This is a genomic window from Cognatilysobacter xinjiangensis (assembly GCF_014651995.1).
Lineage (GTDB): Bacteria > Pseudomonadota > Gammaproteobacteria > Xanthomonadales > Xanthomonadaceae > Cognatilysobacter > Cognatilysobacter xinjiangensis.
This window is the reverse complement of record NZ_BMXY01000004.1, coordinates 112,383-224,841: the sequence shown is the minus strand read 5'-3', so window position 1 is coordinate 224,841 and position 112,459 is coordinate 112,383. Positions and strand designations below refer to the sequence as shown.

The 112,459-nt window shown below is 69.2% G+C and carries 108 protein-coding genes, 1 tRNA gene and 2 pseudogenes (2 of these 111 only partly in view); 40 read left to right on the top strand and 71 right to left on the bottom strand.

Annotated features, from left to right (window positions below):
• The 10 genes in view from IE066_RS13480 to IE066_RS13435 are tightly spaced (at most 56 nt apart) and all read right to left on the bottom strand, a layout consistent with a single transcriptional unit that may run on beyond the window.
• Positions 1-215: the 5' end (the start) of a hypothetical protein gene (locus IE066_RS13480; RefSeq protein WP_189450783.1), read on the bottom strand. 376 nt of this gene lie to the left of the window's left edge; only the first 215 of its 591 coding nucleotides appear in the window; the start codon lies at positions 213-215; the stop codon falls past the left edge of the window.
• The gene (locus IE066_RS13475; RefSeq protein WP_189450781.1) at positions 212-1,327 is read right to left on the bottom strand and encodes a hypothetical protein; all 1,116 of its coding nucleotides are present in this window, start codon (positions 1,325-1,327) and stop codon (positions 212-214) included. The genes IE066_RS13480 and IE066_RS13475 overlap by 4 nt, the downstream gene beginning before the upstream one ends.
• Entirely contained in the window at positions 1,230-2,252 is a 1,023-nt protein-coding gene (locus tag IE066_RS13470) for a type II secretion system protein GspK (RefSeq protein WP_189450779.1), read from the bottom strand. Before IE066_RS13470 ends, IE066_RS13475 begins: the two co-directional genes overlap by 98 nt.
• Positions 2,253-2,308: 56 nt before the next feature.
• Positions 2,309-2,860 (bottom strand): hypothetical protein, encoded by a 552-nt coding sequence (locus IE066_RS13465; RefSeq protein ID WP_189450777.1) that lies wholly within the window; start codon positions 2,858-2,860, stop codon positions 2,309-2,311.
• A gap of 45 nt (positions 2,861-2,905) precedes the next feature.
• Positions 2,906-3,328, bottom strand: a complete 423-nt coding sequence (locus IE066_RS13460) for a type IV pilus modification PilV family protein (RefSeq protein WP_189450775.1) — start codon at positions 3,326-3,328, stop codon at positions 2,906-2,908.
• Between the two features lie 3 nt (positions 3,329-3,331).
• Positions 3,332-3,736, bottom strand: coding sequence for a pilus assembly FimT family protein (locus IE066_RS14845; protein ID WP_268244888.1), 405 nt, complete (start codon positions 3,734-3,736; stop codon positions 3,332-3,334).
• Positions 3,736-4,191 (bottom strand): type II secretion system major pseudopilin GspG, encoded by a 456-nt coding sequence (gene gspG / locus IE066_RS13450; RefSeq protein WP_189450773.1) that lies wholly within the window; start codon positions 4,189-4,191, stop codon positions 3,736-3,738. Before gspG ends, IE066_RS14845 begins: the two co-directional genes overlap by 1 nt.
• A gap of 11 nt (positions 4,192-4,202) precedes the next feature.
• Complete coding sequence (locus IE066_RS13445; protein WP_189450771.1) at positions 4,203-5,402, bottom strand: type II secretion system F family protein; 1,200 nt, start codon at positions 5,400-5,402, stop codon at positions 4,203-4,205.
• Between the two features lie 6 nt (positions 5,403-5,408).
• The gene (locus IE066_RS13440) at positions 5,409-7,109 is read right to left on the bottom strand and encodes a GspE/PulE family protein (RefSeq protein ID WP_189450769.1); all 1,701 of its coding nucleotides are present in this window, start codon (positions 7,107-7,109) and stop codon (positions 5,409-5,411) included.
• Complete coding sequence (locus tag IE066_RS13435; protein ID WP_189450767.1) at positions 7,099-7,911, bottom strand: ABC transporter permease; 813 nt, start codon at positions 7,909-7,911, stop codon at positions 7,099-7,101. The genes IE066_RS13440 and IE066_RS13435 overlap by 11 nt, the downstream gene beginning before the upstream one ends.
• A 325-nt stretch (positions 7,912-8,236) precedes the next feature.
• On the opposite strand from IE066_RS13435, the gene IE066_RS13430 reads away from it, so the two are divergent.
• The 8 genes from IE066_RS13430 to IE066_RS13395 all read left to right on the top strand — a co-directional run bounded on the left by IE066_RS13430 (position 8,237) and on the right by IE066_RS13395 (position 15,968).
• Entirely contained in the window at positions 8,237-9,766 is a 1,530-nt protein-coding gene (locus IE066_RS13430) for a hypothetical protein (RefSeq protein WP_189450765.1), read from the top strand.
• A gap of 60 nt (positions 9,767-9,826) precedes the next feature.
• Positions 9,827-10,828: an ATP-grasp domain-containing protein gene (locus tag IE066_RS13425; RefSeq protein WP_189450761.1), complete on the top strand. Its 1,002-nt coding sequence runs from the start codon at positions 9,827-9,829 to the stop codon at positions 10,826-10,828.
• 1 nt (position 10,829) lies between these two features.
• Positions 10,830-11,546, top strand: a complete 717-nt coding sequence (locus tag IE066_RS13420) for a class I SAM-dependent methyltransferase (protein ID WP_189450759.1) — start codon at positions 10,830-10,832, stop codon at positions 11,544-11,546.
• 78 nt (positions 11,547-11,624) lie between these two features.
• A complete protein-coding gene (locus tag IE066_RS13415; protein ID WP_189450758.1) occupies positions 11,625-12,917 on the top strand; it encodes an ABC transporter ATP-binding protein in 1,293 nt (430 codons plus the stop codon).
• 2 nt (positions 12,918-12,919) lie between these two features.
• A complete protein-coding gene (locus IE066_RS13410) occupies positions 12,920-13,825 on the top strand; it encodes a glycosyltransferase (protein ID WP_189450756.1) in 906 nt (301 codons plus the stop codon).
• Positions 13,822-14,661 carry a hypothetical protein gene (locus IE066_RS13405; protein WP_189450754.1) on the top strand — a complete coding sequence of 280 codons (840 nt, stop codon included), beginning with the start codon at positions 13,822-13,824 and terminating at the stop codon, positions 14,659-14,661. The genes IE066_RS13410 and IE066_RS13405 overlap by 4 nt, the downstream gene beginning before the upstream one ends.
• Complete coding sequence (locus tag IE066_RS13400) at positions 14,658-15,419, top strand: sulfotransferase domain-containing protein (RefSeq protein WP_189450751.1); 762 nt, start codon at positions 14,658-14,660, stop codon at positions 15,417-15,419. Before IE066_RS13405 ends, IE066_RS13400 begins: the two co-directional genes overlap by 4 nt.
• A 63-nt stretch (positions 15,420-15,482) precedes the next feature.
• A complete protein-coding gene (locus IE066_RS13395) occupies positions 15,483-15,968 on the top strand; it encodes a hypothetical protein (RefSeq protein ID WP_189450750.1) in 486 nt (161 codons plus the stop codon).
• A gap of 35 nt (positions 15,969-16,003) precedes the next feature.
• Here IE066_RS13395 and IE066_RS13390 read toward each other — a convergent pair whose 3' ends face one another.
• The 4 genes from IE066_RS13390 to IE066_RS13375 form a co-directional block, all read right to left on the bottom strand.
• Entirely contained in the window at positions 16,004-17,170 is a 1,167-nt protein-coding gene (locus IE066_RS13390; RefSeq protein ID WP_189450748.1) for a cystathionine gamma-synthase, read from the bottom strand.
• Positions 17,171-17,237: 67 nt separating this feature from the next.
• A complete protein-coding gene (locus IE066_RS13385) occupies positions 17,238-18,614 on the bottom strand; it encodes a pyridoxal-phosphate dependent enzyme (protein ID WP_189450746.1) in 1,377 nt (458 codons plus the stop codon).
• Positions 18,615-18,716: 102 nt separating this feature from the next.
• Positions 18,717-18,935, bottom strand: coding sequence for an HP1242/YdcH family protein (locus tag IE066_RS13380; RefSeq protein WP_189450744.1), 219 nt, complete (start codon positions 18,933-18,935; stop codon positions 18,717-18,719).
• 244 nt (positions 18,936-19,179) lie between these two features.
• Positions 19,180-20,454, bottom strand: coding sequence for an OmpA family protein (locus tag IE066_RS13375; protein ID WP_189450742.1), 1,275 nt, complete (start codon positions 20,452-20,454; stop codon positions 19,180-19,182).
• A gap of 90 nt (positions 20,455-20,544) precedes the next feature.
• Between IE066_RS13375 and IE066_RS13370 the strand changes: the two genes are divergently transcribed.
• Positions 20,545-21,651, top strand: coding sequence for a PilT/PilU family type 4a pilus ATPase (locus IE066_RS13370; protein ID WP_189450740.1), 1,107 nt, complete (start codon positions 20,545-20,547; stop codon positions 21,649-21,651).
• Positions 21,652-21,712: 61 nt separating this feature from the next.
• Here the strand turns inward: IE066_RS13370 and maiA are convergent, their stop codons facing one another.
• The 6 genes from maiA to rplM all read right to left on the bottom strand — a co-directional run bounded on the left by maiA (position 21,713) and on the right by rplM (position 25,329).
• Positions 21,713-22,384 carry a maleylacetoacetate isomerase gene (gene maiA / locus IE066_RS13365; RefSeq protein WP_189450907.1) on the bottom strand — a complete coding sequence of 224 codons (672 nt, stop codon included), beginning with the start codon at positions 22,382-22,384 and terminating at the stop codon, positions 21,713-21,715.
• A gap of 84 nt (positions 22,385-22,468) precedes the next feature.
• Entirely contained in the window at positions 22,469-23,455 is a 987-nt protein-coding gene (locus tag IE066_RS13360; protein WP_189450738.1) for a fumarylacetoacetate hydrolase family protein, read from the bottom strand.
• A gap of 90 nt (positions 23,456-23,545) precedes the next feature.
• Positions 23,546-24,283, bottom strand: coding sequence for a 2OG-Fe dioxygenase family protein (locus tag IE066_RS13355; RefSeq protein ID WP_229790818.1), 738 nt, complete (start codon positions 24,281-24,283; stop codon positions 23,546-23,548).
• A gap of 75 nt (positions 24,284-24,358) precedes the next feature.
• A tRNA-Gln gene (locus IE066_RS13350) sits at positions 24,359-24,433 on the bottom strand.
• A gap of 63 nt (positions 24,434-24,496) precedes the next feature.
• Positions 24,497-24,889, bottom strand: coding sequence for a 30S ribosomal protein S9 (rpsI, locus tag IE066_RS13345; protein ID WP_189450736.1), 393 nt, complete (start codon positions 24,887-24,889; stop codon positions 24,497-24,499).
• Between the two features lie 11 nt (positions 24,890-24,900).
• Positions 24,901-25,329: a 50S ribosomal protein L13 gene (gene rplM / locus IE066_RS13340; RefSeq protein ID WP_189450734.1), complete on the bottom strand. Its 429-nt coding sequence runs from the start codon at positions 25,327-25,329 to the stop codon at positions 24,901-24,903.
• A 166-nt stretch (positions 25,330-25,495) separates the two neighbouring features.
• On the opposite strand from rplM, the gene IE066_RS13335 reads away from it, so the two are divergent.
• Complete coding sequence (locus IE066_RS13335) at positions 25,496-26,662, top strand: (Fe-S)-binding protein (RefSeq protein ID WP_189450732.1); 1,167 nt, start codon at positions 25,496-25,498, stop codon at positions 26,660-26,662.
• Between the two features lie 9 nt (positions 26,663-26,671).
• Entirely contained in the window at positions 26,672-27,313 is a 642-nt protein-coding gene (coq7, locus tag IE066_RS13330; protein WP_189450730.1) for a 2-polyprenyl-3-methyl-6-methoxy-1,4-benzoquinone monooxygenase, read from the top strand.
• A 70-nt stretch (positions 27,314-27,383) separates the two neighbouring features.
• Here coq7 and speD read toward each other — a convergent pair whose 3' ends face one another.
• Positions 27,384-28,178 (bottom strand): adenosylmethionine decarboxylase, encoded by a 795-nt coding sequence (speD, locus tag IE066_RS13325; protein ID WP_189450728.1) that lies wholly within the window; start codon positions 28,176-28,178, stop codon positions 27,384-27,386.
• Positions 28,179-28,361: 183 nt separating this feature from the next.
• On the opposite strand from speD, the gene crp reads away from it, so the two are divergent.
• The 3 genes from crp (at position 28,362) to IE066_RS13310 (ending at position 30,221) form a co-directional block, all read left to right on the top strand.
• The gene (crp, locus tag IE066_RS13320) at positions 28,362-29,048 is read left to right on the top strand and encodes a cAMP-activated global transcriptional regulator CRP (RefSeq protein WP_189450726.1); all 687 of its coding nucleotides are present in this window, start codon (positions 28,362-28,364) and stop codon (positions 29,046-29,048) included.
• A 2-nt stretch (positions 29,049-29,050) separates the two neighbouring features.
• On the top strand, positions 29,051-29,500 hold the full coding sequence (locus IE066_RS13315) for a GNAT family N-acetyltransferase (RefSeq protein ID WP_189450721.1): 450 nt from the start codon (positions 29,051-29,053) through the stop codon (positions 29,498-29,500).
• 79 nt (positions 29,501-29,579) lie between these two features.
• Entirely contained in the window at positions 29,580-30,221 is a 642-nt protein-coding gene (locus tag IE066_RS13310) for an energy transducer TonB (protein ID WP_189450720.1), read from the top strand.
• 20 nt (positions 30,222-30,241) lie between these two features.
• Here the strand turns inward: IE066_RS13310 and IE066_RS13305 are convergent, their stop codons facing one another.
• The 10 genes from IE066_RS13305 to IE066_RS13260 all read right to left on the bottom strand — a co-directional run bounded on the left by IE066_RS13305 (position 30,242) and on the right by IE066_RS13260 (position 38,311).
• Positions 30,242-30,988 carry a haloacid dehalogenase-like hydrolase gene (locus IE066_RS13305; protein ID WP_189450719.1) on the bottom strand — a complete coding sequence of 249 codons (747 nt, stop codon included), beginning with the start codon at positions 30,986-30,988 and terminating at the stop codon, positions 30,242-30,244.
• On the bottom strand, positions 30,985-31,773 hold the full coding sequence (trpC, locus tag IE066_RS13300; RefSeq protein WP_189450718.1) for an indole-3-glycerol phosphate synthase TrpC: 789 nt from the start codon (positions 31,771-31,773) through the stop codon (positions 30,985-30,987). Before trpC ends, IE066_RS13305 begins: the two co-directional genes overlap by 4 nt.
• Positions 31,770-32,111 carry an antibiotic biosynthesis monooxygenase family protein gene (locus tag IE066_RS13295; protein WP_189450717.1) on the bottom strand — a complete coding sequence of 114 codons (342 nt, stop codon included), beginning with the start codon at positions 32,109-32,111 and terminating at the stop codon, positions 31,770-31,772. The genes trpC and IE066_RS13295 overlap by 4 nt, the downstream gene beginning before the upstream one ends.
• The gene (gene trpD, locus IE066_RS13290; RefSeq protein ID WP_189450715.1) at positions 32,108-33,142 is read right to left on the bottom strand and encodes an anthranilate phosphoribosyltransferase; all 1,035 of its coding nucleotides are present in this window, start codon (positions 33,140-33,142) and stop codon (positions 32,108-32,110) included. Before trpD ends, IE066_RS13295 begins: the two co-directional genes overlap by 4 nt.
• 2 nt (positions 33,143-33,144) lie before the next feature.
• Positions 33,145-33,723 (bottom strand): anthranilate synthase component II, encoded by a 579-nt coding sequence (locus tag IE066_RS13285; protein ID WP_189450713.1) that lies wholly within the window; start codon positions 33,721-33,723, stop codon positions 33,145-33,147.
• Between the two features lie 3 nt (positions 33,724-33,726).
• Positions 33,727-34,488 carry an SIMPL domain-containing protein gene (locus tag IE066_RS13280; RefSeq protein WP_189450711.1) on the bottom strand — a complete coding sequence of 254 codons (762 nt, stop codon included), beginning with the start codon at positions 34,486-34,488 and terminating at the stop codon, positions 33,727-33,729.
• 73 nt (positions 34,489-34,561) lie between these two features.
• On the bottom strand, positions 34,562-36,043 hold the full coding sequence (trpE, locus tag IE066_RS13275) for an anthranilate synthase component I (protein WP_189450708.1): 1,482 nt from the start codon (positions 36,041-36,043) through the stop codon (positions 34,562-34,564).
• Positions 36,044-36,150: 107 nt separating this feature from the next.
• Positions 36,151-37,110, bottom strand: a complete 960-nt coding sequence (yegS, locus tag IE066_RS13270) for a lipid kinase YegS (RefSeq protein WP_189450706.1) — start codon at positions 37,108-37,110, stop codon at positions 36,151-36,153.
• A gap of 170 nt (positions 37,111-37,280) precedes the next feature.
• On the bottom strand, positions 37,281-37,958 hold the full coding sequence (gene rpe / locus IE066_RS13265; protein WP_189450704.1) for a ribulose-phosphate 3-epimerase: 678 nt from the start codon (positions 37,956-37,958) through the stop codon (positions 37,281-37,283).
• 11 nt (positions 37,959-37,969) lie between these two features.
• A complete protein-coding gene (locus IE066_RS13260; protein ID WP_229790817.1) occupies positions 37,970-38,311 on the bottom strand; it encodes a J domain-containing protein in 342 nt (113 codons plus the stop codon).
• A 111-nt stretch (positions 38,312-38,422) separates the two neighbouring features.
• Between IE066_RS13260 and IE066_RS13255 the strand changes: the two genes are divergently transcribed.
• From IE066_RS13255 to IE066_RS13245, 3 genes are all read left to right on the top strand, one after another.
• Positions 38,423-39,346 carry a phosphoribosylaminoimidazolesuccinocarboxamide synthase gene (locus tag IE066_RS13255; protein WP_189450700.1) on the top strand — a complete coding sequence of 308 codons (924 nt, stop codon included), beginning with the start codon at positions 38,423-38,425 and terminating at the stop codon, positions 39,344-39,346.
• Positions 39,347-39,445: 99 nt separating this feature from the next.
• The gene (locus IE066_RS13250) at positions 39,446-39,922 is read left to right on the top strand and encodes an Mpo1 family 2-hydroxy fatty acid dioxygenase (RefSeq protein ID WP_189450698.1); all 477 of its coding nucleotides are present in this window, start codon (positions 39,446-39,448) and stop codon (positions 39,920-39,922) included.
• A complete protein-coding gene (locus IE066_RS13245; RefSeq protein ID WP_189450696.1) occupies positions 39,922-40,830 on the top strand; it encodes a DMT family transporter in 909 nt (302 codons plus the stop codon). Before IE066_RS13250 ends, IE066_RS13245 begins: the two co-directional genes overlap by 1 nt.
• Here IE066_RS13245 and IE066_RS13240 read toward each other — a convergent pair whose 3' ends face one another.
• From IE066_RS13240 to hppD, 6 genes are read right to left on the bottom strand one after another with little or no spacing between them, the layout of a single operon-like run.
• Entirely contained in the window at positions 40,831-41,697 is an 867-nt protein-coding gene (locus IE066_RS13240; protein ID WP_189450694.1) for an NAD-dependent epimerase/dehydratase family protein, read from the bottom strand.
• Positions 41,697-42,917 carry a Na+/H+ antiporter NhaA gene (gene nhaA / locus IE066_RS13235; RefSeq protein ID WP_189450692.1) on the bottom strand — a complete coding sequence of 407 codons (1,221 nt, stop codon included), beginning with the start codon at positions 42,915-42,917 and terminating at the stop codon, positions 41,697-41,699. The genes IE066_RS13240 and nhaA overlap by 1 nt, the downstream gene beginning before the upstream one ends.
• A gap of 29 nt (positions 42,918-42,946) precedes the next feature.
• A complete protein-coding gene (locus IE066_RS13230; protein WP_189450690.1) occupies positions 42,947-43,900 on the bottom strand; it encodes a sodium:calcium antiporter in 954 nt (317 codons plus the stop codon).
• Between the two features lie 9 nt (positions 43,901-43,909).
• On the bottom strand, positions 43,910-44,575 hold the full coding sequence (locus IE066_RS13225) for a lectin (protein ID WP_189450688.1): 666 nt from the start codon (positions 44,573-44,575) through the stop codon (positions 43,910-43,912).
• A 59-nt stretch (positions 44,576-44,634) separates the two neighbouring features.
• Positions 44,635-45,951: a homogentisate 1,2-dioxygenase gene (gene hmgA, locus IE066_RS13220; protein ID WP_189450686.1), complete on the bottom strand. Its 1,317-nt coding sequence runs from the start codon at positions 45,949-45,951 to the stop codon at positions 44,635-44,637.
• Between the two features lie 55 nt (positions 45,952-46,006).
• Positions 46,007-47,089 (bottom strand): 4-hydroxyphenylpyruvate dioxygenase, encoded by a 1,083-nt coding sequence (hppD, locus tag IE066_RS13215; protein WP_189450684.1) that lies wholly within the window; start codon positions 47,087-47,089, stop codon positions 46,007-46,009.
• Positions 47,090-47,205: 116 nt separating this feature from the next.
• Between hppD and IE066_RS13210 the strand changes: the two genes are divergently transcribed.
• Entirely contained in the window at positions 47,206-47,682 is a 477-nt protein-coding gene (locus tag IE066_RS13210; RefSeq protein WP_189450682.1) for a MarR family winged helix-turn-helix transcriptional regulator, read from the top strand.
• 67 nt (positions 47,683-47,749) lie between these two features.
• Here the strand turns inward: IE066_RS13210 and IE066_RS13205 are convergent, their stop codons facing one another.
• Both IE066_RS13205 and IE066_RS13200 read right to left on the bottom strand, forming a co-directional pair.
• Positions 47,750-49,258, bottom strand: a complete 1,509-nt coding sequence (locus IE066_RS13205; RefSeq protein ID WP_189450903.1) for a peptide MFS transporter — start codon at positions 49,256-49,258, stop codon at positions 47,750-47,752.
• Positions 49,259-49,441: 183 nt separating this feature from the next.
• A complete protein-coding gene (locus IE066_RS13200; protein WP_189450680.1) occupies positions 49,442-50,308 on the bottom strand; it encodes a tryptophan 2,3-dioxygenase in 867 nt (288 codons plus the stop codon).
• Between the two features lie 209 nt (positions 50,309-50,517).
• Between IE066_RS13200 and IE066_RS13195 the strand changes: the two genes are divergently transcribed.
• From IE066_RS13195 to IE066_RS13175, 5 genes are all read left to right on the top strand, one after another.
• On the top strand, positions 50,518-54,072 hold the full coding sequence (locus IE066_RS13195; protein WP_189450678.1) for a lamin tail domain-containing protein: 3,555 nt from the start codon (positions 50,518-50,520) through the stop codon (positions 54,070-54,072).
• 135 nt (positions 54,073-54,207) lie between these two features.
• Complete coding sequence (pdhA, locus tag IE066_RS13190) at positions 54,208-55,281, top strand: pyruvate dehydrogenase (acetyl-transferring) E1 component subunit alpha (protein ID WP_189450676.1); 1,074 nt, start codon at positions 54,208-54,210, stop codon at positions 55,279-55,281.
• The gene (locus tag IE066_RS13185; RefSeq protein WP_189450674.1) at positions 55,278-56,282 is read left to right on the top strand and encodes an alpha-ketoacid dehydrogenase subunit beta; all 1,005 of its coding nucleotides are present in this window, start codon (positions 55,278-55,280) and stop codon (positions 56,280-56,282) included. The genes pdhA and IE066_RS13185 overlap by 4 nt, the downstream gene beginning before the upstream one ends.
• 3 nt (positions 56,283-56,285) lie before the next feature.
• Positions 56,286-56,657 carry a cupin domain-containing protein gene (locus IE066_RS13180; protein WP_189450672.1) on the top strand — a complete coding sequence of 124 codons (372 nt, stop codon included), beginning with the start codon at positions 56,286-56,288 and terminating at the stop codon, positions 56,655-56,657.
• 25 nt (positions 56,658-56,682) lie between these two features.
• Positions 56,683-58,128: a dihydrolipoamide acetyltransferase family protein gene (locus IE066_RS13175; RefSeq protein ID WP_189450670.1), complete on the top strand. Its 1,446-nt coding sequence runs from the start codon at positions 56,683-56,685 to the stop codon at positions 58,126-58,128.
• 78 nt (positions 58,129-58,206) lie between these two features.
• Here IE066_RS13175 and IE066_RS13170 read toward each other — a convergent pair whose 3' ends face one another.
• Positions 58,207-59,265, bottom strand: a complete 1,059-nt coding sequence (locus IE066_RS13170; RefSeq protein WP_189450669.1) for a serine hydrolase domain-containing protein — start codon at positions 59,263-59,265, stop codon at positions 58,207-58,209.
• A 30-nt stretch (positions 59,266-59,295) separates the two neighbouring features.
• Complete coding sequence (locus IE066_RS13165; protein WP_189450667.1) at positions 59,296-60,153, bottom strand: AraC family transcriptional regulator; 858 nt, start codon at positions 60,151-60,153, stop codon at positions 59,296-59,298.
• Between the two features lie 237 nt (positions 60,154-60,390).
• Between IE066_RS13165 and IE066_RS13160 the strand changes: the two are divergent.
• Positions 60,391-60,778, top strand: a pseudogene (locus IE066_RS13160) (VOC family protein).
• 164 nt (positions 60,779-60,942) lie between these two features.
• Here the strand turns inward: IE066_RS13160 and IE066_RS13155 are convergent.
• From IE066_RS13155 to yihA, 3 genes are all read right to left on the bottom strand, one after another.
• Positions 60,943-62,370 (bottom strand): Hsp70 family protein, encoded by a 1,428-nt coding sequence (locus IE066_RS13155; RefSeq protein WP_189450901.1) that lies wholly within the window; start codon positions 62,368-62,370, stop codon positions 60,943-60,945.
• Between the two features lie 210 nt (positions 62,371-62,580).
• Positions 62,581-63,945: a glutamate--cysteine ligase gene (locus tag IE066_RS13150; protein ID WP_189450665.1), complete on the bottom strand. Its 1,365-nt coding sequence runs from the start codon at positions 63,943-63,945 to the stop codon at positions 62,581-62,583.
• A gap of 123 nt (positions 63,946-64,068) precedes the next feature.
• The gene (gene yihA, locus IE066_RS13145) at positions 64,069-64,695 is read right to left on the bottom strand and encodes a ribosome biogenesis GTP-binding protein YihA/YsxC (protein WP_189450663.1); all 627 of its coding nucleotides are present in this window, start codon (positions 64,693-64,695) and stop codon (positions 64,069-64,071) included.
• A gap of 132 nt (positions 64,696-64,827) precedes the next feature.
• Here yihA and IE066_RS13140 point away from each other — a divergent pair.
• From IE066_RS13140 to IE066_RS13115, 6 genes and pseudogenes are all read left to right on the top strand, one after another.
• A pseudogene (locus IE066_RS13140) lies at positions 64,828-65,634 on the top strand (c-type cytochrome); the annotation flags it as partial.
• A gap of 239 nt (positions 65,635-65,873) precedes the next feature.
• Positions 65,874-66,527, top strand: a complete 654-nt coding sequence (locus IE066_RS13135) for a thiol:disulfide interchange protein DsbA/DsbL (protein ID WP_189450659.1) — start codon at positions 65,874-65,876, stop codon at positions 66,525-66,527.
• A gap of 25 nt (positions 66,528-66,552) precedes the next feature.
• Positions 66,553-67,248, top strand: a complete 696-nt coding sequence (locus IE066_RS13130) for a thiol:disulfide interchange protein DsbA/DsbL (RefSeq protein ID WP_189450656.1) — start codon at positions 66,553-66,555, stop codon at positions 67,246-67,248.
• Positions 67,249-67,315: 67 nt separating this feature from the next.
• Positions 67,316-68,191 carry a thiol:disulfide interchange protein DsbA/DsbL gene (locus tag IE066_RS13125; RefSeq protein WP_229790816.1) on the top strand — a complete coding sequence of 292 codons (876 nt, stop codon included), beginning with the start codon at positions 67,316-67,318 and terminating at the stop codon, positions 68,189-68,191.
• A gap of 37 nt (positions 68,192-68,228) precedes the next feature.
• A complete protein-coding gene (locus IE066_RS13120) occupies positions 68,229-68,966 on the top strand; it encodes an endonuclease/exonuclease/phosphatase family protein (protein WP_189450896.1) in 738 nt (245 codons plus the stop codon).
• 30 nt (positions 68,967-68,996) lie between these two features.
• The gene (locus tag IE066_RS13115) at positions 68,997-69,335 is read left to right on the top strand and encodes a zinc ribbon domain-containing protein YjdM (RefSeq protein WP_189450654.1); all 339 of its coding nucleotides are present in this window, start codon (positions 68,997-68,999) and stop codon (positions 69,333-69,335) included.
• A 97-nt stretch (positions 69,336-69,432) separates the two neighbouring features.
• Here the strand turns inward: IE066_RS13115 and IE066_RS13110 are convergent, their stop codons facing one another.
• From IE066_RS13110 to IE066_RS13085, 6 genes are all read right to left on the bottom strand, one after another.
• Positions 69,433-70,197, bottom strand: coding sequence for a hypothetical protein (locus IE066_RS13110; protein ID WP_189450652.1), 765 nt, complete (start codon positions 70,195-70,197; stop codon positions 69,433-69,435).
• Positions 70,198-70,295: 98 nt separating this feature from the next.
• A complete protein-coding gene (locus IE066_RS13105) occupies positions 70,296-71,414 on the bottom strand; it encodes a response regulator (RefSeq protein ID WP_189450650.1) in 1,119 nt (372 codons plus the stop codon).
• Between the two features lie 2 nt (positions 71,415-71,416).
• On the bottom strand, positions 71,417-71,860 hold the full coding sequence (locus IE066_RS13100) for a response regulator (RefSeq protein ID WP_189450648.1): 444 nt from the start codon (positions 71,858-71,860) through the stop codon (positions 71,417-71,419).
• Positions 71,857-73,659 carry a sensor histidine kinase gene (locus IE066_RS13095; protein WP_189450646.1) on the bottom strand — a complete coding sequence of 601 codons (1,803 nt, stop codon included), beginning with the start codon at positions 73,657-73,659 and terminating at the stop codon, positions 71,857-71,859. Before IE066_RS13095 ends, IE066_RS13100 begins: the two co-directional genes overlap by 4 nt.
• Before the next feature lie 140 nt (positions 73,660-73,799).
• The gene (locus IE066_RS13090) at positions 73,800-76,682 is read right to left on the bottom strand and encodes a TonB-dependent receptor plug domain-containing protein (RefSeq protein WP_189450644.1); all 2,883 of its coding nucleotides are present in this window, start codon (positions 76,680-76,682) and stop codon (positions 73,800-73,802) included.
• 136 nt (positions 76,683-76,818) lie between these two features.
• Positions 76,819-77,613, bottom strand: a complete 795-nt coding sequence (locus IE066_RS13085; RefSeq protein ID WP_189450642.1) for a sulfite exporter TauE/SafE family protein — start codon at positions 77,611-77,613, stop codon at positions 76,819-76,821.
• A 113-nt stretch (positions 77,614-77,726) separates the two neighbouring features.
• On the opposite strand from IE066_RS13085, the gene IE066_RS13080 reads away from it, so the two are divergent.
• Genes IE066_RS13080 through IE066_RS13065 form a run of 4 tightly spaced genes read left to right on the top strand, consistent with a single transcriptional unit; the run spans position 77,727 to position 83,830 of the window.
• On the top strand, positions 77,727-79,802 hold the full coding sequence (locus IE066_RS13080; protein WP_189450640.1) for a lytic transglycosylase domain-containing protein: 2,076 nt from the start codon (positions 77,727-77,729) through the stop codon (positions 79,800-79,802).
• A gap of 35 nt (positions 79,803-79,837) precedes the next feature.
• Complete coding sequence (locus IE066_RS13075) at positions 79,838-80,212, top strand: PH domain-containing protein (protein WP_189450638.1); 375 nt, start codon at positions 79,838-79,840, stop codon at positions 80,210-80,212.
• Between the two features lie 2 nt (positions 80,213-80,214).
• Positions 80,215-81,459 carry a multifunctional CCA addition/repair protein gene (locus tag IE066_RS13070; RefSeq protein WP_189450637.1) on the top strand — a complete coding sequence of 415 codons (1,245 nt, stop codon included), beginning with the start codon at positions 80,215-80,217 and terminating at the stop codon, positions 81,457-81,459.
• A 58-nt stretch (positions 81,460-81,517) separates the two neighbouring features.
• Complete coding sequence (locus tag IE066_RS13065; protein ID WP_189450636.1) at positions 81,518-83,830, top strand: putative bifunctional diguanylate cyclase/phosphodiesterase; 2,313 nt, start codon at positions 81,518-81,520, stop codon at positions 83,828-83,830.
• Between the two features lie 31 nt (positions 83,831-83,861).
• Here IE066_RS13065 and rodA read toward each other — a convergent pair whose 3' ends face one another.
• From rodA to IE066_RS13040, 5 genes are all read right to left on the bottom strand, one after another.
• On the bottom strand, positions 83,862-84,971 hold the full coding sequence (rodA, locus tag IE066_RS13060; RefSeq protein WP_229790815.1) for a rod shape-determining protein RodA: 1,110 nt from the start codon (positions 84,969-84,971) through the stop codon (positions 83,862-83,864).
• Positions 84,968-87,100 carry a penicillin-binding protein 2 gene (mrdA, locus tag IE066_RS13055; RefSeq protein ID WP_189450635.1) on the bottom strand — a complete coding sequence of 711 codons (2,133 nt, stop codon included), beginning with the start codon at positions 87,098-87,100 and terminating at the stop codon, positions 84,968-84,970. Before mrdA ends, rodA begins: the two co-directional genes overlap by 4 nt.
• Positions 87,101-87,104: 4 nt before the next feature.
• The gene (gene mreD, locus IE066_RS13050) at positions 87,105-87,593 is read right to left on the bottom strand and encodes a rod shape-determining protein MreD (protein ID WP_189450634.1); all 489 of its coding nucleotides are present in this window, start codon (positions 87,591-87,593) and stop codon (positions 87,105-87,107) included.
• Positions 87,593-88,687 carry a rod shape-determining protein MreC gene (gene mreC, locus IE066_RS13045; RefSeq protein ID WP_189450632.1) on the bottom strand — a complete coding sequence of 365 codons (1,095 nt, stop codon included), beginning with the start codon at positions 88,685-88,687 and terminating at the stop codon, positions 87,593-87,595. Before mreC ends, mreD begins: the two co-directional genes overlap by 1 nt.
• 116 nt (positions 88,688-88,803) lie before the next feature.
• Complete coding sequence (locus IE066_RS13040) at positions 88,804-89,850, bottom strand: rod shape-determining protein (protein WP_189450630.1); 1,047 nt, start codon at positions 89,848-89,850, stop codon at positions 88,804-88,806.
• A 262-nt stretch (positions 89,851-90,112) separates the two neighbouring features.
• On the opposite strand from IE066_RS13040, the gene IE066_RS13035 reads away from it, so the two are divergent.
• On the top strand, positions 90,113-91,048 hold the full coding sequence (locus tag IE066_RS13035; protein WP_189450628.1) for a carbohydrate kinase family protein: 936 nt from the start codon (positions 90,113-90,115) through the stop codon (positions 91,046-91,048).
• A gap of 67 nt (positions 91,049-91,115) precedes the next feature.
• Here the strand turns inward: IE066_RS13035 and IE066_RS13030 are convergent, their stop codons facing one another.
• From IE066_RS13030 to IE066_RS13010, 5 genes are all read right to left on the bottom strand, one after another.
• Complete coding sequence (locus IE066_RS13030; RefSeq protein ID WP_189450625.1) at positions 91,116-91,883, bottom strand: EAL domain-containing protein; 768 nt, start codon at positions 91,881-91,883, stop codon at positions 91,116-91,118.
• 8 nt (positions 91,884-91,891) lie between these two features.
• Positions 91,892-92,614 carry a hypothetical protein gene (locus IE066_RS13025; protein ID WP_189450623.1) on the bottom strand — a complete coding sequence of 241 codons (723 nt, stop codon included), beginning with the start codon at positions 92,612-92,614 and terminating at the stop codon, positions 91,892-91,894.
• A 125-nt stretch (positions 92,615-92,739) separates the two neighbouring features.
• Complete coding sequence (locus tag IE066_RS13020; protein ID WP_189450621.1) at positions 92,740-94,692, bottom strand: M1 family metallopeptidase; 1,953 nt, start codon at positions 94,690-94,692, stop codon at positions 92,740-92,742.
• Between the two features lie 124 nt (positions 94,693-94,816).
• Positions 94,817-95,575, bottom strand: coding sequence for a bifunctional demethylmenaquinone methyltransferase/2-methoxy-6-polyprenyl-1,4-benzoquinol methylase UbiE (ubiE, locus tag IE066_RS13015; protein ID WP_189450619.1), 759 nt, complete (start codon positions 95,573-95,575; stop codon positions 94,817-94,819).
• Between the two features lie 30 nt (positions 95,576-95,605).
• The gene (locus IE066_RS13010; RefSeq protein ID WP_189450617.1) at positions 95,606-96,040 is read right to left on the bottom strand and encodes a type 2 periplasmic-binding domain-containing protein; all 435 of its coding nucleotides are present in this window, start codon (positions 96,038-96,040) and stop codon (positions 95,606-95,608) included.
• 223 nt (positions 96,041-96,263) lie between these two features.
• On the opposite strand from IE066_RS13010, the gene IE066_RS13005 reads away from it, so the two are divergent.
• Entirely contained in the window at positions 96,264-96,746 is a 483-nt protein-coding gene (locus tag IE066_RS13005) for a DUF6328 family protein (RefSeq protein ID WP_189450615.1), read from the top strand.
• Here the strand turns inward: IE066_RS13005 and hslU are convergent.
• The 11 genes from hslU to IE066_RS12950 form a co-directional block, all read right to left on the bottom strand.
• Positions 96,743-98,134 carry an ATP-dependent protease ATPase subunit HslU gene (gene hslU, locus IE066_RS13000; RefSeq protein ID WP_229790814.1) on the bottom strand — a complete coding sequence of 464 codons (1,392 nt, stop codon included), beginning with the start codon at positions 98,132-98,134 and terminating at the stop codon, positions 96,743-96,745. The genes IE066_RS13005 and hslU overlap by 4 nt on opposite strands.
• Before the next feature lie 71 nt (positions 98,135-98,205).
• The gene (hslV, locus tag IE066_RS12995; protein WP_189450613.1) at positions 98,206-98,760 is read right to left on the bottom strand and encodes an ATP-dependent protease subunit HslV; all 555 of its coding nucleotides are present in this window, start codon (positions 98,758-98,760) and stop codon (positions 98,206-98,208) included.
• A gap of 108 nt (positions 98,761-98,868) precedes the next feature.
• Positions 98,869-99,795 carry a tyrosine recombinase XerC gene (gene xerC, locus IE066_RS12990; RefSeq protein ID WP_189450611.1) on the bottom strand — a complete coding sequence of 309 codons (927 nt, stop codon included), beginning with the start codon at positions 99,793-99,795 and terminating at the stop codon, positions 98,869-98,871.
• Positions 99,785-100,459, bottom strand: coding sequence for a DUF484 family protein (locus IE066_RS12985; protein ID WP_189450609.1), 675 nt, complete (start codon positions 100,457-100,459; stop codon positions 99,785-99,787). The genes xerC and IE066_RS12985 overlap by 11 nt, the downstream gene beginning before the upstream one ends.
• A complete protein-coding gene (gene dapF / locus IE066_RS12980; protein WP_229790813.1) occupies positions 100,456-101,292 on the bottom strand; it encodes a diaminopimelate epimerase in 837 nt (278 codons plus the stop codon). Before dapF ends, IE066_RS12985 begins: the two co-directional genes overlap by 4 nt.
• 6 nt (positions 101,293-101,298) lie before the next feature.
• On the bottom strand, positions 101,299-101,544 hold the full coding sequence (gene lptM / locus IE066_RS12975) for an LPS translocon maturation chaperone LptM (RefSeq protein WP_189450608.1): 246 nt from the start codon (positions 101,542-101,544) through the stop codon (positions 101,299-101,301).
• A 22-nt stretch (positions 101,545-101,566) separates the two neighbouring features.
• Positions 101,567-101,944, bottom strand: coding sequence for a YbaN family protein (locus IE066_RS12970; RefSeq protein WP_189450605.1), 378 nt, complete (start codon positions 101,942-101,944; stop codon positions 101,567-101,569).
• A gap of 156 nt (positions 101,945-102,100) precedes the next feature.
• Positions 102,101-104,272 (bottom strand): S9 family peptidase, encoded by a 2,172-nt coding sequence (locus IE066_RS12965; protein WP_189450603.1) that lies wholly within the window; start codon positions 104,270-104,272, stop codon positions 102,101-102,103.
• 80 nt (positions 104,273-104,352) lie between these two features.
• Entirely contained in the window at positions 104,353-106,455 is a 2,103-nt protein-coding gene (locus IE066_RS12960) for a prolyl oligopeptidase family serine peptidase (RefSeq protein WP_189450601.1), read from the bottom strand.
• 69 nt (positions 106,456-106,524) lie between these two features.
• On the bottom strand, positions 106,525-106,824 hold the full coding sequence (locus tag IE066_RS12955) for a hypothetical protein (RefSeq protein WP_189450599.1): 300 nt from the start codon (positions 106,822-106,824) through the stop codon (positions 106,525-106,527).
• Positions 106,825-106,921: 97 nt separating this feature from the next.
• Complete coding sequence (locus IE066_RS12950; RefSeq protein WP_189450597.1) at positions 106,922-107,890, bottom strand: helix-turn-helix transcriptional regulator; 969 nt, start codon at positions 107,888-107,890, stop codon at positions 106,922-106,924.
• A 160-nt stretch (positions 107,891-108,050) separates the two neighbouring features.
• On the opposite strand from IE066_RS12950, the gene IE066_RS12945 reads away from it, so the two are divergent.
• From IE066_RS12945 to IE066_RS12930, 4 genes are all read left to right on the top strand, one after another.
• Positions 108,051-110,933 carry a molybdopterin oxidoreductase family protein gene (locus IE066_RS12945; RefSeq protein ID WP_189450595.1) on the top strand — a complete coding sequence of 961 codons (2,883 nt, stop codon included), beginning with the start codon at positions 108,051-108,053 and terminating at the stop codon, positions 110,931-110,933.
• The gene (locus IE066_RS12940) at positions 110,930-111,142 is read left to right on the top strand and encodes a hypothetical protein (RefSeq protein WP_189450593.1); all 213 of its coding nucleotides are present in this window, start codon (positions 110,930-110,932) and stop codon (positions 111,140-111,142) included. Before IE066_RS12945 ends, IE066_RS12940 begins: the two co-directional genes overlap by 4 nt.
• A gap of 2 nt (positions 111,143-111,144) precedes the next feature.
• Positions 111,145-112,071 carry a 4Fe-4S dicluster domain-containing protein gene (locus tag IE066_RS14910; protein WP_189450889.1) on the top strand — a complete coding sequence of 309 codons (927 nt, stop codon included), beginning with the start codon at positions 111,145-111,147 and terminating at the stop codon, positions 112,069-112,071.
• 126 nt (positions 112,072-112,197) lie between these two features.
• Positions 112,198-112,459, top strand: the beginning of a protein-coding gene (locus tag IE066_RS12930; RefSeq protein ID WP_189450591.1) for a dimethyl sulfoxide reductase anchor subunit family protein. 695 nt of this gene lie beyond the right edge of the window; the window shows 262 of its 957 coding nt (coding positions 1-262); the start codon lies at positions 112,198-112,200; its stop codon lies off the right edge, out of view.

The window sequence follows — 112,459 nt, the reverse complement described above, 5'->3', positions numbered from 1 at the left end:
TCGATCCACTCGGTCTGCCCGGCGAGCGCACGGACCTTGCGCAGATACTGGCGGCGTTCGATGTATCGCGCATGAAGGTCGGCCCGCCAATCTCGCAGGACGAGGAACGCATAGAAGGCCAGCACGGCACCGATTGCCACCGCACCCCAGCGCAGGCGCGCATTCTGCCGGAGTTCCTGCCGGACCCGCTCGACAGAGAGACGAAACGCGTTCATGGCGCGGCCACCTGCTCGGCGCGCGCGCGCCCCACTGTCGCCTTGATCGTTACCTCGTTCTGCGCTCTGCCTAAATCGACGGAGACGTTCGATAGAAGGCGCGAACTCTCCAGAGCCTTCACGATAGCCGTAGGATCAGGATTGGGCACCTGCATGAGGACCCGTAGCGTCCTCGAGTCCTGCATGGTCCACTCCAGCAATCGCCAGTCCGACCCGGGCACCGCGCCAATCACCGCTGCCATCAGCTCCAGCTGACGCGCGGGAGGACGAAGTTCCAACAGATCATCGACGACAGCGAGATCGCGCTCCGTTGCCTCGCGTGCTTCAAGCAAGTTCGCAGAAGCCGCTGCCTCGCGGGCAATCACACGATCGAGCATGATCGTCTTCGTCATTATGCGCAGCGACGAGGCCAACGGAATCGCAAGGAGTGCTACCGCCAACGCAAGAGCACCTGCCTGTAGGAACGTCCGGTGCTGTCCCGTTATGGTGTTCAGTGAGTCCAACCGCTGACGCGTCCAGGGCTGGGAACTGAGCACCTCGTGCTGGACGACCGGCACGCTGCGGGTGGCAGGCTGCCCGACCCCGCGCAGAAACGTGTTCCATTCCGCCAAGTCAGGTGTTTCAGGCCACCATTGGCTCGCGGCAAGTAGCCCCTGCCGCCAGACCCGCCCTTCCACCCCTTCATCGTCGGCGACAAGGCAGATGCCGTCGTCGAGGACCTGCCCGCGGAATATCGACTCCGGCCATGCCTTCTTCGGCAACGGCGCCACACGTGCGTCGGGAAGCTCGCGCACTTGGGCAATAGACCACGCCCAGACCATGGCGCGCGCGCCCACCCACTCGATGTGATGCCCGAGGTCGGGGAATGGCGACCAGCGCTGCAGAGCCAGCGCGGCAAACCCCTTGCGCCGCGAAGCGGGCACACCTTGCGCGTCGATGACCGTGTACGCGCAGAAGCCCCGGGCAATGATCCAGATCGGAGCGCCGCGCCCACCATCGAGCACAGCGAGCCCGTCACTCCTGCGCAGGAGCCTCCGCGGCGAAAACCTTTGCCGCGATCGGGCGAGCGTCGCCTCGAGTCGTTCTTTGATCAGCTGGAAGGGTGAACTCATAGTCCTCGCGCCACGGCCGCCCCCCGTCGTCTCGGGGAGTGAGAGTCCAATGCAGGATCTGGACGGTGCCGCCGGCGGGGGACCACAGCTTGAGCGTGCCAGAGGCACTAGGATACAAGGACAGGGCGTCCTCGTCGGTAAGCAGGGTCCCGGTCAACTGCCGGAATTCGCCAACGTTCAGGAAGGGTCGCAGACGCCGCAACGCAACGATCCGCTCGGCAACGGCCGAGTCGACCCCGGGTAGCGATGCCAGCACCGACGCCGGCGCCGTATTGATATTGATCACCGGGGAGCGGATTGCTGTTAGGTTGGCGACCAAGTCCGCGTCATCCGTTCCGTCGAAAACCTCGTCCCACCCGATAATCCGTCTCAACTCGAGTGGTGAAACGATCGCCCGGTTCGTCGGCGGCGCGCGTCCTCGTTTCTGATACTCCTCCTTTTCCGCGCTGTTCAACCGGTAGAGATCATCAGGATCCTGATAATCCCGCAGCAGGTTATCAAGCGTTTCGAAAGCAAGACCGCGTGGAAGGGGCTTGCGGGCTAGGAACTGCTGGAGGATAGCCGGCGCAACCCAATTGACGCCGATGAGGCCGCGATCGTCCTGCAGAGCGAAACGCGCGGTACCGAGGCCCTGCATGGGCGAGTTGTCGAGAGGGATCTCGTTGCCGACAGGCAGGAACGATCCGGCGTAGTCGTCGTCCGTCGACTGCATCCGCGCCTCATCCTCACTGCGCGTTACGCGCTGGTCGACGGTAAGGCCTCCAAATGTCATTCGCTGCGTGAGCAGGAGATACAGCACAGTGGCGCGCGTATCCGCCAACTCGACATCGGCCGCAAACTGGCGTTGCCGCTCCAGTTGCTGGTCGCGCAGCCGCTGGACGACCACACCGACCGACGCCGCGACCACGGAAAGGATGACGAGCACGGCAAGTACCGAGACCAGCACAAATCCAGCGGCTTCAGGGTGCGCTCGCCACCGCATCACTCCTGCTCCAACTCGAACGGATCGAATCTCGGCGCCAGGGGGCCGCGGACCGAAACGTATCGCAGGGCCTGGTCAGCCCCGTCGCCACTGACCAACGCAACGGCAGCAGGCAGACCGCCCTGGAGGCCTTGCGCAGGCGGCCACGTACTATGTTCCTTCCCGTCAGCGGAGAAGAAGAGAAAGCGCACCGATGCGGACGAACGAAGCGGCAAGGTCCATCGTGATTTTCCATCTTCGACGTACTCGATGCTGGCTTCGCCATCGCCTGCCCTGATCCGCCACGCGAAAGCGGCCGGCGCTCCTGCCGCACCGAAAAGCGGATTCAGGGTTTTGCCTTCCACCCCCGCTTCGGAGCCGATGAACGCCTGATCGGGGTCGGGAAACAACCCAGCGATCGTATCGGCAAACCACGCCTGCACCAGGCTCGCCCGGTCCTGTTCCCCCGCCTGCGCACTGACACGTTGCTGCGCAAGCCGATAGCTGTCCAGCATCTGGAACATCATCGCCGCGGCCATTGACACCAGCATCAACATGACGAGCGTTTCCATGAGGGTGAAGCCCCTCACGATGGCGGTGTGCGCACGCCCTCGCACTCAGTCCTCCTCCAGCCGGCCTGTCTGCCTGTATCCGACCTGGCGGACGTGAAAGCGATTGATCTCACGACCAGCCTTGGAAACCGCGACATCCAGATCGAAGAGCGCCGCCTGGAAGATCGTAGGCAACCCGACCTGGGTGACGGCGGCTTTGGGCGCCTCGATCGGTTTCGCCGTCCAAGTGATCAGAACATCGCCGACACGCCTCTCTCCTGAAGGCGTCTCCATCGGGTTGATACGCCTGACCATATCGAGCGCGGACTGGGAAAGCATCAGCGCTTCGCGATTTTCCTGGATACGTCCAAGCGCAATGACGTTCGTGCTCAACCACGAGTAGAGCGCAATGGCACCCATGCTGAAGATCACGAGGGCGACGATCGCCTCGAGCAGGGTAAAACCGGCTTGCGGCTTCGGGCTTGCCATGGGTCAGGGCACTACATGGGCATCGCAGAATGGTGCGTCCACGGCAATTCGCACCTCCCGTGATTCAGATGCGAGTTGCAGCTCCGCGCTGTCACAAACACCGTTGTGCCGGACCTTCCACGGATTCTTCGTGGTCAAGCGGAATTCCGGTGCGACCGTCAGCGGAGGCGACTCGCCAGCCAAAACCTCATCGCTGATTTCGAGCGTGCGGCCGGCCGAGCGGGCCTCCGCGGGAAGACCACGCACCTGATTGATCAGCGCGTCCAGCTCCCCGCGCCGCTTCCATGCGTCGATTCCCCGTAGAACCGCGGGCGCCACGATCGCGGTCGTCAACCCAAGGATGGCAAGGACGACGATCATCTCGAGCAACGTGAAACCAGGAGCTCGCGCGCTCGTCCCGACGGCCATTACTGGGCAGGCTTGTAGCCGATGTCCGCGTCCAACCCCTCCCCTCCCGGCTTGCCATCGGCACCGAACGAATACAGCGAGTAGGGCTGGTTCCCGCTGGAAACGGGCGCGTACTGATAAGGATTGCCCCAGGGGTCGGTGGGGATCGCGTCCTCGATGTACGGCCCACTCCACGCTTTTGCAGCGCGCGCTTCGGACGGCGCGGTGACGAGGGCGGAAAGCCCTTCATCGGCGGTCGGAAGGCGGCCCATATCGAGTCGGAGCGTCTGCAGCGCACCGCCAAGCATCTTGATCTGCGTGTTGGCGGTCTGGACCTTCGCCTTGTCGGCCTGGCCGAACAGGCGCGGCCCCACGAGCCCCATGATGAGCCCGATGATGACCAGCACGACGATCATCTCGAGCAGTGTAAAGCCGCCCTGCACACGGCGCGGACGGCGCTGGAATGACGGATTCATGATTACCTCGTTCAGATAGCGAGATCGTTGGCACTGGTGATGGCGAGAATCACACCGAGGATGATCGTGCCGATCACACCGCCGATGAGAAGGATCGCCAAGGGTTCGATCAGAATCAGCAGGCGCCGCATGCGATTGCGACCCGCTTCCTCGTACAGCGCAGCAAGGGAATCCAGCATGCTCGCGAGCTTTCCCGAACGCTCGCCGACGCGCACCAGATTGTAGCCAGTCGCGGTCAGGGCATCGTGGTCCTCGAGCGCGTCGGCAAGCGCGCTGCCACCCCTGACCGCGCGGGTTACCTCTCCCATACGGGCATTGCGATGGGGGATCTGCACGCCGGCCTGTGCGAGTTCCAGCGCCTTCATCAAAGGCACCCGGTTTCCCAGCAGCGCGGCGAGCACCTTCGCCCAGCGGGACGTATCCGCCTCGATCAGCCAGGCCCCGACGAGCGGCAATCGCGCAGCGCGGTCCAGTAACGACCTCCGCACGTCAGGCCGACGCAGTGCCACTACGGTTCCCATCACCAGCGCCGCCACGCCCACGAGCAGGATCATGAAGTGCGAGCGCGTCCACATTCCCACCCCCAGAACTGCCCAGGCCAGGAACGGCAGCTCATCCGCCCGCTTGAGAAGCGAAGCGAATTTGGGCACCACGAAAAGGAACATCAGCGCCACTGCGCCTGCGCCGGCAACGATCAGCACCGACGGATAGATCAGGGCATTGCGCATCTCGGTACGCAGGCCCTGCTCGTACTCCAACTGGGCCGTCGCGTCCTTGAGCGCACGCCCGAGCTCACCGGTCAACTCGCCGGCACGTGCCAGCTGGATCACATACTCGGGAAGCGGCAGCCCGCTGCGTGCGAGGGTCGTCGAAAATGCCTGGCCGCGCTGCAGGTCACGACTCATGGCTGAAAAGGCTTCGACCACCTGTGGGTGGTGACCGGAAGCCGCCTGCGACGCAACCGCATCCGCGATCGTCACGCCCGATGTCAGCATCGTGGCGAGTTCCTGCATGGCAAGGATCACATCGGTCGCCTGCAGACGGCGCCGACGGGAAACGGACTTTCCGACCGCATCCCCCGTACGAAGCGCCACGACGGACAACCCACGCCGCTCGAGCAGGCGCATCGCCTCGCGTTCGCCGGCCGCCCGGATCAGCCCGGAGAAGCCCTGCCCCTCGCTATTCAGCGCCTCGTAGTGAAATCGGGCCATCGCTGCTTAGGTGCCCGCCACGCGAAGCACTTCCTCGACCGTCGTCAGCCCCTGCCACGCCTTGAGCAGCCCGTCTTCACGAAGGAACCGGCAACCCTCCGATCGGGCGAGCGCCTTCATGTCATTGACGCTCGCACCCGAAACGATCAGGTGCTGCATGCTCTCGGAGACCGGCACCATTTCGTAGATCCCGAGACGACCCTTGTAGCCCGTACCCAGGCATTTCGGGCAGCCGACAGGCTCCCGCCACTGCGCCGGCACCTCGCCGAATACCTTGGCAACAAGAGGTGCGACTTCCGACTCGACGAGCGCGGGTCCGCGCGCCGGGCGACTGCAGTCACAAAGTCGGCGAACGAGACGCTGCGCCTGTACGGCACGCACAGGCGTAGCGACAAGGAAAGGTTCGACACCCATGTCGACCAGACGCGTGAACGCGCTGATCGCATCGTTCGTATGCAGGGTCGACAGCACGAGATGGCCTGTCAACGCAGCCTGCACCGCGATTTCGGCGGTCTCCAGGTCACGGATCTCGCCGATCATGATCACGTCCGGGTCCTGGCGCAGGATCGAACGCAGCGCATTGGCGAACGTCAGGCCGATATCCGGATGGGCCTGGATCTGCGTGACCGCTGGAAGCTGGAACTCCACGGGATCCTCGACCGTGATGATTTTCTTGAAACCATCGTTCGCCGCCGCGAGCGCGGCATACAGCGTTGTCGACTTGCCGGAGCCGGTCGGCCCGGTGACCAGCACGATGCCATTCGCCGCGGCCGTCCAGTCGCGCATCATCGCCAGATGGTCGGCCTCGAAGCCCAGACGCTCGAGCCCGAGTTCCTTGCGCTCCTTCGGCAGCAGTCGCATGACGACGGACTCGCCGTGCACGCCCGGCAGCGCCGAAACACGAATGTCCATCTCCTGCCCGCCCACACGGGTCGACATGCGACCGTCCTGTGGAAGGCGACGCTCGGCGATGTCCATCCCCGAGATGAGCTTGAGACGCGACGCCACGGCATCGAAACGCTCGCGCGGAAGCTGCAGCCGGCTGTGAAGGACGCCATCGATGCGGAAGCGGACCGAGAAGATCCGCTCTTCCGGCTCGATATGAAGGTCGGACGCCCGCTGCTCGACGGCCTGGGCGAGAAGATTGCTGACGAGCTCGACGACCGGGGCTTCCTCCGCCATCTCCCGGAGATGCTGGACGTCCCCGGCATCCCCTTGGCCGGCGGCGACGGAGCGTGCCAGCGCATCCAGCAGACGCTCGAGATCCTGCGAACGACAGAGGCAGTAGCGCACCCGGACGCCGGGAAGCGCGTGCCGCAGGCCCTCGCGCAGGGAAGGCAGAAGCGGGTCGCGGGCCGCGCAGCGCCATTCGCCGTCGACCTCCTGCCAGAGCAGCACCTGCTGGTCGATCAACCAGTCGAGTCCTGCGGGAATCATCGCACCCGCAGCCCGCAGCGCCTCCTCGTCCGGCAAGGGGAAGTCGACGCCCAGCTGGGGCAGGTCCAGTTGCCGGCCCAGCACCTGCAGCAGGCTGTCTTCGCTGACCGCGCCGATGCGCATGAGGACACTGCCCAATCGGCCGCCGACCCGCTCCTGAAGCGCGAGCGCCTTGTCCAGGTCGGCCCCGCTGATCAGCCCTTCGGCAACCAGCATTTCCCCCAGCAGCACGGGCGGCTCCAGCAGAAGAGCAGCGTTGTCAGAGGACATCGGCAAAACCTCGCTTCAGCGACGCGAAGGCCGTCAGGCCTAAGGCGTATATGACGACGGCCACCAGCGCATAGTTCCCCAGGCTGGTCCAATCCGGCCAGGCGTGGTCGAACAGCACCGTGCGCAACTGCTCGATCGGAACCGTCACCGGATTGATCGCCAGCCACGGCTGCAGGGCCGCCGGCATCGCTGAGCGCGGAAAGAACACCGGCCCCAGGAACATGGTAACCATGACCAGCGGCCCCACGAGCTGCGCCAGATCACGCACGTAGACGCCGAGGGCGGCGAACAACCAGACCAACCCGATCAGCAGGATCGCGAACGGCAGCATGATCACCGGGATCGCCAGCTGCGACAGTGCGAAACCCGTTCCCCAGATGCCATTCACCACCAGAAGCAGCCCCAGCGCCGCCCCCATATGCACGAGCGCGGCGAACAGGCTCACCCAGCCCAGCACTTCCAACGGAAACACCACTTTGGTGACGTAATTGGGCTGGGACACCACGAGGCTCGGCGCGCGGCTGATGACCTCGGCGAACAGCGCATGCGTCAGGGTGCCCGCCAGCAGACGCAGCGCCACCATCAGCATTCCGCCGTCCCCGCCGCCGGGTGCCCGGGTGGTCAGCACCAGGCCGAAGACCAGTGTGTAGACCGCCAGCATCAGGAGCGGCGTTATAAAGGACCAGACCGATCCGAACAGCGAACCGCGATAGCGGCCACTGACCTCACGATGGGTCAGGATGCTGATCAGGGAACGGTAGCGCCACGGATGAGCGACAGCAGAAGACAGACCGGGCGACAAGGGCACTCCCCCGAGAGCGGACGGTTGCAGATGTGACCCAGTCCGCATTACGCAGATCGTAGAGCCGGCGTGAAGCCACGCATCGGCGGGCGTTGCGGAAGTCTAACAAAAAGGCCATTGACGAACGGTTAAACCCCGGTTAGCGTTCGCCCTCGCAATCCGATGTACTTGGGGAAGGTTCAGGTCGGAAGCCACTGAGGGCAACCACCGCTTCCTTTCCCTGGCACAGCTGGTTACCGAGGCCGTCCGCTTCTTGGTACCAGGCGATACGGCGTGTAGCCAGTTCGGGCTGCGAAAATCCAATCCTGACAGGAGTTAGTTCCAAATGTCGATTTCCAAGAAGAACGCTCTCGCCGTTGCCCTCGTGCTCGGTCTGGGCCTCGCTGGCACCGCCAGCGCGTACAGCATCAACACGACCGACAACACGGCGCCGGTCGCCGCCACGGGCGATGACACCCCGGAACTCGTCGATCCCACGACGCTGACTGATGACCTGTACACCATGGCGGATGACGTGATCATCGCCATCGGCAACCAGGATGCGATCATCGGCCGTACGACGGGCTTCAACGTCCGCGTCGACCTGCTCGAAGGCGCGACCTTTGAAGGCAACCCGGCCCCGACCGCGTCGGCTGCCCTCGCCGCGGCTGGCTGGACCGTCACGCTGGTTTCGGGTGGCAACGGCCAGAGCTTCGCGATTTTCGGCCTGCAGCCGCCGAGCTCGACGCCCGTTCCGGGCATCCAGCCGGGCGTGCTTTTCACCCTGGAGTCGCTGGCACTCGACGACGTGACCGCCGCGCTCACCACGGGCGACAACACGCTGATCGGCCAGGTCCGCTTCGTTGACCCGGTTGCGGGTAATGACCTGCCGGGCTCGACCGACACCACCCCGCTGATCCGTGCTGGCCAGGCCGTGACGGCTGACTGCGACACGTCGGGTGGCGACGGCCAGACGCGCATCGACATCGCGCGCACGCCGGGCCAGGCTCCGAAGACCTACTTCACCACCACGGGCGAGATCGGCTCGGCCAACACCGGCACGATCGACCTGGGCGACATCAATGTCGGCGTGAATGAAGGCTTCAATGGCTTTGAGTTCGATGCAGCTGACGAGTTCACGACGACTCTGTCGGGCAACTTCTCGGCGTTCAACAACGCTGCGAACGGCATCTTCCTCGACCTCGACTCGAACTGCTCGACGACGGACGACCAGATCGAAGGCACCATCAACGCTGCCGGCACCCGCGTCACGTTCGAATACACGGGTGACGACGTGTCGATCGGCGCCGACGGCTTCAGCGCTGGCGTCTGCGGCTTCGTCGCCGAAGGCAACACGCGCGTGATCCAGGCGACCTCCGTGTCGGCCCAGACCACGTTCGTGCGTGGCGAGAACGAGCAGTCGCTGCAGGCGTGCAACCTGCTGCCGCTGCGTTACAACGGTTCGGTTGTCGATGTCTACCACATCAACCCGGCTGGTAACTCGACCGCTCAGTCGTTCATCCGCGTCATCAACCCGAGCTCGCTGACCGGTACGGTCACCATCACGGGTATCGACGATAACGGCAACCCGGGCGCTGCCCCGGTTACCTTCACGCTGGCGGCCGGCCGCTCGCTGCAGGTGAACTCGGATGACCTCGAGAACGGCAATGCTGCCAAGGGCCTGACGGGCGCCTTCGGCGACGGCGCCGGCAAGTGGCGTGCCACGGTGAACGGTGAGTTCAACGATATGATCGTGCAGAGCCTGAACCGCAACGCCACCGATGGCACGGTCACCAACCTGACCGATGCTGACAACGAAGGCGAGCAGGTGCTCAACGCCCAGTTCAACAACGGTAACGGTCCGTTCCTGCCGTAACCGACGTTTTACTCGCTATGAACGGGCGGCTTCGGCCGCCCGTTTTTTTTGGAGATCCTGATGGGCGCGCTGCTGCTTCATGGCGTTCCAGATGACAAGCTGGTCACCCTCACGCGTAACCGCGTATCAGGCATGCCCACATTCGTTCTAGAGGGTACGACCGGCTTTCACGCGCACGTGCGGCGCTATTTCCCTGAATGGAACGAAACATTTATTGGAACGGATTTCGATCTTCGCTTCAGTGAATCACCGCTCCCGCTCGTCAGTCACATAGGCGACGCGGATCGTTGCAGACAGGCGCTGACGATGCTGGCTGCCTTGGTTGCATCAACAGGCGCTGCGTGCTTCAACCCGCCGCAGGCCGTCCTCTCTACAGCAAGGGAGATCACCGCACTACGCCTGAAGGGTATCGATAAAATCGACATGCCACGAACCCTTCGCCTTGCCGCTCGATCACCTGAAGACATAGCAGATGTCGCACTCGCTGCCGGCCTACGCTTCCCGCTGCTGGTCCGGATCGCTGGTGACCATGGTGGGGTGAGCCTTGTAAAGCTCGATACGCCCTGCGACTTGTCCAAGTTGCATCGCATTCCTTGGGGCGGCCGCGAGCTTTATGTCACGGAATTTCGTGAGTTCGCTGATCCTGATGGCCGCTACCGGAAGATTAGGCTCGCGGTCGTTGGCACGAACTACTTCGCTCGGCACTTGGTAATTGGCGACAACTGGCTGCTGCACGCCGAGCGTCGCGCCGCCGAGCATGACGTCGAAGAGGCGCGCTTCCTGGAGTGTTTCGATACGGAAACACGCCCGCGTATTGACGCAGCGGTCCAAGAAATCATCAAGCGCACGTGCTTGGACTACTTCGGCATCGATGCCAGTCTCCGACCCGATGGACGGCTTCTGGTGTTTGAAGTGAATGCCTGCATGAACATCCTGCACAACTCACGGCCGTCTCCCAACATCTGGGATCGTCCGATCCAGAGCATCCTGTCCGCACTTCGCGAACGCTTGTCCGCTCCACATTCTTGGGTCCAGCCGGGTGCTGCAGCCGCAGGAGGATGACGTGGCGGTCGACTACGCCGAGATCTTCGAGATCCGTGGGCAGCGGTATCACCGGGCCATGCTTTCCCAGCCGCGCGCGCGCGCCAACGAATTCGCCCGCTTGTTCGACGTCGCGCCACCATCCGCCGGACAACGCGTCCTCGACGTCCCGGCGGGAGGCGGCTATCTGGGGCAATGGCTCGGTGACCGCGTGCAAGTGACCTCGCTGGAGCTGACCGACGGCTTTGGCCATAGCTCGGATGTTATTCACGCCCCAGCAAACTGGCCGGACGCCCTGTACGACCATGCCGTGTGCTTGGCCGCCCTTCACCACATCTCGGACCGCCCGGCATTCCTCGGGCTGTTGCGAGATCGGGTAAGACCGGGCGGAACCATCCATCTGGCCGATGTCCATCAGGACTCACCTTTGACAGGGTTTCTGGATGGATTCGTGGGACGCTACAACCTGACCGGACATCACGGCGACTACTTGCGGGCCGATGATGATCTTTACGGGCAGCTGGGCAGGGTCATTCGATGCGAGGAGGCGTCGTGCCCGTGGGTCTTTCCATCCGAGCCCGACATGCTGGACTTCTGTAGCGAGCTCTTCGGCCTCGAAGGCCATCCCGAGGATGCGCTTGCCACGGAGCTGCGCAGCATCGGCGTCAGACACGCGGCCGATGGCTCGGTCGAGCTGGACTGGCGTCTTCTCTACATCGATATCGAAGTGCGCCCTTGATCCGCCCTGCCCGCGACACGGACGCCTGAAGCCGGCAGGCTGCCCCGGACAGGTCCTGATCGGCGATCATAGTCGGCTATGTCCGACAGCCTGAATCCCACCCCGGCCCGGGACGCCATCGCCATCCGGGTGGCGGACGTGAGCAAGACCTACCGAATGTGGGCCACGCCATCGTCGCGGCTGCTGGTTCCGCTGATGCTGCGGTCCGCGGGCGTGATGGGCCGCATTTTCCCTGCCGCCGGACAAAGACTGGCGGCCCGGGGACATGCCCGGATGCACACGCATACTGCCCTGTCGGACATCAGCTTCGAGCTCAAACGTGGCGAGGCCCTGGGCATCATCGGGCTGAACGGCAGCGGGAAAAGCACGCTGCTGCAGATCATCGCTGGCGTCCTTCCGCCCTCTCAAGGTGCCGTGGAAATCCACGGGCGCGTCGCGGCCCTGCTCGAGTTGGGCTCCGGGTTCAATCCGGAACTAAGCGGCCGTGAGAACGTATTCATCAACGGCGCGATCCTCGGTCTCGATCGCGCGCGAATCCAGGCCGTGCTCGACGATATCGTCGCGTTTGCCGACATCGGCGACTACATCGACGAGCCCGTCAAGACGTACAGCTCGGGCATGGCCCTTCGCCTCGCGTTCGCAGTACAGGTCCACACCGAGCCGGACATCCTGATCGTGGACGAAGCGCTCGCCGTCGGTGATGCGGCGTTCCAGGCCAAGGCGATGGCCCGTATCGACGAGATCCTCAGCCGCGGCACCACGCTGCTGTTCGTCGGGCATGACCTCAATGCGGTAAAGGCGTTCTGCCACCGCGCCATGCTCCTCGAGTCGGGCCGGATCGCACTGAGCGGCCTTCCGGACGAGGTGATCACCGAATACCTGCACCGCACCCACCGGCGGGCCTTGGAGGCTAAGCTGCGACCCGGTGCGGGTGCCGCCGTGGCTCGGCTGGACGACGGTTACGGGCTGGACACGGCCTGCGTGGTGGGGGCCGCCATCAACGATGTCGACCATGCCACCGTCGGTTACGGCCAGACGCTTGAGGTCCGCCTCGATGTGCGCCTCGGACCGGACGTGGAGCACCCGGGCGTCATCTTCGACATCCTCGATGCCAAGGGGCTGCAGCTCACCGGTCGACGCATCATGTTGCCGCGGGTTGCATCGCTCATGATGCTTCAGGTGCGGATCGAGTTCGACGCCCTGTTCCAGCAAGGGATCTATCGCATCCGAAGCCGTGTCATCGATGCGCCCGAACTGGACCGCACGACCGTCCTGTCCCGTCAGGAGGGCCGTCTTTCCTTCGAAGTGGTCGACGACAGCCGGTCGCTTTTCACGGGGATCTTTCCCGTGCCCATGCAGGTCCATTTCTAGGCGTGACCGCTCGCCTCTATTTCCACCGCGATTTCCGAAGCTATACCGGTGGCCACGGAAAGGTCTGGGATTACTTCAACCATGCGGCCACGCATCCGCGGTGGTCGCCGTTCATCTATCTAACGCCCGACAGCATCTCGGAAGGAAATCCGTGGTGGCAGGAGACGGCCCGTCGTCTGCACAAGTGGCAACCCTGCGATGCCTCGGCCCTCTTCGTCGGCGGACTTGATTGGAGCGCGATCCCCTCGGAGCACCCTCCTGTCATCAACATCGTCCAGCATGTCCGTCACGCGGATCCTGCCTCCCCGCTGTTCGAGTATCTCGACCGCCCGGCCGTACGCATCTGCGTAAGCGAGGCTGTCGCACAAGCCATCCTCGCGACGGGCCGGGTGAACGGCCCCGTGCATGTGATTCCAGCGGCGATTGACGTCAGTGGATACGTTGACCGCCCCAAACGTGGCCCCAACGTGTTCATCGGCGCACAGAAGCGACCGGAATTGGGGCATCGCTTGGCGGCGGACCTACGGCTCCGCGGCATCGAATCCCATGTAAGCGATCGGTGGCTCCCACGAGCGGAATATCTTTCGCAAATGGCCGCGGCGCACATCGCGGTGCTTTTGCCCGACCCCAGTGAGGGCTTCTATTTGCCGGGGCTGGAGGCGATGGCGCTGGGATGCGCCACCGTGATGCCCGATTGCGTTGGCAACCGGCAGTACGTCGAGTCAGGCGTTAATTGCCTCGCACCCGCCGCGGACGCCCAAGAACTCGCAGTAGCCGTCGCGTCGCTGACGCCGGCGGATGCCGCTCGTCTCGTCGCGAACGGGTTGTCGACCGCTACGCGTTACAGCCTTGCGCAGGAGCGGCTCGCCTTTCATCGGATACTGGACTCGCTTGGGATCGAAGGATGAATCTGCCCCCCCGCAACCTTGCGCTCACCGGCATCCCGCGCAGTGGCACCACGCTTTGCTGTCATCTACTGTCGCAATGCCCCTCCACGGTTGCGCTGTTCGAGCCGATGGCTGTCTCGACGCTACCCGGAGATCGCGCCGCGGCGATCCGTGAGGTGGAGCACTATTTCGGGCAAGTGCGCGAACAGATCAGGTCTACGGCCACGGCACCCAGCAAGCAGGTCGATGGGCGCGTGCCGGACAACCCTTTTTCCGGGACGGCGGCGGACTCGCGGCGCCGTCTGGTGGTGGAAGAGGGGACGATCAAGGTCGATGTGGCTGGCGCCGATTACCTCCTTGTGATCAAGCACAATGCCGCTTTTACCGCCCTGCTTCCGGAGCTCGGCAACGCGGTTCCGGTTATCGCGATCGTCCGGAACCCCGTCGCTGCGCTTGCATCCTGGACTTCCGTCGATCTGCCGGTGCGCGAAGGACGCGCCCCTGCCGGCGAGTCACTTGATCCCGAACTGCGTGACCGGATCAGTGCGTTGCCGACGGTTCTTGAACGGCAGATCGTTCTTCTGGACTGGTTCTTCGAACGCTTCAGCCGACTCGATCCCGCGCGTGTGCTGCGCTACGAGGACATCGTCAGCTCACACGGCGAAGCGCTATTCACTGTCGCTGGCAGCAGACCGGGCCATGTACCGCGACTTGCGAGCAGGAACCGTCCCGGTGGCGACACCGGCGTACCCACCGCTGCAATCACGAAGCTGATGTCGGGGTCGCGTGCGTGGGAACGCTGGTACACAACGCGGGAAATCGAGGAACAGTACTGCAGCGTGGACGCAGCAGAATGACCTCCCCTCGCATCACGTTCGTCATCGGCGGCGCCCAGAAGGCCGGGACCACCGCGCTCGCGACCTATATGTCCGCCTTTTCGGACATTTGCCTGCCTCTGGGAAAAGAAGCCCACCTGTTCGACCATCCGGATTTCGACGAGAGCTGGACCGCAGCAGATATCGATAGTCGCTTCGCCGCCTTCTGGCCCAGGACGAATGTCCCTTGCCTCGTGGGAGACGCGACGCCGCTGTACATGTTCGACGAACGGCTGATCCGTCGAATTTCGGCCTACAACCCGACGATGCGCTGGATCATCCTGCTGCGTGATCCTGTCGACAGATCCCTGTCCCATTACTACATGGAACGCGGGCGCGGCAACGAACATCTCCCGCTTGCTGCCGCGCTTCTTGGTGAGCCCTATCGGCTGTGGAGGCATCGCACGGAACTGACCCAGGATTCGCCAAGAATCATGCAGTCGTATGTCGCGCGCAGCCGCTACTGCCGACAACTGGATGCGCTCTTCCGCCATACCCCTCGACATAACGTGCTTCTGCTTCGGACGTGCGATCTACGTCAGGATCCAGCGGCCGTAGTTGCTGGAGTCCGACAATTTCTCGGGCTTCCACAGGCGCATAGCCCAGCCGAATTTCCGCCCGTATTCGAAGGGCGCTACGAGCGGGACGGGGACCGCATTGTGCGACGCATCCTCAAGACGCTTTTCCGCAGGGAAGTTCGTGAACTGAACCGCCGCTATGCGATCGATCTGACGAACTAGGTAGTGAGAGCCGTCGGGAAGGCAGCTGGCATAATCCGCATTCGCCCGCAACGAGGAATTGGAATGCCAAGGCTGCGCCTGTTCGTTTTTGCAACCCTCGCCGCATTCGTGCTCGCCGCCTGTAATGAGGGCGCGGAAGATATGCCGGCCGCCACATCCAAGACGGAACGCCCGACGGGCGCCTCGACACCCAGCGGCGTTTCCGGTGGCCTGAACCCCGTGTCCGTCGACGCGAATGCGATCGCCGTCGGCACGCAGGTGAACGGCGATGTCGCCGTGCGTGCGGACAGCCCCCAGTTCACGGTCAACGACACGGTCTACGCGAGCTATTCCGAGGGTCGCCTACCGCCTAGCGGCGGAAATGCGCGCGTGTACTGGACCTATCAGGACGGCAGGACGCATAAGGAAGAAACGGCCAAGATTGAGCCCGGGCAGCAGGCCGTGCTCTTTTCCTTCAGCGCTGCCGACGGCATGAAGCCGGGCCGCTACAACGTCCAGATCGATATCAATATGCGGCCCGTCGGTATCGTCGACTTCCAGATCCGCTGATCGGAAGCCCCCGCTTCGGGGGCTTCCGTTTTGTTTCAGGCCAGCGCAGCGTCGAGATCCGCTTGCAGATCGGCCAAGTCCTCGACACCCACGCTCAACCGCACGAGGTTGTCAAACAGCCCCAACTGCGCGCGCCTTTCCGGCGGCACCGACGCGTGCGTCATGATCGCCGGGTGGTTGACGAGGCTTTCCACGCCGCCGAGCGACTCGGCCAGCGCGAACAGTTCGGTGCGCTCGCAGAAGCGCTTGGCGGCCTCGAGGCCGCCCTTGACGAAGATGGTGACCATGCCGCCGAAGCCGTGCATCTGGCGCTTGGCGAGCTCGTGCTGCGGGTGGTCCGCAAGACCCGGATAGACCACGCGCTCGATCGCCGGATGCGTCTGCAGCCACTCGGCCAGCGCCTGCGCGTTCTCGCAGTGCGCGCGCATGCGCAGGTGGAGCGTCTTGAGGCCGCGCAGCGCCAGGAAACTGTCGAACGGGCCCTGCACGCCGCCGACGGCGTTCTGCAGGAAGGCCATCGTCTCGGCGAGCTCGGCATCGTCGCCAACCACCACCATGCCGCCGACGATGTCGGAATGGCCGTTGAGGTACTTGGTCGCCGAGTGCATGACGATGTGCGCGCCGAGTTCGAGCGGACGCTGGATCATCGGCGAGCAGAAGGTATTGTCGACCACGACGATCAGGCCGCGCCTGCGTGCGATCGACGCGATCTGCTCGATGTCCACCAGCTTGAGCAGCGGGTTGGTCGGCGTCTCGATCCAGACCATCTTCGTTTCGGGCCGGATCGCGGCCTCGAAGGCGGCCGGATCGGTGAGGTCGACCCAGCTGAAGTCCAGGCCTGCGCTGCGGCGGCGCACGCGCTCGAACAGGCGGTAGGTGCCGCCGTAGACGTCGTCCATCGCGATGACGTGGCTGCCGCTGTCGAGCATCTCGAGGATGGTCGACGTGGCCGCCAGGCCCGAGGCGAACGCGAAGCCGCGCGTGCCGCCTTCCAGCGCCGCGACGCAGCGCTCGTAGGCGAAGCGCGTCGGGTTGTGGCTGCGCGAATACTCGAAGCCCTGGTGCTCGCCCGGGCTGGACTGCACGTAGGTCGAGGTCGCGTAGATCGGCGTCATTACGGCGCCCGTCGAGGGATCCGGCGACTGTCCGGCGTGGATGGCGCGCGTGCCGAGGCCGAAGTCGCGTTCGTCGTGCTGGCTCATGCGAAAGGGTTTCCGTGGTAGGCGCGGCACGGGTCGACCATGCCGCGCAGAAATTGGAAGCGCGGGCTTACTGCACCCGACGCCGCAGATAGTTCAGCAGGTCGATGCGCGTGATCAGCCCGAGGAACCGCTCGCCCTCGCTGATGATCGCCACGTGCCCGCGGTCGAACACCGGCAGCAGCGCCTCGATGGGCGAGCGCACGTCGATCTTGTCGAGCTTGCTGACCATCGCCGTCGATACCGGGTCGCGGAAGCGCTGCTCGTCGCCGTAGACGTGCAGCAGCACGTCGGACTCGTCGACGATGCCGACCAGTTGGTCGCCGTCCATCACCGGGAGCTGCGACACGTCGTAGAGCTTCATGCGCTGGTACGCGGTCACCAGCAGGTCCTTCGGGCCGACGACCACCGTGTCGCGCTGCGAGTACGGGCGCAGGATGAGGTCGCGCAGGTCGCCGCGCTGCTCGCGCTCGAGGAAGCCGTTGTCGAGCATCCAGTAGTCGTTGTACATCTTCGACAGGTACTTGTTGCCCGTGTCGCAGACGAACACCAACACCTTCTTGGGCGTAGTCTGTTCGCGGCAGTAACGCAGCGCGGCGGCGAGCAGCGTGCCGGTCGACGAGCCGCCGAGGACGCCCTCCTTCTCCAGCAGCTCGCGCGCGGTGAGAAAGCTCTCCTTGTCGGAAATCGCGTAGGCCTTCTTGACGCGCGAGAAGTCCGAGATGCCCGGCAGGAAGTCCTCGCCGATGCCCTCGACCATCCAGCTGCCGCTCTTCTCGGACAGCGTGCCGCGGTTGATGTACTCCTCAAGGATCGAGCCGACCGGATCGGCGAGGATCAGCTCGGTGTTCGGCGACTTCTCGGCGAAGCAGCGCGACAGGCCGGTCATCGTGCCGGAGCTGCCGCAGCCGAACACGATCGCGTCGAGTCCGCCGACCTCGGCCATCTGCTCGAGGATTTCCGGCCCGGTGCCGAACTCGTGCGCCGCCGGATTGTCGGGGTTGCCGAACTGGTTGATGAAGTAGGCGCCCGGCGTCTCGCTCGCGATGCGCGCGGCCATGTCCTGGTAGTAGTCGGGATGGCCCTTGGCGACGTCGCTGCGCGTGAGCACCACCTGCGCGCCCATCGCCTTGAGATTGAAGATCTTCTCGCGGCTCATCTTGTCGGGCACGACGAGGATGAGCTTGTAGCCCTTCTGCTGCGCGACCAGCGCGAGGCCGATGCCGGTGTTGCCCGCGGTGCCTTCGACCAGCGTGTCGCCGGGCTTGATCTCGCCGCGCTTCTCGGCGGCCTCGATCATCTTCAGGCCGATGCGGTCCTTGATGGAGCCGCCGGGGTTCTGGCTCTCGAGCTTGAGGTAGAGCTCGCAGACGCCGGTATCGAGGCGCTGCGCCTTCACGATCGGCGTGCGGCCGATCAGCTCGAGAACGGACTGGTGCAGGGGCATGGCGGATCCGTACAGCGGGGAATCCGCCCATTCTACCGGGCCGCGCGAAGCGGCCGACGGCCGCCGCGCCGCGGGTGCGGCAGCGGCGTCCGTGAGTTCGCATCAGTGCAGCAGCGAGCCCGCCATGCGGAACAGGCGGTCCTTGGCGTGGAGCTTCTCGCGCTTCATGCGCGTGAGTTCGAGGTCGTCGACCGGACTGATGCCCAGTTCGGCATTCATCACCCGTCGGTCGAGATCCTGGTGGTGCTGGTAGAGCTGCCTGAATTCGGGGTTGCCCTTGATCAGGCTGTCGAGCTCGCTCACGGACCGGTCTTCGAACATGCAAACCTCCTCGGCACTGGCATCCGGCGGCGGGGGCCACCGGAAACGGTGTGGCCGCGTCGCGTCACCGCGTGCAGTGCCGGCGGTGCGCGACCCGGCGTTGCGAGGGGCCGTCGAGGCCCCTTTCAACTCGACCGTACTCCCCGTGTCCGGGCGGGGCAAGCGGCACTGGACCACGGCCGACAGCCGGTCGTCACAGGACTGAAGCTGCCGCGAAAACCGCGTTAAATCCGCGGAAAATCGCTTATTTCTGCGTGACGATGATCTCGACCCGGCGATTCTTGGCGCGCCCGGCGGCGGTGCCGTTGTCGCCGACCGGCTGCGTCGCGCCGCGGCCCGCGGCATCGATGCGCACGCTGCCCGCACCGCCGGCGACCAGCGCCTTGCGCACCGCGTCGGCGCGCCGCTGCGACAGCGCCTGGTTGGACGCCGCGTCGCCCTGGCTGTCGGTATGGCCTTCGATGCGGACGGCCGTGGCGCGCGAGACGTCGAGATAGTGCGCGAGCGCGCGGAGGTTGCCCGACGCGCCGGCGGTGAGCGTCGCCTGTCCGGAGGCGAAAGCGTCGCCGGCGAGCGTGAACACCTCGCCGCGGCTGTCGCGCTTCATCGGTGGCAGCTTGGCGCCAGCGACCAGTTCGGCCTCTTCGCGGGCGAGCGAGAGTTCCTTCTCGCGCGCCGCCGACAGTTTGGCGGCCTGCTGCGTGGCGGCGCCCTGCAGGGCCTGCTCGGCCTCCTGGCGGGCCTGCTCCTCGACCGCCGCCTGCTCGCGCAGGCGCTCGGTCTCCTCGGCGCGAAGTTGGGCCTCGAGACGGAGGCGCTCCGCCTCGGCGCGGGCCTCGGCGGCCTCGCGTCGCGTGGCCTCCAGCTGCAGCTCGGTATAGGTGCGCTCCAGGCGATCGGCGTCGCGCTGGAGTGCCTGCGCGTACGCGGCGAGCTCGGCCGCGCGCACGCGACGCTCGGCCAGCGCCTCAGCGGCGGGACGCTGGCGCGACTTCACCGTCGCGAGCCCATCGATCGCCTGACGCGCCTGCACGCGCTCGAATTCCGCGAGGCCGGAAAGGCGCGGGTCGGCGGCCAGTGCCTGCAGGCGTGCGGCGTGGTTGCCGACCGTCTCGGCGGGTGGTTGAGGCAGCGTGGCGGGGGCGTCGGCATCGATCCCGAGGCGCTGCTGCAGCTCGGCCACCTCGCGCTCGCGCTGCGCATGCGCCGCCTCGGCGACCGCGGCGCGGCTGCGCGCGTGCGCGAGATCGGCCTCGGCGGCGGCGGCGAGCGCGAGGTTGCGCGCATCATCCTCATGGCTCGACGACATCGCGGCCTGGGCCTGCGACAGCTGGGCCCGCGCCCGCGCCAGTTCGGCGCCGGCGTACTGGTCGGCATCGCCCTGGCTCGCACGTGCGACCGCCTGCTGGGCCGCGGCCAGCTCGCCCGTCGGTGGCGGAAGACTCGCGCAGCCGGCGAGCGCCACGGTGAGAGCAAGGGCAAGAAGCGCGTTGCGCGGATGTGCGAAGCTTGGCGACATGGGGACCCGGACCGTAGCGTGGGGACGCGCGGTCATTGTGGCCATGCCGGCCGTACCGGCGCAAACCTGCACGCCAAGCGAGGAGACTGCATGGACATCGGCTACTTCCTGAAGCTGATGACGGAGAAGAACGCGTCGGACATGTTTCTGACGACGGGGGCGCCGGTCTACATCAAGGTGGAGGGGAAGCTGCAGCCCCTTGGCAATACCGGCCTGCCCGCGGGCATGGTCAAGAAGATCGCGTACTCGCTGATGGACGAGGGCCAGGTGCCCGAGTTCGAGAAGAACCTCGAGCTCAACATGGCCTATGCCCTGCCCGACTCCGGGCGCTTCCGCGTCAACGTGTTCAAGCAGCGCGGCGAAGTGGGCATGGTGATCCGCGCGATCAAGAACGTGATCCCGTCGATCGAGGAGCTGCAGCTGCCGCAGGTGCTCAAGGACATCATCGTCTCGCCGCGCGGCCTCGTGCTCATCGTCGGCAGCACCGGCTCGGGCAAGTCGACCACGCTCGCGTCGATGATCGACCACCGCAACTCGAACATGGCCGGCCACATCCTCACCATCGAGGATCCGATCGAGTTCCTGCACAAGCACAAGAAGTCGATCGTGAACCAGCGCGAGGTCGGGCTGGACACGCACAGCTTCCATAACGCGCTGAAGAACGCGATGCGCGAGGCGCCGGACGTCATCCTGATCGGCGAGATCCTGGACGCGACGACGATGGAAGCCGCGATCTCGTTCGCCGAGACCGGCCACCTCTGCCTGGCGACGCTGCACTCCAACAATGCCGACCAGACGCTCGAGCGCATCCTCAACTTCTTCCCGGAGTCGGCGCACAAGAACGTGCTGATGAATCTCGCGCTGAACCTGCGCGCGGTGGTGAGCCAGCGGCTCGTCGTGGGCGTCGACGGCCGCCGTCTGCCGGCGACCGAGGTGCTGATCAACACGCCGCACGTACGCGACCTCATGCGCCGCGGGCAGGTGCACGAGATCAAGCAGGCGATGGAGGAGTCGCTGGAGGAAGGCATGGAGACCTTCGACCAGTGCCTGTTCCGCCTCGCGAAGGAAGGCCGCATCGACATGGAGGCCGCGCTGCGCGCCGCCGACTCGCGCGACGGCCTCGCGCTCAAGTTCCGCCTGTCCGAAGGCGCGGGCGCCGAGCACGATCCCTACGCGGACATGTACAGCTCGATGTGATCCATCGCGGCTGATACGAAAACGGCGGCCCTGTGCCGCCGTTTTCTTTATGCGCCCCACATCAGGCGCGCTGCGCTTCCGGGCAGTCGGGCTGGCGCTCCGGGCGCGCGGCGTCGAACGCGGGCAGCGCGAGGCAGGCGCGCTCGATGCGCGCGATCGTCGGCCAGCGTTCCATGTCGACGCCGAAGCGGCGCGCGTTGTAGACCTGCGGCACCAGGCAGCAGTCGGCGATAGTGGGCGCATCGCCCTCGCAGAACTCGCCGGTGGCCGGGTTGTCGTCGAGCAGCGCCTCGAACGCGGTAAAGCCCTTCGTGATCCAGTGCCGCACCCATTCGTCGCGCTCGGGCTGCGGCGCGTTCCATTCGTGCTCGAGGTACTGCAGCACGCGCAGGTTGTTGAGCGGGTGGATGTCGCAGGCGATGGTCTGCGCGAGCGCACGCGCACGGGCGCGATCGCGCGCGAGCGCCGGCAGCAGCGGCGGCGTCGGCCAGGTTTCGTCGAGGTACTCGAGGATCGCCATCGACTGCCGGTAGAGCCGTGCGCCATGCTGCAGCACCGGCACCAGTTCCTGCGGATTGGCCTCGCGGAACGCCTCGCTGTGCTGCTCGCCGCCGTCCCTGATCAGGTGCACCGGCACCGTCTCGTACGGCAGCTTCTTCAGGCCCAGTCCGATGCGCACGCGGTACGCGGCACTGGAGCGCCAGTAGGAGTAGAGACGCAGCGGCTCGGTCACGACGGCGGGCTCGGCGATGGGGCTCGCCACCTTACTACCGCGCCGCGGACGACGGCGTGCCGTCCGCATCGCGGGATCGCCCGGTCAGCGGACGTGCGGCTCGATGCGCTGCTCGATCGCGCCGAAGATGCTGCGACCGTCGGCGTCCAGCATTTCGATGCGCACGGTGTCGCCGAAGCTCATGAACGGCGTCGACGGCTTGCCGTTTTCCAGCGTTTCGACGGTGCGCTTCTCGGCGAAGCAGGACGCGCCGAGCGAGGTGTCCTCGTTGGCCACCGTGCCCGAACCGACGATGGTGCCGGCCGACAGCGGGCGCGTCCTGGCCGCATGCGCGACGAGCTGCGCGAACGAGAACTGCATGTCGACACCGGCTTCCGGCGCGCCGAACCAGTCGCCGTTGACGTGCGTCACCAGTGGCAGGTGCACCTTGGAATCGCGCCAGGCATCGCCGAGTTCGTCCGGCGTGACGAACACCGGGCTCAGCGCCGAACGCGGCTTGCTCTGCAGGAAGCCGAAGCCCTTGGCGAGTTCGTCGGGAATCAGGTTGCGCAGCGACACGTCGTTGACCAGGCCGACCAGCTGGATGTGCGACGCGGCCTCCTCGGCCGTCACCGCCATCGGCACGTCGTCGGTGACCACGACCACTTCAGCCTCGAGGTCGATGCCGTAGCTCTCGCTGGGTACGCGCACCGCGTCGCGCGGGCCGTAGAAGCCGGCGCTGGTGGCCTGGTACATCAGCGGGTCGACGTAGAAACTCTCCGGCACCTGCGCACCGCGCGCGCGGCGCACGCGCTCGACGTGCGGCAGGTAGGCGGAGCCGTCGACGAACTCGTAGGCGCGCGGCAGCGGCGCGGCCAGCTGCGTCATGTCGAGATCGAACGCGCCGTCGGGGCTGCCGTCGTTGAGCGACTCGTACAGCGCGTTGAGGCGCGGCGCGACGTTCGACCAGTCCTCGAGCGCGCGCTGCAGCGTCGGCGCGATGCCGTCGGCGCGCACGGCGCGGGCGAGATCGCGCGAAACGACGACCAGCGTGCCGTCGCGGCCGCCTTCCTTGAGGGAACCCAGCTTCATCGGATGCTCCAAGACGGGCGCCGTGCGGCGCGATGGTTTCAATTGTAACTGTCGACCCGCAGGCGGCGCTGCGGCGATCGACCGCGAGCGCTAGTCGTCGCCCAGGAACGCGCCGGCGCGATAGGTGACGACCAGCGTATCGCGATGGCCGTCGCCGTCGACGGGCTGGATCGGAGTGGATTCGTGGATCACGCGGCTGTCATCGAGCAGCAGCGCCGACCACGGCTCCTCCAGCGTGAAGCGCTCGCCGGCCGGGCCGTCGGCCTGGAACACGCGGGTCTCGCCGCCCTTGATGCCGTGGCGGCCGACGAGCAATACGGCGACGAAGTCCACGCCGTCGCGATGCGCGCCTTCCGGCGTCGGGCGGCCCAAGCCGCCGGCAGTGTCGATGCGGAACTGGTGCGCCTCGACGTACCAGCGCGGCTGCGGCCGCAGCTCGTCGAACAGTGCGCCGAGGCCGCGCAACACCTGCAGGAACGCCGGCGCCGTGGCGACGTCGTGGCGGATCGGCTCGAACCAGCGGTGCATGCCGCCGTGCAGCGCGTTGTACTCGACCGGCTGCCAGTGCGCGCGATGCGGTGCCGGCGCGACGTCCACGCCGTCGACCACGAAGCAGGCATGACGGCGACGGCGGTAGCGCCCGCCGTCGCGGAGATAGGTGTCGGGCGCGAGGTCGTCCCAGCTCAGCGCGAGCGCGACCAGCTCGGATGACGCAACGCCCGCGAGCGTCGCGAGCCCTTCGGCCGACACCACGGCATAGCCCTGCGCGCGCATGCGCTCGATGGCGGCATCGGGCGGAACGATCGGCGGCGGGAAGCGGGCGACCATGGCGACTCCAGACCCCGGATACGCGAAGACCCGCGCGAGGCGGGTCTTCGGCGACTGCGATGCAGTCTTCTTGTTTGGCAGCCCCGGATGGATTCGAACCACCGAATGCCTGAGTCAGAGTCAGGTGCCTTACCGCTTGGCGACGGGGCTATGTAGCGAATTCTACCGCGTGGAATGCTGACGGCAAGCCCATCAGCATTCCGCGAAGCGCGATTAGCGCTTCGAGAACTGCGTGGCGCGACGTGCCTTGTGCAGGCCGACCTTCTTGCGCTCGACCTCGCGGGCATCGCGGGTCATGAAACCGGCGCGGCGCAGGTCGCCCTTCAGGTTCTCGTCGTACTCGACCAGCGCGCGGGCGATGCCGAGGCGGATCGCACCGGCCTGGCCGGTGATGCCGCCGCCGGCGACCGTCACCACCACGTCGAACTTGTCGGTCGAGTTGGTCAGCTCGAGCGGCTGGCGCACGATCATGCGCGCCGTCTCGCGGCCGAAGAACTCGTCCAGCGAGCGCTGGTTGATCGTGATGTTGCCCGAGCCCTTGCGCAGGAACACGCGGGCGGTGGAGGACTTGCGGCGGCCGGTGCCGTAATTCTGCTGGGTAGCCATGTTCTTGGACCTTAGATGTCGAGCGTCTGCGGCTGCTGCGCGGCGTGCGGGTGCTCGGCACCCTTGTAGACCTTGAGCTTGCGGTACATCGCGCGGCCCAGCGGACCCTTCGGCAGCATGCCCTTGACCGCGATCTCGATCACGCGCTCCGGGTGGCGCTCAAGCGCCTGGGCGAGCGTCTCGGTCTTCAGGTTGCCGACGTAGCCGGTGAAGCGGTGGTACTTCTTGTCGGCCAGCTTGTTGCCGGTGACGGCGATCTTCTCGGCGTTGACCACGATCAGGTAGTCGCCGGTGTCGACGTGCGGAGTGTAGACGGGCTTGTGCTTGCCGCGCAGACGGCGGGCGAGCTCCGAGGCCAGGCGGCCCAGGGTCTTGCCGGAGGCGTCGACGAGATACCAGTCGCGCTGGACGGTCTCGGACTTGGCGATAAAGGTCTTCATGACAAAACTCTTGGTGGGTGCCTGGTCGGGTTGGTTGGGACACCGGAGCGTCCGAACGTCGCCACGCGTTGTGGTGGGACCGGAGTCCCGCGGAACAAAGAAGCGGAATGATAGCGACCCCTGCCAGCGCGTGCAAGCCGCGTCAAGACCGGGCTAGCATCGCCCGATGCCCCTGCCCCGCCCACCCGCGGCCAACCGGCTGGTCGGCCTGGCCGACCAGTGCGTCCAATGCGGCCTCTGCCTCCCGGCCTGCCCGACCTACCGGCGGGACCGGATCGAGGCCGAATCGCCGCGCGGGCGGATCGCACTCGCCCGCGGCTGGGCGCTGGATGCGCTGGAACCGACGCCTGTCGGGGACGCGCACCTCGACCACTGCCTGGCCTGCCGCGCCTGCGAGGCCGTCTGTCCCGCCGGCGTGCGCTATGGCGCGCTGCTGCTGGAAACCCGCAGTCGGCAGCGCCGACGCCGCGGTGCGGCGGCCGTGCAATGCGCGATCGAGTGGCTGACGGCACGTCCGCGCGGCCTCACGCGGCTGCTGTCGCTGTATCGGTGGAGTTACCGTTGGCTGCCGCGGCGCCTTCGAGTGCTGCCGCGCCCACCGGCCGCGCAAGGCGGGCCGATCTCGCGGGAACACGCTGTCGGGCCGCGCTCGCAGGCGGCCCTGTTCGTCGGCTGTGCGGCGCAGACCTACGAAGCGCCGGTGCGCGCCTCGCTCGCCCGGCTGCTATCGACCTGTGGCATCGACATGTCGATACCCGCCGCGCAGACCTGCTGCGGCGCGCTTCATGCGCATGCGGGCGGTACGGCGATCGCCGCCAGCCTCGCTGCGACGAACCGCGACGCCTTCGCCGGCCATGCGCAGGTGCTCACCCTCGCCAGCGGCTGCCATGAGGCGGTGGCAGCGGCGATGCCCGACGGCACCGCGACCGTCGACGCACTCGACGTCCTCGACCGTCATGCCGACGCGCTCGCGTTCCGCTCCTTCGCCGGGCGCGTGGCGCTGCACCTTCCCTGCACGCAGCGCAACGTGGTCGGCAGCGTGCCCGCACTGCGCCGCCTGCTGGCGCGCGTTCCGGGCCTCGACCTCATCATCCTGGACGCGGGCTACGGCTGCTGCGGCGCGTCCGGCAGCGCGATGCTGCTCGATCGCGAGCGCGCCGCCTCGTTCCGCGATCCTCTGCTGTATCAGCTCGATGCCAGCGGCGCGACGCTGTTGCTGAGCGCCAACATCGGCTGCCGCCTGCACCTGCAGTCGGGCACCGCGGTGCCCGTGCTGCATCCGGTGGAATTCCTCGCGCGTCAGCTCGACGGATCGTTCCCGCCTGCGCAGTAGACTTCGCGCATGAATACCCGACACCTCACTTCGTTCGATCGCTGGATCGACAGCGCGCAGCGTGCGCTCGAGACCGTCGCCGGCGATCCGCCGGCCGTGCGCCGCAACCCCGCCGCCTCGCAGCCGGACATCGTGCTCGACGATGCGGAGCGTCGGCATGCCGCGGGGCTGATGCGCATCAACCATGTCGGTGAGGTCTGCGCGCAGGCGCTGTACGTCGGGCAGGCCTCGGTCGCCCGCGATGCACGCACGCGCGAGCACCTGCTGCATGCCGCGCAGGAGGAGACCGACCACCTCGCCTGGTGCGCGGACCGGCTGCGCGAGCTCGACAGCCGCCCGAGCCTGCTCAATCCCGTCTGGTACGCCGGCGCCTACGCCATCGGCCTCGCCGCCGGGCTGCGCGGCGATGGCTGGAACCTCGGCTTCGTCGTCGAGACCGAGCGCCAGGTCGAGGCGCACATCGATGAACATCTCGAATCGCTGCCGCCCGCCGATGTGCGCAGCCGCGCGATCCTGGAAATCATGAAGGACGACGAGGCGCGCCATGCCGACACCGCCGAGGCAGCGGGCGCGCGTCGCCTGCCGATGCCGATCCCGCAACTGATGGCCGCGGCATCGAAGGTGATGAAAACGGTCGCCTACCGGATCTGATCGGCGGCTAGCATCGTCGCGAACGGAAAAGGCCGGCTTTCGCCGGCCTTTTCGCTACGTACCGCAACCGTCAGTCGACGAGGTTGCGGCCGTGGTAGAGCTCTTCGATCTCGCGCTTGAGGCGCGACTCGACCTTCATCCGGTCCTTGAACGAGAGGTTCTTTGCCTTCTCCTCGAACAGGTAGGTATCGAGGTCGAACTCCTTCAGGTGCATCTTCGTGTGGAAGATGTTCTCCTGGTAGACGTTGACGTCGAGCATCTCGTAGCGGTTGCGGATGTTCTTCGCCAGGTAGTCCTGGATCGAATTGATCTTGTGGTCGATGTAGTGCTTCTTGCCCTTGATGTCGCGCGTGAAGCCACGGACCCGGTAGTCCATGATCACGATGTCGGACTCGAAGCTCTCGATCAGGTAGTTCAGCGCCTTCAGCGGCGAGATCACGCCGCACGTCGCCACGTCGATGTCGGCGCGGAACGTCGCGATGCCGTTGTCCGGATGCGTCTCAGGGTACGTGTGCACCGTGATGTGCGACTTGTCCATGTGCGCGACGACGGCGTCGGAGATCAGCTCCTTGCCCGCGTCGCGCTTGTCGATCACCGGCTCTTCCGAGATCAGGATCGTCACCGACGCGCCCTGCGGGTCGTAGTCTTGGCGCGCGATGTTCAGGATGTTCGCGCCGATGATCTCGGCGACGTCCGTGAGGATCTGCGTCAGGCGGTCGGCGTTGTACGCCTCGTCGATGTACTGGATGTAGCGCTGGCGCTCGTCCTCGGTCGCGGCGTAGGAGATGTCGTAGATGTTGAACGACAGCGCCTTGGTCAGGTTGTTGAACCCCTGGAGCCGCAGGCGCGGCAGTGGCTTGACCACGTGCATGGATCCCGGTGACTGGATAAGACACGGGATTATGAGGCATGCGGGGTGACGGGGAAACGAACGACGGGCAACCAAGCACCATCCGGGCTGGAACGGAGGCCAAAATCCAATAGTGACGGGATTGGCCCTTTGGCCCCGATCGTCTATATAGTCGGTTAAATCCCCTGGATCCTGCCCATGTCCCCCGACCTGGCATATCAGCACACGGCACGCCGGCCCCTCAGCCCGTTGATGCCCGACAACGCGGCGATCGAGCGATTCCTCGCCCACTGCCACCGCCGCCGCTATCCGTCCCGCACCGACGTGTTCCGCCCGGGCGACGCGGCGACGACGCTTTACTACGTCATTTCCGGCTCGGTGAGCATCATCAACGAGGAGGAGGACGGCCGTGAGCTGGTGCTCGGCTACTTCGGCGCCGGCCAGTTCGTCGGTGAGATGGGCCTGTTCATCGAGACCGACAAGCGTGAGGTCACGCTGCGCACGCGCACCGCGACTGAATTGGCCGAGATCGGCCACGAGCGCTTCTACGACCTGCTGATGACGCGGCTGTCGACCGACGCGCCCAAGCTGCTTTACTCGATCGGCGCGCAGATCTCCCGCCGCCTGCTCGATACCAGCCGCAAGGCCGGTCGCCTGGCCTTCCTCGACGTCACCGACCGCATCGTGCGCACGCTGCACGACCTCGCGAAGGAACCGGAGGCCATGAGCCATCCGCAGGGCACGCAGATCCGCGTGTCGCGCCAGGAGCTCTCGCGCCTGGTCGGCTGCTCGCGCGAAATGGCCGGCCGCGTGCTCAAGAAGCTCCAGGCCGACGGCCTGCTCCACGCCCGCGGCAAGACCGTCGTCCTCTACGGCACCCGCTGAGCATGGCTCCGGGCGGCGGCGACGTCCGTATCCGCGACGCGCGGATCGGCGACGCGCCCGACGTCGCCCTGCTGCTCGACGACCTCGGCTATCCCTGCAGCCGCGACGAGGCGGCCGACCGCATCGCGATGGTGCTGGCCGATCCGCGCCAGCGGCTTCTGCTCGCCGAGATCGACGGGCATGCCTGCGGCCTGGCCGCGATGGACCTGCGCTACTCGCTGGTGCGCGGCACCGAGCAGGCGCGCATCACCGCGCTGGTGGTCTCGCCCGAATGCGCGCGCCGGGGCATCGGCCGCCGCCTGCTGCGGGACGTCGAGGCGATCGCCCGCCAGTCGGGCGCCGCACGCATCGAAGTGACCACCGCGCTCAGTCGCGAGCACGCGCATGCCTTCTATCGCGACTGCGGCTACGCCGGCGGCTCGCTGCACTTCGCGAAGCTGCTGGGGGACTAAGCCAGCCAGCGCCGCTTCAGCCTTTCGACGCTCCGTTTCCTAGAATCCGGCGGCCCGCCTGTCCTGCAGTGACGTAACCGTGCCCCTACGCGTTGACCTCCGCCGCCTTGCTGCCACCACACTGGCAATCGGATTCCATGTGGTGTTGGTGATTGCGCTTCTAGTGCCAAGCCGCCCGCTGATCCGTTCCCACGAAGCGAACGCTCTTGTCGTCGACGTCGTACCGTCCCGTCCACTGCCCCCTCCGCCGGCCGAACGGAGCCCCTCACCCACTCCGCAGGCGCAATCAGCGCCCAAACCGTCACCATCACCATCGGCACCGCTTGTCACCGAATCTGCGCCATCCGACGGCGCGGCATCACCGCCGCATATTTGGACTTTCGATCCGTCCCAAGGCGTTACAGTCGTCGTCTACGGCCAGCGGCCTACGCTCGATCTGCCGGCAGCGGACCGACCGGCCGCGGAGATCTCCGGATATCGCGCAGGCTTTGAACCGTCGGAAATCGAGGGTCTCAACGGACCCCATGCCGGCGGCAGCGTGCTGTTCGATGTCCTCGTCGACGAATCCGGCATGGCATCCGCCGTGGTACCTGTCGAGCGGAACTGTTCCGAACGCGCCTTCGAAACAGCCTTGGCTGTGGTCAGCCAGTGGCGCTACGCGCCCGCCACATTCGCGGGCACTCCGGTACAGGGTTGGTTACAGGTGAGAATCGACTTCTAACCGCTTGGCGGTTCACGCGCTCAGTGCACGACCGGAGGCTCGCCCCGCACCGCTTTCCCGCCGCGCCCCGGGCATCCCCAGTTGAGCATCGGCGTGCCGGCCGGCAGGCGCTGCCGAAAGAACGCGATCGCCTTCGGCTTCGGGTTGACCACCACTGGATGGCGCGCGGCACGCAGCAACGGCAGGTCGGCGCTGCTGTCGGAGTACGCGGCCTCCACGTCGCCGCCGAAGCCCGCCTCGCGCAACATCGTCATCTTCATTTCGTGATGGCAGTGGCGGGTGGCCATCATCGCGCCGAAGCGCGGGCCGACCTGCGTGCCGACCACGGGCAGGTCCTCGTGCGCGACGAACGCGAGGATCGCGCGCGCGAGCCGCGGCGGCGCGCCGGTGGCGACCACCACGCGATCGCCGGCGACGCGATGGCGATGCAGCACCTCCAGCGCGACCGGCAGCAGCCGGCGGCGGATGTCGTCGGTATTGAGCGCGACGTAGGCGTCGACCAGCGCGTCGAAATCGTGGCGCTCGAACACCGTGCCGGCCCAGACGAACGCACCGATGCCGCGCCGGCGCGTGGGCAGGAAGGCGATCATCGGCCCCGCGACAGGCGCTATCAGTGCGGCGAGCAGCATCCGCCACGCGCTGCGCCGGATCAGCCAGGCGAACAGGTGGCTGCCGGAGTCGCCGTCGTAGAGCGTGTGGTCGAAGTCGAAGACCACCAGCGGCGCGTCGGCGGCCGACGGCGGATAGCGCGGGCCGTCGAGCGTCATGCGAACAGCCGCCGCAGTGCCGCGCCGGGATCCCTCTCGCGCATGAAGCGCTCGCCGACGAGGAACGTTTTCACGCCCGCGCCGCGCATGCGCGCGACGTCGGCCGGCGTCGAGATGCCGCTTTCGGTCACCAGCACGCGATCGGTCGGCACCGCCTGCTTCAGCTCGAGCGTGGTGTCGAGCGACACCTCGAACGTGCGCAGGTTGCGGTTGTTGACGCCGATCAGCGGGCAGTCGGTCTGCAGCGCGCGCTCGAGCTCGTCGATGTCGTGCACCTCGACCAGCACATCCATGCCGAGCTCCATCGCGAGGTTCGCCATCTCCACCAGCGGGCCGTCCTCGAGCGCTGCGACGATCAGCAGGATCGCGTCGGCGCCGATGAAACGCGCCTCGTAGACCTGGTACGGATCGACGGTGAAGTCCTTGCGCAGGATCGGCAGCGAGCAGGCGCGATGCGCGAGGCCCAGGTAGAGGTTGCTGCCCTGGAAGTAGTCGACATCGGTGAGCACCGACAGGCACGCCGCGCCGCCGGCTTCGTAGCTGCGCGCGATCTCGGCGGGATCGAAGTCGGGACGGATCAGCCCCTTCGACGGACTGGCCTTCTTCGCCTCGGCGATGACGGCTGGCAGCCCGGCCGCATGCTTGGCGCGGATCGCGTCGACGAATCCGCGCGGCGGCGGCGCATCGGCGGCACGCGCCTTGAGGTCGGCGAGCGAGCGGATGCGGCTGCGCTGCTCGATCTCCTCGAACTTGCGCTTGAGGATGGTGTTGAGGATGTCGCTCATCGATCGGTCCTGCGGGAATAGGCGCGCTCGACCCTGGCGATGCGCACCTCGAAATGGTCGTACCAATGGGCGCGGCCGAACTCGCGGGTCGCGCGGTGTTCCGCATGATCCCGCCAGGCGGCGATGGCGTCCTCGTCAGTCCAGTACGAGAGCGTGATGCCGAAGCCGTCGGCGTCGCGTACGGATTCCATGCCGAGGAATCCCGGCTGGGCCGCGGCGAGTTCGAACATGCGTGCAGCCGCGTCGGCATAGGCGTCAGCGCCCTCGCCGTTGCGCTGCGAGGTGAAGGTCACCGTCCAGTACGGCGGCGCGGGCATGCTGGCGAAGCCGCCGCTCATGCCTGCGCGAGCTCGCGCGTGGCGGCGACGAACTGATCGAGCTTCGTGCGTGCGGCGCCGGAGGCGAGCGTGCGCCGCGCCAGCGCGATGCCGGCCTCGATGGATTCGGCGAGACCCGCGACGTACAGCGCCGCACCCGCGTTGAGCGCGACGATCTCGCGCGGCAGGCCGGGCTCGTCGTCGAGCGCGCGCAGCAGCATGGTGCGCGACTCCGCGGCATCGGCGACCTTGAGGTTGCGGCTTGCGGCCATCGCGATGCCGAAGTCCTCCGGATGCACCTCGTACTCGCGTACCACGCCGTCGCGCAGCTCGCCGACGCACGTCGCAGCACCGAGCGAGAGCTCGTCCATGCCATCGCGGCCCCAGACGACCAGCGCGCGCTCGGCGCCCAGTTCCTGCAGGACGCGCACCTGGATGCCGACCAGGTCGGGATGGAACACGCCGAGCAGGATGTTCGGCGCGCCCGCCGGATTGGTGAGCGGGCCGAGGATGTTGAACAGCGTGCGCACGCCCATTTCGCGGCGTACGGGCGCGACCACCTTCATCGCCGGATGGTGCAGTGGCGCGAACATGAAGCCGATGCCGGTGCGCGAGATGCACTCCGACACCTGCGCGGGCAAAAGCTCGATGCGCGCGCCGAGCGACTCGAGAACGTCGGCACTGCCCGAGCTCGACGACACGCTGCGCCCGCCGTGCTTGGCCACCTTGCCGCCCGCCGCGGCGACCACGAACATGCTGGCGGTGGAGATGTTGAACGTGCTCGCACCGTCGCCGCCGGTACCGACGATGTCGACCATGTGCGTGCGGTCGGCGACGTCTACCGGCAGCGCGAACTCGCGCATCACCTGCGCCGCGCCGGCGATCTCGCCGACCGTTTCCTTCTTGACGCGCAGGCCGGTGAGGATGGCCGCCGTCATCGTGGGGCTGACCTCGCCGCGCATGATCATGCGCATCAGCTCGACCATCTCGTCGTGGAAGATCTCGCGGTGCTCGATCGTGCGCTGCAGCGCCTGCTGCGGGGTGATCGGCATGCTCAACGCTCCAGAAAGTTCTTCAGCAGCGCGTGGCCGTGCTGGGTGAGGATGGATTCGGGGTGGAACTGCACGCCCTCGACCGGATGCTCGCGGTGGCGCAGACCCATGATCTCGTCGAAGCCGCCAGTCTCGTCTTCCGTCCACGCGGTGATCTCGAGCGACGCCGGCAGCGTGCCGCGGTCGACCACCAGCGAGTGGTAGCGCGTGGCCTCGTAGGCGTCCGGCAGGCCGGCGAATACGCCCTGCCCCTCGTGGCGGATGCGCGAGGTCTTGCCGTGCATGATCGTCTTGGCGCGCACGACGTCGCCGCCATAGGCCTGGCCGATGCTCTGGTGGCCGAGGCACACGCCGAGGACCGGGACGCGCGGGCCGAGCTCGCGGATTACGTCGACCGACACCCCCGCCTCGTTCGGCGTGCACGGCCCGGGCGAGATCACGATGCGCTCCGGCGCGAGCGCTTCGATCTGCGCGACCGACAGCTCGTCGCTGCGTACGACCTTCACCTCCGCACCCAGCGTCTGCAGGTACTGCACGAGGTTGAAGGTGAAGCTGTCGTAGTTGTCGATCATCAACAGCATGGGTCAGTCCGCGAGCAGGAAGACGGCGTAGATGCGGTCGGTATACGTGACGTAACCCGTCTGCAGCGCGACGCGATTGCGCTCGATGCGCGAACCGGTGACCTGGATCCGGTCCAGGCTCTGCGAGTCGCCAAACCAGTCGTAGCCCGAAGGCCAGCCACCGGCGGAGACGCCATACTGGAACTGCGGGGCGACGTCCGAGACACTGTAGAGGGCACCGAGCTTCGCGCCATATGCCCTGGCGATCGTCGTGGCCTTCTCCCGAGTCGCTTCGATCGACTTTTCGCGCAAGGCCCTGCGAAGCGCTGCCTCGTCGGCCAGCTCGGTGCTGACACTGGACACGGTCAGCTCACGGGAGGTCTGTAGCCCCGCGATGAAACGCTCGAGCGCGTCCTTACGGTCGAACGTCGCGGTAAGCGACCGCTCGACCTCGGTGCCGACGAAGATGTCTTCGCCCGTCTTCTCGTCCTCGCGGGTACGCGGCTCGACGGACATTGCCGTCGCCACGATTTCGTTTTCGTCCACGCCTGCCGCCTTGAGGCTGGCGATGACGTCCGCCAGATAGGCCTCCACCTTGCGGCGCGCCTTGCCGGCGTCGCGGTCGACGACGTCGAACGACACCTTGATCTTGAAACGATCCGGGATCGCCCGCGCCTGGGCGTCGCCATAGACGAGGATGTGCCGCGTCGGTGGCAACGCGTTGACCTGCGCGACGGCGGGAGCGGAAATGGCGAGCAGCAGCGACAGCAGGGCGAAGCGGATCATGGGCTCTCCTTGAACATGCACGGCGTCGGACGACGCCCTTCCCTCAACGCGCGGGCGGGGCGATCGGGGTCCATCAGAGGCCCTTCGCCGCCTGCGCCACCGCTCGGAACAGCGCGCGGCCCTTGTTCATGGTCTCCTCCCACTCCTTCTGCGGGTTGGAGTCGTAGACGATGCCGGCGCCAGCCTGCACGTACAGGCGGCCGTCCTGGATGACGGCGGTGCGGATCGCGATCGCGGTATCGGCATCGCCATGCCAGCCGATGTAGCCGATGCTGCCGGCATAGACGTTGCGCTTGATCGGCTCCAGCTCGCGGATCACTTCGAGCGCGCGGATCTTCGGCGCACCGCTCACGGTGCCGGCGGGGAACGTCGCGCGCAGCACGTCGGCGTAGCTCAGTCCGTCCTGCAGACGCCCTGTCACCTCGCTGACGATGTGCATGACGTGGCTGTAGCGCTCGATCACGAACTGCTCGCCGACTTCGACCGTACCCGGTGCGCTCACGCGGCCGACGTCGTTGCGGCCGAGGTCGATCAGCATCAGGTGTTCGGCGCGTTCCTTCGGATCGGCCAGCAGCTCGGCTTCGAGCGCGGCGTCCTGCTCGGGCGTGGCGCCGCGCGGACGCGTGCCGGCGATCGGGCGCACGGTGACTTCGCCGTCCTGCAGTCGCACGAGGATCTCCGGCGACGAGCCGACCACCTGCATGTCGCCGACGTCGAGGAAATACATGTAGGGCGACGGATTGAGCGCACGCAGCGCGCGGTACACGTCGACCGGGCGCGCCTTGAACGGCACCGACAGGCGCTGGCTCAGCACCACCTGGAAGATGTCGCCGGCGCGGATGTAGTCCTTCGACTTCTCGACCGCCTCGATGAAGCCTTCGCGGGTGAAGCCGGAGACGAAATCACCCTCGTCGAGCGCGGCGGACTGCAGCGTCTCGGGATAGCCGGGCCCGCCCTGGCGCAGGCGATGGGTGAGCTCGTCGAGACGACGCTGCGCGCGCGCGAATGCGCGCTCCTCCCGGGGGTCGGCGTGCACGATCAGGTACAGGCGGCCCTTGAGGTTGTCGAAGACCGCGAGTTCCTCGCTGAGCATCAGCAGGATGTCGGGCGTGCCGAGCTCGTCGGGCTTGCCGCGGCCAGTGGCGGCCAGGCGCGGCTCGATGTAGTCGATGCACTCGAAGCCGAACCAGCCGACCAGGCCGCCGGTGAAGCCCGGCAGGTCGTCGATGCGCGGCACCGAGTGCGCCGTTCGCAGCGCCTCGACCTCGGCGAACGGGTCGTCGACCGTGCGCGACTCGACCAGCTCGCCGTCCTCGGTGACGAACAGCGTGTGGCCGGCGAAGGCGTACACGCGCTTGGCGGGCAGGCCGATGATCGAGTAGCGGCCGAAGCGTTCGCCGCCCTCGACCGATTCGAACAGGTAGGTATGCGGCCCATCGGCGAGCTTGAGATACACCGAGAGCGGCGTATCCAGGTCGGACAGGACTTCGCGGACGACGGGTATGCGGGTATGGCCTTGGGCGGCCTGCTGCTGGAACGATTCGAGCGGGGTCACGGGCGATTCTCAGGACGCGGAAACGGAATGGCGGCGGCTCAAGACCGCCATCGCCAACCCGTGCCTGCCTGGAATCGCTGGTGTGCCCGAAGTGCCATGGGGCGGGACTATAGCGGCTCGCGTGGCGTCGCGCGATCAGGTGCCGGCGCGGTCCCGCCCAGCAGCGGGCAGCCCGCCGGCAGCCGCATGCGCAGCCGGTGCGCGAGGCACTCGATGCGGAAGCGCCCGCCTTCGACGGGTTCGCCGTCGAGGTGCAGCGTGAGCGGCGTCGCCGCGCGCAGCTCGACCCAGGGCAGCCGAGCGCGCTCGCCGGCTTCTTCGACCACCGCCTCGCGCCCGTCGGTCAGCGCTGTCTTCAGCGCGCCGACCACGCCTTCGGGCAGGTCGGGCACCACGGTGACGTCGAGCGCGCCATCGTCGATCAGTGCATCCGGGCATACCGGATGGCCGCCGCCGGCCTGCCGCGCGTTGCCGATCGCGAGCGCGAGCATGTCGCCGCGCCAGCGAAAGCCCGGCCCGTCGAGCTCGACGGGATGCCGCTGCATGTTGCGGATCGCTCGCACGCTGCCGAGCAGATAGGACAGGCTGCCGAGATGTTTCTTCAGGCCTTCGTGGACGTCGGCGGTGGCATGCGTGCCGACACCGCCGGTGGCGACGTTCATGCACCAGCGCTCGGCGCCGTCGGCCTCGATGCGCAACACGTCGACCGGCACGGCGTCGCGCTCAGCCAGCGCGAACGCGTCCTCGAGGTCATCCGGAATGCCCGCGGCCGTGGCGAAGTCGTTCGCGGTGCCGAGCGGCAGAACGGCGAGGTCGGGCGTGGGCGTCGACGATGCGCATGCGGCGATCGCGCCGGCCACCTCGCCCAGCGTGCCGTCGCCGCCGGCGGCGACGATGCAGTCGACACCGTCGCCGATCGCCTCGTTGGCATAGCGCGTGGCGTCGCCATGCTCCCAGGTGACGCGCACGCCGACGTCGAAGCCGCGCGCGCGACGCGCGGCCACGGCGTCGCGCAGCTCGGGCATGCCGGCGGCCTTGCCGTTCACGATCAGGCGCCATCGGGTCATCGTCGATCCTCCGGCGCGCACGGTAGCGACGGGCCGGTCAGCCGGCGATGAAAGCGGTCATCGCCCTGTCATGCGGTGCGCGCAGCATGGAAGGCCATCGCAGGGACGAACGCCGAGGCAGGACGCCTCATCGATTCCCCCGCCGGCGCCTCGCGCGCCGGCTTTCTTTTTCAGCGGCGACGTGCGTCGTCGACCGCGGCCTTCATGCGCGCGATCACGTCGGCATAGTCCGGCGCGTTGAAGATGGCCGAGCCGGCGACGAAGGTATCCGCGCCCGCGGCGGCGATCTCGCCGATGTTCTCGGCCTTGACGCCGCCGTCGATCTCCAGCCGCACCTCGCGGCCGCTCGCGTCGATCATCGAGCGCACGCGGCGCAGCTTGTCGAGCGCCGACGGAATGAACGCCTGCCCGCCGAAGCCGGGGTTCACGCTCATCAGCAGCACCATGTCGATGTCGCCGAGCACGTAGTCGAGCACGTCGACCGGCGTGGCCGGATTGAGCACGATGCCCGCCTGGCAGCCATGCGACTTGATCAGCTGCACGGTGCGATGCACGTGCCGGCTCGCTTCCGGATGGAACGTGATCATCGACGCGCCGGCCTTGGCGAAGTCCGGCACGATGCGGTCCACCGGCTCGACCATCAGGTGCACGTCGATCGGCGCGGTGACGCCGTGCTTGCGCAGCGCCTCGCAGACCAGCGGACCGATGGTGAGGTTGGGCACATAATGGTTGTCCATCACGTCGAAGTGCACCCAGTCGGCGCCGGCCTTCAGCACGTTGTCGACTTCCTCCCCGAGCTTCGCGAAGTTCGCGGACAGGATGGACGGGGCGATTACGGTCGGTTGCATGTCGGCTCTCTTCAGCGACGCGGGCGGCGCAGCGTCTGGATGCGGTCGTAGGCGCCGTTGATCTCGCGCGCCTTCTGCTCGGCGCGGCGGCGCAGCTCGGGCGCGGCGGTGGCGAACTTGTCGGGGTGGTACTGCGACATCAGGCGGCGGTAGGCCTGGTCGATGTCGGCGTCGCTGGCGTCGTCGGGGACGCGCAGCACGCGGTAGGGGTCGTCGCGCAGGCGGAACCAGTCGGCGTCGAAGGCATGGCCGATCAGCAGGCCCAGCAGCGCGCCCAGCGGCGGTTCGGCGCGCAGCAGCGCGGCGCCGGCGAAGAAGCCCAGCAATTTGCCGTACCAGCGGGACGTGCGCACGCGGCCTGTCGGGGGTCGAAAACGAGGGCCGCAGTGTACCTGCAGGCCGTCCACGGCCGGCGTACACTGCCCGGCCCGCCGCCGTCCAGGCGGCCGTGCCGTGTGATGCCCATGCGTCCTTCGCTGCTCGCGTCCGACCTCCCCGGCCTGCACCTGCGCCATCGCGGCAAGGTGCGCGACGTCTTCGATGTTCCCGCCGACCGCCTACCGCCCGGCACCGACGGCGACCACCTGCTCATCGTCGCCACCGACCGCCTTTCGGCGTTCGACGTGGTGCTGCCCGACCCGATCCCCGGCAAGGGCGAGATGCTCTGCCGCATCAGCAACTTCTGGTTCGGCCGGACGGCGCACATCGTGCCCAACCACCTCACCGGCATCGACGTGGCGAGCGTGCTGCCCGACGGCGTGGACGCGTCGCTCTACGCGCAGCGCTCGGTGGTGACGCGGCGCCTGAAGCCCGTGCCGATCGAATGCATCGCGCGCGGCTACCTGATCGGCAGCGGCTGGAAGGACTACCAGCGCACCGGGCGCGTCTCCGGCCTCGCCCTGCCCGACGGCCTGCGCCAGGCCGAGCGCCTGCCCGAGCCGATCTTCACCCCGTCGACCAAGGCCGCGGTCGGCGACCACGACGAGAACATCGACTTCGATGCCGCCGTGCGCCTGTGCGGCGCCGACCTCGCCGAGGCCGTGCGCGACGCCACGCTGCGTCTCTATGCCTACGCGGCAAGCTACGCGGCGCAGCGCGGCATCCTGCTGGCCGACACCAAGTTCGAGTTCGGCACCGATGCCGACGGCCGCCTGTACGTGATGGACGAGATGCTGACGCCGGACTCGTCGCGCTACTGGCCGGCCGAGTCCTACGAGGTCGGCACCAGCCCGCCGAGCTACGACAAGCAGTTCGTGCGCGACTACCTCGAGCAGATCGGCTGGGACAAGACGCCGCCTGGCCCGGTGCTGCCGCCGGAGGTCATCGAGAAGACGCGTGCGAAGTACGCCGAGGCGCTGGAGCGGCTCGCCGAGCTCAAGGTCGACTGACGGCGTCCGCGGCAGCGCGGGTGACGGCATCCCGTGCATGCAACGCCGCCGGCATCGGGCCTGCGGCATGATGGCCGCCCGCCGTCCGTGTGGCACGCCATGAACGCCTCCGCCCGCCCCATCGACCGCTGGTTCGCAAGCTACAGCGACGACCATCGCAACGATGCCAACCAGCGCATCCACGTGCTCTGCGTGCCGGCGATCCTGTGGAGCGTGGTCGCGCTGCTGTGGTGCATCCCCACGCCGGGCACGCTGTTCCGCGACGGCGTGTTCGCGGGCGTCGCGATGGTCGTCGCCGCGCTGTTCTACTACCGGCATTCGCGTCGCCTGGGGCTGGGCATGGCGATCGCATTCGTCGTCATCGGCCTGATCACGCGCGCACTGCACGACGCGCTCGGCTCGCGCGACCTCGCCATCGCCGCCGCGGTGGTGTTCGTGATCGCATGGATCGGGCAGTTCGTCGGCCACAAGATCGAGGGCCGCAAGCCCAGCTTCCTCACCGACCTCACCTACCTGCTGATCGGCCCGGCCTGGGTGCTGGCCAAGCTCTACCGCCGCCTCGGCATCGCGTACTGATGGCACGGCCGGCCGGCCTCGGCGGGCGCGACCTCGCGCTCGTGCTGCTGATCTGCCTCGCGTGGGCAGGCAACTTCCTCACGTCGGCGCTCGCGCTGCGCGAGATCCCGCCGTTCCTGTTCACCGCGCTGCGCTTCGTGATGCTGGGCGTCGCGCTGCTGCCCTTCATGAAGCGGCCGCCCCCGGGCCAGTGGCCGCGCCTGCTCGCCGTCGGCCTGTGCCTGGGCGTACTGCACTTCGGGCTGAGCTTCACCTCGCTCAAGCTCGCCGGTGATCTCTCATCGCCCGCCATCGCGATGCAGAGCTACGTGCCGATGACCGCGCTGCTGGGCTGGCTGATGCTCGGCGAGCGTTTCGCCTGGCGCACGGGGCTGGCGATCGCGGTGAGCTTCGCTGGCGTGCTGGTGCTGGGCTTCGACCCGATCGTGCTCGACCACCCGGCCTCGCTCGTCACGATGCTCGTCTCGGCGCTGTTCCTCGCGCTGGCCACGGTGCTGATGAAGCCGCTGAAGGGCTTGGACGTCTTCAGCCAGCAGGGCTTCATCGCGTGGATCAGCCTGGCGCCGCTGCTGGCGATCAGCGCCGTGCTGGAGCCGGGCGGGATCGCGCACCTCGCGAAGGTGAGCTGGGTCGCCTGGGCCGGTGCGGCGTATGCGGCCTTCGTCGCCTCGCTGCTCGGCCACGGGCTGTACTACGTGCTGGTCAAGCGCCATCCGATCGCGCAGGTGACGCCCTGGCTTCTGCTCTCGCCGGTGCTGGCGATCGTGCTGGGCGTGCTGTTCTGGGGCGATCGTCCGGGCCCGCGACTTCTCGTCGGCGGCGCGATGGTCCTCGGTGGCGTGCTGATCATCGCGTTGCGGGCGATGGCGAAGTCGCGGACGACGCTGCCGGAAGCGAGCGAGATCTAGTCAGCCTTCGCGCCGCGGGAACATCGCGGCGGTCGGCGCGAAGACGCGTGGCGCGTAGCCGAACGCCTCGCGCGCGGGCGCGACGTCGAACACGAGGTCGCGCCGCATGCGCTCGATGGCCGCTTCGCCGAAGCCCATCGCCATGCCGCGCGCCTGCGCGGCGCGCAGCACGAGCTCGAACACCGGCAACGGCAGCTCCAGCAGGTGCGCCGGCGGCTCGAGCACGCGCAGCACGCGGCGCACCATCTCGCGATAGGCCAGGGTCTCGCCGCCCGGCAGGTCGAAGGCGCGGTCGAAGGCGCCGGGCGCGGCGAGGCAGTCGACCGCCGCATCGGCGAGGTCGGCCACGTGCACCGGCTGGCGCAACCCGTTCGCGCGGCGCGGCAGCGGGAACCAGCGCACGCGGTGCGCGATGCGCGTGATGCGGCTGAGCGTGGCGTCGCGCGCGGCGCCGTAGACCAGCGTCGGGCGCAGCACGGTGAAGGCCGCGCCGCGCCCGCGCGCCGCCGTGGCGAGGCGGTCCTCGGCCAGTTGCAGGCGCTGCGCGACGTCGCGCTCGTCGGGATCGATCGAATGCTGTTTCACCGCCACGCTGGTCGAGCCGAACGCGACCACGCGCGCGGCATCGATGCCGGCGCGCGCGTACCAGTGCGAGAACGCGTCGAGCGGGCCCGCGCTCACGATCGCGTCCACCTGCGCGGGCAGCGGTGGCCTCGCATCGAAGTCGCCCTGCAGCCACGTCAGCCCGGGCTCGTCGCGCTGCGGCGTGCGAGAGAGAGCGGTGATCCGCCAGCCGTCGCGGCGCAGGCGGTCGATCAGCGGCTCACCGATCTGCCCCGTGCCGCCGAAAACGAGCGCGTGGCGCATCAGGCCGTTCGCTTCGCCAGCGCCGGCCGCAGCCACAGGTAGCCGAGCACCGCGGAGACCACCGAAGCCAGCAGCACGCCCAGCACGGCCTCCTCGTAGAACAGCGGATCGCTGTAGGCGAGCGAGGCGATGAACAGGCTCATGGTGAAGCCGATGCCGCAGAGCAGGCCGAGGCCGATCGTCGAGCGCACGTCCATGCCGTCCGGCAGGCGTGCGAGGCCGGTCGCGCGCATCAGCAGCGCGGCGCCGACGATGCCGACCGGCTTGCCGAGCACGAGACCGAGCAGGATGCCCATCGGCAGCGCACTGCTCATGTCGGCGAGCGAGATGCCGCCGAGCGCGAGGCCCGCGTTGACGAAGGCGAACAGCGGCAGGATCGCGTAGGCCACCCAGGGATGCAGCGCGTGCTCGAGCGTCTCCAGCGGCGAATGCTCGATCTCGTCGTCGACGCCGTCGCGCTTGTCGACATGCGGAATCATCAGGCCCGTCGCAACGCCCGCGAGCGTCGCGTGCACGCCCGACTTCAGCACGCAGACCCACAGCACCACGCCCAGCAGCAGGTAGGGCGTGAGCGACTTCACGCCGCGCCGGTTGAGCATGAACATGCCCAGCAGCGCGACGGCGGCCCAGGCCAGTGCGACGAACGACATGCCATGCGAATAGAACAGCGCGATGATCACGATCGCGATCAGGTCGTCGACCACCGCGATCGTCGACAGCAGCAGCTTCATGCCGACCGGCACGCGCGGGCCCAGCAGCGCGAGCACGCCGAGTGCGAACGCGATGTCGGTGGCCGTCGGCACCGCCCAGCCGCGCATCGCGCCGGCGTTGTCGTGGTTGAGCGCGGTGAACAGCAGTGCAGGCACCGCCACGCCCGCGATCGCGCAGACCAGCGGCAGCACGAGCTGATCGCGGCTCGCCAGCTGCCCGCTGGTCGCCTCGCGCTTGATCTCCAGCGCGACGAGCAGGAAGAAGATCGCCATCAGGCCGTCGTTGATCCACAGCAGCAACGGCTTGGCGAGTTCGAACGTGCCGAAGCGGAACGCCACCGGCAACTGGCGGAACGCTTCGTAGCCGTCGGCGAGCGGCGAGTTCGCGCACAGCATCGCGATCGCCGCGGCGGCGATCAGCACGATGCCGCCGGCGGCTTCGAGGCGGAAGAAATGGGCGAGTGCGCGCACGGCGCGCGGCGCGTGCGCCGTCGTCTGCGTGGTATCCATGCGTCGAGTATATCGACGCGCCAACGGCATCAGCCGCGCAGCAGCAGGATCTCGAACACGATCCAGCCGGCCAGTGCGATCCCGAGCACGATGCCTTCGTTGCGCGAGACGCGCATATCGCCGCGCAGCACCGGCAACATCAGTGCGCCGAATACGAACGCGGCGGGCAGCTCGTAGCGCACGAACGAGGCCGGCACCGACAGGCCGTCGGACAGCAGCGCCATGCCGCCGAGCACCAGCAGGATGTTGACGAGACTGGAGCCGATCACGTGGCCGGCGACGAGATCGCCCTGCCCGCGCCGTGCCGCCCCGATCGCACCGGCCATCTCGGGCAACGCGGTGCCGATGGCGACGGGCAGCAGGCCGGTCACCAGCGGCGTCAGCCCCATCGACGCGCCGACGGCGGGCGCGTGCCGCACCAGCAACCACGCGCCATAGCCCAGCAGCACGGCCGCGAGCGCGAGGCGGATCAGGTTGAGGCCCAGCATGTCGCTGGTGCGCGTGAAACCTTCGATCTCCGCACGCACCTCTGGCGATTCGTCGCTGGCGCGCATCGCCTTGAACGCAAGCATCGCGACGAAGCCGATCACCAGGATGCCCCCGTCGAGCATCGACAGCCGCCCATCGAGCGACATCACCAGCACCAGCGCCGTGGCGCCCAGCAGCACGACGAGCAGGTGCGCAAGCGAGCGCCAGCGCACCACCAGCGGCGCGGCGATCGCGGCGAAGGCGAGCGTCAGGCCCACGTTCACGATGTTGCTGCCGACCGCATTGCCGAGTGCGAGTTCTTCCTGCCCGACCGCGACGGCGCGGAAATTGACCACGAGTTCGGGAATCGACGTCGCCAGGGCAACGAGCACCAGCCCGACGGTGAAGGTCGGCCAGCCGAAGCGGCGCGCGAGGCCCGCCGCGCCCTTGACCACGGAATCGCCGCCCAGCGCGAGCAGGACGAGTGCGAGCAGGAACCAGCCGATCGATGCCATGACGTCCCCTTACGAGCAGCCTTCGACGTAGTCGACCTGCGGAGCGCGGCCGACGCGCCATGTTGTCACACGTCCGTGCTCGTCGATCTCGAACACCATGGCGCGCGATTTCGAAGCGGCATCGACAACACGCAGGTACTTGCCGCCCTCGACGTACTGGTGCGGCCGTTCCTCGACGCGCCCGGCATACAGGCGTCGGATGTCGTCGGCGCTGAGCCCGACATGCCCACCGCCCGGCGCGACGGTATTCGCACCATGGACGTCGTAACGCACGAAGCGGCCCTGCTCGAACATCAGGTACGGGCCCGCCGCCGTGCCGGCAGGACTGAGGTAGGCGCAGTTGTCGGCCTTGACGTCGTCACCCTTCAACTCGCCTTTCCAGGCCTTGCGCGCCTCGTCGGCGGTCATGCCCAGGCGCAGGTCGCCATAGCCGTCCGCACGAGCCGGCCCGGCATCCACGGCCACGCTGCCCGACGGATGCGGCTCGCCCACCGCGATGCCGCGCGCCCCGCCTGCATCCGGCGGAGGCGCGTCGACGGACGACGCATCGGCGCGCGCATCTCCGGTGGCAGGCGCCTGCGCTGCGGACGCGGCGCCGTCCGCTACCGGGCTGGTGTCCGGTCGTGAACATGCACTCGCGGCGACGAGCACTGACAGCAGCATGAGTGGCTTCATGACGGACTCCGCAGGATTCACGGCAGCCTAGCCGGCGGCCGTGAATCCGTCGCGAAGCGTCAGCGCCCGCCGTCGAAGTGCTTCTGCAGCCCCGCCCAGCAGGCCTGGTAGTCGCGCTGGCGGTGCGCGGCGTCGATCGCCTGCTGCGTGGGGCGGATCACGAAGCGCGCCTCGAACATGAAGGCCATGGTGTCGCGGATGACGTCGGGCTTCGACAGGTCGGCATTGCTCGCCTTCTCGAACGTGGCGGCATCCGGGCCGTGCCCGGTCATGCAGTTGTGCAGCGACGCGCCGCCGGGCGAGAAGCCTTCGGCCTTGGCGTCGTACGCGCCATGCACCAGGCCCATGAACTCGCTGGCGATGTTGCGGTGGAACCACGGCGGGCGGAACGTGTCCTGCGCGACGAGCCAGCGCGGCGGGAAGATCACGAAGTCCATGTTGCCGACGCCGGGCGTGTCGCTCGGGCTGGTCAGCACGAGGAAGATCGACGGATCGGGATGATCGAAGCTGATCGAGCCGATCGTGTTGAAGCGGCGCAGGTCGTACTTCACCGGCGCGTGATTGCCGTGCCAGGCGACGACGTCGATCGGCGAATGGCCGATCGATGCGCGCCACAGGTGACCCTGGAATTTCGCCACGAGCTCGAAGTCGCCCTCGACATCCTCGTACGCGGCGTTGGGCGCTTCGAAGTCGCGCGGATTGGCAAGGCCGTTGCTGCCGATGGGCCCGAGGTCCGGCAGGCGCAGGTGCGCGCCGAAGTTCTCGCAGACGTAGCCGCGCGCGGCGCCGTCGGGCAGCTTCACCGCGAAGCGGATGCCGCGCGGGATCAGCGCGATCTCCTGCGGTTCGACATCGAGCACGCCGAGTTCGGTCTCGATGTGTAGGCGGCCCTGCTGCGGGACGATCAGCAGCTCGCCGTCGGCGTCGTAGAACCAGCGGCCCTGCATGTCGCGGTTCGCCGCGTACATGTGCACGCCGATGCCCGACTGTGACGCGGCGCAGCCGTTGCCGGCCATGGTGAACAGGCTATCGAGGAAATCGACGGACGCCTCGTCGCCCGGCATCGGCAGCGGGCTCCAGCGCATCTGGTCGGGGCTGACCGGGCCGGTGTCGAAATCGTTGTGGAACGTCGCGGCGGCGCGGCCTTCGTAGCGCGCGAAGGGGCCGTGCATCGCGGCGGGACGGATGCGGTAGAACCAGCTGCGACGGTTCTGGTGCCGCGGCGCCGTGAACGCGGTGCCGGAGACCTGCTCGGCATACAGCCCGTGCGCGACGCGCTGCGGCGAGTTGCGGCCCTCGGGCAGCGTGCCCGGCAGCGCCTCGGTGGCGAACTCGTTGCCGAAGCCCGACTGGTAGCCGGTGGATTCGATCGTCATGTCGATGCCCTGATACGAAAGGCCCCTGCAAGCAGGGGCCGGAGATCGTGTCGGCTTACAGCACGCCGCGCTTCATCTGGTCGCGTTCGATCGATTCGAACAGCGCCTGGAAATTGCCTTCACCGAAGCCTTCGTTGCCCTTGCGCTGGATGATCTCGAAGAAGATCGGGCCGAACGCGTTCTGCGTGAAGATCTGCAGCAGCTTGCGGCTCTTGGTCTCGAGGTCCGCGTCGATCAGGATCTTGTTGCGACGCAGGCGCTCGACGTCTTCCTGGTGGTTCGGCACGCGCTGGTCGATCACGTCGAAGTAGGTGTCGGGCGTATCCAGGAACTCGATGCCGGCCTCACGCATCGCCTCGATCGACTCGTAGATGTCGTCGGTGAACAGCGCGATGTGCTGGATGCCCTCGCCCTTGTACTCGCGCAGGTACTCGTTGATCTGGCTCTTCTCGTCGGACGACTCGTTGAGCGGGATGCGCACGATGCCGTCCGGCGCGGTCATCGCCTTCGACAGCAGGCCGGTCTTGGCGCCCTTGATGTCGAAGTAGCGGATCTCGCGGAAGTTGAACAGGCGCTCGTAGTAGTCCGACCACGTCTGCATGTTCCCGAGGAACACGTTGTGCGTGAGGTGGTCTATGAAGGTCAGGCCGAAGCCGCGCGGGTTCGGGTCGACGCCGTCGAAGAAGACGTAGTCGGCGTACGGGTTGGAGCCGTCGTCGATCAGGTAAAGCATGCAGTCGCCGATGCCCTTGATCGCCGGCGCGGACACCACGCCGGTCTCCGGCTTGAAGTCGGCCCTGGCGCCGCCGTTGCCCAGCACGTGCTCGAGCACCTCGTTGGCCGGCTTCTGGAAGCGGATCGCGAAGCCCGAGGCCGACGGGCCGTGCTTGGAGGCGAAGTCCGAGGCGAACGAGTCCGGCTGCTCGTTCAGCAGGAAATTGATGCCGCCCTGGCGGAACAGTGTGATCGCGCGCTCGCGGTGCTTCGCGACCGCGGTGAAGCCGAGCTTCTCTAGGTAGTCGCGCATGCGCGCGCCCTGGCCTTCGGGGGCGGCGAATTCGACGAACTCGAAGCCGTTGATCCCCATCGGGTTCTCGAACGTGGTGACCTGCATGCCGAGATTCGGTTGCGCGCTCATGGGGAGTCCTCGTGATGACGTGGCCGCGAAGCGGCGGTAGGCGGTCGCGCCGGCTTGCGGCGCGGGACCGAGGCTTTATAGTTTCAGATGAAACTACTTGCAAGGCGCGACGCAGCATGAGCCTGAACCGTGACGCCGCCATGCTCGATCTCGAGCATTTCCTGCCCTATCGCCTGTCGGTGCTGAGCAACCGCGTGAGCGGCGCGATCGCGCGCGTGTATTCCGATCGCTTCGGCCTCGGCGTGACCGAATGGCGGGTGATGGCGGTGGTCGGCCGCTACCCGGGGCTGTCGGCCGGCGAGGTCGCCCAGCGCACGGCGATGGACAAGGTGGCGGTGAGCCGCGCGGTCGCCGGGCTGGTCGAGGCCGGCCGCGTCGAGCGCGAGACCCACGGCGACGACCGCCGTCGCTCGGTGCTGCGCCTGAGCGCCGCCGGCCGTGCCGTCTACGACGAGATCGCCCCGCTTGCACTCGCCTTCGAGCAACGCCTGCTCGATGGCATGCCGGCCGACGAGCGCGACGCGCTGTTCCGCCTGCTCGATCGCCTCGACGAGCTGGAACTGCAGGCCGAGTCCGAACTCGGCGCGCTCTGAGCGGCGCGCTGCGCCGGCAGAGAAGAAGGCGGCCCGGAGGCCGCCTTTTTCGCGGAACGTGGATCGCTTACTTCACGCCGTGCATCAGGCGCTGGATCAGCGGCGCGATCAGGAACAGCAGCACGCCCGGGATCACGAGCGCCCAGAAGCCGAAGGTGTAGCCCGACAGCGCCGACTGCACGTTCATGCCGCCCTCGCCGCTCACGTGGCCGGCGAAGATGCCGGACAGGTTGTTGCCGATCGCGGTCGAGAGGAACCAGCCGCCCATGCCGAGGCCGACGAGGCGCACCGGCGCGAGCTTGGTCACCATCGACAGGCCGATCGGCGACAGGCAAAGCTCGCCGATGGACTGGATCACGTACACGGCGAACAGCGTCCAGAACGGGATCTTGAGCGACTGCGGATCGACCAGCGAGCCGAGCGCGAACATCAGCAGCAGGAACGCGAGGCCGTTGAAGATCAGGCCGAGGCCGAACTTGCGCGGGATCGACGGATTGGCGCGGCCAAGGCGCACCCACAGCCAGGCCATGATCGGCGCGAACACGATGATCGCCACCGAGTTCACGGACTGGAACCATGCGTTCGGCCACGTCCAGCCGCCGAAGTCGCGGTCGACGATCTTGTCGGAAAGGAAGGTGAAGGAGCTGCCGGCCTGTTCGAAGAACATCCAGAAAAGGATGTTGAACGCGAAGATGATGAACATCGCGATCACCTTGTCGCGCGCGACGGCTCCGTTGCGCACGCCCTCGATGATCAGCATGACCGCCAGGCCAATGAACAGCGCGGTGAGGATGTACTGCAGCGTGTCGGCGCCGAGCGTGAGCAGAAAGTAGATCAGCGGGATCGCGAGCACGCCGCCGATCGCGGTCATCCACGTGCGGCCCATGCCCTCGGCGCCCGCCGGCGGCAGGCCGATGCCCTTCAGCTGGCGGCGACCGAAGTAGAACCACACCAGGCTGATCAGCATGCCGACGCCGGCGGCGATGAACACCACCTTGTAGGCCGGCGTGCCCTCGCTGCCGAATACCTTCTCGGCGAGGTAGCCCGTAAGCACCGGGGCGATCAGCGCACCGGCGTTGATGCCCATGTAGAAGATGGTGAAGCCCGAATCGCGGCGTTCGTCGGCCGGTGCATAGAGCTTGCCGACCATGGTGGAGATATTGGGCTTGAACAGGCCGTTGCCCACCACGATGGTCGCCAGGCCCAGCTTGAAGACGTTCTGGTCCGGCATCGAGATCATGAACAGGCCGGCCGCCATGAATATCGCGCCCAGCAGGATCGAGCGCTGATAGCCGATGATCCGGTCGGCAACGTAACCGCCGAAGATGGCCGTGGCGTAGACGAGCGCGAGATAGGCGCCATAGATGAAGCCGGCGGGCTGCTCACCCGAGGCGTCGCCGCCGTAGAACTGCGCGACGATGTAGAGAACGAGTGCCCAGCGGATGCCGTAGAACGCGAAGCGCTCCCAGAACTCCGACATGAAGAGCATCCACAGCGGCTTGGGATGACCCATGACCTGCGGGAAATCGGGCGGGTTGGCCGGGGGGCCACCCGGGGCGTGCAGCGGCGGGCCCATGGGTTCGGCGGCGTCGGGTACTTGCGCACTCATTCGGTGATTCCTGTCTTGCATTGGAGGTCTCCGCGTGGAGCGATGCGGAGGCGTGCAACCGGCCGAGGATGTCCGAACCCCGGCGCGGGCGTCAAACCGCCGCTTCCTGCTGCGACGCAGCAGCCTCCCTGCGGCGGAGGGATGAACCGGTCAGGGCGCGAGGTCGACGCCGATGCGCGTGCGCACCTCGAACAGCTCGGGGAAGAACGACAGCTCTAGCGCCTGCTTGAGGAAGCCCACGCCCGACGAGCCGCCAGTGCCGCGCTTGAAACCGATGATGCGCATCACCGTGCGCATGTGGCGGAAGCGCCAGAGCTGGAACTGGGTTTCCAGGTCGACCAGGTCCTCGCAGAGCTGGTAGGCCGCCCAGTGCGTCGACGCGTCCTCGTAGATGCGCTCGAACACGGGCAGCAATTCGGGGTCGGAGACGTGGGCGACGGTCCAGTCGCGCGCGACCGCGCGCGCGGGCACCGCATGGCCGTGGCGGGCGAGGAAGCGCAGCGCCTCGTCGTACAGGCTGGGCGCGCGCAGCAGGCCGTCGAGGAAGGCACGGGCCTCGGGGTCGTGCTCGAACACCTTGAGCATCGCGGCGTTCTTGTTGCCGAGCAGGAACTCGATCGCGCGGTACTGCAGCGACTGGAAGCCCGACGACGGCCCGAGGATGTCGCGGAACTTCATGTAGTCCGCGGGCGTTAGCGTTTCCAGCACGCCCCACATGTCGGTGAGCTGGCGCAGGATCGCTTTGCAGCGCGCGAACACCTTCTGGCAGGCGCCCACGTCGTCGGCCTGGAGGAAGCCGACCGCCGCGCGCAGCTCGTGGATCATCAGCTTCATCCACAGCTCGCTGACCTGGTGCTGGGTGATGAACAGCAGCTCGTCGTGCTGCGGCGGGTTCGACAGCGGCTCCTGTGCCGACAGCAGGCGGTCCAGCCGCAGGTAGCCGCCGTAAGTCAGCCGCCCGGCCAGGTCGGTATGGACGCCGCTTTCCAGCGGGCGCTGGTTGTTCTCGATGCTCATGCGCGATTCCCCTGCGGAACGGGAGGGTAGCGCAGGCGAACGCCGTCACGCTTTTGCAACGGAAACCGGTCACAATTCCGGCCGCGCCACGGCCGCTTCGGTCGCGCCGCCCGGGCCGGAGCGCCCGGTCGGGCCAGGACGGTCCAGGGGGCCGCGCATCGCGCGGAACGCGGCGGGCATGTCGCACGCCGCCCAATCGGGGAAACAGCATGGACAGGTTCTCGCGACGCCTCGCGCGGCTGGGCTTCGGCCTCGTGGCGCTCATCGCCGGCACGGCGCAGGCGCAGGTCGTCATCAGCCAGGTCTACGGCGGCGGCGGCAACTCCGGCGCTCCGTACCGGAGCGACTTCATCGAACTGCACAACACCGGCACGCAGGCCGTAAGCCTCTCGGGCTGGTCGGTGCAGTACACGTCCGCCGCCGGCAGCACCTGGCAGCGCACCGACCTGTCCGGCTCGATCGCGCCAGGCGGCTACTACCTCGTCAAGCAGGCCGACGGCGCCAATACCGCGGCCGCGCCGCTGCCCACGCCCGACGCCACGGGCACGCTGGCGATGAGCGGCACCACCGGCAAGGTCGCGCTGAGCGACCGCGCGGTGACGCTGGCCGGCGCCTGCCCCACCGGCACCGTGGATTTCCTCGGCTTCGGCAGCGCGAACTGCGCCGAGGGCGGCCAGGACGCGGCCGCGCCGGGCCTGAGCAATTCGACTGCCGCGATCCGCATCGACGACTGCGTCGATACCGACAACAACAAGGCCGACTTCCGGGCCGCCGCGCCCGCGCCGCGCAACTCCGCCGCTACGCCGCGCGCCTGCGGCAACACCCGCGTGCGCGCCAACGTGGCCGATGCCGCGGTGATCGAGGGCAACGCCGGCGCGCGCGAACTGGTGTTCAACGTCGCGCTGACCAATCCCGCCGGCGCGGGCGGCGTGCGCCTGCGCTGGTCGACGTACGACGTCACCGCCAACGCGGGCGTCGATTACGTCGCTGCCAACGACGCCGACGCGGTGATCGCCGAGGGCGCCGACCGCGCGCAACTGGTGGTCATCGTCAACGGCGACGAGGCGATCGAGCCGGACGAGACGCTGCGCGTGGTCATAACCGCGCTCGATGGCGCCGAGGCCGGCGACGTCGAGGCGATCGGCACGATCACCAACGACGACTTCGAGCTGCTGCCGATCTCGCGCATCCAGGGTGCGGGCGCGCGCTCGCCGTACGCCGGGCAGACCGTCGCCACGCGCGGCATCGTCACCGGGCGCACCTCGCGCGGCTTCTTCATCCAGAGCCGCGACGTCGATGCCGACGCCGATGCCGCGACGTCCGAAGGCCTGTACGTGTTCACCAACGCCGCACCGCCGGCGTTCGCGACGCCGGGCCGCTTCGTCGCCGCGCGCGGCCCGCTGGTCGAATACGTGCCCGGCGACGATCCGGGCCAGGCTCCGCTCACCGAGATGAGCGGCGCCGGCATCGTGGCGGTGCCGGTCGACGAGGTCGTCTACCCGCTGCCCGCGCCGGTCGAGCTGACCGCGACCTTCCCCTCGCCCGAGGGCCCGCTCGACCAGCTCGAGCGCGTGGAGTCGATGCGCGTGATCGTGCGCGACTTCGTCGCCACCGCGCCCACCGATGGCTCCAAGAACGAGGCGCAGGCGACGTCCACCGGCAACGGCCTGTTCTTCGGCACCGTCGCCGGCCTGCCGCGTCCGTTCCGCGAGCCCGGTATCCAGACGCCCGACGCGCCGCCCGCCGGCAGCATCCCGCCGATCCCGCAGTGGGACTTCAACCCCGAACTGCTCTCGGTGGACAGCGACGCGCTCGGCCTGCCGGCCCTCGACGTGTCCACCGGCACGCGCATCGCCAACCTCGCCGGCCCGCTCAATTACTCGTACCGCCGCTGGCAGATCCTGCCGGACTCGATCGGCGCGGTGACGCCGGGCGCATCGCCGCGCGCGGTGGCGCCGGCGCCGGCCGATGCCTTCAGCGTCGCCGGCTACAACATGGAGCGCTTCTTCGACGAGGTCGACGACCCCGGCAAGAGCGACGTGCGCCTGTCGGCCGCCGCGCTGGAGCGCCGCCTGTCCAAGGCCTCGCTCGGCATCCGCGACTTCCTGCGCCTGCCCGACATCCTCGGCGTGGTCGAGATGGAGAACCTCGCGATCCTGCAGCGCGTCGCGGACCGCGTGAACGGCGACGCGGTCGTCGCCGGCCAGGGCAACCCGGCCTATGCGGCCTACCTGATCGAGGGCAACGACGTCGGCGGCATCGACGTCGGCTTCCTGGTCAAGACGGCGGACGTCGCCGGCGGCAGGCCGCGCGTGGAGGTCGTCGCGGTCGAGCAGGTCGGCAAGGACACCACCTGGCAGACGCCCGACGGGCAGACGCAGCAGCTCAACGACCGCCCGCCGCTCGCGCTGTCGGCCATGGTGCATTACGCCGACGGCCGCGCGTTCCCGCTCACCGTGGTGATCGCGCACCAGCGTTCGCTGCTCGGCGCGGAAACCGCCGACGCCGAAGGCGCGCGCATCCGCATCAAGCGCCAGCGCCAGGCCGAGTTCCTCGCTGCCTGGCTCGACGCCCGCCAGAAGCGTGCGCCGGACACGCGCCTCGTCGTGCTCGGCGACTTCAACGCCTTCGAGTTCAACGACGGGCTCGTCGACGCGATGGGCACCGTCACCGGCAAGCCGTCGCCCGATGAGCAGACCGCGGTGGAAGGCGACGGCGCCGACCGCGTCGAGCCGAACCTGGTGAACCTCACCGACGTGTCGCCGCGCGAGGAGCGCTACTCGTTCACCTTCGACGGCAACGCGCAGACGCTCGACCACGTGCTGGTCAACGAGGACATGGTCGTCGCCACGCGCGACATCCGCCTCGAGCACGCGCGCATCAACGCGGACTTCCCGGAGATCAACCGCAACGACGCGAGTTCGCCCTCGCGCCTGGCCGACCACGACCCGGTCGTCGCCTACTTCCTGCCGCGCCGCCGCGCGGATCTCGGAGTGACGGTGACCGCGGCCGCCTTCGTACCCGGCCAGCCGCTGCGCTTCGAGGCCCGCCTGCGCAACGCCGGCCCCGAGCAGGCCGACTTCCCGGAAATCGGCTTCGAGTTCGACGCGGAGCTGCCGGACCTGTCGGTGACCGCGCCGGCCGGCTGGACCTGCGCGCCCAACCTGGTCGCGGGCGGGCGCACCTCGGTGGACTGCCGCGCCGACGCGCTCGCCGTCGACGCGACCGCGGCCTTCGCGCTCGCCGCGATGCCCACGCCCGCGCTGCGCGGCCGCCCGCTGCTGCTCGTCGCCGCGGCGGATGCACGCTCGCTGGATCCGGACCGGTCGAACAACGCGGCGGGCGCGCAGCAGTCGATCACGCAGAAGGCCGACCTCGCGGTCGCGCTTGCCGGCGTGCCGCTCGCCATCAGCGGCCGCCAGTCCGCCTTCGTTGCGACGATGACCAACCTCGGCCCGCAGACCGCGATCGCACCGCGGCTGGTGGTCACCGGCAATGCACCGGCGGCCTCGGTGACGACCAGCGCCCCGTCGGGCTGGCGCTGCAGCGTGGTGGCGGCCGACGGCGGCTTCCGCGCGACCTGCGACGGCAGCACGCAGGTGGCGGCGTCGCTGCGACCGGTCACGCTGCGGCTGGTGCCGTCCACGGGCCGCAACGCCGGCGAGCTGGTGCTGCGCGCGCAGGTCTCGTCCGCCAGCGCCGACCCGGTGCCGCGCAACGACGCCGCGGGCTACAGGGCGGTGGTGATCCCCTTGCCGCGCTGATCGCCCAGCCGTGCAAGTGCCGGAAGGCGCGGCCCCCGCCGCGCCTTTCGCGCATCTGCGTGCGGCAGTGCGCAATGCCGCTTAACAAGCCCCCCGGTAAAATCCCGCGTTTTCCGATCGCCGGTACCTCACCCGATGACGCTCGCCGCGAGTTTCGAGATCGAATACCTGCAGTACCTGGGCCCCGACGGCACGCCCGTCGCGGAAATTCCCGAGGCCTTCCGCGACGCCTCGGCGTTGCTGCCCCTGTTCAAGCAGATGCTGTTCGTGCGCACGTTCGATGCAAAGGCGATCGCCCTGCAGCGCACCGGCAAGCTCGGCACCTATGCCGCATGCCTCGGCCACGAGGCCACGCACGTCGGCATCGGCGCATCGATGCGGCCCGAGGACGTGTTCGCCCCCAGCTACCGCGAGTACGGCGCGCAGTTCATGCGCGGCGTGCGTCCACGCGACGTGCTGATGTACTGGGGCGGCGACGAGCGCGGCAACGATTTCCCGGAAGCGCGCAACGACTATCCGTGGTGCGTGCCGATCTCGACGCAGTGCCTGATGGCCTCGGGCGCGGCGCTCGCGTTCAAGCTGCGCAACGAGCCGCGCGTGGCCGTGGCCTGCTGCGGCGACGGCGGCTCGTCCAAGACCGACTTCTACGCCGGCCTCAACGCCGCCGGCGCGTTCACCTCTCCTCTGGTGCTGTGCGTGATCAACAACGGCTGGGCCATCTCCGTGCCGCGCGGCGCGCAGACCGGCGCTGCCACGCTCGCGCAGAAGGGCCTGGCCGGTGGCCTGTACTGCCTGCAGGTCGACGGCAACGACCTGATCGCCGTGCTCGAGGCCATGCGCCGCGCCACCGAGCGCGCGCGCAGCGGCCAGGGCGGCAGCGTCATCGAGTTCATGACCTACCGCCTGCACGACCACACCACCGCCGACGACGCGCGTCGCTACCGCGGCGAGCAGGAAGTGAAGGACGCCTGGACGCGCGAGCCCTTCATCCGCCTGCGCAACTACCTCGTCGGCCAGAAGCTCTGGGACGACGAACAGGAAAAGGCCTGGATCGAGGAATGCGGCAAGAAGGTCGACGTCGAGATCAACGCCTATCTGGAAACACCGGTACAGCCCGTGGAAGCGATGTTCGACTACTTGTATGCCGAGATGCCGGAGGATCTTCGCGCCCAACGCGAATACGCGCTTTCGCTGGAGGGCCGTCGATGAACGCGCAGGTCAAGCCCACCGAAAACGCGATCACCCTGATCGAGGCGATCACCCAGGCGCTCGCCTACGAGATGCGCAACGACCCGTCCGTGCTGGTGCTCGGCGAGGACGTCGGCGTCAACGGCGGCGTGTTCCGCGCCACCGCCGGCCTGCATGCGCAGTTCGGCAGCCAGCGCGTGATCGACACGCCGCTCGACGAGACCACCATCGCCGGCCTGACCGTCGGCATGGCCTCGCAGGGCATGAAGCCCGTTGCCGAGGCGCAGTTCGACGGCTTCATGTACCCGATGGTCGACTTCCTCGTCTGCCATGCCGCGCGCATGCGCTACCGCACCCGCGGCCGCCTGACCTGCCCGATGGTGCTGCGCGTGCCGTGGGGCGGCGGCATCCGCGCGCCGGAGCATCACTCCGAGGCGAACGAGGCGATCTTCACCAACGTACCGGGCCTGCGCGTGGTGATGCCGTCGTCGCCGCAGCGCGCCTACGGCATGCTGCTGGCCGCGATCCGCGACCCGGATCCGGTGATCTTCTTCGAGCCCAAGCGCATCTACCGCCAGTACAAGGAAGTGGTCGCCGACGACGGCGAGGCGCTGCCGCTCGACGTCTGCTACGTGCTCCGCGACGGCACCGACATCACGCTGGTGACGTGGGGCGCGCAGGTCAAGGAAACGCTGGAAGCGGCCGAGAAGCTCGCCCAGGACGGCATCAGCGCCGAGGTCATCGACGTCGCCACGCTGCGCCCGCTGGACTTCGCGACGATCGCCGAATCCGTGGCCAAGACCGGCCGCTGCGTGATCGTGCACGAGGCCCCGAAGACCGCCGGCTTCGGCGCGGAAATCGCGGCGCGCCTGGCGGAAGAGTCGATATTCGACCTGCTCGCGCCGGTCGAGCGCGTGACCGGCTACGACACGCACATCCCGCTGTTCCGCCTGGAGATGAAGTACCTGCCGAGCGTGGATCGCGTGGTCGCCGCCGCCAAGCGCGCGATGGCGGCCGGCTGAGCGATGACGCCCAAGGGCCAGGCGATCGACCTTCCGGCCAAGCTCGCCACGTTCGGCGAGCACTGGTCGCCGCGCGTCGTGGCGGAGATGAACGACATGCAGTTCAAGGTCGTCAAGCTCGATGGCGACTTCGTCTGGCATGCGCACGAGGACACCGACGAGGTGTTCCTCGTGCTCAAGTGCGAGATGCGGATCGGTTACCGCGACCACGAAGTGGCGCTGCGCGAGGGCGAGATGGTCGTCATTCCGCGCGGCGTCGAACACAACACCCGCGCCGCGGGCGAATGCCATGCGCTCATCATCGAGCCGCGTGGCGTCGTCAACACCGGCGACGCGGACAGCGACCTGACGGCGGCCAACGACGTCTGGGTCTGAACCCACACTGGAACGAGCAACGCGCATGAGCACCCAGAAGACCTTCCTGCTTCCCGACCTCGGCGAGGGCCTGCCGGACGCGACCATCGTCGAGTGGTACGTCAAGGAAGGCGACGTGATCCGCCTCGACGACAACCTCGTGTCGATGGAGACCGCCAAGGCGGTCGTCGACGTGCCTTCGCCGGTTTCCGGCAAGGTGCTCAAGCTCGCGGGCGGCGCCGGCGATGTCGTCGTCACCGGCACGATGCTGGCGGTGTTCGAGGTCGATCCGTCGATGCCGCAGCGCGCGGAAGGACAGGACACCGGCCACCACCACGGCGGCGGCCATGCCGCGGCCGAGACGCATGGCGGCGCCGGCAAGGAAGTGCCGAGCGACAACGGCCACAAGGTCATCGCCTCCGACGAAGGCGGCGAGCTGCGCGACGACGCCCGGCCCGCCGCGAAGGGCGAGCCGGGCAACGAGCGTGCCGATGCCGGCACCGTCGTCGGCGCGATGCAGTCCTCCGACGCCGTGCGCAGCGAGGCCGCGGTGGCGGTGGGCGGCGTCAAGGCGATGCCGGCGGTGCGCGCGCTTGCGCGCAAGCTGGGCGTCGACCTCACCCGCGTTCGCCCGAGCGGTGCCGAGGGCGTGGTGACGATGGACGACGTCAAGAAGGCCGCGGCCGACGGCTCGGCACGCGCCGGCCAGGGCGGTGGCGCGCCGCGCGCGGCCGACCGCGCTGCCGCGACCGCGCCGCAAATGCAGCAGCAGCCGGCCCCGCAGCCGGGGCAGCGCAGCACGATGTCGCAGTCGGGCAAGCCCATGCGCACGCAGCCGCCGGGCGTCACCGCCAGCGGACAGCCCGAGCAGCTCAAGGGCGTGCGCCGCAACATGGCGCGCGTCATGGCCGATGCGCACGCCAAGGTCGTGCCGACCACGCTCGTCGACGACGCCGACCTGCACGCGTGGATCGGCAAGCAGGACATCACCGCGCGCCTGGTGCGCGCGATCGTCGCGGCCTGCAAGGCGGTGCCGGCGCTCAATGCCTGGTTCGACGGCGAGAACCTGACGCGCACGATGCATCCGCACGTCGACATCGGCATCGCGGTCGATACCGACGACGGCCTGTTCGTGCCGGCGCTGCGCAATGCCGACATGCTCGACGGCAACGGCGTGCGCCAGGCGATCCAGCGCCTGCGCGCGCAGGTCGGTGACCGCACGATCCCGCCGAGCGAACTCTCGGGCTACACGATCTCGCTGTCGAACTTCGGCATGTTCGCCGGCCGCTATGCGACGCCGGTGGTGGTGCCGCCGTGCGTGGCGATCGTCGGCGCGGGCAAGCTCTCGCACGATGTGGTCGCGGTGATGGGCGGCATCGAGGTGCATCGCCGCATGCCGATCTCGCTCACCTTCGACCACCGCGCCTGCACGGGCGGCGAGGCAGCCCGCTTCCTCAAGGCGCTGCTGGACGACATGGCGCTGCCGCAGTAAGCGAATGCCGTTGCGTAGTGCATCGACGGGCGCCGCAGGGCGCCCGTCGTCGTTTCGGCGATGCGCAATGCCGCCGGATCAGAGCGCGGGCAGCAGCTCCCGCGTCAGCAGGCGGACCGTCAGCAGGTGCGGCTGGCGTTCGTCGTAGTTCGTCGTGGTGATCACCACCACGGCGCGCTTTTGAGGCAGCAGGAATACCGCATTGCCGCCCGTGCCCGCCATGGTGGGGGCGACGATGGTCGAGTCGCCCGAGGGAATCTTCATCAGCCACCACAGATAGCCGTAGTCGGCGTCCTCGCGCGCGGTCGCCTGCGGCGACAGCGAGCGGCGCACCCAGTCCTCGGGCACGAGCTGCCGGCCGTCCACGCGTCCGCCGTCGAGATACAGCTGGCCGAGCTTCCACAGATCGCGCGTGCGCAGCGCCAGCCCGCCACCGGCCTGCGCAAGACCGAGCGGCGAGTACTGCCATTGCGGCGTGTCGATGCCCAGCGGATCGAACAGGCGGCGCTGCGCATACGCCGGCAGCGGCTCGCGCACCGCGCTTTGCACCACTTCGCCGAGCGTGGTGACGCCCGCAGTGCAGTAGCGGAAGCTGCGGCCGTGCGGCGAATCCGCCGGCCGGGGCATCCACGCCGGAAAGCCCTGCACCGGCAGGTCGGCGTAGAACTGCACCCAGTCCTCGATCAGGTACATGCGCTCCTCGTTGCCGCGCGAGTACTCGTTCTCGTCGTTGCATTCGACGATGGAGGACATCGTCAGCAGGTCCCCGACGGCGATCGCGTCCTTGCGCGGATCCGGGTTGAGCATGTGGCGACGACGTGCGCGCGGCAGCACGTCGAAGACGCGTGCCGAGGCATCGGGCAGCCGCCCATCGGCTATGGCGAGCCCGGTGAGCATGCCGGCGACGGTCTTGGTCACCGAACGCGTGTCGCGGCGCGCGTCGGCGCCGCCGTCGTCGTCGTCGTCAAAGTAATGCTCGTAGACGACGCGGCCGTCCTGCGCGACCAGGATGCTGGTGATCGCCTTGTAGTCGCCCTTTTCGACCGCCAGCGTCGCGCGCTCGAACGCATCGCGGTCGGCCGCCGGCGCGGCGAAGGAAACGGCGGCCATGCACAGGCCGAGAAACGCGTTCTTCATCGAAGTCCTTCCCTGTCGGATGCGCCCACGCTAGCGCCCGCGCAGGCGCGCGTCCTGTACGCGCGAAACCTCGGCGCGACCGAGCGCGAGGCGCCGGAACGCGCCGGGGCTCATGCCGAATTCGGCGACGAACGCACGATGCAGGTGGCTGTCGTCGACGAAGCCGAGCGACGCCGCCGCGCGCGCGAGGGTGCGGCCACGCGCGATCTGCGACACCGCGCGATGCAGCCGGCGCCTGCGCAGGTAATCGCCGGGCGACACCCCGTAGCGTCGGCGGAAGGCACGCGCGAGGTAGACCGGATGGCATCCGGCGATCGCGGCGAGCTCGCCGAGGGACGGCACACCGGCGTCCTCGTCGAGCCGCTCGATCACGCGTTGCAGCTTCTCGTGCGTCGAGGCGGCAACCGGGCGTGGCCTCGCATCAGCCAGCATCTCGCCCAGCGCGGTTTCCACGACGAGCGCGGACGCGGGCTCCCAGCGCCACAGCTCGCGCAGCAGGGGCATCGCGCGCGCCAGCGACTGTCGCGGCAACCGGACCGCGTGCGACGGTGCGCCGTCGGGCCCGCACAGGCGCTCGAACGCGGGCGCCTGCATGGTGAGCGTGAGGAAGAGGCCGTCGCGCGAGCGGAAGCGGTCGCGATGCTCGATGCCCGGCGGGTTGAGGATCACCGCAGGCTCGTCGCAGACCTCGGGCATGTCGGCGGCCTCGCTGACGTAACGGCCTGCAAGCAGCACCAGCAGGTGCATGTCCGCATGGCCGTGGCGCCGGATCCCGTGCTCCGGAACCGTCGGGCGCAGCTGGGCGAGCGCGAAGTCGTCGGTGCCCTGCTGGCACAGCGTGGCGCCTTTGACGCCGATCGGGACGGCATGCGGATCGTGGCGGGACATGGCGGTCGGCGTCGATGCGGGCGCATGGAGCGTAGCGGCCGGCGCGACCAGCACGGGGCACGGTGCGACGAACGCGCGATCGCCGCGACGAAGGCCGCTGCCCGCGGATTGAACGGGCACGCGTCCCCGGTCGCCGCTTCGCGCGGGCCGCCGCGCGTCGGATCGCCGTGGCAGGCGGCGTGCCCGCCGTGCGCGACCGCGCTAACGTCGGGCGCTGGATCCCACGGGAGCGCCGCCATGGCCCACCGCAGCCGCCTCGCCGGCTTCATCATCGACTGCAATACGGACGACCTCGACGCCGCGGCGCGCTTCTGGAGCGTGGCGCTGGGCGCATCGATCGACTCGAACGACGCCAGCGACGAGACGGCCGAATACCGCAAATTCAACGACACGCCTGCCGGCCTGCACATCGAGGTACAGAAGGTGACGCATCCCTCGCGCGTGCACCTGGACATCGAGGCCGACGACATCGATGCCGAAGCCGCACGACTGGAAGCGCTGGGCGCGAAGAAGATCGCGTTCGTGAAGCGCTGGTGGGGTGATGGAGGCGCCGACGGGGCAGCGATTCTGCGTGGTGCGGATGCGCGAGGAGACGGGCCGGTCAGGGCCGAACGAATGGCCCTGAGACGGCTCCACGCGGCAGCGACGCCAGCGTGATGCCCGCGCCGCTGCGTTGCGAGGCACGAGGGTGCGCCGCGCGGCGGCGCGAATAGGCCGGCAGCGCTCGCAGCAGCATTGAAGATGCGCCGGGGCCCACGTCCATGCCGGTATCCGTATCGCCGCGAGCCGTCAGCCGCCGACCTGCGCCGATGTCCCCGCCGCGACCGCCAGCCCGCTCACCACGCCCAACGACGCATCGCCACGAACGAGGGCGGATGCCGGGAACAGCGCGGCCACCGTGCGTTGTACGTCCGGACTGCGCGACATGCCACCGGTGAGGAACACGGTATCGGGCGCGCGATCCAGCTGCGACCGAACGTTCTCCAGCAGCGTGGACAGCGCGTGCAGGTAGGGACGGGCGCTGTCGGACAGCTCGTCGCCCGTGCTCGTCACTTGCAAGCCCGGCTCGATGTAATCCAGCGACGTCGCGTGAATCGCCTGCGTGCTGAGCGCGATCTTCATGGCCTCGACGCCCTGCTGCAGGCGCACGGTCTGGCCCGGCGCCTGCAATGCCAGCATGCGCCGGCCATAGGGTTCGGGCATGTCCTCGAAGCCCCGGCGCGCGCGGAACGCCTGCTGGCGCTGCAGGTCGTGCACGGCGGCGGCCTCGTAGTAGTGGTGGACCGGCGTGCGCGTGTGGTCCTTGCCGAACAACGGCATGAAGCGGCGCATGCTCAGCGCGAGGTCGACGTCGGTGCCGCCCTGCGCGATGCCCCAGGCACCGAGGATCGCGGGCGCTGCGCGCGCACCGCCCACCTCCGCCAGCGCGACATCGGTCGTGCCGCCACCGATGTCGACCACGAGCGTGCGCTGCGCCTCATCGAGGTCGCGGTGGTAACCGAACGCGGCCGCGGCGGGCTCCTCCAGGAACGAGATGTCGTCGAAGCCCGCACCGTGCGCGGCCTCGGTCAGCAGCGCGATCGCCTGCTCGCCGCCGGCCGCGCCCATCGAACTGCGGAACTCCACCGGACGGCCGAGCACCGCGTGTCGCACCGTCGCGCCGAGCTGCTCGGACGCGGTCATGCGGATGTGTTCGAGGATGTGCAGCGCGATGCCGACCAGCACGTCGCGCGCCTGGCCGTGAAGCTTGTAGCCGAGCATCGATTTCGGCGACACCACGAGGTGGCCGTCGCCCTCGGCGAGATAGGCGTCGATCGCGGCATCGCCGTAGAGCGCGTCATGCAGTTGCGCGACCGACTGCCGGGCACGCGCGACTTCGGCCTCCAGCCAGTCCCGGCGCACGGCCAGCAGCGCGTCGCGTCGCAACTGTGATTCCGAGCGGGCGACGAACGAGGTCGTGCCGCCGGTCGCATCGCGCAGCTCGCGTGCACGCGTCGCGGCCCGCGCCTGCTCGGCGCGGCTCGCGCGCACGAGCGCGTCGACCTCCGCTTCCAGCGCGGGCGTAAGCTCGAAGCGCGCGGGGTCCGGCAACGCCTGCGGGAAATAGGCGGTGGTGCGGAACTGCCGGTCGTCGCCGAAGCGCACCAGCTGCAGTTGACCGTCGACGACGGCGCCCGCCGCCGAATAACTGGTTCCGAAATCGATGCCGATGCGCACGCGGTTCATGCCCGTACAGGGCCGCGCATTGTAGGCCGCTTGCGCTATGCGCTGGCCCGCGACCGCGCTCGATGCGAATTCGCGTTTACGTACGCGCAATGCCTACGTACTTGCCGATGGATAGCGGCTTGTGTGCGCGGATGCAGGGCCGTATCGAGACAGCGCCCGGCCGATCGCAATGCGTCGCGGGCGTGCCCTGACTCCGAACCCTCAGTACGCGAACTCGCGGAATACCGGATCGACGCTGCCGCCCCACGCGCCCTCGAACAACTCGAGCTTACGCTCGGCGGCGGTGACGCCGGACTCGACGATCTCCACCAGCGGCTCGAGGAAGATCGATTCGTCGGCGCCATGCGCATTGAGGCGCGCACGACGCTTCAGGCCCGCCGCGCTGATCTTCAATGCCTCGCGCGCCAGGTCGAGCGCGGTGCCGCCGCGGAACGGCAGCTTCAGCGCGCGCCTCGGCACGCCGTCGCGCAGGGCGTGCTGCTCCTCGATGCTGAAATCGCGCACGAGATCCCACGCGGCATCGAGCGCCGCATCGTCGTACAGCAGGCCGACCCAGAACGCGGGCAGCGCGCAGATGCGGTTCCACGGGCCGGAATCCGCGCCGCGCATCTCGAGGTATTTCTTCAGGCGCACTTCCGGGAAGGCGGTGGTGGAATGGTCCGCCCAGTCCTTGAGCGTGGGACGGAAGCCCGGACGCGCGGGCAATTTGCCTTCCATGTAATCGCGGAACGACTGCCCGCTCGCGTCGATGTATTCGCCGTCGCGGTAGACGAAGTACATCGGCACGTCGAGCAGGTAGTCGACGTAACGCTCGTAGCCGAAGCCCTCGTCGAACACGAAGTCGAGCAGGCCGGTGCGGTCGGCGTCGGTATCGGTCCAGATGTGCGAGCGGTAGGAAAGGAAGCCGTTCGGCCTGCCTTCGGTGAACGGCGAATCGGCGAAGAGCGCGGTGGCGATCGGCTGCAGCGCGAGCGAGACGCGGAACTTCTTCACCATGTCGGCTTCGGAGCCGACGTCGAGATTGACCTGCACCGTGCAGGTGCGCGTCATCATGTCGAGGCCCAAGGATCCGACCTTCGGCATGTACTCGCGCATGATCCGGTAGCGGCCCTTCGGCATCCACGGCATTTCGTCGCGGCGCCACTTGGGCTGGAAGCCCATGCCGAGGAAGCCCAGGCCCATCGGCTCGGCGACCTCGCGCACCTCGCGCAGGTGCGTGCCGGTTTCGCGGCAGGTTTCGTGGAGCGTCTCGAGCGGGGCGCCGGAGAGTTCGAGCTGGCCGGCGGGTTCGAGCGACACGGACGCGCCGTCGCGGCTCAGCGCGATCACGCGACCATGCTCCTCCACCGGCGCCCAGCCGAAGCGCGTCAGCCCTTTGAGCAGCGCCTCGATCCCGCGCTCGCCGTCGAAGGTGGGCGCGCGCAGGTCGTCGGTGCGGAAGCCGAACTTCTCGTGCTCCGTGCCGATGCGCCAGTCGGTGCGCTCCCGCACGCCGGAAGCCAGGTAGTCGACGAGCTGCGCCCGCGATCCGATCTCGACTTCCTCGACCTGGCTGGGACCGGACACGTGCACCTCGACGGAACCCGCTGTGCGGGGGGCGGCCAGTCTAGCGGCGGCGGGCGACGTCGTCCGTCGCGGCGACGCACCATCTGCGTTGCGCCGATGCGCGGGTCGGTCGTCGCGTCGGGCTTACGCGTCGAACCCGAGCCAGCCGGCGATCACGCCGCGCGCCTGTTCCACGCCCTGCTTGGACTCGCCGGAGAACACCTGCACGCTCACGCTGTCGCCGAACCGGCTGTGCATCTCGCGGCTGACCGCATGCATGGCCTGCATCTGCTGGCCGCGCCCGAGCTTGTCGGCCTTGGTCAGCAGCGCATGCGCGGGCAGGCCGCGATTGGCCGCGTAGCCGAGCATCTGCAGGTCGTAGTCCTTGAGCGGATGGCGGATGTCCATGACCACAACGAGGCCCTTGAGCGCCTCGCGGGTGGTGAAGTAGCGGTCGATGAAGGCCTGCCAGTGGGCTTGCAGGTCCTTCGGCACCTTCGCGTAGCCGTAGCCCGGCAGGTCGACGAGGAAGCGGTTGCCGGGCGCTTCGTCCCGCTTGGGTTCGAAGTCGAAGAACACCAGCTGCTGGGTGCGGCCGGGCGTCTTCGAGACGCGGGCGAGAGCGCCCTGCTGGCAGATGGCGTTGAGCGCGGTGGACTTGCCCGCGTTGGAGCGGCCGGCGAAGGCGACCTCGAAGCCGCCGTCGGGCGGCAACTGGCCGATGTTGTGCGCCGAGAGCATGTAGCGGGCGCGCTGGAAGGGGTTCGACATGGGACAAGGATCGCACGACGGGGGTCCGCAGCCGACGCGCGTTGACCCGGCCGCCGGCCGGCGCCGATAATTCCGAGGTTCCGGCGTCCTTTCGCGGCGCCTTCCCAGCAGTGTTCCCCGGAGCTTTCTCGCATGCGCCATGCCCGCGCCTATGGCCTCGCCGGCCTCGCCGCCCTCGCGGTCGCCGCCGCTGCCGTCGCCCAGACCACGGTGACCCCGGTCCCGGACCAGGCGCCCGTGCAGGTCGCGCCGCTCGCCGGCGCCGAGGAGCACGCCACCTGGGGCGACCCGAAGAAGGGCCAGTCCCTCGCCGGTGCCTGCGCCGCCTGCCACGGCCTGGACGGCAACCCGAGCGTCCCGACCTACCCGCGCATCGCCGGCATGCCGGAGCGCTACGTCGCCCAGCAGCTCGCGCTGTTCAAGAGCCATGCGCGCACCACCGGCATGGCCGCGGTGATGTACCCGATCGCCGAGCCGCTTTCGGCGCAGGACATGCGCGACCTCGGCGCGTGGTTCCAGACGCAGAAGCCCGCCGCCGGCATCGCCGACGACACGCCGATCGCCGCCGGCCCGAACGCGGGCCGCAAGTACTACGAAGTCGGCGAAGCGCTGTTCCGTGGCGGCGACAAGACGCGCGGCATCCCGGCCTGCATGGGTTGCCACGGCGCCGCCGGCCAGGGTAACCCCGGCCCAGCCTACCCGACCCTCGCCGGTCAGGAAGCCGCCTACGCCAAGCGTCGCCTCGAGGAATACCGCACGGGCACCGGCGCGCCGGCGACCTACAAGAACTTCCACATCATGGCCGCGATCGCCTCGAAGCTGACCGACGAGGAGATCGGCTCGGTGTCGAGCTACCTGCAGGGCCTGCACGACCGCGCCAACGACACCGGCGTCGAGGCCTCGTCCGCGGCCTCGCCGGTCGCCGCCGCGCCGGCGCAGGGCGCCCCTGCCGCGCCGGCGGCCACTCCGGCGGCGCCGGCCAGCGTCCCGGCGCAGACCACCGCCCCCGTGCAGCCGTCCGCCGAAGGCCAGGCCCAGCCGGGCCAGCCGTCGACGCCGACGCAGGGCTGAACTTAGCGATGCGCGGACGGTCGCATGACCGGCCGCCCGCCACGCCCGACGCCGGCCGTGCCATGCGCGGCCGGCGTTTTTCGTTTACCACCATCGAAACCCGAGCCATGACCCGACTGCTCCGACTCGCCGCCCTCCTGCTGCTCGCCATACCCACCGCCTCCATGGCCGCACCGCCCGCGCCGGCGCCGGTGGAAGGCCGCGACTACGAGCTCATCGAGGACGGCCGGCCGTTCCAGCCGACGCCGGGCAAGGTCGAGGTGGCCGAGGTGTTCGGCTACACCTGCCCGCACTGCGCGCATTTCGAGCCGGTGCTGGCGCCGTGGGTGCGCACGCTGCCGGCGCAGGCACGCTTCGTCGCCATCCCGGCCGATTTCCAGGACAGCTGGGTGCCGTACGCGCGCGCCTACTTCGCCGCGCAGGCGCTGGGCGTCGCGCAGCGCAGCCATGCCGCGATGTACGCCGCGCTGCACGACGAGCGCAGCCTCCCGACCATGGATGCGACGCCGGAGGAGATCGCGACCTTCTACCAGCGCTACGGCATCGCGCCGGCGCGCTTCGCCGCCGCCTACAAGGCGCCGGCGGTGGACGCGCAGATGAAGCGCGCGCGCGAGTTCGTGATCCGCAGCCGCATCGACGGCACGCCGTCGCTGGTCGTCGCCGGCAAGTACCGCGTCACCGCGAGCAACCGCGACGCGCAGTTGCGCACCGCGCGCTGGCTGGTCGACCGCGAGATCGCCGCCGCGGCCAAGCGCCGCTGACCCTGTTCTTTCCGGAGATTTCCGCATGAAGCTGCGCCCGGCCCTGCTCCGTTCCACCGTCCTGCTGATCGGCCTGCTCGCCCTGTCGGCCTGCGAGAAGGTGCCGCCGAAAGCGCCGGCCACCACGGCGACGCCCGCCGCCGCGCAGGACGCGCTGCGCGTCGGCGTCGACTACGCCGAGATTCCGAACGGCGCGCCGTTCGAGCCGCAGGCGGGCACCGTCGAGGTGATCGAGGTGTTCGGCTACACCTGCCCGCACTGCGCCCACTTCGAGCCGCTGCTGGGCGCCTGGTCGGCGCGCCAGCCGGCGGACGTGCGCGTGCTGCCGATCCCGGCGCCGTTCGGCGGTGCGTGGACGCCGTACGCAAAGGCATTCTATGCGGCCGAAGCCACCGGCGTGCTCGATAAGAGCCACGACGAGGTGTTCCGCGCGCTGCACGAGGCGCACACCCTTCCGGGCCAGCCCACCGTCGCCAGCAATGCGCAGCTCGCGCAGTTCTACGCGCGCTTCGGCGTCGACGCGGCCGACTTCGCGCGGCGCATGGACAGCGCGGAAGTCGCCGCCAAGCTCGCGCGCGCCGAGGCCTTCATCGAGCGCTCGGGCGTCGACAGCACGCCCACGCTCGTCGTCAACGGCAAGTACCGGGTGCTCGGCCAGTCCTTCGAGGACATGCTGCGCATCGCCGACGCGCTGGTGGCGCGCGAGCGCACCGCGCGCTGACGTCGAAACGGCGTCGTCAACCGCCGCGCGGCCCGCGGCTATGCTGTTCCCATCGACCGGCGGACGCATGTCCGCCGCTTCCGTCCAGGAGATCGTCCCGATGCTGATCCGTCCTTCCCTGCGCCTGGCCTTCGTGCTCGCGCTCGCCCTCGGCGGCACCGCCTGCAGCCGCGGCGACGACGCCGCCACGACCGCCGCGACGACTGAGCCCGCCACCGCGGCCGCGCCGGCCGACGCCGCCACGACGCCGGCCGCGCCGAGCGAGGTGCCGGCCGAGGAACCGCGCCAGCCCGGCCCGATCGTGCCGCCGCAGGGCCCCGCGCCGGTGCTCGGCCAGGACTACGAGGAAATCCCGGGTGGCACGCCGTGGCGCGCCGAGCCGGGCAAGATCGAGGTGGTCGAGGTGTTCGGCTACGTTTGCCCGGCCTGCGCGCGCTTCGCGCCGGTGGTCGAGGCCTGGCATTCCAAGCTGCCGGCCGATGTCGCCTTCCGCTACGTCGCCGCGCCGTTCGGCCCCGAGTGGGACCCCTACGCCAAGGCCTTCTACGTGGCCGAGCAGCAGGGCCTGGTCGGCCGCACGCACATGCCGCTGATCGACGCGATCCATGTCAAGGACAGCATGCCGGGCGAGGGCGACGGCCCCGACGAGCAGAAGATCGCGAATTTCTACGCCCAGTACGGTGCGAACGCGCAGCAGTTCCTCGCCGCGATGAACAGCTTCGCGGTGGCGACCAAGGTCAACCAGGGCCGCCAGTGGATGCAGAAGGCGGGCGTCACCGGCACGCCGACGATGATCGTCAATGGCAAGTACCGCGTTACCGGCGGCCAGACCTACGACGACGTGCTGCGCATCGCCGACCACCTGATCGCCCGCGAGCGCGCGGCGATGGGTGGCGCGTCCACGGGCGCACCGGCGGCGCCGGCCACCGGCAACGGCGGCTGACAGCGCGCGGGCGGACGTGGGCCATCGTCGCCTCAAGCTGCTGAGCGCGAACATCCAGGCGGGCTCGAGCACGCGCGGCTATCACGACTACGTCGCCCGCAGCTGGTCGCACGTGCTGCCGATGGGCGACAAGCGCGGCAGCCTCGACGCCATCGCGCGACTGGCCGGCGAGTACGACGTCGTCGGCCTCAACGAGAGCGACCCGGGCAGCCTCCGCTCGGGCTTCACCAACCAGACCCACTACCTCGCCCAGCGTGCCGGCTTCGCGTACTGGAGCCACCAGCCGAACCGGCGCGTGGGCGGGGTGGCGTCGAGCGCGAACGGGCTGCTGAGCAAGATCGAGCCCAGCGAGGTCGTGGTGCATTCGCTGCCCGGCCGGGTGAAAGGCCGCGGCGTGATGGTGGCGCGCTTCGGCCAGTGCGCGACGCCGCTGACGGTGGCCGTCGCGCATCTTTCGCTCGGCGCCGGCTCGCGGCTCGCGCAACTGGGCTTCATCGCCGAGGTGCTGGCCGACGACCCGCATGCGGTGCTGATGGGCGACTTCAACTGCACCGTCGAGCAGCCGGAGATGGACGTGCTGTTCAAGCGCACGCGCCTGCAGCCGCCCGATCACCGCATCGCCACCTTCCCGAGCTGGGCGCCGCAGCGCGCCATCGACCACATTCTGGTCGGTGACGGCCTCAACGCGGTGCATTTCCGCGCGTTTCCGGCCGCGTTCTCCGACCATCTCGCGCTCGCGCTCGACCTCGACGTGCCCGAGCGCTGCCTCCTGTAACGACGTCGCACCGCGACGCGAGAAGTTGTCATGACCGATCTGCCGCCCTGCCCCACCTGCGCGTCCGCGCTCACCTACAACGACGGCGCGCTGCTCGTCTGCCCCGAATGCGGGCACGAGTGGACGCCGGGCGAGGCCACCGCCGAGGACGCGCCGCGCGTGCATCGCGACGCGGTCGGCAACGTGCTGGCCGACGGCGACTCGGTCACCGTGATCAAGGACCTCAAGGTCAAGGGCGCGAGTGGCCCGCTCAAGGCCGGCACCAAGGTGCGCGGCATCCGGCTGGTCGACGAGGACCACGACATCGACTGCAGGATCGACGGCTTCGGCGCGATGAAGCTGAAATCGGAGTTCGTGCGCAAGGCCTGAGGCTGCGGCGTCGGTCGCGCATCGTGTCAATGCGCGCCGGCACTTCATCACAACGGCGAACGGCCACCGACGCGGGACCCGCGCGACGGCGGCGCCATCAGTCCTCGCGGCGCGTCGCGGCCTCGACGCGGCGGCGCAGCTCGTCGTCGGCGAACACGTCGCGCAGCAGCTTCAACGCATGCTCCAGCCGCGGGCTGTCGGCCAGGCGCATGCGCTCGATCCAGCGCCTGGACGGCGTGTAGTCGCCGAGGTCGATGCCCGTGGCCTGACGGATCTCCTCGAGCTTGCGCAGGCCCTGCTGCAGGCGCTCCCGCTCGCGACGCAACTGCGGATCGCCGTCGGCGGCTTCCTCGCGCACGCGCTGCTGGCGCTCGAACTCGCGGCGATGGTGCGAGGCGATCGCCGCGAGGTCGTCGGCGTCGAACTTCGCGCGGGCGCGCATGAACGAGGCGAGGAATGCGCGCGGCATCGGCTCGGGCTCGCGCGTGGCCGGCACCACGCGGCGATGGATCACGCCGCCGGCGCGCAGCTCCCACAGCCCCCAGCCCAGCGGCAGCTCGCCTTCCTTCACCACGCCCGGCGCGGCGAACACGCACCAGCGGTCGCAGTAGCGCGCGATGCGATCGGCCTTGGCCGGGTTCTTCAGCTCCGCCAGCCAGTCGCCGCGCGCGCACTTGAACTCGAAGCCGGTGAGCTCGAAACCACGCGAGGCATGCAGCGACATCACCACCGCATCCGCGCGCGAGCCGTGCACGCTACCGGTGGCCTCGCGCACCTCGTACACGGTGACGAACTCGTCGGCCGGATGCGCGAGCTTCAGGGCGACGCAGAGGTCGTGGGCGGTGATCTTGCTATCGCTCATCGGCGAAGCGTCGACGGGAACGGCGGACACGGCTATCTCGACGGGCGGGGCGTCGAGCCAGTGTGGCGGCGGCGCGTCTCAGCTGCGGCGACGGACGTTCAGGCAGTCGCCGGGGCCGGCGCCTCGACGCGCGCCAGCGGCAGCACCAGGCGCATGGTCGTGCCCTCGCCGGGCACGCTGTCGATGTCGAGCCGGCCACCGGCCGATTCCATGATGCGGCGGCAGGACAGCAGGCCGAGGCCGGTACCGCCGGCCTTGGTGGTGAAGAACGGGGTGAACAGGCGCGCCATCACTTCCGGCGGGATGCCGCAGCCCGTGTCACGCACCTCGATGCCGGCGAAGTCGCCCGCGAGGTCGTCGCTGACGTCCACCGCGAGCGACAGGCTGCCGGCGTCCTGCCCCTCCATTGCCTGCAGCGAGTTGAGGCAGAGGTTGAGCAGGCACTGCTGCAGCGCGGTCGCGCCGACGGCCACGCGCAGGCCGGATTCGATCGTCGGGAACCCCAGACGCACGCCTCGCGGCACGGAGCCGGCGAGCAGGATCCGAACGCTGCCGAGCACCTCGGCGAGGTCGGCCTGCGCCGGTTCCTGCACCCGGCCGCGCGCGTAGTCGACCATCGCCTGCGCGAGGTCGTGGCCGCGCCGTGCGGCTTCCTCGATCACGTCGGCGGCGCGCAGCGCGGTGGCGCGGTCGTCCTTGGCACGCAGGAGGTGCGGCAGCAGCGCGAGCGGCTGCAGCACGTTGCGCAGGTCGTGGCTGAGGCCTGCGACCAGCAGCGCCAGGGCTTCATTGCGCTGCGCGTGCAACAGTTCGCGCTCCACGCGCTCGCGTTCGGCGCGCGCTTCGGCCTCGCGCACCGCGCGCTGCAGCGCGCTGCACAGGCGTTGCGGGTTCTGCTTGAGTACGTAGTCGGTCGCGCCCTGCTGCAGCGCGAGCACCGCGGCGTCCTCGCCCATCGCGCCGGACAGGAAAACGAGCGGCAGCCGCGGCGCCTGCTCGAGCACGATGCGCAGCGCCTGCTCGCCGGAGAAGCCGGGCAGGTCCGAGTCGGCTAGCACCACGTCCGGCAGCGGGCCGGCGAGCGCCGCGCGCAGCGATGCTTCGTCGTCCACGCGCTCGTAGGTATGCGCGAGGCCGCCGTCCTCCAGCACCGACGAGAACAGCTCGGCGTCCTCGGCCGAGTCCTCTACCCACAGGATGCGCAGCGCGCGGTCCATGGTCAGGCGGTCTTCTCCGGCGCCTCGTTGAACACGGCCCAGAACTGGCCGAGCGTGCGCACCGCGATGAAGAACTGCTCGACGTCCACAGGCTTGACCACGTACGCGTTCACGCCGAGGTTCCAGCTTCGGGCGAGGTCGTTCTCCTCGCGCGAGGATGACAGGATCACCACCGGCAGCGTCTTGAAGCGCTCGTCCTCGCGGATCGTGCGGAGCACTTCCAGGCCGTCCATGCGCGGCATCTTGATGTCGAGCAGCAGCACGGCCGGCAGCTCGTCCGGGCGATCGGCGAACGCGCCGCGGCGGTAGAGGAAATCGAGTGCCTCGATGCCGTCCTCGACGTGCGCGATCGGGTTGGCGAGGTTCGCCTCGCGCAGCGCGTCGAGCGCCATTTCGGCGTCGGCGGGGCTGTCTTCGGCGAGCAGGATGGTGCGGAGTCGGTTCATGCAGGTTCCCCGGTGAGTCGTGCCGGCGCGTCGAGCAGCTCCGGCAACGTGAAGTGGAAAGTGGCGCCGCGATCGGGCTCGGCCTCGGCCCAGACCTGACCGTCGTGGCGCGCCAGCACGCGGCGCACGCTTGCAAGGCCGATGCCCGTGCCCGGGTATTCGCTGGCCTTGTGCAGGCGCTGGAACACGCCGAACAGCTTGGAGGCGTAAGCCATGTCGAAGCCGGCGCCATTGTCGCGCACGCTGAAATGGTGCGCACCGTCGGCGCCGCGCTCGTGGCCGACGTGGATCACGGGCGGGTCGCGATGGCCGCTGTACTTGATCGCATTGCCGAGCAGGTTCTGCCAGGCCTGCCGCATCATGTTCTCGTCGGCCACCACCACCGGCAGCGGCGCGATGTGCCACTCGATCGGGCGCGCGTCGGGCTGCTCGTTGGCGCGGGTGGCATCGAACATCGCGCGCAGGTCCGCGACCATCGACTGCATGTCCACCGCCTGCAGGCGGATCGCGTTGCGGCCGAGGCGGCTGTAGACCAGAAGGTCGTCGATCAGCGCACCCATGCGGCGCGCGGAATCGGAGATCACGCGCAGATAGTGCTGCGTTTTCTCGTCGGCGCCGTCGCCGATGTGGCGGCCGAGCTTGTCGGCGAAGCCGGCGATGTGGCGCAGCGGCGCGCGCAGGTCGTGCGAGACGGAGTAGCTGAAGGCCTCCAGCTCGCGGTTGACCTCCGACACCTGCCCCACCTTGCCCTCGAGCTGGCGGTTGAGCTCGCGAACCTGTTCTTCCGACGCCTTGCGCGCGGTCAGGTCGCTGGCGGTCAGCAGCACGCCGGCGTCGCTGCCCTCGGAGCCGGGCATGCGCACCGCATTGACCACCATGTGCCGCGTCTGCCCGTCGGTGACCTGGGTGAGCTCGTAGTCCCAGAGCTCGCGGCCTCGCGTGGCGACGTCGCGCAGGCGCTGCTGGAACACCGGGTCGGCCCAGGCACCCTGGCCGACCTCGGCGATCGGGCGCGGTGCCATCTCGCCGGGCTCGACGTCGTAGAGCGTGCCGAACGCCTCGTTGGCCAGCACCAGCGACTGGTCCGCGTCGAGCAGCGCGATCGGTTCGCGCACGGCCTGCAGGATGGCCTGCGCACGCTCGGCGGACGCGCGGCTCGCGCGTTCGTTGGCAACGCGGCGATCGGTCTCGCGCTTCCACAGCAGCACGATCACCGCCAGCAGCACCAGCTGGCCCAGCGCGACCGCCGCCGAGGTCCACTGCGCGCGCTCGCGCTCGCGCGAGGCGGCGACGTCGCGCGCGGCCGCCAGGCGCGTTTCTTCCGCGATGACCTCGTTGGCGAGGCTGCGCACCGGCGAGCGCTCGACCATCTCGCGGCCCATCTCGGTCATGCGCCGCGGATCCGGCGCGTCGGCGATCGCCTTGCCCATCGCCAGGCGCTGCTCGATGCGATCGCGCAGCTTGCCCACGCGCACCTGCTGGTCCGGGTTGTCGCGGGTCAGCGCCTGCAGGCGGTCGAGGTCGTCGGGCGCGCGCTCGATCGCGTCGCGCAGGCGCTCGCGAACAAGCGGCACGTCGGTGCCGACGACGAGCGCCAGCGCCGCCGATTCGGCGTCGCGCAGGTCGGTGACCACCGTGCGCGCGGCGCCTTCCACCTGGTAGGTATGGGCCAGCCAGCGCGCGGCGTCGTAGCTCGCCCGGTTCAGCGAACGCTGCAGCAGGAACGGGGCGAGGACGATCGCGGCGATGCCGGCGAGGACGAGCCCGATGCGCAGGTTCGTCGACGGATTCAGGGGCATGGGCCGGTGACGGATCCGGGAGGGGCGCCGATGTTAGCCGGTCGCCCGTAGCGCCGCTGTCACGCCCGCTTGACGCCGGCCGCGCTAGCCGCCGTCGACAGGACGGCCGGCTACGGTGCCGGCCGTCCCGATGTCGCAGGTCAGAAACGCAGGTCCGCGCGCAGGTACCAGAAGCCGCCGCCGGGGATGTCGTAGGTCGAGCCGTCGAAGCTGTTGAGGTTGCAGGACAGGCAGACCGGCGGGTCCTTGCCGAACACGTTGTTGACGCCCGCGGTGAGCTGCAGCCCGCGCAGCCAGTCGGCCTTGTAGCCCACCTGCACGTCGTGGAACGTGGTCGCGCCGAGGCGGTTCTGGCCGACCACCGGCGTGTCCTGGCAGGCCGGCAGGCCGGTGGCGTCGCCGCAGCTCTCGACCAGCTCGCCGATGTGGCGCGCCGTCCACGACGCGTTCCACGGCCCACGCCGCCATTCCAGGATCGCGTTCGACGTCCACTGCGGAATCGAGCGCGTGACCGGGTCGCTGACCAGCCGCCCGACCTCCAGCGGCTGGCGTGAGCCGTCGGCGCCCTCGGCCTCGTAGCGGCCGACGATCGTGTTCTGCCACAGCACGCGGAACGTGCCGACGCTCGTTTCCGGCAGCGCCCAGGTCAGGTCGACGTCCCAGCCGTCGGTCTTGATGACGTTGAAGTTGGCCAGACGGTTGTCGAACGTCTCGATCTGCCGCGTCGACGCGTTGCGGGTGATGCCGCTGCAGTACTGCGGGTCCAGCGTCGCCACGCAGAGATCGAGTTGCGTCTGCGGATCCGGTGCCGCGATCGCGCCTTCGATGGTGTGGCGGTAGAACGTGGCTTCCAGGTCGACGCGCTGCGCGAACGCGGTGTTCTCGAGGATCGACGGCGTCCACACGAAACCGGCCGAGAAGCTGCGCGAATGCTCGGGCTGCAGTGCGGTATTGCCGCCCGTCTCCACGCCGATCTGCGGGTCGAACTGGTTCACGCCGGCCGGCACGCCCAGCACGGTGCAGTTCGCCGCGTTCGCGGCCCAGTTCGCGCCCAGGCAGGGGTCGACGATGTTGGCGTCGAAGCGCGTGCCGAGGCCATAGAGCTCGCCGATGGTCGGTGCGCGGAAGCCTTCGGCGAAGGTCGTGCGCAGCACCAGCTCGTCGGCAATCTGCCAGCGCAGGCCGTACTTGGGAACGAACTCGCTGCCGAAGGTGGAGTAGCGCGAATAGCGACCGGCGACGTTGAAGTCGAGCTTGGTGCCGCCGTGCGCGGGCCCGAGCAGCGGCACGTTGAATTCGACGTAGAGCTCGTTGACGTTGTAGGCGCCCGCGGTGGGCAACGACGGCACGCCGTTGTACTCGCCGCGCACGGTGGCGGGGTCGGGGTCGTACGAGCCCTCGTAGCGTCGGAACTCGTAGCCGGTCGCGAACGACAGCGGGCCGTCGGGCATGTCGAACAGGTCGCCGGTAACGTTCGCGCTGAACACGCCGAGCCGGTTCTCGCTGCGGTCGCGGAAGGTGGGGCTGATGTAGGCGAGCATCTCCTGCGTGATCGTCCCGAAGCCGAAGATGTCCAGCGGCGTGCAGCCCGGCGTCGCCGCGCAGATGGAGGGATCGCCCAGTGCGGTGACGATGTTGCGGATGTTGTAGCTGCCGAAGTTGTCCTGCTTCGCGCGGTTGATCGAGTAGGCGACGTTCGCGTCCCACGACCAGCGGCGCTCGCCCACGTCGAACGCGCCCTCGACGCCGGTGCCCAAGTACGCGGTATCGACGTTCTGCTCGAACACGCGCGGCCCGCCTTCCACCGGGCGGCGGCGGATGGTCTGGATGTTGCTTGCATCGAGCTGGATGCCGAAAGGGTTGAACGGATGATTGGCCGGGATCACCACGTTCGACGCGTAATCGGTGCCGCTGCCGGGGCCGAGGTCGATGGGCTCGGGCGCCGCCTGATTGGTCGACTCGCGCCGGTTGAGCAGCGCCTTCGCGTACCAGCTTGCGTTTTCCGAGAGATCGATGCGCACCTGCCCGAACAGTCCGGCGCGACGGTTCGGCGTGATCACCAGGTTGTAGGGCGCGTAGTTGAACGCGTCGGTAGCGAAGTCGAAGCAGTGGAAGCCGTCGCTGCGCGGCGCCGGGCAGCCGGGCTGGCCCGGCACGTAGACAGGATTGCCGAGCCCCGCATTGGACGTGAGGTCGTACGTCTCGCCGTTGCGCGGATCGGTGAACACGAAGCGTCCGCCCGGCGTGCGCGAGCTGCCGAGCTCGACGCCGGTGCCGTAGACCGGCTCGCGGGTGCGGTCGCGGTCGGACGACTTCACCCCGCGCTGGTCCTGGACGCTCGCGCCGAGGAACCAGCTCGCGCGCTCGTTCGCGCCGCCCCAGGCGATGTCGACGCCGGCATCGCGCCCGTCGCCCGCGGTGTACTGCCCGTAGTTGAGGCTGAGCTGCGCGCCGTCGAACTTGCGCCGCGTGATCACGTTGACCACGCCGGCGATCGCATCGGAGCCGTACAGCGAGGAGGCGCCGTCCTCCAGCACTTCGATGCGTTCGACCACCGCGAGCGGGATGGTGTTGAGGTCGACCGCCGCGCCCACGCCGGAGGCGGACGACTCGTTGACCCAACGCATGCCATCGACCAGCACCAGCGTGCGCTTGGTGCCGAGGTGGCGCAGGTTGACGGTGGTCGCGCCCGCGCCGGTGCCGCCGCCGTCGGCCGGAAAGCCGTCGTTGCCCGACGCGTTGCGCGTGCGGTTGAAGCCCGAGCCGGCGCCGGTGATTTCCTGGATGACGTCGCCGAGCGAGGACAGCCCGGTGCGTTCGATGTCCTCGCGGGTGATGGTCTGCACCGGCACCTGCGTTTCCACTTCGGCGCGTCGGATGCGCGAGCCGGTGACGGTGACGATGTCGAGCTGTCGGGCGGACGTGCCCGGCTCGGCGTCCTGTGCGGCCGCGAGGCCGGGGGTGGCGAGGACGAGGGACAGTTGAACGGCTTTCGCCAGCGCGTCATGGCGCAATGCTTTCATCGCTTCTCTCTCCATAAGAAATGCACAAGCAGGCCCCGCCGCTCGATTTCCCGCGGCGTGTCCCGGTTGTAGTCCGTCCATGCAGCGGCCACAAGCGTGCAGGCGTATGCGCGCCCGTACGTGCCGACGGCCGGTGTCAGCCCTCCAGCAGCAGTGACACCGCCACGGCGACGAGGAACAGCGCGAACACCCGCTTGAGCTGCGGGCCGCTGATGCGATGCGCGAGCCGCGTGCCATACGGCGCCGCGAGCACCGATGCGGCCGCCACGCCCAGCGCCGCCGGCAGGTAGACGTAGCCGATCGAATGCGCGGCCAGGCCGCCCGGCGGCCGGTGCAGCATGTAGCCCAGCGCGCTGCCGATGCCGATCGCCACGCCGCAGGCGGAGGACGTCGCCACCGCGCGCACCGGCGCCACGCCGCGCCAGACCAGCAGCGGCACGGTCATGCTGCCGCCGCCGATGCCCACCAGCGCCGAGACGACGCCGATGCCGCCGCCCGCCGCCGTCATCAGCGGCCCGCGCGGCACCACGTCGCCCGCGCCCGGATGCGGCTTCGAGAACAGCAACTGCGCCGCGGCGATCAGGCAGTAGCCGGCCACGCCCAGGCGCAGCACATCGCCCGGGATCCCCACCGCGATGCCGCTGCCGAACGCACCGCCCGCCAGCAGCCCCGGCACCATCCAGGCGGCCGTCGACCACAGCACCGCGCCGCGTTTGGCGTGCGAGCGCGCCGATGCCGCGGCGGTCAGCACGATGCTGGCCAGCGAGCTCGCGAGCGCGGCATGCATCGCCGACTCGGCCGGGATGCCCATGCGCGGCAGCAGCCACGCGAGCGCCGCCACCAGCACCAGCCCGCCGCCTACGCCCAGCAGCCCCGCGAGCACGCCGGCGACGATGCCCAGCAGCGGAAACAGCAGCCATTCGATGGGCATCGCGGGTCCTCGCGCAAAGCGCGCAGACTGCCTTCCAGCGCGTCCGCTGACCAGAGCGGGCGAATGCACGCCGCGACCACGGCGCGTTCAGATCGCATGGCTATAGTCGGCCGATGCGCCGATTCCGCCCCTCCCTCGCCCCCCTGCTCGCCCTGCTGGCGGCGCTTCCCGCCTGCGCGCAGATTCCGCCGCCGGAGACGCCCGCCGCGGTGACGCCGCCGGTCGCCCCCGCCGCCACGACGCTGCCCGCACCGCGCGTCGATCCGCAGCTGGCACGCGTGCGCGCCGCGCTGTCGGCCGCCGAATCCGGCAGCTTCGACGCGGCCGCCTATGCCGACCTCGCCAGCCATCCGCTGTACGGCTGGATCGAATACGCCGCGCTGCGACGCGAGCTTCCGTCGATGGACCGCGCGCGTGCCGACGGCTTCCTGCGCCGCTACGGCGGCCAGGCCGCCGGCGAGGCGTTCCGCACGCAGTGGCTCGCCGAAGCCGCCCGCCGGCAGGACTGGGCGGCGGTGGACGCGGCGTGGAAGCCGACCATCAAGGACGTCGCCCTGCGCTGCAGCGCGCTGCGAGCGCAGGACGCGCTGGGCCGCATCACGCCCGAATGGACGCAGCAGGCGCAGTCGATCTGGCGGGAGGGCGCGGAGTCGCTGCCCTCGCAGTGCGATCCCGTGTTCGCCACGCTCGATGCCCGTGGCGGCCTGCCGGCGGCGCTGCGCTGGAAACGCATCGACAAGGCCGCCGAGGCCTGGCAGCCCGGCGTGATGCGCGCGGCGGCGCGCGGCCTGCCCGCCGACGAGGCCGCGCTCGCCAACGACTACGCCGCCTTCGTCGAAGCGCTCAACGACCGCGCACTGCAATGGCCGAGGACCGAGCGCAGCCGTCGCATGGCTTCCTACGGCCTCGCGCGCTACGCCAAGTCGGTGCCGCGCGATGCCGCCACGCAGCTCGCGAAGTTCGGCCCCGCGCTCGGCTTCACCGACGTCGAGCGCGGCCGCGTGCTGTACCAGGCCGCGCTGTGGACGGCGGCGTCGCTCGAGCCCGAATCCGCACAACGCCTCGCCGCCGTGCCCGAGGCCGCCTATGACGACCGCCTGCGCGAATGGCGCGCTCGCGAGGCGATCGCGCGTTCGGACTGGCCCGCCGCGCTCGCCGCGATCCGCTCCATGGTCGGCAAGCAGCGCGAGGATTCGCGCTGGCAGTACTTCGAGGCGCGCCTCGCCGAGCTCACCGGCGATCGCGCGAACGCGCAGCGCCTGTATCGCGCCGCGGCGTCCAAGCCCGAGTTCCACGGCTTCCTCGCCGCCGACCGCATCGGCGAGCCGTACACGCTGTGCCCGTGGATCCCCGGCGACTCGGCGTCGATGCGCAGCGCGGTCGAAGCCGATCCCGCCTTGCGCCGCTCGCTGATGCTGTACGACATCGACCGCATCGGCTGGGCGACGGCCGAATGGAACGACGCGCTCACCCGCTTCGACGCCACGCGCCGCATCACCGCGGTTTCGCTGGCGCAGCAGCACGGCTGGTTCGACCGCGCGGTGTTCTCGCTCGGCAAGGACGATTCGGAGGAGCTGCGGCTGTACACGCTGCGCTTCCCGATCCACCACGAGGCGACGATCCGTCGCGAGGCCGAGAAGAACCGTCTCGACGCCTCGTGGGTGGCGGCCGAGATCCGCGCCGAAAGCATCTTCAACCCGAAGGCACGCTCCAGCGCGAACGCGATCGGCCTGATGCAGGTGCTGCCCGCCACGGGCGCGGGCGTGGCCTCGAAGATCGGCGTGCCGTGGAACGGCGAGTCCAGCCTGTACGACGCCGACACCAACATCGTGCTCGGCACCGCCTACCTTCGCCAGCTGCTCGACGGCTACGGCGAGGGCCGCCCGTACTACACGCTGGCCGGCTACAACGCGGGCCCCGCGCCGCTGTCGCGCTGGAAGTCGCAGCGCCCGTCGATGGATCCGGACTTCTGGATCGAGACGATCACCTACAAGGAAACGCGCGACTACGTGGCGCGCGTGCTGGCCTTCAGCGTGATCTACGACTGGCGCCTGCGCGGCGACGCGCTGCGCGTGAGCGATCGCATGCGCGGCGTGTTCGACGGCCGCCGCACGCCGTTCACCTGTCCGCTCGCCACCACCCCCGCCGCCCCGCAGCCGATGCCGGCGGCGCGCAAGCCGCGCCGCTGAGGCATCCTTCGCGCTCCACACTCGCGGAGACCGCCATGGGACTGCTCGACACGCTGCTGGGCCACGCCGGCGAGAAGGACATCGCAGGGCTGCACGAGGAATTCGGGCCGCTGCTGGCGCCGGGCGAGGTGCTGCAGCGCGCGTTCGGCTTCGTGCGCGACCTGATCGTGTTCACCGACCGCCGCATGATCATCGTCGACAAGCAGGGCGTGACCGGCCGCAAGACCAGCTACCTGAGCATTCCGTACCGCGCGATCGTGATGTATTCGATCGAGACCGCCGGGCATTTCGACCTCGACAGCGACCTGCGCATCTGGGTGTCCAGCCAGCCCGAACCGATCACGCGCTCGCTCGGCCGCGGCGCCGGCGTGCGCGACATCGTCGCCATCCTCGCCCAGGCCACGCGCTGAGCATGCAGGTCTATCTCGTCGGCGGCGCCGTGCGCGATCCGCTGCTGGGCGCCGAGCCCGGCGATCGCGACTACGTCGTCGTCGGCGCGACGCCGCAGCAGATGCTCGACGCCGGCTACAAACCGGTCGGCCGCGACTTCCCGGTCTTCCTGCATCCGGCCACCGGCGAGGAGTACGCGCTCGCGCGCACCGAGCGTAAATCCGGCCGCGGCTATCGCGGCTTCGTGGTCGACGCCGATCCGTCGGTGACGCTCGAGCAGGACCTCGAGCGGCGCGACTTCACTATCAATGCCATCGCACGCGAGGTGCGCGGGGACGGCTCGTTCGGCGACATCGTCGATCCGCTCGGCGGCGTACGCGATCTCGAGGCACGCGTGCTGCGGCATGTCGGGCCCGCGTTCGTCGAAGACCCGCTGCGCGTGCTGCGCGCGGCGCGCTTCATGGCGCGGCTCGCACCGCTCGGTTTCAGCGTCGCCCCGGAAACGATGGACCTGATGCGGGAAATGGCGGGCTCCGGCGAACTCGCTGAACTCACGCCCGAGCGCGTCTGGCAGGAGCTGCGCCGCAGCGTCGCCAGCCCCAGGCCGTCGGCCTTCCTGCGCACGCTGCACGATGCGGGCGCGCTCGGCGCGGTGCTGCCGGAAGTCGAGGCGCTGTACGGCGTGCCGCAGCGTGCCGAGTACCACCCGGAAGTCGACACCGGCGTGCACGTGGAGATGGTCTGCGACATGGCCGCGAAGCTGGCGCCGGGCGACGACGTCACGGGTTTCGCCGCGCTCACCCACGACCTCGGCAAGGCGCGCACGCCGGCGGACGTGTTGCCCAAGCACATCGGCCACGAGAGCGCGGGGCTCGCGCCGCTGCGCGAACTCTGCGACCGCCTGAAGGTGCCCACCGCGCACCGCCAGCTCGCCACCGCCGTCTGCCGCGAGCACCTCAACGTGCATCGCTTCGACGACCTGCGCGCCTCGACCGTGCACGACCTGCTGCAGCGCTGCGACGGCTTCCGCAACCCGCAGCGCGTCGCGCAGATGGCGCTGGTCTGCGAGGCCGACAAGCGCGGGCGGCTCGGCCTCGAGGATGTGCCCTATCCGCCGCGCGAGGGCCTGCTCGAGGCGCTCGAGGCGGCACGCGCGGTGCGCGCCGATGCGATCGCGCGCGAAGGGCTCGAAGGCCCGGCGCTGGGCGAGGCGATCCGACGCGCGCGCATCGACGCCATCGCGCAGGCCACCGGCAAGAAGCGCTGACCGTGAAGCCCCGTGCCCGCGGCTCAAGTCGGCGGCCACCGCGCCGTTACCCGCAACGATGAGCGACGCCTGCCCGGACCCGTCCGAGACCGCGCCCGCGCTCTCCATAACGCCGGACTGGATGCGTTTGCTGCAGGCCGACCGCATGGACGTGCTGGCGGCCGCATTGCGTGCCTGGCTCGCCCGACACGGCCGACGCGTGACCGTCGCCTGGCGCACCGGCCCCGATGGAGCCGTCCGCACCGAGCCGACCGGCAGCGGGATCGAACTGGATCCGTCGTTGCCGTCGCGACTGCGGCCCGGCGAGTGCGCCCGGCTTCCGTGCGGCGCGGGCGTGGTGAAACTCGCAGGCGACGTGCCGGACCTCTGGGTCCTGGTGGCCGATGTCGACGGCGCGAACGATGCCGCGGCGCTGCCGGCGATCGACGTGGTGCAGGCGCTGGCCGCGCACGTGCTGGAACGCGACCGCCTGCGGCAGGCGGTGGTGCGGCTCGAGCGCGCCGAGGGGCTGCAGCGCGCGCTGTACGAGATCACCGACATGGCCAGCTCCGGCCTCGACATGCCGGCGATGCTGTCCGGCCTGCACCGCATCGTCGGGCGGCTGATGTACGCGGAGAACTTCTTCATCGCGTTGTACGACGCCGACCTCGACGCGATCCGCTTCATCTACTTCGCGGACGTCGCCGACGACGAGTGGCAGGACCCCGACGCGGTGGACCCGATGTCGGAGATCGAGGGCAGCCTGACCTGGCACCTCATCCGCCATGCCAGGCCGCTGATGGGGCCCACGTCCAGACTGTACGAACAGGTGAGCGGCCCACTGGCGATCATCGGCCCCGGCGCGGCCGACTGGCTCGGCGTTCCCATCGTGATCGACGGGCACGTGCGCGGCGCGCTGGTGGTGCAGAGCTACGATCGCGGCGACCTGTACACGCCGGTCGAGCGCGACCTGCTCACCTATGTCGGCACGCATATCGTGACGGCGATCGACCGCAAGCGCGCGTTCGACCGCCTCGAGCAGCAGACGCACGAGCTGGAGCGGCAGATCGACGTGCGCAGGCAGGTCGAGCAGCGCCTGCAGCACGAAGTGATGCACGACCCGCTCACCGGACTGCCGAACCGCGCCTACCTGCGCGAGCACCTGGCCCGTGCGATGGCGGCGCAGGCGCGCGACCCGTCGCAATGTTTCGCGGTGCTGTTCCTCGACCTGGACCGCTTCAAGGTGATCAACGACAGCGCCGGCCATGTGGTCGGCGACGAGCTGCTGAAGGTGGTGGCGCGCCGCTTCTCCGACTGCCTGCGCACGCCCGACATCGTGGCGCGCCTCGGTGGCGACGAGTTCGCGATCGTGATGCACGGCATTACCGGCAGCGATGCGCCCGCACGCCTCGCGCGGCGCCTCATCGACGCGATGCAGGAGCCGGTGCGCGTTCAGGACAAGGAGCTGTTCAGCGGCGTCAGTATCGGCATCGCGCTGGGCAGCCCGTCGTACACGGCACCCGAGCAGCTGCTGCGCGATGCCGACATCGCGATGTACCGGGTGAAGGAACGCGCGCGCGGCGGCTTCGAGATGTTCGACGAGCAGCTGCACCGCCAGGCGCTGGAGTTGCTGGCACTCGAGAGCGAACTCCGCGCCGCCGCATCGCGCGACGAGTTCCTCCCGCATTTCCAGCCCATCGTGCGCCTCGCCGACGGGGCCGTGGTCGGCTACGAAGCGCTGATGCGCTGGCAGCATCCCACCCGCGGGCTCCTCGCGCCGGCCGCGTTCCTGCGCGCGGCGGAAGCCTGCGGTGTGCTGGAGACACTCGACTGGCAACTCTACGAGAACGTTTTCCGCAGCGTTCCGTCACTGCTGCGCGATGGCCAGCGCGTGAGCCTCAACGTGTCGCCGCGCCACTTCCTCGTGCACGAACTCGACGAGCGCCTGCTCGCGCTCATGCAGCGCCACGGCGTCCGCCCGGAGCAGGTGCGCATCGAGATCACCGAGGGCGCGCTGATCGAGAATCCGGCCCGCGTGGGGGCATGCATCGACCGCCTGCGCTTGGCCGGCGTCTATACGGCGCTGGACGACTTCGGCACCGGCTACTCGTCGATGAGCTACCTGCACCGCTTCCGCTTCCACACCATCAAGCTCGATCGCTCGTTCATCGCCGATCTCGGGCCCGGCGGGACGAAGGTCGCCGCGGCCCTGGTGCGCGCGGCGGTCGACCTGTCCCGGGCGCTGGACCTCGAAGTGATCGCCGAAGGCATCGAAACCGACGAGCAACGCGACGCGGTGCGCGCGTTGGGCTGCAGCTTCGGCCAGGGCTATCGCTTCGCGCGGCCGGCGGCGGCATCGGTGTTCTCGGCGCCGGTGGACACGCCGGCGTGATGCGGCGCCGGAGCGACCGGCAGGGCCCGGCTCAGCGCCCGTAGACGGGGCGGTGCGCCTTCACCGCCATCACCACGCCCAGGCCCGCCAGCAGCGACACCGCCGAGGTGCCGCCGTAGCTCAGCAGCGGCATCGGCACGCCGACCACCGGCAGCAGGCCGGCGATCATGCCGCCGTTGACCAGCACGTAGACGCAGAAGGCCATGGCGAGCGCGCCGGCGAGCATGCGCGAATAGCCGTCGCGCGCCTCCACCGCGATCCACAGGCAGCGGCCGATCACGAAGAGGTACAGCGCGAGCACGGTCACCACGCCGAGCCAGCCGAACTCCTCGCTGAGCACGGCGAAGATGAAGTCGGTGGTGTGCTCGGGCAGGTAGTTGAGGTGCGACTGCGAGCCGTGCATCCAGCCCTTGCCGGTCAGGCCGCCCGCGCCGATCGCGATCTTCGACTGGATGATGTTCCAGCCCGCGCCGAGCGGATCGGATTCCGGATCGAGGAAGGTGAGGATGCGGTCCTTCTGGTAGGGCCGCAGCAGGAAGAACCAGGCGACCGGCGCGGCGGTGGCCACGCCCGCGCCCGCGGCGGCGAACCACCACCACGACAGGCCGGCGAGGTACAGCACGAACGCGCCGCTGAGCGCGACGAGCATGGCCGTGCCGAAGTCGGGCTGCTTGAGGATCAGCAACGTCGGCACCGCGATGATCGTGCCGGCGATGAGCGTGACCCTGAAGCTCGGCGGCAGCGGCCGGCGGTTGAGATACCAGGCGACCATCATCGGAAGGCTGATCTTCAGCACTTCCGATGGTTGGAAATAGAACACGCCGAGATTGATCCACAGGTTGCCGCTGCGTCCGCTGCCGACGACCAGCACCACCAGCAACGGCACGATGGAGGCGACGTAGACGTACGGCGTCCAGTTGCGCAGCTGGTTGATGGGAATGCGCGACACCGCCCACATCGCCGCGAGGCCGATGCCGTAGTGCGCGCCGCGCGCCACGACCATGCGCGTGGAGCCGTCGCCCGCGCTGTAGATCACCGCGAGGCCGATCGCCATCAGGCCCGCCAGCGCGCCGAGCAGCGGCAGGTCGAGCGTGCGCACGAAGCGCAGCAGCATGTCGTACAGCCAGCGCAGCAGGATCATCGCGCACCCGCCTGCAGGGCCTGCAATGCGGCCAGCGCCTTCTGCGCGGCGGCCTTCGCCTGCGCGTCGCGCGTGGCGGGCGCGGGCTTCGGATCACCCGTGGCGGGCGCCGGCTCCTGCGTTTCGACCGGCTGCGTCGGCGTCGACGTTGGTTTCGCGGGAACGCGCGCGGGCGTCGCTGGCGCGGCCACGGCGGGCTTGGCGGCCTCGGCTTCGGCTCCGGGCACGTACTCGAGCGATGCCCCGCCCTGCGGCGAACGCGTCACGCCCTCGGCCGGTTCCGGCATCTTCCCGAGCAGCCAGGCATCGAACACCTTGCGCGCGATCGGCGCGGCGGTGCTGCCGCCGTAACCGCCGTGCTCGACCGATACCGCGATCGCGATGCTCGGCGCATCCGCCGGCGCATAGCCGACGAACAGGGCCTGGTGGCGCAGGTGGTAGGGCAGCGCATGCGGATTCACGCTCGCACTGCCCTTGCGGCTCACCTTTTGCGCCGTGCCCGTCTTGCCGGCCATCAGGTAGGGCGCGCCGCGCGCCATCATCGCCGCGGTGCCGCCGCCGTGCACGGTCGCGACCATGCCGTCGTGCACCGCGCGCAGGTTGGACTCGCTGTCGCTGATGCGCGGCGCGGCTCCGCGCGCGGTCGAATGCCAGTCGCCGTTGTACCCCTCGCGCGTGGCCATCACCACGTGCAGCGGATGCAGCGCGCCGCCGTTGGCGAGCGCCGCGGTGCCCCGCACCAGCTGCAGCACCGTCGCCACCCAGTAGCCCTGGCCGATGCCCGCGATCACCGTCTCGCCGGCGTACCAGGGCTCCTTGCTGCGCCTGGACTTCCACTCCGGCGACGGCACGATGCCGATGTTCTCGCCGAGCAGGTCCAGCCCCGACTTCTGCCCGAAGCCGTAGCGCCGCATGTAGGTATCGAACCTCTCGATGCCCATGTCGTAGGCGAGCTTGTAGTAGTAGTAGTTGACCGACTGCGCGATCGACTTCTTGAGGTCCGTCCAGCCCGCGGCGCCGTGCGCGTCGCGATAGCCGCGGCGCTGGCCCGGGATGTGGAATTCGCCGGTGGAGAACACCGACGACTCGGGCGTGCGCAGTCCGCTGTCCAGGCCCGCGAGCGCGACCAGCGGCTTGATCGTGGAGCCCGGCGGGCCGCCGCCGAGCACGGGACGGTTGAACAGCGGGCGCGAGGGATTCGTCGTCAGCGCCCTGTAGTGCTTGTGGGTGATGCCGTTGACGAACAGGTTGGCGTCGTAGGACGGCAGCGAGACCATCGCCAGCACGTCGCCGGTGCGCGGATCCACCGCCACCGCCGCGCCATCCATGTCGCCGAACGCGGTGACCATCGCCTGCTGCAGGTCGATGTCGATCGAGAGGCGCAGGTCGGTGCCGGGTTTGGCGGGCACGCGGCCGACGGTGCGCAGCGGGCGGCCGTCGACATTCGTTTCCACCTTTTCGTAACCGATCGCGCCGCGCAACTGCGACTCGTAGGCGCGCTCCAGCCCGGTCTTGCCGATGTGCGTGAGCGCATCGAAGCCGGGGCCGAGCGCCTTGACGTCGTCCTCGTCGACGCGGGCGACGTAGCCGATGATGTGCGCGGTGAGCTCGCCGTACGGATAGCGGCGGTTGAGGTAGGACACCAGCTCGACGCCCGGATAGCGCCAGCGGTCGACCGCGAAGCGCGCGGCCTCCTCGTCGCTCAGCCGCATCTTCAGCGTGATCGGCTTGAAGCCGCGCGAGGCGCGGCGCGTGTCGTCGAAGCGCTCGACGTCCTCCGGCGCGAGCTCGACGATGCGCGCGAGCTGCGGCAGCCATTTCGCCGGGTCGCCCGCCTCGTTCGGCGTGACGTCCAGGCGCCAGGCCGGCACGTTGTCGGCGAGGATGCGGCCCTTGCGGTCGTAGATCAGCCCGCGGCCGGGCACCACCGGCTGCAGCTTGATCCGGTTGGCCTCCGAGCGCGTGGCGAAGTCCTCGTGCTGCAGCACCTGCAGGCGGAAATACCAGGCGCCCAGCCCGACCAGCGCGAGCACGATGCAGGCGAGCGCGAGGAAGGCGCGCGCGCGGAACTGCGCGGCCTCGGCCCCGGCGTTCTTCATGCGTCGACTGCGCGGGCGGACGAGTGCCATCGGGCTATCGCTTGCGCTTGCGCCAGGCGCCGAGGCGCAGCGCATCGAGGATCAGGAACACCGGCGGCCACAGCAGCATGCCCACCAGCGGCGCGCTCCAGTAGCTCCACGGCAGCACCGGCTCGCGTAGCGCGAGATGCAGGCCGGCGCTCACGATGCGGTCGTTGACCAGCAGCGCGCCCAGCGTGAGCGCCTGCTGCGACAACGGGAAGAAGCGCAGCCGCGCGCGGAAGCGCTGGACGATGAAGGCGAGGATGACCAGCCGCAGCGCCTGCTCGCCGAGCAGCCCGCCGTAGACGACGTCGGCGACAAGTCCCACGCAGAACGCGAAGCCCAGGCCGACGCGCTCGGGCGCCTCGATCAGCCAGTAGGCCAGCACCAGCGCGAGCCAGAACGGCCTCAGCGGCTGCAGCGCGAGCGGCAGCGGCAACAGCCCCAGCAGGAGCGCGACCAGCAGGCTCACGGGCAGGATCCAGCGCGGATACGAGCGCATCAGCGGGTCTCCTGCGGCGTGGTCGTGGGAGGCGTCGCCGGCGTCGTGGCGCGCGATGGCGGCGTGCCGGCATCGCCGCGCGCGGGCGTCGCCGTGGACGACCCGGCAGGCGCCGCCGTTGGGTTGCTCGATGGCGACGTCGTGCCGGGCGCGCCCGGCGCCGGATTCGCGGCCGGCGCATCCTGCAGCGAGCCGCCGATGCCCACCTGTCCCGGCACGCCGGTGAGGTGTTCCGGCGGCGGAGGCGGCAGCGGCAGGCGCGCGGCGTTCGTGCGCAGCAGCAGCACCTCGCGGCCGCGATCGAGCTGCGCGGCCGGGCGCACGTCGCCTTCGAGGAAGGCGCGGCTCTCGTCGGGCCGCAGCGCGACGATGCGCCCGACCGGGAAGCCCGGCGGGAAGCGCCCGCCCAGGCCCGAGGTCACGATGCTGTCGCCCACGCGCACGTCGCTGGACAGCGGGATGTTCTCCAGCGCGAGCAGGTCGCTGCGGCCGGTGCCGTAGGCGACGAGCCGCACGCCGTTGCGCGCGATCGCCACCGGCACCGCGTGGTCCGGGTCGGTGATCAGCAGCACGTCGGACTGCAGCGGACCGACGCGCGTGACCTGCCCCAGCAGGCCGTAGGCATCGATCACGCTCTGGCCCTCGCGCAGCTGGTCGCGCGTGCCGGCATCGAGCACGATGCGCTGGCGCGTGGGGTCGAGGTCGACGTCGAGGATGGGCGCCAGCTGCACGTCGAGGCCGCCGCGCTGCGCGGCGTCGAGCAGCGCACGCAGCCGCGAGTTGTCGGCGATCACAGTGCTGAGTCGCGCGATGCGCGCCTGCGCGATCAGCAGCTCGCGGCGCAGTTCGCGGTTGCGCCGCGCGAGTTGCGTGGCGGTGGCGACGTTGTCGATGGTGTCGCCGGCGACCTGCCCCGGCAGGCCGGCGACCGCGCGCACGGGCTCGGCGACGATGCCGGCCTGCTCGCGCAGGCGGTGCATCCAGCCGCCTCGATGGTCGAGCACCGCGAGCGCCACGGCGGCGGCGAGATACGCCAGCAGGCGCAGCGTTCCGGCGGCGTCCCCGAGTCGGGCGGGAGCGGAGGGAGCGGGCACGGGCGGGCGGCTGGCCGAGGTCGAAGGGAAGTGGCGCGATCCGCTGCGGTGCGCCTGCGCGCCCCTGATGCCGGGACGCCGCCGCCGATCGCGGTCGCGGCGCCCGTGGTGCGCGCTTATTCCGGCGCGAAGAACTCGTTGCCGTGCATGTCGACCAGCTCGAGCGCACGGCCACCGCCGCGCGCCACGCAGGTCAGCGGATCGTCCGCCACCTGCACGTGCAGGCCGGTTTCCTCGCTGATCAGCCGGTCGAGGTCGCGCAGCAGCGCGCCGCCGCCGGTGAGCACGATGCCGCGCTCGGCGACGTCGGCGCAGAGCTCCGGCGGGGTCTGCTCGAGCGCGAGGCGGATCGCCGCGACGATGCCCGACAGCGGCTCGCGCAGCGCGTCCAGCACCTCGTTGCTGCTGATCGTGATCATCTTCGGCACGCCCTCGGCGAGGTTGCGGCCGGAGACCTCGATGGTGCGCACGTCCTGCTGCGGATACGCGCAGCCGATCTCCAGCTTGATGCGCTCGGCCGTGGCCTCGCCGATCAGCGTGCCGTAGTGGCGGCGCACGTAGTTGATGATCGACTCGTCGAAGCGGTCGCCGCCGATGCGCACCGACTGCGAGTAGACGACGCCGTTGAGCGCGATCACCGCGACCTCGGTGGTGCCGCCGCCGATGTCGACGACCATCGAGCCGCGCGCTTCGGTCACCGGCATGCCGGCGCCGATCGCCGCCGCCATCGGCTCCTCGATCAGATACACCTCGCGCGCGCCGGCCTCTTCGGCCGATTCCTTGATCGCGCGACGCTCGACCTGCGTCGAACCGGCCGGCACGCAGACCAGCACGCGCGGGCTGGGGCGCAGGAAGCGGCTCTTGTGCACCTTGCGGATGAAGTGCTTGAGCATCTCCTCCGTGTACGTGAAGTCGGCGATGACGCCGTCCTTCATCGGGCGGATCGTGGTGATGTGGCCCGGCGTGCGGCCGAGCATCTGCTTGGCCTCGGCGCCGACGGCGGCCACCGAACGGCTTCCGCCGACCATGCGGTCCTGGCGCACCGCGACGACCGACGGCTCGTTCAGGACGATGCCCTGGCCGCGGACGTAGATGAGGGTATTGGCCGTGCCCAGGTCGATGGACAGGTCGTTGGAGAAAATGCCGCGAAACTTCTTCAACATCGGGGGAATGGCCCGCAAAAGGGAGGCGCGAGAGGCGGGCGCCGGAACACGGGCGCGCGAGGGTGGCCAGCCTAGCAACGGGGCCTGTGCCGGGCAAGGAATCACGGGCCCTTCACGGCGCTTTCTGCCGCATCGGGTCACACAGCGGCCATGTTCAGCTTCCGGGCCGGGCCTTCGGGGCCTGTGACGCTGGCCGCACCGGCCGCCAGCCGCTACCCTACGCGCCGCGCCGCGCCGGGCGCGGTGACTGGAAACGTATCGGATGTCTGCCCTGATCTGCGGCTCGCTGGCCTACGACACCATCATGGTGTTCCCGGACCAGTTCAAGAATCACATCCTGCCGGACAAGGTGCACATCCTGAACGTGTCGTTCCTGGTCCCGCGCATGCGCCGCGAGTTCGGCGGCTGCGCCGGCAACATCGCCTACAACCTGAAGCTGATCGGCGGCGATCCCATCCCGATGGCGACGGTCGGCCAGGACTTCGCGCCCTACCGCGCGCATTTCGAGAAGTGCGGCATCCGCCTCGACCAGGTCCGCGTGATCGAGGACATGTTCACGCCGCAGGCCTTCATCACCACCGACCTCGACAACAACCAGCTCACCGCTTTCCACCCGGGCGCGATGAGCCGGTCGCACGACAACCACGTGCGCGAGGTCGAGGGCGTCACGTTCGGCATCGTCGCGCCCGACGGCTACGACGGCATGCTGCAGAACGCGCAGGAATTCCACGACTGCGGGATCCCCTTCATCTTCGATCCCGGCCAGGCGATGCCGCTGTTCAGCGGCGAGGAGTTCCGCCACTTCATCGAGCTGGCCGACTACGTGGTGGTCAACGACTACGAGTCGAACCTGCTGCAGGAACGCACCGGCTGGGACGAGAAGACGATCGCCGCCAAGGTACGCGCCTACATCACCACGCGCGGGCCGCGCGGCTCGCAGATCCATGTCGACGGCCAGTGCCACGAGATCCCGCCGGCGCGCGAGCGCGCGGTGGTCGATCCGACCGGCTGCGGCGACGCTTTCCGCGCCGGCCTGATCCTGGGCCTGATGCGCGGCTACGACCTGCCCACCTGCGGGCGCATGGGCTCGCTGATGGGCGCGCTGAAGGTCGGCCATCCGGGCACGCAGAACCAGACCTTCGGCTACGACGACTTCGCCGCCGAGTTCCACGACCAGTTCGGCTACACGCTGGGCTGAGTGACGCGCGGCGCCCACGCGGCGCCGCATCCGTTCGACCGTCGATGCACGCGAACCGCGCGCGTGCTCAGCCGACGCGGCTCCAGTCCGGCTGCACCAGCGCCTCGAGTTGCGGCCTGGCGAAGTAGTAGCCCTGGAACAGGCGCACGCCCGCCGCTCGCAGCCAGGCGTATTCGCGCTCGGTCTCCACGCCCTCGGCGACGACGGTCGAACCCAGCGCGTTGGCCATGCGCATGACGCCCTCGACCACGACCTGCCGCGGGCGGTGGTGGTCGATGTCGCGCAGCAGTTCCATGTCGAGCTTCAGCACCTGCGGCTGGAACTGCACCAGCAACTGCAGACCGGCGAAGCCCGCGCCGAAGTCGTCGATGGCGGTGACGAAGCCGCGCTGGTGGTAGTAGGCGAGGATCGACAGCGCGTGCTGCGGATCGATGATGCGCTCGCCCTCGGTGAGTTCGAATATCAGCTTCTCGACCGGCATCGCTGCGCGGTCGGCCGCGGCGAGCGTCACGCGGATGCAGCTCGCGGGCTCGTAGACGGCATTGGGAATGAAGTTGATCGACAGCCGTGCATCGCCCAGCCCGAGCCGCGATGCGGTCTCGATCGCGAGCACGCGACAGGCCTGGTCGAAGCGGTAGAGCGTGTCGGCGGTGATCTGCTCGAGTACCCAGCCCGCGCCCTGCCCGTCCGGGCCGCGCACCAGCGCTTCCCATGCGAATACCTCGCGACGGGTGACGTCGACGATGGGCTGGAAGGCCATGCGCAGCGCGAGGTCGAGCGGCTCGGCGTCGCGACAGCGGGCGCAGCCGGGGATGTCCTGCGGAGATGCGGTCATGGTTCCCCTTACCAGCCCGGCATGCGCTCGGGGTCGAGCCCGCCGACCTCGAATACCGCGTCCTGCGCGGGCGCACCCTTGAGCGGCACGCGGATGGTGATCGTCTGCGCGCCGCGCGCGGTGCGCCACAGGCCGCGCTCGTCCTCGATGAACATCGCGATGGCCTCGTCGGTCTTCGGCCGGCTGCCGGCCATCGTGCGCGGCTTGCCGTCGACGTCGAGCTTCAGGCGGCAGCCGCCGTAGCAGTCGAAATCACCGTTATCGAGCACGAGGTAGCTGCTGCGGCCCCATTCGGGATGGTCGCGGAAGATCAGCCGCACATGGCTGCGACCGGCGCCGGTGTCGATCGCATCCTTCGAGTAGATCGACGCATTGAGCTGCCGGCCCTTGCCGACCGGCTGCGTCTGGTAGGACCACAGGCCCTGCAGTCGCGCTGTTTTCGCCTGCGCGTCGGCGCGCGACTTCGCGTCGGCGCACTGCGTGGCCAGCCGCTTGAGCGCGTCGCTGCCCGGATGGCGGAAGCCGAGCACGTCACAGTGCGCGCGTGCCAGCGTCCAGTTCTCGCTCGCGATCGCCGCCTCGGCCTGCCTGGCCATGTCCTCGGCGGCCGCGGCGTCCTGCTGCGCCTTCGCCTGCGCGGCGGCCTGCGCAGCCGCCTGCGGGTCCGGGCGCGGGCCGCAGGCGGCGAGCGCGATCAGCAGCGTGGGCGGGAGCAGTCGGGACAGACGCATCGCGGCGTTCTCCGGCGGGACGGAAGGGGACGATAACAGCCGCGCCCGGCACGATGCCGCTGCGCGCAACGAAAAGGCCGCCGACCTCGCGGTCGACGGCCTTCGTTCCAGTATTTCGCGGCGGGTTACTTCGCCGCGCCGCCGCGTGCCTTCGCGTCGGCGATCACCTGCTCGACGCTGCCCGAGGTGATCGGGTGGTAGCCGGGCTTGGCCTTGGCGTAGACCTGCTCGGCGAATGCGAGGCCCTGCGGCGTCTGCACCAGCGCGCCGTAGGTCGGCATGATCAGCTTGCGGCGGCCGATGCGCGCGAGGAACTCGCCGATCGCCTCGTTCGCCTGCGTGTAGCCGCTGCGCACCGCGAGCGGATACCAGCGCTGCGCGATCTCGCCGTTGCTGGTGCCGGTGAAACGGTAGGCGGCGTCGAGCGCGGCGAGGCGCTCGGTCGGCAGTGTCTCGGGCATGCCCTCGATGAAGTGCACCCACTCCTGCGTCGACCACTTCGAGGTCAGCGTGTTCGCCGGCAGCGCGCCGCCGTCCAGCCAGGCCTTGCGCGCGGCGTCGACCGCATCGAAGCGCGGCGACGACAGCTGCGGCGCCGTCGACGGGATGCCCGGCTCGTACAGCCACGCATCGAACTCGGCCTGCGTGACCTTGCCCGGGTACTTGTCGAGCAGGTTGGCCTTGGCGTACTCGGCGAACTGCTGCGTGCCGATCGACTGGAACGCGAAGTGGTCGAAGTAGCCGCGCAGGAATGCGTCGAAGTTCTCGCGGCCGAAGCGCTGCTCGAGGAACTGCAGGAACCACGCGCCCTTGGCGTAGACGGTGGAGCCGAGGTTGTCGTCCGGGTCCTTCAGCACGCCGGGCTTGACCGCCAGCGGCTGGCGCGAGGTGTTCTCGGGCGTGAACTCGGCGCGCAGCTCGTTGCGCGCGATCACGCTCTCCATGTCGGCGCGCTCGCGGCCGTAGAGCGCCTCGACGATGCGGTTCTCGACGTAGCTGGTGAAACCCTCGTTGAGCCAGGCGTCACGCGAGGTGGCGAAGGTGACGAGGTTGCCCGACCAGCTGTGCGCCAGCTCGTGCGCGACCAGCGACACCAGCGACTTGTCGCCTGTGATGACCGTCGGCGTCGCGAAGGTCAGGCGCGGGTTCTCCATGCCGCCGTAGGGGAACGAGGGCGGCAGCACCAGCACGTCGTAGCGCCCCCAGCGGTACGGGCCGTAGAGCTGCTCGGCGGTGGCCATCATCTTCGGCGTGTCGACGAACTCGGCGGCGGCCTTCGGCGCCATCGACGGCTCGGCCCACACGCCCGAGCGCGGGCCGGTCGGCTTGAACACGAGGTCGCCGGCGGCGATGGCCATGAGGTACGACGGGATCGCCTGCGGCATCTCGAAGCTGTAGTCGCCGTCACGCACGGCGGCGGGGTCGTTGTTGGCGCTCATCAGCACCATGACGTCCTTCGGCGACGTCACGTGCGCGGTGTAGGTGAAGCGCACCATCGTCGTGTCCTGCAGCGGCACCCACGAGCGTGCGTGGATCTGCTGCGACTGGCTGAACATGAAGGGCGTCTTCTTGCCTTCCGTCATCTCCGGCGTCAGCCACTGCAGGCCCGATGCGTTCGGCGAGGTGCGGTAGGTCACGCGGATGCGCTTGTTGCGCTCGGGCGCGGCGATGGTGAGCGCGCTGCCGAGGATCTTGTCGGCCGGCGCGAGCACGTGGGTGAGGTCGGTCCAGCGGCCGTCGGCGCCCTCGCCCACCACCTTCTCGATGGTGAGGTCGCGCGTGTCGAGCACCAGCTTGCCCCACTTCGGATCGAGCCAGTCCAGCGTGTAGGTCACGCTGCCGGCGAGCTGCTTCTGCGCGAAGTCGACGTTGAGCTCGAGCGCGAGGTCCTTGATGCGGACCTTGTCGGGCTCGGCGAAGGAATGCTCGTCGGGGCGCGCGGCCTCGCTGGCGGCAGGCGCGGCCGGCTTGGCGGCATTGCCCGCAGCCGTGGTGGTGGCGTCGTCGCGATTGCAGCCGGCGACGATGGCGGCGATGCCGATGGCGAGGCCGCACAGGGTCAGTGAGATCGATCGCATGGTCGAGGCTCGTCGGAGAAGGGCCGCAGTGTACTGCGGCCGTTTCGCGCGACGCGCGCGGGCATGACTTACGACCTATGCGCGCAGGCCGCGCCGCGTTCAGCCGGCGCGGCGCGCGATGGCGTCAGGCGCGGTAACCGGTATGGATCGCGACGATGCCGTTGGAGAGATTGCGATAGCCGCTGCGCACGAAGCCCGCGGCCTCCATCATGCCCTGCAGCTCGCGCTGCGGCGGATGCTTGCGGATGCTTTCGGCGAGATAGCGGTATGAGCCTTCGTCGCCGGCGATCATCGCGCCGAGCTTGGGCAGCACGTTGAAGGAGTGGAAGTCGTAGAGCGGACGGAACCAGTCGGCCGTGACCTGCGAGAACTCCAGCACGCGCGCCTGCCCGCCCGGGCGCAGGACGCGGTTCATCTCGCGCAGCGCGGCGTCCTTGTCGGTGACGTTGCGCAGGCCGAAGGCGATGGTGACGAGGTCGAAGCTGGCGTCCGGGAACGGCAGCGCCTGCGCGTTGCACTGCACCCAGTCCAGGCCGCGCACGAGGCCGCGGTCGGTCAGGCGGTCACGGCCCACGCGCAGCATGTCGCCGTTGATGTCGCCGACCACCACCTCGCCGGCGTCGCCGACGCGGTTCTTGAGCAGCACGGCGATGTCGCCGGTGCCGCCGGCGAGGTCGAGCACGCGATCGCCGCGCTTGACCTGCGCGGTGGCGACGAAATAGCGCTTCCAGATGCGATGGATGCCGAACGACATCAGGTCGTTCATCACGTCGTACTTGGAGGCGACGGACGAGAAGACCTCGCCGACGAGCTTCTGCTTCTCGCCGACGGGGACGTCGCGGTAGCCGAAATGGGTGGTGCCGGGGCGCGTGTCTTCGCTCATTCGGCGATTATCGCACCCCGGCGGTACCGGTCAGGTGCCGACGTTGAAATCGTTCTCGCAGTCCGCGCAGCCGAGCTTCTCCAGCGCCATCGACATGGCCAGCGTGTAGCTCTGCGCCTGGTAGCCGTTCACCACCGCCACGCGCGGGCCGGCGTCGTCGGGAAGCTGCGGTTCGGGGCGGTCGAAGCTGTCGTCGTGCACTTCGATGTAGGGCACCTGCAGATGGCTCAGGCTGCGATGCAGCGGGCCGTCGCCGGCGCAGCGGCCGGGGTCGAGCAGGATGATGTCGGCCTGGCCGCGGTCGATGCGCGCGAGCCGCTCGGCGAGCTGCCGCTCGGTGGCGCAGCGGTAGTGCAGCAGTGCATGCCCCGCCGACTGCGCGCGCTGGCTCAGGCCCGCCTGCACGTTGCCGTCCGGTTTTCGGCCCTCCGGGTTGTCGGGCCCGTGGATCATCACGATCGCCATCTCGTATCCGCTCCTGCACCGGGCCATCCGGCGCGTCACGGTCGACGTTAGGCAGGCCGATGTGCAGGCTTCATCGAAATCGTGGCCGCTACGCGCGACGCCGCGGCGCGGTTCATGCACGCGACAGCCGCCACCTGTCCGGTTCAGGCATGCGCACGCCGCGAGCGGCCATTACGTCGCAGCCACGCGCCGCGCTGCATCGTCTCCGTCAAGGAGGCCGTCGATGCACGAGAACCTGGAAGGCGCGGAAACGCTGTCGCTGGCGAAAGCCGCCGACTATCTGATCGAGGAGTGCCGCATGGTGCTTCCCGGCGTGCAGGCGCTGTTCGGCTTCCAGCTCGTCGCGGTGTTCAACCAGCGCTTCGACGATGCGCTCACGCATGGCGAGAAGCTGGTGCATCTCGGTGCGATCGCGCTGGTGGGCGTGGCGATCGCGCTGATCATGACGCCCGCGGCCTACCACCGCCTCACCGCGCCCGATCGCGTCACCGGGCACTTCGTGCGCATTTCCACGCGCCTGATGATGCTCGGCATGCCGTTCCTCATGCTCGGGCTGGTGCTCGACACCTACCTCGTCGGCCGCCTCATCGACGGCCACGTCGTGGCGGGCGTGGTCGCCGCCGCGCTGATGGCCGTGTTCTCGATGCTCTGGTTCGGGCTGCCGCTGCTGGCGCGTGCGCGCCGCAGCGGCGAGGCCCCGCGCTAGAGGATGTAGCGCGAGAGATCCGGGTCCTTCACCAGCTCGGCGAGGTGCGCGTCGACGTAGGCGGCATCGATGGTGACCGCCTGGCCGTCGCGATCGGGCGCCTCGAAGCTCAACGAATCGAGCAGGCGCTCCAGCACGGTGTGCAGACGCCGTGCGCCGATGTTCTCCTGGCGCTCGTTGACCTGCGCCGCGAGCTCGGCGAGGCGCTCGATCGCATCGGCATCGAACCTGAGCCGCACGCCCTCGGTGCGCATCAGCTCGATGTACTGGTGCGTCAGCGAAGCACGCGGCTCGGTGAGGATCTTGACGAAGTCGTCCTTGCTCAGCGAGGACAGCTCGACGCGGATCGGGAAGCGGCCCTGCAGCTCGGGGATCAGGTCGCTGGGCTTGGCGAGGTGGAATGCGCCCGAGGCGATGAACAGGATGTGGTCGGTCTTCACGGAGCCGTACTTGGTGCTCACCGTCGAGCCTTCCACCAGCGGCAGCAGGTCGCGCTGCACGCCCTCGCGCGAGACGTCGCCGCCGGTGATGCCGCTCTCGCCGCGCTTGGCGATCTTGTCGATCTCGTCGATGAACACGATGCCGTGCTGCTCGCAGGCCTCGATCGCCGCCTCGCGCACGTCCTCCTCGTTGACCAGCTTGCCGGCTTCCTCCTCGATCAGCATCGAGCGCGCGGTGGCGATCGTCATCGTGCGCCGATGGGTCTTGGCGCCTGCCACCTGCGAGAACATCTGCCGCAGCTGCTGGCCCATCTCCTCCATGCCGGGCGGCGCCATGATGTCGACGCCCACGTTCACCGCGCTCTCGATCTCGATCTCGCGCTCGTCCAGCGCGCCGCTGCGCAGCTGCTTGCGCAGCTTGGCGCGCGTGGCCTCGTACTTCTTCTGCTCCTCGGCCTCGTCGTCGTGCGGCTGCGTTTCCTCGAAGCCGAACACCGGGCCCTTCTCGCGACGCGGCAGCAGCACGTCGAGGATGCGCTCCTCGGCGCGTTCCTCGGCCTGCGTGCGCACCTTGGTCTTGGCCTGCTCGCGATACATCTTGACCGCGGTATCGGCGAGGTCGCGCACGATCTGCTCGACGTCCTTGCCCACGTAGCCGACCTCGGTGAAGCGCGTGGCTTCCACCTTCACGAACGGCGCGTTGGCGAGCGTGGCGAGGCGCCGCGCGATCTCGGTCTTGCCGACGCCGGTCGGGCCGATCATCAGGATGTTCTTGGGCATCACCTCGTTGCGCAGCTCGGGCTCGAGCTGCATGCGGCGCCAGCGGTTGCGCAGCGCGATGGCGACCGCGCGCTTGGCGTCGTGCTGGCCGACGATGTGGCGGTCGAGTTCCTGCACGATCTCGCGCGGGGTCATGGTGGCGCTGCTGGTATCGGGCTTCAGGGGCATGGTCCGGATTCGTTGGAAGGCGTCGTGATGCGGCGTCACGCGTGCGCGCCTATCGGGCGCGGCGACACGGCTCAGGCCAGCTCTTCGACCACCAGGTTGCGGTTGGTGTAGATGCAGACGTCGCCGGCGATGTTCAGCGACTCGGTGACGATCGAGCGCGCGTCGAGCTCGGTATGCGCGAGCAGCGCGCGCGCCGCCGACAGCGCATACGCGCCGCCGGAGCCGATCGCGACGATGCCGTCCTCGGGCTCGATCACGTCGCCGGTGCCGGAGACGATCAGCGAGGTCTCGCGATCGGCCACGCACAGCAGCGCTTCGAGCTTTCCGAGGCGGCGCTCGGTGCGCCAGTCCTTGGCCATCTCGACCGCGGCGCGCTGCAGCTGGCCGTGCTTCTCGAGCTTCGATTCGAACAGTTCGAACAGGGTGAACGCGTCGGCGGCGGCACCGGCGAAGCCGGCCAGCACCTGGCCGTCTCGGCCCAGGCGGCGCACCTTGCGCGCATTGGCCTTCATGACCGTGTGGCCGAGCGTGACCTGACCGTCGCCGCCGACCGCGACGCGGCCATTGCGGCGCACCGACAGGATCGTGGTGGCGTGGAAGACGTTGGGATTGCGGCTGGGATCCATCAGGGCTCCGGAATCGGACCGGGTAGCGGTCCTTGGCGCCGGCGGTGCGGCGATCGTGCCGCCGCTCGAAGCGGCGTCATTCCGAAGTGAGGGTCGCCCGGCCGGCGTTCAAGCCTCGTCGTCGACGTCGGCCGCTTTCCGCCGCGCACGCGGATGCGCGGCGTCGTACACCTTCGCGAGATGCTGATAGTCGAGGTGCGTGTAGATCTGCGTCGTCGACAGGTCCGCGTGGCCGAGCAACTCCTGCACGCCGCGCAGGTCGCCCGACGATTCGAGGATGTGGCTGGCGAACGAGTGCCGCAGCATGTGCGGATGCACCTGCTTGAACAGGCCCTGGCGCTCGGCGAGCTGGCGTACGCGCAGCTGTACGGCGCGCGCTGTAATGGGTGCGCCACCTCGGCCCGGAAACACCGGCTCGTCGGGTTTCGCGCCGGTCGACGCGCGCCAGTCGGCGAGCGCGGCGAGCGCATGCGAGCCGATCGGCACCACGCGCTCGCGGCGGCCCTTGCCATGCACGGTCACCAGCGCATCGTCGAGGTCGACCTGCGCCCAGCGCAGGCCGCAGAGTTCCGCCAGCCGCAGCCCGGAGGAATAGAACAGCTCGAGCAGCGCACGATCGCGCAGGCCCAGAGGCGCGTCGACCGGCGTCTCGACGAGCAGCTTCGCCTCGTCCGGATCGAGCACCTTCGGCAGCTTGCGCGGCGCCTTCGGCGCACGCAGGCCTGCAGCCGGGTTCGCGGCGATGCGTCCGTGCCGCAGCATCCAGCCGTAGAAGCTGCGGCAGGCCGACAGCCGGCGCTGCAGCGTCTTGGGCGCGCAGCCGCGACGGTGCTCGTCGGCGACGAAGCCCCGTAGATGGTCGCCATCGAGCGCATCGACGGCGACGCCGCGCGGCGCGGCCCAGCCCGCGAGCGCGACGAGGTCGCGCCGGTAGGCGTCGAGCGTATGCGTCGACACCTGGCGCTCGCCGGCGAGATGCGCGAGGAAGGCCTCGACTCTCGCCGGCGTCGCTACGGGCGCGGCGTCAGTCGACATACCTCGACAGCGCCGCGCCGAAGGACTCGCCCATCATGCGCAGGAACAGCGTGCCCATACCGGGGTAGAAACGGTTCGGCTCGCGGCTGCCCACGGCGATCATCGCGAGCCCGTGCGCGCTGAACAGCGCCGTGGACTGCACATCGTCGACGCGCTCGCCGTAGAGCACATCGTGCTTGGCCGGCTGCAGGCGCCCACACAGCGGCTCGTCGCCGGCCAGGAAGTCGGCGAAGGGCTTGAAGCGCATGTCGCCCGGGCCGATCACGTCGAGCCAGTCGGCCGGCTCGACCCCGTCGATCGGCTTGAGCAGGATGATGCGCACGATGTCGCCGTTGAAGTCCTCGGCCAGCGAGGCGGCCATCGCGCGCAGCGTGTCCACCGCGCTGGTCTGGCGCATCAGCGCCAGCGTGAGCTGGTGGATGCGCACCGACAGGCGCTCGTTCTCCTGCGCATTGGCGAACAGCTCGTGCAGGCGGCGCGTGAGCTCGCGGTTCTTCTCGCGCAGAAGGTCGAGCTGGTAGCTCGCCAGCGAGGCCGCCGGGCCCGATTCGCGAGGCACCACCAGCGAACCGGCGAGGTCCGGGAACTGGCGCAGGAACTCGGGATGGCGTCGCAGCCACGTCGCCACTTCGTGCGCGCCGAGCGTGTCGGTGCTGTCGGTCATGCGATCCACTCTCCTTCGAATACGAATGCGGCGGGGCCGGTCATGGCGACGCTCGCGTCGTCCGCCGGCCACTCGATGTGCAGGGTGCCGCCGGGCAGCTCGACGTCGACGGCACGATCGGTCCAGCCGCGCCGCATGGCGACCACGGCCGCCGCGCAGGCGCCGCTGCCGCAGGCCCGCGTCTCGCCGACGCCGCGCTCGTACACGCGCAGGCGCAGATGGCCGCGATCGAGCACCTGCAGGAAGCCGACGTTGACCGAGTCGGGGAACGCGGCGTCGCGCTGCAGCGCCGGGCCCAGCGTGTCGACCGGCGCGCGCGCGGCGTCGTCGACGCGCAGCACCGCGTGCGGATTGCCCATCGACACCGCGGAAAAACGCGCGCTCAGGCCGTGCGGCGCGAGGTGGTATTCCTCGGCGGGCGCGAACCCGGCCAGCGGGATGCGCGTCGGCTCGAAATCGGGGCGGCCCATGTCCAGCCGCACGCGGCCGTCGTCGGTGACTTCCACCGCATGGCGCCCGGCAGGGCTTTCGACCTCGAAGCGCGCGGCCAGCGGCTCGCCACGCGAGGCCGCGTCGCGGCGCAGCCAAGCGGCCACGCAACGTGCGCCGTTGCCGCACTGGCCCGCGCGGCTGCCGTCGGCATTGAAGATGCCGTAGCGCGCGACGACGCCGGGCGTCGCGGCCGGCTCGATGATCAGTATCTGGTCGCAGCCGACGCCGGTATGGCGGTCGGCGAGCGCGCGGCACAGCGCCGGCGACGGCGGATCGCGGCCGTCGCGCAGGTCGAGCACGACGAAGTCGTTGCCCGCGCCGTGCATCTTGGAAAAACGCATGACCGCTTACGGCGTGGGCGGCGGCGTCGCGCTCGGCGGCGTGGCGGCCTCGCCCGTCTCGGCGGCATCGCCTTCCGGCGGCGCCTGCTGCTGGTCGTTGAGCGTCTCGGGCGTCGGATCCGCGGCCGGCGGCGACTCGGCGGGCGGCGCCTGCTCCGGCGACGGCGCGGTCGGCAGCACCAGCGGGCCCTTGTTGCCGCAGGCGGCCAGGCCGAGGGAGAGGAGGAGGACGGCAACAGGTCTGACGTTCATCGTGCGAGTGTAGCGCGTGGCTTCAGCGCGGTTCGGGACGCCGCCACAACCACAGGGCGACGATCGCCATGCAGCCGATGCCGACCACCGCCATCCACAGGCGCGGCGCGGTCAGCAGCATCACCAGGCCGGCGAGCGCCATCATCGCGGTCGCCAGCCGCTTGGCGCGGCGGCTGACCGCGCCCTGCGCCTGCCAGTCGCGGATCACCGGGCCGAAGCGCGGGTCCGCCAGCAGGCGGGCGTGAAGCCGCGAGGAGCCGCGCGTGGCGGCGAAGGCGGCGAGCAGCACGAACGGCACCGTCGGCAGGCCGGGTACGACGATGCCGATCAGACCAAGGCCGAGCGCGGCATAGGCGAGCAGCCACCAGGCCCAGCGGAAGCGGGTCGGTGTCGACTTCATGCGGTGCGACCCGACGCGCGTGACGCGGCGGCGAAGCCGGGCGGCTCCGGCGCGCGTGCGGCACGACGTCGCCGGGTCGCGTCGCCGACGTCGCGACCTCCCCAAGCGGCGAACACATCGCGTGGAGCGGCACCCCACATGACGATCGCCGCGCCGTTACTTCGCCGGCATCGACGTCTCGGCCACGCCGAGCTGATCGAGCGCGAACGCGTACATCTCGGCCAGCTCGCGATAGCGGCGGAAGCGGCCCGACTTGCCGCCATGGCCCGCGTCCATGTTGGTGCGGAACAGCACCGGCTTGTCGGAGGTATTGAGGTCGCGCAGGCGCGCCACGTACTTCGCCGGCTCCCAGTACTGCACCTGCGAATCCCACAGGCCGGTACCCACGAACATCGCCGGATAGGCCTGCTTCGACAGGTTGTCGTACGGCGAGTACGACAGCATGTAGTCGTAGAAGTCCTTCTTCTCCGGGTTGCCCCACTCGTCGTACTCGTTGGTGGTGAGCGGGATCGACGGGTCGAGCATCGTCGTCACCACGTCCACGAACGGGACCTGCGAGAGGATCAGGCGGTACTTCTCCGGCGCCATGTTGCTGATCGCGCCCATCAGCAGGCCGCCGGCGCTGCCACCGTAGGCTGCGACGCGATCCCTCGACGCATAGCCCTCCTTGACCAGGAAATCGGTGACGTCGATGAAGTCCGTGAAGGTGTTCTTCTTCTTGAACAGCTTGCCGTTCTCGTACCAGGCGCGACCCATTTCCTCGCCGCCTCGGATGTGCGCGATGGCGTAGACCATGCCGCGGTCGAGCAGGCTCACCGCCGGCAGGTTGAAGCCCGGGTCCATCGACGAGCCGTAGCTGCCGTAGGCGTACTGCAGCAGCGCGGCCTTGCCGTTCTTCTCGAAGCCGCGCCGGTAGACCAGCGACACGGGGATCCGGGTGCCGTCGCGCGCGGTGGCCCACAGGCGCTCGGTCACGTACTTCGACGGGTCGTAGCCCAGCACCGGCTGCTGCTTGAGGCGGCGACGCTCGCCGGTGCGCACGTTGAGCTCGTAGGTCGTCGACGGCGTGGTCATCGACGTGTAGCCGTAGCGCAGCCAGTCGGTCTCGGGCTCGGCGTTGACGTCCAGGCCCATGCTGTAGGCGGGCTCGTCGGCCTTGACGTATTCCTCGCCCGCACCCTTCAGCAGGCGCAGGCGTTCCAGCCCGTCGGAGCGCTCGGCGATGACGGTGAAATCGCGGAACAGTTCGAAGCCGTCGATGAACACGTCGTCGCGCGCGCCGATCCACTCCTTCCATTCGCGCCGCGAGCGCGCCTCGGTCGGCGCCGTCATCAGCTTGAAGTTCTTCGCGCCGTCGGCATTGGTGCGGATCACCCAGCGGCCTTCGTAATGGTCGGCGAGGTATTCGACGTCGCGCGCGCGCGGGGCGAACACGAAGAACTCGCGCGGATCGGCCGCCGGCGCGCAGCGCATCTCGTCGGACACCGTGCTGCTGACCGAGATGCAGATGAAGCGGTCGTCGCGCGTGCGGTCGACGCCCATGTAGAAGCTGTCGTCCTCTTCCTCGTAGACGAGCTCGTCCTGCTCCACCGGCGTTCCCAGCACGTGCTTCTTCACGCGCTTGGTGAGCAGCGTCTCGGGATCGTTCTCGACGTAGAAGACGGTGCGGTTGTCGTCGGCCCAGACCACGTTCGGCGACACGCCGCGGATCTCGTCGGGATACGCCTCGCCGGTCTCGAGGTTGCGGAAGCGGATCACGTACTGGCGGCGGCCGACGGCGTCGTCGGCGTAGGCCATGAGGCGATTGTCCTGGCTGACCTCGTAGACGCCGACGCTGTAATAGTCGCGGCCGGCGGCTAGCGCGTTGACGTCGAGCAGCACCTGCTCGTCGGCGAAGTCGCCGGCGTCGTTCAGGCGCTGGATCGCCTCGGCGGTGAGGCCCTGCACGTCGCGGCGGCGCGCATGAACAGGGTAGTCCTTGCCGGTCTCGTAGCGCGAGTAGTACCACCAACCGCGCTCGCGGAACGGCACCGAGCTGTCGTCCTGCTTGATGCGGCCGACGATCTCGTCGTACAGGCGATCCTCGACCGGCTTGAGCCGCTGCATGTACGCATCGACGTAGGCGTTTTCGGCCTTGAGGTACGCCAGCATTTCCGGGTTCTGGCGACGGTCGTCGCGCAGCCAGTAATACTCGTCCTGCCGCTCGGCGCCATGCGGCGCGCGCACCACGTGTGGCTTCTTGGCGACGTCGGGCGGCGTGGCGGTGTCGGCGGCGTGCGAATTCGTGGTCATGAGCGCGGCGATGAGGAGCGTCAGAAGGGGGCGCATTGTGCAGGTCCCTGCGGCAAGAAAAAGCCAAAGCCGCCCGGAGGCGGCCTTGGGTCGGTTTCAGTGCATGCGCACGGCGGTCACTTCCCGCCGAGCGTGTTCCAGAGGAAGGTGAAGGCGAGCGCGTTCATGTGCGCGGCCTGCGCGTTGTTGGCCGAGCCGCCGTGGCCGCCCTCGATGTTCTCGTAGTAACGCACGTCCTTGCCGGCGGCGAGCATCTTCGCGGCCATCTTGCGTGCATGGCCCGGATGCACGCGGTCGTCGCGCGTGGAGGTCATGAACAGGGTCGGCGGATAGTCCTTGGCCGGGTCGAACAGGTGGTAGGGCGAGAAGCCCTGGATGAAGGCCCATTCCTCCGGCTTGTCCGGATCGCCGTATTCGGCCATCCACGACGCGCCCGCGAGCAGCTTGTGGTAGCGCTGCATGTCGAGCAGCGGCACCTGCACCACCACCGCGCCGAACAGCTCCGGGTACTGCGTGAGCATGTTGCCCGTCAGCAGGCCGCCATTGCTGCCGCCCTGGATGCCCAAGTGCTTCGCGCTGGTGATCTTGCGCGCGACGAGGTCCTGCGCGACCGCGGCGAAATCCTCGTAGGCCTTGTGGCGGTTGGCCTTGAGCGCGGCCTGGTGCCAGCGCGGGCCGTACTCGCCGCCGCCGCGGATGTTGGCGACCGCGTACACGCCGCCCTGCTCCAGCCAGCCCTTGCCGACGCTACCGGAGTAGCCCGGCGTCAGCGAGATCTCGAAGCCGCCGTAGCCGTAGAGCAGCGTGGGCGCGGTGCCGTCGGCCTTGAGGTTCTTCGGGCGCACGAGGAAGTACGGGACCTTGGTGCCGTCCTTGGAGGTCGCGAAGTGCTGCTCGATGACGTTCTTCGACGCATCGAAGAACGTCGGCATCGTCTTCAGCACTTCGGGCTTCTGCCCGAGCGTGGCCAGCGACAGCGTGGTCGGCGTGAGGTAGTCGGTGGCCGTCAGCCACACCGCGTCGCTCTCGTCGGCATCCACCGCCGACACGCCGAGCGTGCCGAACGTGGGCGCGCCGACGAACTCGACGCGCTGCCAGCCGTTCGCGCCCGGCGTGAGCACGCTCAGGCGGTTCTTGACGTCCTGCAGCACATTGAGCACGAGGTGGCTCTTCGTCCACGTCGCGCCCGCAAGCGAGGAATGCTCGTCGGGCTCGAACAGCACCTCGAAATCGCGCTTGCCGGCCATGAAGTCGTCGAACTTCGCGGCGAGCAGGCTGCCTGCCTTGTAGGTCTTGCCGCCGGCCGTGTACGGCTCGCGCAGCTCGAGCGTGAGCCATTCGCGGCGCACGTTCTTCTGCGCGGAGTTCGGCGCGTCGACCTTGACCAGCTTGCCGTCGCTGCCGCGCAGGTACAGCTCGTCGTTGTAGAACGCGATGGTGCGGCTGACGAAATCGCGCTCGAAGCCCGGCGTGTGGTCCCGCGAGGCGGCGATGTACATGTCGGCGTTCGTGCCTTCGTACACCGTGGTGGCCGACGCCAGCGGCGTGCCGCGGCGCCATTCCTTGACGATGCGCGGATAGCCCGACGGCGTCATCGAGCCGGCGCCGAAGTCGGTGAACACGTAGACGCGGTCGCGGTCGATCCAGCCCAGGCCGCCCTTGGCTTCGGGACGGAAGAAACCGCCCTCGACGAAGCGCTTGGTGGTCAGGTCGAATTCACGGGTCACGTCGGCATCGGCGCCGCCGTTGGACAGCGCGACCAGGCAGCGCGTGTAGTCCGGGCGCAGGCAGTCGGCGCCGTGCCAGACCCACTTCGCGCCTTCGGCCTTGTTGAGCGCGTCGATGTCGAGCACCGTCTCCCACTTCGGGCTGGGCTTGCGGTACTCCTCGAGCGTGGTGCGGCGCCAGACGCCGCGCTCGTGCTGCGCGTCCTTCCAGAAGTTGTAGTAGTACGCGCCGATCTTCTCGACGCCGGGAATCTTGGCGTCCGAGTCCAGGATGGCGCGGATGTCGCCTTCGAGCTTCTGGAAGCGCGGCGTGTTGGCGAGCTCGGCCTCGGTGGCCGCGTTGCGCTCGCGGACCCAGGCGAGCGCGCGCTCGCCGGTGACGTCCTCGAGCCAGAGATGGGGGTCGGTCTGCATGCTGGCCTCCTGCGCGTTTGCGGCGCCCGAAGTGGCCAGCATGGCGGCGAACAGAAGTCCGGAAGTACGCAGCGTCATCACGTCGGGCTGGAAAAAAAGGAAACCCGGACGCTAGCACAGCCGCTCGCGCGGCTTAACCGCCGCAGGTCATGCCGCGCGACGCAGTGCCGCGCGACGGGCGCCGCGGGCGTGCCGGCGCGCCTGCGGCAGAGCGCGCCGCGCCACCGCACGCGCCGGCACGGCCTCGCGGCCGCGGCCCGGCAGCGCGAAGCCGCGCACGGCCCACCAGGCGCAGGCGGGCATGCCGACCAGCCACATCGGCAGCCAGCCGATCGCCGACATGCCGCGCGCCGCGGGCAGCAGCGCGACCAGCACCAGGCCCACCGCGACGGCGGTGCACAGGACTTCGTCGAGAACGGACAGCGGGGCGCGGGCTTCGGTCGACATGGGCGGTGGCAGCGGCAGTGGACGGGCCGCCACGATGGCGACGGCCCATCTCACCGGCTGCGATGCCCCGCGCGGGCCGACGAGCGGCCGTGGCGACTCAGCGCCCGTACTTGCTGAGCGCCAGCTCCAGGTGCGTGATCGCCTGCTGGCGCAGCGCCGCGGGCTCGACGATCTCGGCGTCGGCGCCGTAGTGCATGACGTCCATCAGCAGCTCGCGCGCGGTGCTGTAGGGCACCTTCAGCTCGTAGCGGCCATCGGGCAGGAATCGGCCCTGCTGCTGGGAATGCCAGTGCTCGTCGGCCACCCAGCGCGCGGCCTTGGCGCTGAACAGGATGGTCGCCCAGCCCTTGGGCGCGCCGGAGAAGATGCCGTAGCTCGAGGACAGCTGGCGATCGAGTTCCTCGTCGGGCACGTCCTTGACCGGTTCGTCCAGCACCTTGGCGTTCTGGATGCGGTCGACGGCGAAGCTGCGCAGCGCCTCGCGCTCGTGGTCCCAGCAGTCCAGGTACCAGTTCTCGCGGTAGTGCGTGAGCCGCTGCGGCGAGACGGTGCGGCGGGTCTTCTCGTCGGTCGAGCGCGCGCGGTAGTCGAACGCCAGGCGGCGACGGTCGAGCACGGCGGTGGCGACGTTGCGGAAGCTCGCCTCGTCGAGCCGGCGCCGGCGATGCGGAATCACGCGGATGCGCTCGACCGGCACGCGGCGGCCGCCGACGTGCTCGCCGAGCAGCTTCTCGATGCGCTGCTGCAGCGGCGCCAGCGCGGTCGACAGCACGCCGCCGCCCGAGCGCATCAGCAACTGCTGGGCGGCGAGCAGCGAGTAGAGCTCCTCCGACGACAGCCACAGCCCGGGCAGCTCGAAGCGCGTGCCGTCGCTGTGGTCGTAGCGGAAGCCGGCCTCGCCATTGCCCACCACCGGCGCCATCAGGTAGTCGCGCAGGTAGGCGAGGTCGCGGTAGACCGTCGCGCGCGAACACTGCAGCTCCTCCTGCAGGCGCTGCACCGTCACCGGGTAACGGGCGGCGCTGAGGATGCGGTGCAGGGCGTGGATGCGTTCGATGCGTTCCATCAGGTTCCAGTCTCGGGGCCGGCTGCGACTAAGGATGGCACTGTGCGCGCGCCAGCGGCTAGGCCCGGCGAAAGCGGCAGTGTCGCGGCGCGCATGGCGCCGGGTCGTGAAAAGGGCGGGAGGGGCGCGGGGCACGTGGGCGGTCGGGCACAATGGCGCGATGCGCGGCCCATCCGAACCGGTGATCGACACGTCCCCCACCCCGGGCGACGAGGTCCGCACCACCACCTGTTACATGTGCGCCTGCCGCTGCGGAATCAAGGTCTGGCTGCAGGACGGTCGGATCCGGTACATCCAGGGCAACCCCGAGCACCCGGTCAACAAGGGCGTGCTCTGCGCGAAGGGGTCCGCCGGGATCATGCAGCACTACTCGCCGGCGCGGCTCTCGAGGCCGCTGAAACGGGTAGGTGAGCGGGGCAAGGGCGAGTTCGAGGAGATCAGCTGGGACGAGGCGCTCGACCTGGCGACGTCCTGGCTCCGGCCCATCCGCGAGCGCAATCCCGACGAGCTCGCCTTCTTCACCGGCCGCGACCAGAGCCAGGCGCTGACGGGCTGGTGGGCGCAGCAGTTCGGCACGATCAACTACGCCGCGCACGGCGGCTTCTGCTCGGTGAACATGGCCGCCGGCGGGCTGTACACGCTCGGCGGCAGCTTCTGGGAATTCGGCGAGCCGGATTGGGAGCGCACGCGCTACCTGATGCTCTGGGGCGTCGCCGAGGACCACGATTCCAACCCGATCAAGCTCGGCCTCGGCCACCTGAAGGCGCGCGGCGCGAAGATCGTCTCCGTCAACCCGGTGCGCACCGGTTATGGCGCGATCGCGGACGAATGGATCGGCATCCGCCCCGGCACCGACGGCCTGTTCGCGTTCGCGCTGATCCATGAGCTGCTGCGCACCGACCGCATCGATCTCGACTACCTCGTGCGCTACACCAACGCGCACTGGCTGGTGATCCGGGACCCGGGCGCGGCGGACGACGGCCTGTTCGCGCGCGACGCCGAAGGTCGCCCACTGTGCTTCGACCGCACGAGTGGCGCGCCGGTCGACGCGAATTCGATCGACGTGCAACCTGCCGTCGTCGGCGAATACACGCTGGCCGACGGGCGCATCGCCGTGCCGTCGTTCCAGCTGCTCGCGGAGCGCTACCTCGATCCGCAGTACGCCCCCGATGCGGTGAGCGGGCGCTGCGGCATTCCCGCCGACACCATCCGCCGCATCGCGCGCGAACTCGCCGAGAACGCGTTCGACCACGAGATCCGCCTGCCGGTGCGATGGACCGACGCGTGGGGCCGCGAACACGCCGAGATGGTCGGCCGCCCGGTCTCGATGTACGCCATGCGCGGCATCAGCGCACACAGCAACGGCTTCCACACCTGCCGCGCGCTGCACGTGCTGCAGCTGCTGCTCGGCGCGGTCGACACGCCCGGCTCGTTCCGCTACCAGCCGCCGTTCCCGAAGCCCATTCCACCGCCGAATCGCCCGGGCCGCACGCGCCAGGCCAACGGTGTGCTGGACGCCGCCCCGCTCGGCTTCGTGCACGGGCCCGAGGATCTCGTCGTCGACGAACACGGCCAGCCGCGCCGCATCGACCATGCGTTCTCCTGGAGCTACCCGCTCGCCGCGCACGGGATGATGCACACCGTCATCCGCAACGCCTGGGCCGGCAATCCGTACAAGATCGACACGCTCATGATGTTCATGGCGAACATGAGCTGGAACTCGTCGATGAATACCGCCGAGACGATCGGCTGGCTCACCGACAAGGACGAGAACGGCGAATACCGCATCCCGCGCATCATCTACTGCGATGCGTTCTCTTCGGAGATGGTCGCGTACGCCGACCTCGTGTTCCCCGATCCGACCTACCTCGAGCGCTTCGATTCGATCAGCCTGCTGGACCGGCCGATCTCCGATGCCGACGGCGCCGCCGACGCGATCCGCCATCCGCTGTTCGACCCCGCCACGCAACCCGATGCGCAGGGCCGCCCGCGCGACATCCGCGGCTTCCAGAGCGTGCTGATCGACCTCGGCGCGCGGCTCGGTTTTCCGGGCCTCGTCAGCGAGGACGGCGCGCCGAAGTACCGCGATTACGCCGACTACATCGTCCGTCACGAGCGTGCGCCGGGCGTTGGCCTGCTCGCCGGCTGGCGCGGCGCCGACGGATCGCTCGAAGGCAAGGGCGCGCCGAATCCCGCGCAGCTCGACGCCTACATCGCCAACGGCGGCTTCTGGCGCAGCGAGATTCCGGAGCACGCGCGCTACTTCAAGATGGCCAACCGCGGCTATCTGGAATGGGCGCAGGCGATGGGCTTCGTCGGCAACACCCAGCCGATCGTGCAGCAGCTCTATTCGGAGACGTTGCAGAAGTTCCGCCTCGCCGGGCAGGGCCATGGCGCACACGTGCCGCCCGCCGAGCATCGCGAACGCGTCGCGACGTATTTCGATCCGCTTCCGATCTGGTACGAGCCGTTCGAGCAGGCGCAGCAGGGCGAGGCCGGCGACCGCGAATTCCCGCTGTCGGCGATCACGCAGCGCCCGATGTTCATGTACCACGCCTGGCATTCGCAGAACGCCTGGCTGCGGCAGATCGCCACGCGCAACTACCTCTACCTGCATCCCGACACGGCGAAACGCCACGGCATCGGCGACGAGGACTGGATCGACGTCACCTCGCACCACGGCACAATCACCGTGCAGGCGCGCACCGCCTCGAACGTGCAGCCCGACACCGTGTGGACCTGGAATGCGATCGGCAAGCGGCGCGGTGCATGGAAGCTGCCCAAGGACACGCCCGAGGCCACCAAGGGCTTCCTGCTCAACCACCTGATTTCCGACATCACGCCCAGGGGCGACTACGCGAACGCCGATCCGGTGACCGGCCAGGCGGCGTGGTTCGACCTGCGCGTGCGCATCACGAAGGTGGCGGGCGAAACGATGTCGCAGCCGCAATTCCCCGTCCTTCCGCGCGGCGAGGTCAACGAGGCCCCGCTGCGCTACGGCGCCGATTTCCGTCGCGCGCGCGACACCCGCGAGGCCTCATGACACCGCGCAAGATCATCGGTTACGCGCTCGTCGCGATCGGCTTCCTGCTCATCATCCTGATGGGATACGGCGTCATCGAGCCGTTCGGCGACCTCGGCGCGGCACGCGACCTCGGTGAGCTGATGCGCATCGTCGCGCCGAGCTTCCTGATCCCGTTCGCGATCTTCCTCGCCGGCGTCGCGCTCGCACGCGGAGGCCGCCGCCGGTGACGATGCTGCCGCCGCCGACGCCGAAGAAGCTCGGGCTGGTCATCGACCTCGACACCTGCGTGGGCTGCCACGCCTGCGCCGTGGCCTGCAAGGAATGGAACGCGGGCGGTTTCTCGGCGCCCCTGCCGGACGAGAAGCCCTACGGCAATGCGCCCACCGGTGTGTGGTTCAACCGCGTGCACAGCTACGAGCTGGCGGCGGTGCTGGTGGACGACGAGCACCCGCCGGCGCCGAGCGAATCGGATACGTCGATGCGCGATGCCGGGCATCTCGGCGATTTCGATCGCGGCGTCGGCCTCGACGCGGCACGCGCGCAACCGCCGCGGCCCGACAGCCCGGATGCCGTCGTCGCAACGTCGGGTTCAGCCTGCGGCTCGATGTCGATCGCCGCCGAAGCCGCACAACCGGCGATGACGCTGCACTTCCCGCGCTCCTGCCTGCACTGCGAGGAGCCGGCTTGCGTCACCGTGTGTCCGACCGGCGCCAGCTACAAGCGCGCCGAGGACGGCATCGTGCTGGTCGACGAGAGCAGGTGCATCGGCTGCAAGCTCTGCTCCTGGGCCTGCCCGTACGGCGCACGCGAGTACAGCAGCGTCGAGGGGGTGATGAAGAAATGCACGCTGTGCATCGACCGTATCTACAACGAGAACCTGCCCGAGGCCGAGCGCCAGCCCGCCTGCGTGCAGGCCTGCCCCACGCGCGCGCGGCATTTCGGCGATCTCGCCGATCCGCAGTCGAAGGTATCGAAGCTGGTCGCCGAGCGCGGCGGCGTCGACCTGATGGCCGAACTCGGCTACAAGCCGACCAACAAGTACCTGCCTCCGCGACCGCGTCGTGCCGCGCCCGCCACGGCGGCGCCGGCCGAAGCGCTGGACACCGCCGTGCTTCCGCCAGTGCTGCGCTGGCTAGACCGCGTGCTGTCGCGCTGAGATGGGCATGCATCGACTTCGTTCGCTTTCCCGCCGTTGCGGGCGCGCCGCGTCAGCATCGCTTCCTCTCGACGCGACCGCACATTCCCACAGCCCACGCGGCGCTGCTGCGCAGGCGGTGACCGCATGAATCCCGCCCTATCCGTCATTTTCTTCACCACGCTTTCCGGTCTCGGCTACGGGTTGCTGGCCTGGAGCGGCGTTGCCGTGTTGATCGGCACCTCGCCGCGTGCGCTGCTGGCGTCGCTGCTGCTCGGCGTCGCGCTCGCCATCGTCGGGCTGCTGTGTTCGGTGGGCCATCTCGGCAAGCCGCTGCGCGCATGGCGGGCGTTCTCGCAATGGCGCTCGTCGTGGCTGTCGCGCGAGGGCATCGTCGCGCTGGCGACAC

Excerpts from the sequence above, each read along its gene's own strand:
- IE066_RS13475 (WP_189450781.1), bottom strand. The coding sequence starts at position 1,327 with ATGAGTTCACCCTTCCAGCTGATCAAAGAACGACTCGAGGCGACGCTC.
- IE066_RS13465 (WP_189450777.1), bottom strand. The coding sequence starts at position 2,860 with ATGGAAACGCTCGTCATGTTGATGCTGGTGTCAATGGCCGCGGCGATG.
- IE066_RS13460 (WP_189450775.1), bottom strand. The coding sequence starts at position 3,328 with ATGGCAAGCCCGAAGCCGCAAGCCGGTTTTACCCTGCTCGAGGCGATC.
- IE066_RS14845 (WP_268244888.1), bottom strand. The coding sequence starts at position 3,736 with ATGGCCGTCGGGACGAGCGCGCGAGCTCCTGGTTTCACGTTGCTCGAG.
- gspG (WP_189450773.1), bottom strand. The coding sequence starts at position 4,191 with ATGAATCCGTCATTCCAGCGCCGTCCGCGCCGTGTGCAGGGCGGCTTT.
- IE066_RS13445 (WP_189450771.1), bottom strand. The coding sequence starts at position 5,402 with ATGGCCCGATTTCACTACGAGGCGCTGAATAGCGAGGGGCAGGGCTTC.
- IE066_RS13440 (WP_189450769.1), bottom strand. The coding sequence starts at position 7,109 with ATGTCCTCTGACAACGCTGCTCTTCTGCTGGAGCCGCCCGTGCTGCTG.
- IE066_RS13430 (WP_189450765.1), top strand. The coding sequence starts at position 8,237 with ATGTCGATTTCCAAGAAGAACGCTCTCGCCGTTGCCCTCGTGCTCGGT.
- IE066_RS13425 (WP_189450761.1), top strand. The coding sequence starts at position 9,827 with ATGGGCGCGCTGCTGCTTCATGGCGTTCCAGATGACAAGCTGGTCACC.
- IE066_RS13415 (WP_189450758.1), top strand. The coding sequence starts at position 11,625 with ATGTCCGACAGCCTGAATCCCACCCCGGCCCGGGACGCCATCGCCATC.
- IE066_RS13405 (WP_189450754.1), top strand. The coding sequence starts at position 13,822 with ATGAATCTGCCCCCCCGCAACCTTGCGCTCACCGGCATCCCGCGCAGT.
- IE066_RS13400 (WP_189450751.1), top strand. The coding sequence starts at position 14,658 with ATGACCTCCCCTCGCATCACGTTCGTCATCGGCGGCGCCCAGAAGGCC.
- IE066_RS13395 (WP_189450750.1), top strand. The coding sequence starts at position 15,483 with ATGCCAAGGCTGCGCCTGTTCGTTTTTGCAACCCTCGCCGCATTCGTG.
- IE066_RS13390 (WP_189450748.1), bottom strand. The coding sequence starts at position 17,170 with ATGAGCCAGCACGACGAACGCGACTTCGGCCTCGGCACGCGCGCCATC.
- IE066_RS13385 (WP_189450746.1), bottom strand. The coding sequence starts at position 18,614 with ATGCCCCTGCACCAGTCCGTTCTCGAGCTGATCGGCCGCACGCCGATC.
- IE066_RS13380 (WP_189450744.1), bottom strand. The coding sequence starts at position 18,935 with ATGTTCGAAGACCGGTCCGTGAGCGAGCTCGACAGCCTGATCAAGGGC.
- IE066_RS13375 (WP_189450742.1), bottom strand. The coding sequence starts at position 20,454 with ATGTCGCCAAGCTTCGCACATCCGCGCAACGCGCTTCTTGCCCTTGCT.
- IE066_RS13370 (WP_189450740.1), top strand. The coding sequence starts at position 20,545 with ATGGACATCGGCTACTTCCTGAAGCTGATGACGGAGAAGAACGCGTCG.
- IE066_RS13360 (WP_189450738.1), bottom strand. The coding sequence starts at position 23,455 with ATGAAGCTGGGTTCCCTCAAGGAAGGCGGCCGCGACGGCACGCTGGTC.
- IE066_RS13355 (WP_229790818.1), bottom strand. The coding sequence starts at position 24,283 with ATGGTCGCCCGCTTCCCGCCGCCGATCGTTCCGCCCGATGCCGCCATC.
- rpsI (WP_189450736.1), bottom strand. The coding sequence starts at position 24,889 with ATGGCTACCCAGCAGAATTACGGCACCGGCCGCCGCAAGTCCTCCACC.
- rplM (WP_189450734.1), bottom strand. The coding sequence starts at position 25,329 with ATGAAGACCTTTATCGCCAAGTCCGAGACCGTCCAGCGCGACTGGTAT.
- IE066_RS13335 (WP_189450732.1), top strand. The coding sequence starts at position 25,496 with ATGCCCCTGCCCCGCCCACCCGCGGCCAACCGGCTGGTCGGCCTGGCC.
- coq7 (WP_189450730.1), top strand. The coding sequence starts at position 26,672 with ATGAATACCCGACACCTCACTTCGTTCGATCGCTGGATCGACAGCGCG.
- crp (WP_189450726.1), top strand. The coding sequence starts at position 28,362 with ATGTCCCCCGACCTGGCATATCAGCACACGGCACGCCGGCCCCTCAGC.
- IE066_RS13315 (WP_189450721.1), top strand. The coding sequence starts at position 29,051 with ATGGCTCCGGGCGGCGGCGACGTCCGTATCCGCGACGCGCGGATCGGC.
- IE066_RS13305 (WP_189450719.1), bottom strand. The coding sequence starts at position 30,988 with ATGACGCTCGACGGCCCGCGCTATCCGCCGTCGGCCGCCGACGCGCCG.
- trpC (WP_189450718.1), bottom strand. The coding sequence starts at position 31,773 with ATGAGCGACATCCTCAACACCATCCTCAAGCGCAAGTTCGAGGAGATC.
- IE066_RS13295 (WP_189450717.1), bottom strand. The coding sequence starts at position 32,111 with ATGAGCGGCGGCTTCGCCAGCATGCCCGCGCCGCCGTACTGGACGGTG.
- trpD (WP_189450715.1), bottom strand. The coding sequence starts at position 33,142 with ATGCCGATCACCCCGCAGCAGGCGCTGCAGCGCACGATCGAGCACCGC.
- IE066_RS13285 (WP_189450713.1), bottom strand. The coding sequence starts at position 33,723 with ATGCTGTTGATGATCGACAACTACGACAGCTTCACCTTCAACCTCGTG.
- IE066_RS13280 (WP_189450711.1), bottom strand. The coding sequence starts at position 34,488 with ATGATCCGCTTCGCCCTGCTGTCGCTGCTGCTCGCCATTTCCGCTCCC.
- yegS (WP_189450706.1), bottom strand. The coding sequence starts at position 37,110 with ATGACCCGATGGCGCCTGATCGTGAACGGCAAGGCCGCCGGCATGCCC.
- rpe (WP_189450704.1), bottom strand. The coding sequence starts at position 37,958 with ATGCAACCGACCGTAATCGCCCCGTCCATCCTGTCCGCGAACTTCGCG.
- IE066_RS13255 (WP_189450700.1), top strand. The coding sequence starts at position 38,423 with ATGCGTCCTTCGCTGCTCGCGTCCGACCTCCCCGGCCTGCACCTGCGC.
- IE066_RS13250 (WP_189450698.1), top strand. The coding sequence starts at position 39,446 with ATGAACGCCTCCGCCCGCCCCATCGACCGCTGGTTCGCAAGCTACAGC.
- IE066_RS13245 (WP_189450696.1), top strand. The coding sequence starts at position 39,922 with ATGGCACGGCCGGCCGGCCTCGGCGGGCGCGACCTCGCGCTCGTGCTG.
- IE066_RS13240 (WP_189450694.1), bottom strand. The coding sequence starts at position 41,697 with ATGCGCCACGCGCTCGTTTTCGGCGGCACGGGGCAGATCGGTGAGCCG.
- nhaA (WP_189450692.1), bottom strand. The coding sequence starts at position 42,917 with ATGGATACCACGCAGACGACGGCGCACGCGCCGCGCGCCGTGCGCGCA.
- IE066_RS13230 (WP_189450690.1), bottom strand. The coding sequence starts at position 43,900 with ATGGCATCGATCGGCTGGTTCCTGCTCGCACTCGTCCTGCTCGCGCTG.
- IE066_RS13225 (WP_189450688.1), bottom strand. The coding sequence starts at position 44,575 with ATGAAGCCACTCATGCTGCTGTCAGTGCTCGTCGCCGCGAGTGCATGT.
- hmgA (WP_189450686.1), bottom strand. The coding sequence starts at position 45,951 with ATGACGATCGAATCCACCGGCTACCAGTCGGGCTTCGGCAACGAGTTC.
- hppD (WP_189450684.1), bottom strand. The coding sequence starts at position 47,089 with ATGAGCGCGCAACCGAATCTCGGCATGCAGGTCACCACGTTCGAGAAC.
- IE066_RS13210 (WP_189450682.1), top strand. The coding sequence starts at position 47,206 with ATGAGCCTGAACCGTGACGCCGCCATGCTCGATCTCGAGCATTTCCTG.
- IE066_RS13205 (WP_189450903.1), bottom strand. The coding sequence starts at position 49,258 with ATGGGCCCGCCGCTGCACGCCCCGGGTGGCCCCCCGGCCAACCCGCCC.
- IE066_RS13200 (WP_189450680.1), bottom strand. The coding sequence starts at position 50,308 with ATGAGCATCGAGAACAACCAGCGCCCGCTGGAAAGCGGCGTCCATACC.
- IE066_RS13195 (WP_189450678.1), top strand. The coding sequence starts at position 50,518 with ATGGACAGGTTCTCGCGACGCCTCGCGCGGCTGGGCTTCGGCCTCGTG.
- pdhA (WP_189450676.1), top strand. The coding sequence starts at position 54,208 with ATGACGCTCGCCGCGAGTTTCGAGATCGAATACCTGCAGTACCTGGGC.
- IE066_RS13185 (WP_189450674.1), top strand. The coding sequence starts at position 55,278 with ATGAACGCGCAGGTCAAGCCCACCGAAAACGCGATCACCCTGATCGAG.
- IE066_RS13180 (WP_189450672.1), top strand. The coding sequence starts at position 56,286 with ATGACGCCCAAGGGCCAGGCGATCGACCTTCCGGCCAAGCTCGCCACG.
- IE066_RS13175 (WP_189450670.1), top strand. The coding sequence starts at position 56,683 with ATGAGCACCCAGAAGACCTTCCTGCTTCCCGACCTCGGCGAGGGCCTG.
- IE066_RS13170 (WP_189450669.1), bottom strand. The coding sequence starts at position 59,265 with ATGAAGAACGCGTTTCTCGGCCTGTGCATGGCCGCCGTTTCCTTCGCC.
- IE066_RS13165 (WP_189450667.1), bottom strand. The coding sequence starts at position 60,153 with ATGTCCCGCCACGATCCGCATGCCGTCCCGATCGGCGTCAAAGGCGCC.
- yihA (WP_189450663.1), bottom strand. The coding sequence starts at position 64,695 with ATGTCGAACCCCTTCCAGCGCGCCCGCTACATGCTCTCGGCGCACAAC.
- IE066_RS13135 (WP_189450659.1), top strand. The coding sequence starts at position 65,874 with ATGACCCGACTGCTCCGACTCGCCGCCCTCCTGCTGCTCGCCATACCC.
- IE066_RS13130 (WP_189450656.1), top strand. The coding sequence starts at position 66,553 with ATGAAGCTGCGCCCGGCCCTGCTCCGTTCCACCGTCCTGCTGATCGGC.
- IE066_RS13125 (WP_229790816.1), top strand. The coding sequence starts at position 67,316 with ATGTCCGCCGCTTCCGTCCAGGAGATCGTCCCGATGCTGATCCGTCCT.
- IE066_RS13115 (WP_189450654.1), top strand. The coding sequence starts at position 68,997 with ATGACCGATCTGCCGCCCTGCCCCACCTGCGCGTCCGCGCTCACCTAC.
- IE066_RS13110 (WP_189450652.1), bottom strand. The coding sequence starts at position 70,197 with ATGAGCGATAGCAAGATCACCGCCCACGACCTCTGCGTCGCCCTGAAG.
- IE066_RS13105 (WP_189450650.1), bottom strand. The coding sequence starts at position 71,414 with ATGGACCGCGCGCTGCGCATCCTGTGGGTAGAGGACTCGGCCGAGGAC.
- IE066_RS13100 (WP_189450648.1), bottom strand. The coding sequence starts at position 71,860 with ATGAACCGACTCCGCACCATCCTGCTCGCCGAAGACAGCCCCGCCGAC.
- IE066_RS13095 (WP_189450646.1), bottom strand. The coding sequence starts at position 73,659 with ATGCCCCTGAATCCGTCGACGAACCTGCGCATCGGGCTCGTCCTCGCC.
- IE066_RS13090 (WP_189450644.1), bottom strand. The coding sequence starts at position 76,682 with ATGAAAGCATTGCGCCATGACGCGCTGGCGAAAGCCGTTCAACTGTCC.
- IE066_RS13085 (WP_189450642.1), bottom strand. The coding sequence starts at position 77,613 with ATGCCCATCGAATGGCTGCTGTTTCCGCTGCTGGGCATCGTCGCCGGC.
- IE066_RS13080 (WP_189450640.1), top strand. The coding sequence starts at position 77,727 with ATGCGCCGATTCCGCCCCTCCCTCGCCCCCCTGCTCGCCCTGCTGGCG.
- IE066_RS13075 (WP_189450638.1), top strand. The coding sequence starts at position 79,838 with ATGGGACTGCTCGACACGCTGCTGGGCCACGCCGGCGAGAAGGACATC.
- IE066_RS13070 (WP_189450637.1), top strand. The coding sequence starts at position 80,215 with ATGCAGGTCTATCTCGTCGGCGGCGCCGTGCGCGATCCGCTGCTGGGC.
- IE066_RS13065 (WP_189450636.1), top strand. The coding sequence starts at position 81,518 with ATGAGCGACGCCTGCCCGGACCCGTCCGAGACCGCGCCCGCGCTCTCC.
- rodA (WP_229790815.1), bottom strand. The coding sequence starts at position 84,971 with ATGATCCTGCTGCGCTGGCTGTACGACATGCTGCTGCGCTTCGTGCGC.
- mrdA (WP_189450635.1), bottom strand. The coding sequence starts at position 87,100 with ATGGCACTCGTCCGCCCGCGCAGTCGACGCATGAAGAACGCCGGGGCC.
- mreD (WP_189450634.1), bottom strand. The coding sequence starts at position 87,593 with ATGCGCTCGTATCCGCGCTGGATCCTGCCCGTGAGCCTGCTGGTCGCG.
- IE066_RS13040 (WP_189450630.1), bottom strand. The coding sequence starts at position 89,850 with ATGTTGAAGAAGTTTCGCGGCATTTTCTCCAACGACCTGTCCATCGAC.
- IE066_RS13035 (WP_189450628.1), top strand. The coding sequence starts at position 90,113 with ATGTCTGCCCTGATCTGCGGCTCGCTGGCCTACGACACCATCATGGTG.
- IE066_RS13030 (WP_189450625.1), bottom strand. The coding sequence starts at position 91,883 with ATGACCGCATCTCCGCAGGACATCCCCGGCTGCGCCCGCTGTCGCGAC.
- IE066_RS13025 (WP_189450623.1), bottom strand. The coding sequence starts at position 92,614 with ATGCGTCTGTCCCGACTGCTCCCGCCCACGCTGCTGATCGCGCTCGCC.
- IE066_RS13020 (WP_189450621.1), bottom strand. The coding sequence starts at position 94,692 with ATGCGATCGATCTCACTGACCCTGTGCGGCCTCGCCATCGGCATCGCC.
- ubiE (WP_189450619.1), bottom strand. The coding sequence starts at position 95,575 with ATGAGCGAAGACACGCGCCCCGGCACCACCCATTTCGGCTACCGCGAC.
- IE066_RS13010 (WP_189450617.1), bottom strand. The coding sequence starts at position 96,040 with ATGGCGATCGTGATGATCCACGGGCCCGACAACCCGGAGGGCCGAAAA.
- IE066_RS13005 (WP_189450615.1), top strand. The coding sequence starts at position 96,264 with ATGCACGAGAACCTGGAAGGCGCGGAAACGCTGTCGCTGGCGAAAGCC.
- hslU (WP_229790814.1), bottom strand. The coding sequence starts at position 98,134 with ATGCCCCTGAAGCCCGATACCAGCAGCGCCACCATGACCCCGCGCGAG.
- hslV (WP_189450613.1), bottom strand. The coding sequence starts at position 98,760 with ATGGATCCCAGCCGCAATCCCAACGTCTTCCACGCCACCACGATCCTG.
- xerC (WP_189450611.1), bottom strand. The coding sequence starts at position 99,795 with ATGTCGACTGACGCCGCGCCCGTAGCGACGCCGGCGAGAGTCGAGGCC.
- IE066_RS12985 (WP_189450609.1), bottom strand. The coding sequence starts at position 100,459 with ATGACCGACAGCACCGACACGCTCGGCGCGCACGAAGTGGCGACGTGG.
- dapF (WP_229790813.1), bottom strand. The coding sequence starts at position 101,292 with ATGCGTTTTTCCAAGATGCACGGCGCGGGCAACGACTTCGTCGTGCTC.
- lptM (WP_189450608.1), bottom strand. The coding sequence starts at position 101,544 with ATGAACGTCAGACCTGTTGCCGTCCTCCTCCTCTCCCTCGGCCTGGCC.
- IE066_RS12970 (WP_189450605.1), bottom strand. The coding sequence starts at position 101,944 with ATGAAGTCGACACCGACCCGCTTCCGCTGGGCCTGGTGGCTGCTCGCC.
- IE066_RS12965 (WP_189450603.1), bottom strand. The coding sequence starts at position 104,272 with ATGCGCCCCCTTCTGACGCTCCTCATCGCCGCGCTCATGACCACGAAT.
- IE066_RS12960 (WP_189450601.1), bottom strand. The coding sequence starts at position 106,455 with ATGACGCTGCGTACTTCCGGACTTCTGTTCGCCGCCATGCTGGCCACT.
- IE066_RS12955 (WP_189450599.1), bottom strand. The coding sequence starts at position 106,824 with ATGTCGACCGAAGCCCGCGCCCCGCTGTCCGTTCTCGACGAAGTCCTG.
- IE066_RS12950 (WP_189450597.1), bottom strand. The coding sequence starts at position 107,890 with ATGGAACGCATCGAACGCATCCACGCCCTGCACCGCATCCTCAGCGCC.
- IE066_RS12945 (WP_189450595.1), top strand. The coding sequence starts at position 108,051 with ATGCGCGGCCCATCCGAACCGGTGATCGACACGTCCCCCACCCCGGGC.
- IE066_RS12940 (WP_189450593.1), top strand. The coding sequence starts at position 110,930 with ATGACACCGCGCAAGATCATCGGTTACGCGCTCGTCGCGATCGGCTTC.
- IE066_RS14910 (WP_189450889.1), top strand. The coding sequence starts at position 111,145 with ATGCTGCCGCCGCCGACGCCGAAGAAGCTCGGGCTGGTCATCGACCTC.